We start from the raw sequence: 112,773 nt of genomic DNA, 5'->3' as shown, positions 1-112,773 counted from the left end.
GCCGAGCACGACGGTCCCCGCCGACGCGGCGATCGGTTCGAGGGTCGCGCGCCAGGCGAGCTTCAGCGCGTCGAAGCGGCTTTCGGTGTCCCGCAGCTGCTCGCGGAACCGCGCCACGAGCAGGAGCGCGTAGTCGGTGGCCGCGCCGAAGACGAGGATCGAGAGGATGCCCTGGCTCTGGCCGTTGAGCGCGAGGACGTCGTGCTCGGCCAGCAGGTACACGACGAGGCTGGCGAGCCCGAGCGCGAACACCGCCGACAGCAGGACCAGGAACGGCAGCAGCGGGCTGCGGTAGACGGCGATGAGGATCAGCGCGACCACCCCGCCCGCGACGAGCAGGAGGATGCCGTCGATGCCGCCGAACGCCTTGACCAGGTCGGCGATCTGCCCGGCGGGCCCGGTGACGAGCACGGTGAGCCCGTCGGGGGCGCCGGCGAGCTTCGCGCGGACCTCCTTGACGACGTCGCCGGGGTTGCCGTCGGCGAGGATCGGCACGCTGAGCTGCACCGCCTGGTCGTCCCGCGGGGCCGGTTCGGGCGCGCCGAGCGGGCCGGCGACACCGGGCACGGCGCCGAGCTCCCGCGCCTTGGCTTCGAGGAACTGCCGGTCCGCGGCGGTCAGCCCGGCCGGGCGCTCGGCGACGACCGTCGCGGGCAGCACCTGACGCGGGGTGAACGCCTTCTGCTCGTCGGAGACCTCGGTGGCTTCGGCCGAACTCGGCAGGAAGGCGGCGTTGTCGTTCTTCGCGACCTCGCTGAGCTTCCCGGCGAAGGGCCCGCCGAACCCGCCCAGCCCGAGCCAGGCGACCACGAGCAGCGCGGGGAGCAGCCAGCGGAGGCGGCGCGGGGAGTCGTTCATGGTCGCTAAGGTCCTTTCGAGGGCGGACACGCCCAATTGTTCAGTAGGCTGAACATTTTGCACGACGACCCGGAGTGACGGTGAGCACAGCCCCCGAACCCGATCTGAGCACCTGGCCCACCGGGCGGCTGCTGGCCGTCGCCGCACGACTGGTGGAGCAACGCTGGGTGACCGTCCTCGCCCAGCTGGGTCTCACCCACGCGGGGCTGATCGCGCTGCATTCGCTGCGCGACGGGCCGCTCCCCCAGCGGTCGCTGGCCCAGCACTGCCAGGTGACCGACCAGACGATGAGCCGCACGCTCGACCGCCTCGCGAAGGCGGGTTTCGTGACGCGCACGCCCGATCCGGCCGACGCCCGCCGTCACCTGACCCGGTTGACTTCGGCCGGCCGGGCGGTCCACGAGCAGGCCGTGCGCGCCGAACCCGCCCTGCTCGGCGGCATCGGCGAGGACCAGGCCTTCCGCGGCAGGCTGCTCGAGCTGATCGCGGGACTTTCGGCCGGCGATTGAGAGCCCGCGGGCCTGGGTAGGTCTCCTGGCATGTGGATCGCGGTGAGCACCCCAGTGGCCGTCCTGATCGCTACCGTCCTGATGGAGCGGTTCGAGCGACGATGCCGCCTGGCGCCGACCGCGGAGACCGAGCGACCTCGCGTCGCACGCTGACGCTCATGTGATCCACGTCTCACTCTCCTCCCGCGAGAACCCTGGGCCCGTCCCCCGGCGACTGACTGGTCGGATCCGGCGGACCGAGACCGGGTTCAAGGGAGGAGAAATCCATGCGCGGCAACCCGAAAACCACCCGCACGGCACTCGGCGTGGCCCTCGCGGCCGGCCTGGTCACGGCGGCGAGCATCGGGATGGCCGGCGGCGCGACCGCGCAGCCGGGCAGCGCGGAGGGGACGATGACGAACGCGAACCAGCCCCCGAAGGGGGCGCGGGCCACCGTGCAGGTGAGCCCGAACCCGACCACCCGGCGCGGCCAAGAGGTGACGATCACCGGCGACTGCGGCGGCGGCACCGGCCTGAAGTCCGTGCTCGGCGGCTTCCCCGAGCACCCGGTGCTGGAAAACGTCCGGATCCTGTCGGCGGGCCCGGACCACTTCGTCGCCAAGGCGAACCTGGTCCAGACCATCGGCAACGGGGTGGGCCCGGTCTTCGTGGACTGCGGCGGCGAAGCGGGCGTCACCCTGCTCGTCACGCACGTCTAGCGCCGTGAATGAGTCATTCATGTCGTCCGGACGACATGAATGACTCATTCACCACGACGGGATTCAGCAGGTCTTCCAGGCGAAGTGGTAAATGGTGTCCACGCTCGCGTGTTCGGAATCCATTTCGATGAAAGAACCACCGGCGGAGGTACCCGCGTCGGCGCGCAGTTCCGCGTTGATGTTCAGGTTCCGGCTCTCCCCGCACGGGGCGAACACCAGCTCCGCGACTTCGGTCACGTCCGAGGCCCGCCAGACGCCGTGGAACGGGCCGGGGAAGGTGTGGCGCACCCGCGCTGTCGGCGCCGTCCCCGCGAAGTAGTAGTTGGCTTGTTCGAGCGCGCTCGCGCCGCTCTCGATGTGCGCGAAGCCGCGGTACTCGGCTTCGGCGATCGCGTACGTGAATCCCTGCGGTACGTGGACGAGCACGTTGATCTGGCAGTTCTTCCGGGCCTCGAGCGCCGGTGCGCCACCACCGGCCTTGGCGGTGAAGTTCGTGTAGTGCACCGTGAAGGACGTGTTGTCGGACGCGACGTCCGCGGACGCCGTTGCCGTGCCGGCCGGGCAGCCGGAGCCGTTGATGGTCTTGATGTCGAGCGTGATCCTTTCGGCCGGCGCCGAGGTGGCCGGAGAATCGACGGGTGCGGCGAGAGCGGACAGAATCATTCCGGCGACGATCGGCATAACGAGCATGACGCTCCTCCAAACGGGCCACGATGCCTGGTGATCATGATGATCGCGCGCGGAGCAGATCGTAGCGCGATCGCAACCATTTCGACGGCCACTGAACGGAGTAACACGACCGCGAAGAGTACGGGAAAACCATTTCCCGCAATTTCACGTTCGCCGGGGTTAAATATTCGGATAATCGAAGGTCAAGACTGGTCCGGACCACTGCCGTGCCGGAGCGAATACGGCGGGGTGGCGCCGCCGAGGAGCGCTTCGGCGTCCAGCGTCGCCGCCTCGCTCCCCCGCTCCGCGAACCGCCGGGCCACGAGCGCGGCCGGGTCGTCGACGCGGTCGGCGCGGCCGGACAGGAACGCCCACTCGTGCTCGTCGGACCCGAAGTACAGCACCGTGCCGAACACCTCGCGGAACCGGCGCCACGCCGCCCGCAGCGTTTCGTTGCGCCACAGCGTCGGGCAGCCCGCCTGGCAGGTGACGACGCCGCCCGGCGCGAGCACCCGCACGCAGCGGTCGAGGAAGTCCTTGCCGTACAAGCGGTTGTGCTGCGCGTCCGGGTCGTCGTTCTCGTCCGGCAGGTCGATCACGACCACGTCGTAGAGGTCGCCCCGGGCTTCGGCCGCGGCCAGGAAAGCCCAGCCGTCCTCGAAGGACACCCGGATCGGGCCGTCGCCGCGCGCGAGGTCGGCGGGCGTGTAGCCGTAGGGCAGGTGCTCGGCGCAGGCCCGCACCGCCTGCTCGTCGATGTCGACGTGCTCGACCAGCGACGCGCCGGCGCCGACGGCCAGCTGCGAGGCGACCCCCTCGCTCGACCCGATGATCAGCACCCGTCGCACCCGCTCGGCCAGCAGCAGCGCGGGCACCATCAGTGCCTCGTGGTAGACGAGCTGGCTCGCCTCGGTGCTCTGGCGTTCGCCGTCGCAGAACAGCGAAACGCCTTGCGCGGTCTTGCCGATCAGCACGTGCTGGTAGGGCGTGCGCTCGTCGTACACGACGTCGCCGACCTCCCACACGCGGGTGAGGCCGGGACCGACCGGTTCGTGGATCTGGGGCATCAGCGTTCTCCGCGGTGCAGGACGGACAGGTGGACCGAAGCGGCGTCCAGCGACTTCGCCAGCAACCGCAGCGCGTGCTCGGGGTCGGCGCGCTCGCCGCAGGTGAACACGTCCGCGAAGAGCGAGCCGTGCTCGGGGTAGGTGTGCACGGACGCGTGCGACTCGGCGAGCAGCGCGATCACCGTGGCGCCCTGCGGCGCGAACCGCTTGGCCACGACGTCGACGACCGTCGCGCCCGCCTCGGTCACCGCGGCCCGCAGCAGCTCCCCCAGCCGCGCGGCGTCGTCGAGCAGGCCCGGGTCGACGCCGTGCAGCTCGGCCAGGACGTGGCGCCCGGTGAACCGGCCGACGTCAGGCATCGCCCCACCTCCCGACGCAGTAGGTGCGCAGCGGCTCGATGCCGTTGAAGCCGACCGACGCGTAGCTCGCGGTGTAGGCCCCGGTGCCCGGCAGCTCGAGCCGGTCGCCGGTGCGCAGGTCCAGCGGCAGGTCGTAGGGCGTCCGCTGGTAGAGCACGTCGTCGCCGTCGCAGGTCGGCCCGGCGAGCACCACCGGGCCGCTCGGGCCGCCGCGCGGGTCCACCGGCTCGAACCGGTAGGCGATCGCCTCGTTCTCGGCCTCGGCGAGCCCGTTGTAGCGGCCGATGTCGAGGTACACCCAGCGCCGCTCGCCCCGGTGCGCGACGAGCACGACCTCGGTCCGCAGCAGGCCCGCGTCCGCGACGAGCACGCGGCCCGGTTCCAGCAGCAGCTCCGGCCGCTGCCCGGGGAAGTGCGTCTCGAGGGCCGACGCGATCGTCGCCGCGTACGCGTCCAGGGACGGCACGCGCGCCCGGTGCGCGGTCGCGAACCCGCCGCCGAGGTTCAGCCGCGTCAGCGCGACCCCCTGGGCCGCGGCCTCGGCGAACAGCTTCGCCGCCGTGGCGATCCCGATTTCCCAGGCGGCGACGTCCGGCTGCTGCGAACCGACGTGGAACGCGATCCCGGGCCGCAGCCCGCGCGCGGCCGCGCGCAGCACCAGGTCCAGCGCCTCGGCCGGCTCGCAGCCGAACTTCCGGCCGAACGGCGTCGCCGAGTCCGGCCCGTCGAGCACCACGCGGATCGAGACGGCCGAGCCCGGCGCGTGCCGGCCCAGGTGGTCGACGTCGCCGGCCGCGTCCGAAGTGAACTCCCGGACCCCGCGCTCGAAGGCGAACGCGATGTCCCGCGGCTTCTTGATCGGGTTGCCGTAGGCGAGGTCCGCCGGCGCGGCGCCGCGCTCCAGGCACAGCGCCAGCTCGACGGGACCGGCCACGTCGAAGCCGATCCCGGCCGCAACCAGCGCGTCGAGCACCGGCGGCGCCGGGTTGGCCTTGACCGCGTACCGGATCAGCGCACCGGGGAAGGCCGCGCGGACCTCGCGCGCCCGGGCGGCGACGACGTCGGTGTCGACGACCAGGAACGGGGTCGGCGGGTCCTGCTCGGCCAGGAACCGGCGGATGGGGTCGGCGCACACGGCGCCAGTGTCGCAAACCGCGTCAGGCGAACCGCCACAGGTGGTCCGGAGTCCCGTTGTCGGTCCACTGGGTCACCTGGGCACCGTCCGCCGTGGACTGCTGGTCGACGGCCATGACCTTGCCGCTGCGGACGTTGACGAGCTTCGACCAGCCGCCCCCGGCGTCGACGATCCGCCAGTTGTGGTCCGGGGTGCCGTTGTCCTGGAACTGCTGGACGTGCGCGCCGTCGTCGAGGCTCTGGTCGTGCACCGCGAGGACCTTGCCGCTGTTGCGGTTGACGATCCGGACGGTGCCGTCGCCGTTGTCGACCACGGCCCAGAGGTGGTCGGCGGTGCCGTTGTCCGACCACTGCGTGACCTCGGCGGTGTCGGCCAGCGACATGTTCGAGACGGCGAGGACCTTGCCCGAGCGCTGGTTCTGCAGCTTCCGCCACACCGTCGTCGACGCCACCGGGCGCGTCAGCAGCGCAAGGTAGCCGCCGGCGACCGGACGGGCCTGGAACCCGCGCTGGGTCGCGTCGGCGACGACGTACCAGTCGCTGAACGGCACCCGCTGCGGTGTCGTGTTCGCGTAGCTGTAGACGCCCTCGACCAGGGTGTTCCGGATGTTCGGCTGGTCGGTGAGCCACGCCGCCGTCCACAGCTCCCAGTCGGCCTTGGTGTAGTTGTTGCGCGGATCCAGCAGGACGCCGTGCGCGCCCGCGCGGCCCTGGTACCAGGCGGCCTCCTGCGCCGCGACGCCGAGCGGGACGAGGTCGAGGCCGAGCACGCGGTCGGCGAAGCCGTTGTACTTCAAGCTCCACGTGCCGGGCTGGTCGTAGGCGAGCTTGAGGTGCTGGCCGTCCTCGGCGAGCGTCACCCACTGGCTGATGTAGCTCCGCGAAGTCGAGCGGTACCGCTGGGCGTCGGCGGAGTTGCCGACCGCGGCCGCGACGACGCCCATCGCCCCGACGCCGATGATCCCCTTGAGCGCGAGGTTGGCGCTGTGCGCGATGAACCCGGTGAAGTCGTCGGTCTGGTTCTGGAACCCGGGGTCGAGGGTGGTGCCGATGAGGTATTCGGCCCACTGCCGCAGGATCCGGTAGTGGGCGTTCGCGAAGGCGGCGGCGTCCGCCGACGGCAGCCGCTGCACGAGCGCGGCCGCCATGATCAGCATGTTGGCCGACTCCTCGACCGGCATGCTCTCCTCGTTGCCGTCGTTGTGCCCGGTCGCGTCCGGGTAGTGGGTACCGAGGTCGTGCTCGGCGAACTGCATCGGCCAGCCGCCGCGCTCGGCGTAATCGAGCAGCGGTTCCAGGATCAGGCGCAGGTAAGCCGGGGAAAGGTAGAGGTAGGCGGGGAACGCCGGGTACGTGACGTCCACAGTGGACATGTTGCCGTTGGAGGAGATCTCCTTGAGGAACCCCCACGGCGCGCCACCGCGGTCGACCAGTTCGGTGCCACCGAAGGCCTGCCGCAGCGCCAGCGCGCAGATCCCGGCGTAGTGCTCACCGGCGGTCCCACCACCCGCCGCGGCGACGGCGTCGTCGTGCAGCCGCTGATCGATCGCGACCGCGGCGCTCAGCGCGCTCGCGTAGTCGTTGGCGAACCAGACGGCCATGTCCGGCCAGCTGCCCCAGTAGTGCGTCCACCAGGGGTTGAGCGCGGTGCCGAGGTACCGGACGGCGGGCGTGCGGACGTGCCCGACCGAGAGCGTGAAGGGGGCCGAGGAGCCGCCGGCCGGGATCGTGCCGAGGTTCTTGTTGAACGCCAGAACCGGCCAGCGGTCGCTGATCGCGCGGGGCTGGGCGGTGTCGCTGGTGTTGTTCAGGGCGCCCTGGCCCGCGGAGGCGGCGCGCACGACGGTGTCCTGCCCGATCTGCCAGCTGGTCCCCGACGTCGGCGCGGCGAGCACGAGCCGTCCCCAGCTCGCCTGGTCGCCGTTCTCCTGGAGGACTCCCGGTGTCGCAGGTGTGCAGCTCAGCAGCGTGTAGCCGCCGGACTGCTGCTGGGCCCAGGTGACCGGCGTCGAGGTGTCGCCGTGCACCCACTCGGCGGAGGTGTCGAAGTGCAGGTCGACGGCGTGCGCGCGGCCGTCCGCGCTGGCGGCCTGGATGGTCACGTAGCCGAAGGGCACGCACTGGCGCTGCAGGTTCGCGGGGTCGACGGGCGAGAAGAACGTGACGGTGAGGTTGACGCCCCCGCCGGCGAGGACGTACGTCGACCGCGTGCCGGTGACCTGCAGGCTCACCTGCGTCATCGGGCTGAGCGCGGGCCCGCCCGGCAGCGCGGGCGCCCCGGCGAAGACGTACGCGGCGCCGTCGATGCGGGCGAGGCCGCACAGGGCGGTGATGTGCCCGGTCCAGAAGCTCGCCCAGGTACCGGCGAGGATGTCGGCGGCTTGCCAGGTGGACAGGTAGGGCGACCGCACGACCAGCGGAGTGGCCGGCGGCCGAATAGGACTGAAGCTCCCCGCCGCGGCAGCCATCCCAGGCAGCCAAAGCGCAGCAGCCACGGCGGCGGCCGTCCCTCCGGCGAGCCGGAGCAGGTCGCGACGGGTGAGGTGAGCACGTGCAGGCGAGGACATCGTTGACCCCTTCGACGGCGTGCGAACAGCGCGGACCAACTTTTACATCGTTGGTACAACGTTGTAAATCCGCCGAAGGTCGGCCACGATTGGGGTGGCGGACCACTCGGGCCGCAGGTCCGGTGCAGATTCGAGCGACACGGCGCGGGACGAGTCGCAGCAGGCCCGGCGCGGCCTCGGGATGACGCGCCGGGCCGCCGCCCTGACCTCAGAGAGCACTGCTCTCGCGCAGCCTCAACGATAGAGAGCACCGCTCTCGCTCCCTCGGCGGCCAGCTTCACCAAGGAGAGCACCGCTCTCGGCCCACACCGGCCGACTTCGGCCACCGAGAGCACCGCTCTCACTCCACGCCAGCCAGCTCTCGACAACGGAGAGCACCGCTCTCACTCCGCCCAGTCAACTCTCGGGCAGAGAGAACACCGCTCTCACCCTGCGCCGGTCGACTTCGACTAAAGAGAGCGCCGCTCTCGGGCCGACACCGCTCAGCGTCGCCATTGAGAGCGCCGCTCTTCGCCCCCACGTCGGCTTCGCCACGGAGAGCACCGCTCCCGGCCCGCATCGATCGACTTCGGCTACCGAGAGCACCGCTCTCGGCGACTATGACCGCGGAGAGCACCGCTCTCGGTCGGACTCAAACACAGAGAGCAGCGCTCTCAGCTTGCGCCGAACTTCGGAGTACGCCGCTGCCACACCAGGTATATCTCAGGCTGGGCCGCGCCAGGCCAGGCCAAACCAGGCGGGGCCGGGTCAGGCCGGGCCGGGCCGGGTCAGGCCGGGCCGGGCCGGGCCGGGCCGGGTCAGGCCGGGCCGGGCCGGGTCAGGCCGGGCCGGGCCGGGCCGGGCCGGGTCAGGCCGGGCCGGGCCGGGCCGGGTCAGGCCGGGTCAGGCCGGGCCGGGCCGCACCGGGCCAGATCAGGCCGGGCCGGGCCGCGCCGGGCTGGGCGCGCCGGGCGGGGCGCGCCGGGCGGGGTCGGGTCGAGGTCGGGCCGGGTCGGGTGCAAACCGCACCGTTCACCGAGCGCCCCGAGCACGGAGAGCACTGCTCTCGCGGCCTCGACGGTCGGGAGAGCACCGCTCTCGAGTCAGGCCGATCCCGGGTCAAGCCAGCCACACGTCAATCCGGCCATGGAGTAATCCGGCCAGAGGGGTAAGCCGGCGATGGGGTAAGCCGTTCGCCGGCCACGCTGTTCGCTAGCCCTTCGGTCGTGGAGCGTCGCGTCCCCCTATGGCGCACCGGCCGAGGAGAGCACTGCTCTCCGACGGCGCGATGACAGAGAGCACCGCTCTCGGGCAGCTGTCATAGAGGAGAGCGCTGCTCTCGGAACCTCGCCAGTCGGGGGCCGATCCCGCGCACTGCCGCCGACGGCGCGGTCTCAACCCGTACGCGAAGGCCGGTCCGACGGCGGCCACACATACGGCAGGTCCGACTCCACATCGGGGAACTGCGCGCGGTAATGGTCCGGATCCTTGCGCACCAACGCCGACTGGTGGCTGCAGTGCACGGCTTCATCACCCAGCCACGGCGGCAGCTCACCGGCAACCGCCAGCTCGGCCTGCGTCCGCACCTCCGCACCGCCAAGCGACTGCCTGTACTCGTCGGCAAGCTTCACCGCACACGTGTCGGCCGCCCCCAGGGCGCACCACACCGCGCAAACCTCGAAGCCGTAGCGGGTCAGGGCCTCTTCGTAGCCCGTCCACATCTTCGCCGCGGGGTGGTGGCGCCAGCCGTAGCCGGGCACGACGAGCGCGCGCAGCACCTGAAGGGCCTCGACGCGCTGTTTGCCGAGCCGGCGCCGGTCGAGGGTGCGGGCGCTGGCCGTGAAGTCGGGGCAGGGCAGGAACGTCTGCATCCACCCCGGATTACCCCTTCGCCGGGCGCCCACACCTGTGTCCCTCCGCGGCCCGAAGGTCGCGGAGGGACGCGCGATCACCGCCGCCCGGTGCGTCCCCTGGCCGCCGCGGCGGGTTCCGGCTCGACGCTCACCCGGGGGCGGAGGGGCAGGTTCTCCAGGCCCTCGACGTCGAGCACCAGGAACCAGTGCGCGTTGGCGGGGATGTGGATCTTGAACATCGGTGCGGTGGCCACCCCGCCGTGCATCCGGTAGTACTGCCGGCGCCGGTATGCCTGGAAGTTGACCTCCGTCAGGAGCCTGACGTTGGCCATCGCGTCCAGGCGGACGGTGACCACCGCGTCTCTTCGCACTTTCCCGAGGTCGAACACGTTCGCTTCCATTACGTCCCTCTTCCACGCGTGGTTGATCGGTTCGAGTTCTGGTCGCGGGCAGCGCGGAACACGCCGCGGAGCGCACGACGGAGCGGAAGATCGGGACAGGCCTATCCGGGGCCGGTACCCGGTTCGCAGGGCCGGAAGAGCGGCACGAAATCCTCGGACGCCGACGTGCCGGGCCGCAGGTCGCGGGTCCCGTGTTCGACGGTCAGGAACGCGGGCGGAACGGTGCTGCCGGACCCGCCGGCGAAATCGGACGACGCCGGTGCCGCGGGCCCGACCGGCGCCGGCGGGGTTTCGACGGGTCCACGATGGACTTGGAACGTCCGGTCCGGCTGGTGCGCCGGACTTGCTTGACGCGCCTTGTGCGCCAAACGTTGAAAGTCCACTTCGGACTGCGGGCCGGGATCCGCCGCCGCGTTCACGGACGCGGCAGGAAGAGCTGTCCGGGATGGCAGCGTCGCTTTCACATGCGGCAGGCCGAGAATGCCGTCAGCGGAACTGGGGTTGCGTCCGGCGCCATCGGTGCTGGGAGGGAGAACCGGCTCGACCGTCCGCGCCACGGGCTCGACCAATCCGGCGGTGGTGTCGAGAACCGGCTTCGCCACCGCCCGCACGACATCGGTCACCGGTGCCAGGACGCTTCCGGCGGTCTCGGTGACGGGCGACAGTACCGGCTTGACGGCACCGACTACCGGCCGCAACACGTCGGCGGCCGCACTGGTCAGCGGGGCTACGACCGGCTCGACCGCCCGCACCACAGGTTGCAGAACGACGGCCGCCGTGGCGGTGACCGGCTTCGCCACCGTCTGCACCACATCCGCGACCGGGTCGAGCACGGGCCCCGTGATGGGCGCGACGACGGTGCTGGTCATCGGCCTGGTAGTACGCGAAACAGACTCGACCACCGGCCCGGCAATGGCGGCGGCCGGCGCCACCACGGCAGCGACCGTTCTGGCCACCGGCTCGGCCGAACGCACGACCACGGCTACCGGCTCGGCCACCGGCGCGAGGGTCCTGGCCGCACGCGCAACGGGGCGCACCACCGGCGAAACCACGGCGTCGGCGACCGACTCGGCCGAGTACAGGGCCCGCGCGGTCGGCTCAACCACCGATCCCGCCGAACGTACCGCCGGCGCGGTCGCCGACCTCACCCCTGGCTTTGGCGCCGCTCGCGAAAGCACCATTCTCGCCGCTGGTCCCGACGAGGCCATGCCGACAGCGGCAACGTCGGTCGCCATGGGGGCACTGGGCTCACCCGGACGCGCCGTGCGCCCGGCCGAGTCGATCGACAGCCCCGCCGACTTGGTGCCCGTAGCGGCAGCCCCGGCCACCGGGCGCCCGACCGAAACTGGCACCTGCGCCACCGGTCCGGCCGGCCCCGCAGACTTGGTGCCCGTAGCGGCAACCCGAGCCACCGAATCTCCGGCCGAACCCACCACCTGCGCGACCGTCCCCAAGCCGCCCGTCGCTACCCCAGAACCATCCCGAGTCGCCGCATCGGCGTTGCCCGAAGTCAGCCACAACACCAGCCACATCCCCGCTACCGCGCCGGCCACGACCAGTAGCCTGCGGGTGGCGGCCCCTCTGGCGGCCACGTCGCTAGCCCGGGTCACGTCGGCGAACCTCCACGTGCGGATGCGCTGGACAGGGGACGTACCCTCCAACGTCCGGCGCCACACGCGTGCTACGCGCTACTCGTCGCTTCCACTCGTCCGGGCTAATCCGGAAGTGTCAGCAAGCCTGAGTAAAGACTCCAGTCGGGCGACACCGGGCGGCCAGTCGCCACAACGAGGCTGCACCGGATGAGAACTCAGGCTTCCTGAGAGCGGCGTAGTTCTGACAGCGCTCCCAGTGCGGTCACGCCGTGCTGGAGGCCCTCGCGGAACGTCGCGCGCTGGCCGGGGCTGAGGTCGGCCAGCAGGGCGTGCTCCACCTCGCCCACCGCGGGTGCGCAGTCGGCCAGCAGGGACTGGCCGGCGTCGGTCAGGCCGGCCAGCAGGACTCGCTTGTTGCCCGCCTTCGGGGTTCGCGCGATCAGGCCCCGGTTCTCCAGCGCCAGCACCATCTCGTGCATCGTCTGCGGCCGGAGGAACGACCGCCGGGCCAGCTGGGCCGAGGACAGCGGGCCGCTCGCCTGCAGCACCGTCAGCGCCGTGTACTGCAGCGTCGTGAGACCCAGCGGGCGGAGCGCGTCGTCCAGGAGCGCCCTGATCACCAGTTCGAGCCGTTTGACCAGGTACAGGGTCAACGGCGCGCCGGCGGGGTGGTGCTCCGCGGAGGTGCTCACGCGCCCATCATGACACGCCGTGGCCGCTATGCTCCGATCATGGACCTCGGTCGGCAGACCCGCGTGCGGCAGGCGTTCGACACCTTCTTCGCTCCCCCGGAACCCGCCGCCGGGAGCCACGTCCTCGACCTCTTCCGCCGCACCGCGGAAACCGTGCCCGCCTACCGGGATTTCCTCCGGACGCACGGGATCGCGCCCGAGGACGTCACGACGATCGACGACTTCCGGAAACTCCCGCTCGTGGACAAGGCCGGCTACCACCGGAAGTACCCGCTGCCCGACCTGTGCCGCGGCGGCAGCTTCGACGGCAACGACATGATCGCCGTCTCCTCCGGTTCCAGCGGTCACCCGACCATCTGGCCACGGGCGCTCGAGGACGAGCTGCACGTCGCCCGCCGCTTCGAACAGGTGCTGGTCGACGGCTTCCACGCGGACCGCAAGAAGACCCTCGCCGTCGTCTGCTTCCCGCTCGGGACCTGGGTCGGCGGGCTCTTCACCACGGCGTGCGTGCGCCACCTCGCCGCCAAGGGCTGCCCGATCACCGTCGTGGCGCCGGGGAACAACAAGGCCGAGATCCTCCGCGTCCTCCCGGAGCTCGCCCCGCACTTCGAGCAGGTCGTGCTGCTCGGCTACCCGCCGTTCGTCAAAGACGTCGTCGACACCGGCCTCGCCGAAGGCATCGACTGGCCCGCGTACGCGATCAAGCTCGTCCTCGCCGGCGAGGTCTTCAGCGAGCAGTGGCGCGACCTCGTCGCCCAGCGCGCCGGGGTCGCCGATCCCCTCACCGGCATCGCGTCGCTCTACGGCACGGCGGACGCGGGCGTGCTCGGCACCGAAACGCCGGTGTCCGTGGGCATCCGGCGGTTCTTCGCCGACCGCCCGGACCTCGCCCGCGAAGTCTTCGGCGACGCCCGGCTCCCGACCCTCGTGCAGTACGACCCCGCGAGCCGCTTCTTCGAGGTGCACGACGGCACGCTCGTGTTCACCGCGGACGGCGGGATCCCGCTGATCCGCTACCACATCGCCGACGACGGCGGCGTCCTGCCGCACGCCGAACTGCTCGCCTACTGCGCCCGTCACGGCTTCACGCCGCCGCCCGGGCCGGAGCTGCCGTTCGTCTACGTCTTCGGCCGGTCGCTGTTCACGGTTTCGTTCTTCGGCGCGAACGTCTACCCGGAGAACGTCACCGTCGGGCTGGAGCAGCCCGGCATCAGCGACACCGTCACCGGCAAGTTCGTCATCGAGTCCGTCGAGGACGCCGACCGCGACCGGCGGCTGCGGATCACCGTCGAGACGGCGCCGGGCGCGAGCGCCGACGCCGGGCGGATCGCCGAATCCGTGCGTACGCAGCTGGTGCGGCTCAACAGCGAGTTCGCGCACTACGTGCCCGCGGAGGGGCAGCTGCCCGACGTCGTCCTGCGCCCGGCCGGCGATCCCGAATACTTCCCGGCCGGGGTCAAGCACCGCTACACGCGGCCGTCCTAGAGGCAGGCGAGCCGGCGGAACCGGTCGCGCCGCTCGCCCGCGGACGAGCCGTCGGCGATGTCGTCGTCGAACCACGAGCACAGCGCCGCCCACAGCTGGGCGCGGGCCGGATGGTCGTCCTCGGCGACCGATGTGCGCTCGAGCTCCGCGATGTCGGCGACCAGCTGGTCGAGCCGCTGGTCGCACAGCCGCACGTACTCGCGGACGACGACGTTCGCGTCGAGGCCGGTCTTCCCGCGCCGGCCCGCCGCGCCGCGCAGCTGGGCGTGCAGGCCTTCCTCGCTGTAGAGCGGGAAACCCGAGATCGACCCCGGGTAGCCGGATTCGGCCGACCACTCGCGGAACGCGCAGATCGCCTGGTAGCGCGTGTACCAATCCTGCTTGCCGGTGGCCAGCGCGGCCAGCTTCCGCCAGGCGTCGCGGTCGGCGGCGCGCCAGCGGTCGACCGTCCGGCTGTCCGGTGCCGGCTCCGCGGGCCGGGTCCGCCAGAAGTGCGCGCGGCAGCCCGCCATCTCGGCGACGAGCTGGCGGACGTAGCTGACCTGCTCCCACACGTGCGCGCGCTGCGGCCGCAGCGGTGCCGCGCGGTCCGGAGAGAACGTGACCATCTCGAAGACGCGGAACAGCTCGTGCCCGCGCAGCGCCGCGAGGTCGGGGTCCTCCCCCATCACCCACGAGCGGCGCTCCGGCAACCGTCCACTGTGGCTGATCGTCGCCGCGTGGTAGAGCTCGCGTACCGCGCGGCGGGCCACTTCGTCGCGCGCTTCCCCTTCCAGGCGGGGATTCCGGGCGCGGTCGCGCAGGTCCCGTTCGCCGCGCGGCCCGACTTCGAGCATCGCGACCGCGTACACGCTCGCCGCGTTGTAGCACTCCTCCCACGAACTGCGCGGCCCGGCGGCTTCGACGGTGCGGTCGAGCGCCCGCGGGTCCGGCGGCCAGCGCCGGTCCGGGCAGGCGTCGGCCAGCCGCTCGCGGGTGCCGGGGTAGGCGGGCAGCGGTTCGGGCACGGCGCCGGTGACCGGTTCGATGTCCGCCATCGCGCGCCGCAGCACCGCCCAGACCAGGGACAGGTCGAGCGCGCGGTTGGTCAGCTGCTGCCAGCTGCGGCGCCAGCGCCTGCCGAAGCGGCGGTAGTCCTCGACGAGCCGTTCGATCTCGTACTGCGACAGCGCGGCGAAGTACGACCGCATTTCCGCGGCACGCTGGTTGTACTCGGCCAGCTGCGCCGGGGACGCTTGCTGGACGACCAGTTCTTCGACTGGCACGCGCAGCACGCGCCGGTGCAGCGCCAGCCGCTTCTCACGCGGGGTCGCGTACCGCTGCGTCCGCACGTCGAGGTCGACGTACCGGCGGAAGCGCAGCTCGATCGCCGCCCGCAGTTCGGCGCGGCGCGTCGCCCGCGCGTCGCCCGGGGCGCCCGCGGTGGTGCGCCGGACCCACCAGGACCCGGCCACGGAGTCGCCGTGGCCGAGCACGAGCGCGTGCCGGTAGCGGGCGATCAGCAGGGCGACGTCGCGCCCGCGCGCGTCGCGGCGGGGCTGGCGCGCGAAATCGGGGCCGATCCACCACCGGGCGAGGGTGGGGTGGCCGCGGCTGCAGACGGTGATCACGTCGTCGTACGTCGCGAGCGCGTCGAGGTGCAGGTCCAGCTGTTCCTGCAGCGCCGCGATCTCGAGCCGGATGTAGACGTTGGCCGGGTCGAGGCTGACCGCCCGGTAGTACTCGGCCAGTGCTTCGTCGTAGCGGCGGTAAGTGATGAAGTGGTTGGCGCGCTGGTAGGCGTCGAAGAGCTCGTACGGGATCTTCGCGCCCCGCCAGGCGGCCCAGTGGATGTTCGTGCGGACGTACGCGCTGCGCGGGATGACCAGCGCGGCCACGGCGTTCGCCGCGCGGTGCAGCACCCGCGCCCAGTTCTCGTCCTCGATGACGAGCGGGCTGGCGGCGAAGCGCGGCACGCGGACGAGTTCCAGGATGAGCTGGTAGCGGCCGGTCGTGTTGCCCGGCCGGATGGTGCCGCTGACGGTGAAGGCGGCGGGCGGCTGCGCGAGCCGGATCAGCTTGGTGGCGGCTTTCCACCAGCCGTCGGCGGAATCGCCGGCGTGCTCGACGATCTGGATGAAGTCGTACGAACTGCCGACGCCGGGCACCGGGGTCGGCGTGTAGAGGCGGGAATCGTTGAGGAACCGCTTGAAGGTGGCCGTCAGTTCGACGGCGGAGTCGATCTCGCGGTCGTGGCTGCCTTCGGGCCGTTCGTCGGCGAACAGCCGGATGTCGATCTGGTTGGCTCGGTAGGCGGCGGCTTCGAGCCGCGCCTTGCCGACGAAGTACAGCGTCAGCACGACGGAGACGAGGACGACGGAGGTCTGCAGGACGGTCCAGGTGATGACGCTCGCGACCTTCGGGTCCCGGACGAACGTCCAGTTCTGGAAGAACGGCAGGTAGGGCACGACGGCGAACCCCGCGGCGACGAGCCCCGCCACGCCGGCCGCCAGCCACCACCTGATCCGGTGCGTCTCGGGCAGTTCGGCCTCGTCGAAGCCACCGTGCCGTCGCGCGGACACCATGGATCACCCCCTCGTGTCAGGTTACTCGCGGAGGGGGTGCGTTTCGTTACCGCCCGTGATCTGCGACTTCGCGATGACTGGGCCCGATGGCCCGTCTAGTGCATCTGCACTATGCTGAAGGCTCACGGTTGAGCCGCCAGCCGCTACCGGACGCTCCGCGCCGCGCGCCGGCAGGCTGCCTTTTCCCCGGCACCCGTACCGGACGTCCGGTTCGCCCCCGCTGCCCGAGGAAAGGGTGTGCCGCCATGGTTCCCCAGCCCCGCTCGGCCGACCACGAGCTCATCGCCGCCGGCGGCCACATGTCGCTGCACCTGCGCCACCCCGGCGCGCGCACGGTGGTCGTCGAGGTCTCCGGTGAAGTCGACCTCTGCACCGCCCGCCGGCTGGACGAGGTCCTCCAGTCGCGCATCCACGATCGGGTGGACGAGGTCGTCATCGACCTCTCCGCCGTCACGTTCTTCTCCGTCGCCGGGCTGAACTCGCTGCTGCGGGCCCAGCTGCTCGCCGACGCGACCGGCGCGCACCTGAGCGTCGACGCCGGGCGGTCGCGCGCGGTGCGCCGGCTGCTCACGCTGCTCCCGGCGGACTTCGACAGCGTCGCCGCGAACGTCCGGCCGTGACCGCTCAGTCCGGCTGCCGGCCGCCCAGCCGCCGGACGGCCTCGACGATGACCCGGTTGGGCACGCCCTTCACCAGGTATTCGGTGACACCGGCCGCCGCGAGCCCGGCGATCGAGGCCCGGTCGGCGTAGGCCGAGAACGCCAGGATCGCGGTGCCCGGGCTGCACCGGGCGATCTCCCGCGCCGCCCGTGCGCCACCGCCACCGGGCATCCGGACGTCGAGGACGGCGACCGCGGGGCGGTGCCGCTCCGCCAGCCGGATCGCCTCGTCGGCGTCGCCCGCCACCGCGACCACGGCGATGTCGGGTTCCTCGTCGAGGACCTCCTTGAGGACGTCGCGGATCATCACGTCGTCGTCGGAGATCAGCACCCGCAGCTCGGTCATTCTCCGGCTCCCCCCACGTCGGGCAGCGTCGGCAGCCAGCACTCCACGGTCGTGCCCTCGCCGGGGGTGCTGGTCACCGAGAGCCAGCCGTGCGCCGCTTCGGCCCGTTCGTGCATTTCGACCAGCCCGAAGTGGCCGGCCCCGGCTTCGCCGCCGGCGGTGCCGACGCCGTCGTCGGTGATCCGCACCCGCAGCCCGTTGTCCACTGTGGACAGAACGACGTCGACCCTGGTGGCTTGGGCGTGCTTGTGGACGTTGCTGAGCGCCTCCTGGCAGATCCGGTACGCGGTGGTCGCCGCCTCCGGGGACGGCTCGGCGGTGAGCTCGTCGCGCACCGAGTGCGCCAGTTCCCACCGGCCCGCGACGTCGTCGACGTAGGCCGAGACCGCCTCCACCAGACCGTGGCGGTCCAGCTCGGGGGGCCGCAGCCGGGACACCAGGCCGCGTAGCCGGGCGATGGCGGCCTGCACGGACTCGTCCAGGCTCTCGACCGCGGCCGCCGCGGGTTCCGGCAGCCGGGCGGCGAGCAGCTGCAGGCGCATGCCGACGGCGACCATGGACTGGATCGACTCGTCGTGGACGTCCCAGGCGATCCGCCGCCGCTCCACCTCCTGGGCCTCCACGAGGTGCCCGACCAGCCGGCCGCGGTCCCGCACGGCCTGCTCGGCGTTGCGGCGCTCGGTCATGTCGCGGGTGACCTTGCCGAACCCCTTCAACCGGCCCCGATCGTCGTACAGCGCCGTGAGCACGACGTTCGCCCAGAACCGGCTGCCGTCCTTGCGGACCCGCCACCCCTCGTCCTCCAGCCGCCCCTCCGCGGCCGCCACCGCCAGCTGCCGGTCCGGTTTCCCCTCGGCCACCTCGTCGGCGGGGTAGAACACCGAAAAGTGCCGCCCGACGATCTCCTCTTCGGCGTACCCCTTGATCCGCGCCGCCCCGGCGTTCCAGCTCGAAACCCGCCCCTGGGGGTCCAGCACGAAGATCGCGTAGTCGACCACGTTCTGCACCAGCAGGCGGAACCGCTCTTCGCTTTCCCGCAGGGCGACTTCGGCCGCCCGGCGGTCGGTCACGTCACGGGTCACCTTCCCGAACCCCTTCAACCGGCCCCGATCGTCGTACAGCGCCGTGATCACGACGTTCGCCCAGAACCGGGTGCCGTCCTTGCGGACCCGCCACCCCTCGTCCTCCAGCCGCCCCTCCGCGGCCGCCACCTCGAGTTCCCGGTCCGGTTTCCCGGCCGCGGCGTCCTCCGCCGGGTACAGCATCGAGAAGTGCTGCCCGATGACCTCCTCGGCGGAGAAGCCCTTGATCCGCTCCGCACCGGCGTTCCAGCTGGCAATCCGCCCCCGCGTGTCCAGCATGAAGATCGCGTAGTCGAGCACCCCCTGCACGAGCAGGCGGAACCGGTCGTCGTCCATGGGGCAACTCTGCCGGATCGCCGCGAGCCCGGCATGGCGCGTTCCCGGTCGTTCACCCGGCGAGTTCGGCCGAAGCCGCCGGCAGTGCGCACCACACGACCTTCCCGCGGCCGTGGCGCGCGCTCCCCCACGCCGATGAGAGCCGCTCCACGAGCGCGAGACCCCAGCCGCCGTCCGCACCGGCCGTCCGCCGCACCGGGGGTGCCGGGTCGTCGTCGAAGACCTCGATGCGGAGCTGCCCGCCGGCCACGGCCAGCCGCAGGAACGGGTGGCCGCCGCCGTGGCGCAGCGCGTTGGTCACCAGCTCGGTGACGAGCAGCTGCGCGTCGTCGACGACGGTGCCGCTCGCCCACGCGCGCAGCGTCAGCCGGGTGAACCGGCGCACCAGGGCCAGTCCGCCCGCCGAACCCGTCAGTTCGCACTCCGCCGTGAGCGGGGCAGGGACGTCCACGGCAGCAAGCCTCGCCGACCGCGCGCGGCCGCGCGAGATGCAACCGCGCCCCCTCCGGGTGGTGCAGCTGCATCAGCTGATGAGGCCCTCCCGGCGGGCGACGGCGACGGCTTCGAGCTTCGAACGCGCACCGAGCTTCTCCAGCACGCGCTGCACGTGGTTGCGGGTGGTGTTGCGGGAGACGCCGAGCCGCAGCGAGATCTCGTCGGTGGTCGCGCCTTCGCCCAGCAGCCCGAGGGTTTCGCGCTCCCGCGCGGTCAGCGTCCGGCCCACCGCGGGAATGCGACCGGCGAGCCGGTCGAGGACGCCGGGCAGCAGTTCCGGCTCGAAGACGACGCCGCCGGCGGCCACCTCCCGGACGGCGGACTCGAGCACGCCCAGCTGCGAGGACTTGAACAGCAGCCCGGCACCGCCCGCCTTGGCGACCTGCGCGGCGATCGCCGGGGTCGCTTCGCCGGTCAGGACCAGCACCCGGGCGCCGCCGGCCGCGAGGTCCGCGATGGCACCCAGCGCGTCGCCGTCGGAGAGCCGCCGGTCCAGCAGCACGACGTGCGGCTCGTGCTCGCCGACGTCGGCGAGGGCTTCGGCCCGGGAGCGAGCGCGGCCGACCACGGTGATCCCGTCGGCGCGGTCGAGGGCCTGCTGCAGCGCCTCCGCCACCATGTCGTGGTCCTCCACGAGCAGGACGCGGACGGGGTGCGGCTCATCGGTGTTCACGGGTTTCCTTCGGGGGACGGATCGCTGCCCGCTCATCGTAAATGCCCGGCGCGCTCCCGTCCCGCGTTCACCAGGCCGGGGAGCTCGGCCGCAGCAGTCCTTCCGGGCCGGTGACCGGCAGCCGGTCGACCAGGTCCTCGTGGTGGCCGGGCCGCCGGAACACCGGCGGCGTGAACGCGGCGGCGGGCGGCCCGGTGAACCGCAGCGCGTCGACGAAGCCGGCGACCGCGCACGGGGGCGGCACGACTTCGGTGCCCCCGAGGTAACCGAGGACCGTGGCGGCGCCGCCTGCGGCCGGTTCGACCTCCGCCGACCAGCCGTGCACCTCGTCCCAGATCAGGGCCAGGTCGTGCGCGGGCAGGTCCGGGAGGGTGCGGTCGAGCGCGACGTACCCGGAGCTGGGCACGTCGAGGTCGAGCGAACACGACTCGAACCCGACGCCGACCGCGCCGGCCACCCGGGCGACGTAGGCCCGCAACCCCCGCGCGAAGTGGTATTCGATGTCCTTGCCGAAGCCGATGAGCGTGTTCATGGTGCCGCCTCCCGGCGGCGGATACCCGGTCGGGTGAACGATCACACCTTGGTGGTCATTCTTCGATGGCACCGCCGACGGCCCGCAGGTGCGCGCGGAACGTCAGGCCGGGATCCGCCTCCCGCGCGGTGAGGAACTCCGCGAACCGCACTTGCTCCCGCAGCGGCTCGCCGCCCCGGATCAGGTCGGCCTGGCGGCGTTCGGTGTCGCGGATCCCCTCGGCGAGCGTGAACAGCTCGGCGGCGCGGGCGAGCGGGACGAACAGCACGCCGTCGTCGTCGCCGAGGACGAGGTCCGACGGCCCGATCCGCCAGCTGCCGACGATGGCTTCGGCCAGCCCGCCGTCGACGCGGGGGCCGAGGGTGAGCGGGCCGGTCGGGAGGGAACCGAGGCTGAACACCGGGAGCCCGATGGCCCGGATGTCCGCGGTGTCGCGGTGCAGGCCCCAGATCAGGACGCCGGAAAGCCCGGCGGCGCGCGCCTCGAGCACCACGAGGTCCCCGACGCAGGCTTCGTCGAGGCGGCCGCCGTTGTCGACGACCAGCACCCCGCCGCCGGCCGCGTTCTCGAAGGCTTCCAGGAAGACGTCGACGCTGCCGACGTGCCGGGCCGGGACCGCCGGCCCGAACAGGCGCCCGCCGGGGACCACCGCGCGCGTCGGCGCCGGGGCGCAGCGCACCGGCAGGCCGGCCCGGATGCACGCGTCGGCGAGGTGGGCGGTGGTCAGCGTCGCGAAGCGCCGCCTGAGTCCTTCGAGCTCCATTCCCTGACCGTAGTCAGGAACCGGCGTCCTGGCCACGGGTTTCGGCGGTCAGCCAGGCGAGGTAGTCGGCGCTGCCGCCGACGATCGGCGTGGCGATCACCTCCGGCAGGTCGTAGCCGTGCAGCTGCCGAAGACGCTCGGTCAGCGCCGGGACGCGGTCGGCCGTCGTCTTGACCTCGACGCGCCACTCCTGGTCGGTCTGCACCGCGCCCTCCCACCGGTAGACACTGGTGATCGGCCCGACGACCTGGGCGCAGGCACCCAGCCGTTCCGCGACCGCCCGCGCGGCGAGCTCCCGCGCCGCGGATTCCGAGTCCGTCGTGGACGTCACGATCACGTGCTCCGCCGTCATGGCGGTGAGGTTACCGGCGCAGGCGGCGCATCGCGGCGGCGCCGAGCGCGGGCCCGGCCGCGAGCGCGGGCACGGCGGCCCGCCAGCCGACGGCGTCGGCCAGGAGCGGCAGCAGCTGGATCGTGGCGGCGCTCAGCAGGAAGCCGACCGCCGTCATCGCCGTGAGCGCGGTCCCGACGTACCGCGGATCGGCGGTTTCGGCGAGCGCGGCGGAGAACTGCCCCGAGTCGGCGATCACCGCGACGCCCCAGACCAGCAGCACGGGCAGCAGGAGGACGGTGCCGGAGACGGCGCAGGACAGCACGGCGCACCCCGCGCTGACGAGCATGGCCGCCATCGCGACGACGGCCCGGCCGCAGCGGTCCGAGAGCGCGCCGCCCAGCAGGCACCCGGCGGCGCCGCAGATCCCGATGACGGCGAACGCGGTGAGCCCGCGCGGCCCGCCGGTCGCCGCGAGGTAGGCGGGCAGCCACGCCCACAGCGCGTAGAGCTCCCACATGTGCCCGAAGTACCCGAGGCACACGAGCCGCTGCGGCCGGTCGGCCGCCATCCGCACCAGGTACCGCGGCTGCCACGGCGGCGAGGGGGCAGCGTCCGGGCCCTCGCGGACGAACAGCGCCGACACGCCCGCGCCGGCCGTCGCCAGGACGGCGGCGCCGACGAGGACGGCTCGCCAGTCGACCGGTACCGGCAGGTGCGGCAGGGCCGAGCCGACGGTCAGCGCGGCGAGCAGGGTGCCGAGCGCGATCCCGCGTTTCCGCGGGAACCACGACACGACGACCTTCATCCCGACCGGGTAGACCCCGGCGAGCGCGAACCCGGCGGCGAACCGCAGCGGGACGACGAGCCCCCGGACGTGCGCACACCACGGCAGCACGGCGGTGACGACCGCGGCGAGCCCCGCACCGGCGGCGATGAGCAGCTGCGGCCGGATCCGGTCGGCGAGGTTGAGCGCGGCCGAAACGACCGCCCCGCAGGCGAACCCCACCTGGACGGCGGCGGTCAGGAGGATGGTGTCCTCCCGGGACAGCCCCCATTCCGCCCGCAGCGCGGGAACGACGGCGGAGGCGGAGAACCAGACACTCATCCCGCAGACCTGCACGACGGCGAGGAGCACGAGCTGCCGGGTTGCGGTGGTGGGGCGTGCCGGTGCGGAGATCACCCGCTCTACTTGCGGGTGGGGATCGCCGCTGGTCAACGGCGGGAGGTGGGGCTTCACTCCTTGGGCTGGAAAATCTCTCACATACTGGGCGGGGTGGGTGGTGGGGTCTCGCCTCGGGGCCGTGAGGCCGGGACTGCGGGGGCTGGGCTGGGCGGCCGGGTGGGCAGAAGCGCGACGCGAGGCCAGATCGCCGAACCGCCGCCGAAATCGAGGTGGCCGGGCCCGGCCAGCTCGCCGGTGGCGGTGTCACCGAGCAGTCCGGGCTCGGCCGCACGCGCTGCCCGGCCGAGCGAGGCCACCGCTGGCGGTCGCCGGGCAGTCCGGGCTCGGCCGTCAGGGCTGCGCGGCCGAGCGAGGCCACCGCTCGCGGTCGCCGAGCAGTCCGGGCTCGGCCGCAAGCGCTGCCCGGCCGGGCGAGGCCACCGCTGGCGGTCGCCGGGCAGTCCGGGCTCGGCCGCCAGGGCTGCGCGGCCGAGCCAGGCCAACCCGGTCAGCATCACCTCGCCCGCCGGCGGTGACGCGTCACCCAGCCCAGGTCACCGCCGTCACGTCGTCGGAGTCGTGGTCGTCGTAGGCGTCGTGGTCGTCGTCGGCGTGGTCGTCTTGGTCGACGTCGTCGTCTTCGGCGGGGTCTTCCGCCGGGTCGTCGCCGGCGCGTTGGTGTGCGGCGGGACCACCGTCGCGTGCGTTGTCTGCGGCGTCTCCGGTGGCGGCAACGTCACCAGATCCGGGGTCTCGGTCGCCGACGTCGTCGCCGGTGGCGTGCTGCCCGTCGACCCGCCTCCGGAGCTGCTGACCGCCACCGCCACGCCGCCGATCGCCACGACCGCCACCGCGCACAAGCCCACCACCACGCCGCGGCGGGAGGCTCGGCGGCCCGGGCTGTCGGACTTCGGGCGGCCCAGGGACGGCGGCGGTGCACCCGCGCCGAAGCCGGGCGCCGCCATCGCGCGGGTCTGCTCGCGCGGCGCCGGCACGCGGGTCTCCTCGCGCGGGGACGGCACCGGGAGCGCCTGCACCATGCCGGAGCGGCCCGAAGCGAGGGCCGCCGCGCCCAGTGCGACGCCGTACTTCGGGTGGATGTCGACCGCCGTCGGGCGGCCCAGCTCGGCCGAGACCAGCTGCGACACCAGCGGGATCCGGGAGGAGCCGCCGACCAGGAGCACCGCGCCGAGGTCGGCCGGGCGGAGGTTCGCCGAGCGCAACGCGCGGTGCAGCGAACCGAGCGTCGCCGTGATCGACGGGCGGATCATCTCCTCGAACTCGCCGCGGGTCAGCCGGACCTCCGTCTGCACCGACGGCAGCAGCACCGGGACCGCCACCTCGGTGTCCGCCGACAGCGCTTCCTTCGCCAGCACGCATTCCTGGCGCAGCCGCACCACCGCCGCCACCGCGCCCGGGTCGTCCGGGTCGATCCGCGACAGCTTCCCGTCCAGCGCGCGGTCGACGTGCCCGAACACGGCTTCGTCGAAGTCGACCCCGCCCAGACCCTCGATGCCTTCCGGGGTGCCGAGGATCTCGAACCCGCCGTTGCGCTTCCGGAGCACGGTCGCGTCGAACGTGCCGCCACCGAGGTCGTACACCGCGACGACGGCGCCCTCGTCGAGCCGCTCCTGGGCCGCGTAGTGCGCCGCCGCGGCTTCGGGCTCGGTGATCAAGCCGACCCGGTCGATGCCGGTCAGCTTCGGCACCTGGGCGAACAGCTCCCGCTTGTACGGTCCCCAGTTCGCCGGGTGGGTCAGCGTGATCCGGTCCGGGCGCCCGCCCTGCTGCCCGGCGACCGTCCGGACCACGTAGCCGAGCAGGTGCGCCATCAGCGACGCCACCGAGTGCGGCGCGCCGCCGAGCAGCACCGGCGTCGGGTCGCCGAGGCGCCGCTTGAACTCCCGCGTCACGCGGTCGGGTTCGACGGCCGCGCGCCGGCTCGCCGCGTCCCCGACCAGCACGCTGCCGTCGGGGCGCAGCAGCACCACCGACGGGATGGCCGCCGTCCGGTCGCCGAGCGACACCATTTCGACGTGGCCGGCCCGGTCGACGGCGGCGGCCGTGAAGGTCGTGCCGAGGTCGATGCCCAGTCCGTAGCCCATGTCAGCCTCCGCCGCCGGTGTCCGCGTTGTCGAAAATCGGGTGGTCCCCGTGAACCGGCTCCGGGTCCGCGGGGTGTTCTTCGTGCACGTGGTCCTCGAGCGGTTCCGGGGGCGGATCGTGCGGCTCCGGCGGTGGGCTGTCCGGCACCTCGGTCACGGCCGGCGCGTGGTCGGGCTCGGGGTGCCGCGGCGGCTCGAACGGGTGCTCCTTCTCCACCGGGTGCGGCCGGCTCCCGGTCACCTCGCCGGCGTCGTGGGGCGCCGGTTCGCGTTCGGTCGCGAAGCTGTGGCGCGGGGCCGGGTGCTCGGCGAGCGAGGCCGACGCCGCCAGCGTCGTCTCGACGGCCGCCGGCGCGGCGTCCACTGTGGATGGCGTCCGGCCGAACGTGACGACCGGCGGCGCCGGCGGCCCGGGCAGCGCCGGCGACGGGGCGGTCACCTGCGCCGTCACCGTCGCGCCGCGGCCCTTGTCCGCGATCACCTCGGTCTGGTGGATCGCCGGCCCGGCCGGCTCGCCGAACGGGTCGTCGGCCTTGGCCTGCTCGTCCACGGTCACCCCGACCTCGATCCCGGGCGGCCCCGTCTCGGCCTCGTCGAGGACGACGGTCTCCTCCTGGAACACCTCGATGTCGCCGTGGCCCGGCGCGTCGGGGGTCAGCTCGTAGGTCAGCGAACCCTTGTGCTCGACGGTGATCGTGCCGTCCGGGTTCTCGTGGATGACGACGTCGGCGTCCTGCACGATGTCGATGTCGGTGTCCCCCGGCGTCCCGTCGCCGGGCACGACGAGGTGCTGGTGGTCGGTGTACACCTCGTCGCGGCCGTGGTTGTGCACCACGAACCGTTCGGTCGCGTCGATGATGAAGTTGCCGAACTCGTCTTCGCGGACCTCGATCTGCTCGAACTCCTCGACGGTCGGTAGTTCCTCCAGCGGCAGGCCGTCGGTGGTCTCCGGGTGCCAGACCGTGCCGGTCTGCGCCTGCACGTGGCCGTCTTCACCGCGGGTGACCGTGCTGGTCTCCACTTCGGGGACGTACTCGTGGGCGGGCACGTCGTGCGCGGTCTCCGCGGCGGGCTGCGGCGGGGGTGGCGCCGGGGTGGCGCCCGGCGTGAGCAGGTTGCCGGCCACTTCGGACGCGACGGCGCCGGCGGCGGCCGCGGCGGCCTTCCTGATCTTCCCCTTCGGCTGGTCGGTCACGACAGGACCTCCGCCCTGGCTTCGCTGAGCAGGATTCCTTCGCACGTGCGGACGAGCACGCGCGCCGCGTCGCGGACGTCGCGCGGGGACGCGGGGTGCTCGGCGCGCCGCTGCCACCTCAGCAGCTGCGCGCCGAGCGCCTGCCGGATCGCGGAGCGGCCCGCGTTCCCCGGCAGGCCCAGCCGGCTCGGCACGTCCACCCCGGTCGCGCCGAGCAGCCGTTCCGCGTCGCGGGCCTCGTCGGTGGTGAACAGCACGACGCCGAGCCGGATCGAGTCGATCAGCTGGATCTCGGCGAACTCGTGCGCGCCCGCGACGATCCGCTCCCACTCGTGCAGCAGGCCGCCGGTGCGGTCCGGGTAAGCGCGCAGCACCACTTCCGCCGCCTGCAGCGCCGACCGCGCCTTGAGCACGTCGGCCCGCGCGGCGAACTGCGTGGTCAGCAGCGACCGGAGGCGGTGCAGCCCGCTGCGGGCCAGCAGCTCGCCCGACAACGCCCGCGCGCCGGTCACCAGCTCGCCGCCGACCAGCTCGATCGCCAGCCGCACGCCGAAAAGGCCGTAGCGGGCCAGCAGTTCGGCGCGTTCGGCCGCCGGGACGTCCACTTCGGACTCGCCGGTGGCGAACCGGTCGGCCGACATCAGCAGCCGCGCCACTTCGGCCTCCGGCGCGGCCGAGAGCCGCCCGAACGCGCGGAACTCGGATTCCTTGAGCGTCGCCGCGGAGCTGGCCAGCAGGCCGGCCACCGGGACCACGGTCTGGCAGAGCCCGCGGACCCGCGGGTCGCGGGCGTAGCGGCCGGCGATCTTCGCCGCCGAATCGAGCGCGTCGGCCCGGGCGTGCCCGACCTCGTCGGCCTTCGCCAGCACGCCGATGGTGTTGACCGGGCGGCGCTGCGCCGGGTCGTCGTGGAAGGCGTCCAGGAACCGGACGTCGTCGCCGTGCACGTGCCGCATCAGGTACACCACGGCGTCCGCGGTGCCCACGCCGTCGCCCTCGGGGACCAGCGCCGCTTCGGTGCGCCCGGAGACCTCCGCCCGCGCCGATCCCAGGCCGGGCGTGTCGATCAGCGTCATCGCGCGCAGGGCGGGTGACGGCCAGTCGACGACGAGCCGGTCGACGTCGTCGGGCGCCATGCCGAGTTCGAGGCCGAGGGTGCCGGACAGCCTGCCGAAGGGCAGCTGGCGCGGCATCCCGCGCACGGGGTGCAACATGATCCGGTAGGTCGGGCCGTTGCGGTACCAGGTGACGACCCGGGTGCACTCCCCCGCGTCGGTCGCCGCGAGCTCCTGGCCGACGAGGGCGTTGAGCAGCGTGGACTTCCCGGCCTTGACGCGGCCGGCGATCGCGACGCGCAGCGGTTCGGCGAGCCGGCCGGCGATCTGCCGCAGCTGCGGCTCGGCGGGCGTGCCCGCGTAGCCGGCGCACGCGCGGGCGACGAACCCGCGGACCTGGATGTGGAGCGGGGTCACCGTGCCACCGCCTTCGGCTTGGGCGCGCTGCGGAAGGTGAGTTCGTCGGCGCGGCGCTCGAGCACTTCGAGGGCTTCGATGTCGGCCTCGAGCCGGGTGAGCTCGGCGGCCTCGGCGTCGTCGTCGACGACGGCCTTCTTCGCGTTCGCCAGTGCTTCGGTGAGGGACCGCTGGAGTTCTTCGACGCGCGCGCTGTAGGCGTCGCGGAGTTCTCTTTGGACGGTCCGCATCGCGTCGCGCGAGTCCTTGCCGACCTGGAGGTTGAACTCGTCGACGAACCGGCGCACCGCGGTCTTGGCCAGGCCGCGGCGTTTCTCCAGCTGCCGCTTGCGTTCGTCGAGGAAACCCGACCGGCCCATGAGCAGGCCGGCCGCCACCCCGAACGGCGTCGGGATGGCCAGCGCGGCCATCTTCGTCAGCATGGAGAACATCAGGAACCCGCTGTAGGCCTTCTGGAACGCGGCCATCCCGGTGGCGCCGCGGGTCTTGACGCCGGTGAACGACGCGTCGATGTCGATTTCCGCCACGACTTTCACCGGCGCCTGGACCTCCCGCGGCAGCACGGCTTGGGACTCGGCGAGCTCGAAGTGGTCGGCGACCCGGGTCGCGAGTCCCCTTGCCTGCCTGACGAAGGCCGCGTAGTTCTCGAGCGTCTCGTTCGCCAGCCGCTGCCGCAGCCACTTCTCGAACTCGGGCCAGTTCTTGGCCGGGTCACCGTCCTCGATGGCCTCTTCGGCCTCGTGCAGCACCCCGCGGGAGCGGGCGCGCAGGTCGTAGTCCACATCGGACGAAATGTCGGCGAACCCGTCGAAGAGGAGCTGCTGCCACTTGGCGGACTGGCTGCGCAGCGCGTCGACGCGGTCGTTGACCCGGCCCAGCTCCGCGACGAGCGCGGCGGACTGCTCGGGGTGCGCGAGCGCGGTGCGGCGGGCGCGCAGGGTGGCGTGCAGCTGCCCGACCGCGGACCCGACGTGCAGGCCGACGGCGTTGAGCGCCGAGCGCTCGGCGTCCCCGACCACGCCCTGCAGGCGCTTGACCAGCTGCGGAAAGCCGGACTCGACGTTCATCTCCTGGTCGGCCGAGCGGGCCGCGATGGTGCGCAGCTCCGAGGACACGGCGACGGTGTCGACGCTGAGCCCGCACGCTTCGAGGTGGCCGGCGTTGAGGTCGAGGATGCGCCGCCACTGCGGGTAGAGGTCGATCTTGGTGAGGACGAAGAAGACGCTCGGGCAGAGTTCTTTCACCGTCCGGAGGAACCGCAGTTCGGCGGCCGTGAGTTCCTGGGACGCGTCCGAGAGGAACAGGACGGCGTGCGCCCGCGGGAGCGAGCTGACGGTGACGGCGTTGTGCAGCGAGCCGAGCCCGCCGACGCCGGGGGTGTCGACCAGCACCAGCCCACCGGACAGCAGCTGGCGGCTGATCGACGCGGTGACCGACTTGAGTTTCCGCAGGTTGCCGGGATTCCCGGCTTCACTGACGTGGCTCGGCAGGTCTTCGAGCGAGATCCGCTCGGTCCACGGCGGCGCCGACGGATCGGCCGGCTCGTAGGTCGCCAGCGCCCCGGACTCCGGCGCGAACCGCACGACGGTCGGCACCGCGGTCGCGATGTCGTCGTCGACCGGGCAGATCTTGGCGGTCAGCAGCGCGTTGATGAGCGAACTCTTGCCCTGCTTGAACTCCCCGACGACGTAGACGGTGACGTCCGGTTCGGACAGCAGGCGCCGGGCGTCGGTGAGGCGCTGGACGAGATCGTCCCGCCCGTAGGCCTTCGCCCCCTTGACCGCGAGGTCGAGGGTGTCGAGGGCGACGCGCCCCCCGCCACTCGGCTCCTGCATGACCGCTCCTCTGCGCTTACGCCGGCTCAGTAGTGGTCGACGTCGTGGTGGTGGTCGACGTGGTGGTCGTGGCCGGCGTGGTGGTGGTCCTCGTGCTCGTGGTGCTCGGTGGCCGCCTGCTCGTTGAACTGGTTGCCGCCGTGGTGGCCGTGGGCCTGTTCGTTCTGGAAGATGTTGCCGTGGCCGCCCGTGGAGGCCTGCTCGTTGAACTGGTTGCCGTGGCCGCCGTGGGACTGTTCGTTCTGGAAGATGTTGCCGTGGCCGCCGGTCGAGGCCTGCTCGTTGAACTGGTTGCCGTGGCCGCCGTGGGACTGTTCGTTCTGGAAGATGCTCCCGTGACCGCCGGTCGAGGCCTGCTCGTTGAACTGGTTCCCACCGTGACCGCCCGAGCCCTGCTCGTTCTGGAAGATGCTCCCGTGACCACCCGTGGACGCCTGCTCGTTGAACTGGTTCCCACCGTGACCGCCGGAACCCTGCTCGTTCTGGAAGATGCTCCCGTGACCACCCGTGGACGCCTGCTCGTTGAACTGGTTCCCACCGTGACCGCCGGAACCCTGCTCGTTCTGGAAGATGCTCCCGTGACCACCCGTGGACGCCTGCTCGTTGAACTGGTTCCCACCGTGACCGCCCGAGCCCTGCTCGTTCTGGAAGATGTCCCCACGACCACCCGTCGACGCCTGCTCGTTGAACTGACCGCCCCCGGAACCCTGCTCGTTCTGGAAGATGTTGCCCACGCCGCCCGTGGAGGCCTGTTCGTTGAACTGGTTCCCGTGACCGGCGGAGGCCTGCTCGTTCTGGAACACGTCGCCGTGGTGGCCGGCCGACGCCTGCTCGTTGAACTGGTTGCCGCCGCGGCCGGAGCCTTGCTCGTTCTGGAAGATGTCACCGCCGCGGCCACCCGTCGAGGCCTGCTCGTTGAACTGACCGCCACCCGAACCCTGCTCGTTCTGGAAGATGTCGCCCCCGCGGCCACCCGTCGAGGCCTGCTCGTTGAACTGACCGCCACCCGAACCCTGCTCGTTCTGGAAGATGTCACCGCCGCGGCCGCCCGTCGACGCCTGCTCGTTGAACTGGCCACCTCCCGAACCCTGCTCGTTCTGGAAGATGTCCCCGCCACCACCCGCGGAAGCCTGCTCGTTGAACTGGCCACCCCCGGAACCCTGCTCGTTCTGGAAAACGTCGCCCGATGAAGTCGTCATCCTGTCCACTCCTGACATCCGGATCGGTGAAGCCCGCGCCCCTCCGTTGTCATCCAGTCTCGAACCGGATGCCGCCGCGGTCATGAGTAGCGGGGTACTCGGCTTCGCCCGGGCCGCGGCCTCCACCTACCTACGGGCCGTCCGCCGCACTACTCCCCGGCTCCGGTTGCCCCACCACCGAAGCCAGTTCGCGCCGCCCCGAAATACCCAGCTTCGCGTAGACGCCGTGCAGCACGTTGTCCACCGTTCGCACCGACACCACCAAGCGGTCCGCGACGGCGCGGCTCGTCAGGCCCGTCGCCACCAGGCGGGCGATCTCCAGCTCGCGGACCGTCAGGTCGAGCGGGGTGTCCAGCAGCGCCAGCGCCGGCGTCGCGGCGTCCGGGCAGGACGCCAGCCACGACTGGGCCCGCTGGGCCGAACCGACCGCGCTCCCCAGCTTGCCCGCCGCGCGGTGGGCTCGGGACGCCTCCGCCGCCGCCTCTGCCGCGAGCAGGCGGGCGCCCATGTCGGCGAACGCCGTCGCGACCGCGTCCAGGGCCGCCGCGTCGCCCGCGGACAGCGCCCGCGCGTGGGCCGCGTACAACGACACCAGCGGGCCGTCCAGCTCCGACGAGAACTCCGGGACGCCGAAACGAACCAGATCGTGGCTGATCTCGGCCGCGACCGCCGGCCGGCCCGCGTACTCCAAGACCGCCTGTGAAGCCAGGGAAGCCGCTCGGGTCAGCTCGCCCCGGGCCGCGCAAGCCCAGGCCGTGGCCCAGCGGCCGGGCGAGTCTGTCGCCTGCCCGGCCATCGCCGACGCGCGGGCCAACGCGCTCGCGACCGCCGGGCGGAACTCGTGCGGCTGGTCGTGGCCCTCCACCGCCAGGGCTTCGCTCAGCCGCCGGATCGCCGCGCGCACGTTGCCGTACGCGAGCGCGACCGTGCCGAGGGACGCCGCCGCGGCCGCCAGTGCCGGGGCCCAGCGGTCGCCGACCGCGGCGCGGTAGTGCTCGCCCGCCAGGTCTTCCGCCTCCTCCAGGCGGCCGGCCCGGCACAGCGCCACCACCCGCGCGTGCTCCAGGCGGACGCGGGACCCTGGCACGGACGCGTCCGCGGCCGTGATCGCCAGTCCCTCCTCGACGACGCCGAGGCACGCCTCCGTCCGCCCGGACTCGGCCAGCGCCCCGGCCGCGACGACCAGCGCACTCAGGCGCAGCACGTCGCCGCGCGGGTTGCGGTCGAGCACCGGGCCGAGCAGGTCCAGCGCCTCGCGGCACGCGCCCGTCGCCGCGCGCACCGCCGCCCGGGCCACCACCAGCTCGTCGGCCGTCCCGGACACCGCGGTCTCGGCCGTGTCGAGCACGGACTCGGCCTCGTCGAAGCGGTTCAGGCCGAACGCCAGGTTCCGCGCCCGCGTCCCGGCGACGCGCGCGTGCTGCGCGTCCGACACCGTCTCGCCGGCGAGTTCGGCCAGCAGGGCGTCGGCGTCGGCGTGCCGTCCGCCCGCGATCCGGACCTGGGCCAGCAGGTACTTCGCGGCGAACCCGCCACCCAGCCGGACGGCTTCCGCGGCCAGCTGCTCGGCCTGGGGGAAGTCCTTGCGCAGCAACGTCTCCGCCGCGGCGCGGACGAGCTGCGGGTCGGTCGGCAGGCCGGCGGCGAGCCGCCAGCGGACCAGCCGCGGCTTGTCCTCGGCGCGCCGCGCGCCGGTCAGGTCCAGCGTCCTGGCGAGGATGCGGTAGGTGTCGCGCTGCCGCAGCGGCGACGTCCGGCGCCGGATGACCTCGGCGTAGAGCGGGTGCGCGAGGCGGACGTTCAGCCGCCGCCCGATCCGCTCGGACACCACCAGCCCGGCCCGCTCGGTGGACGCCAGCACACTCGCCGCGCCCAGCCGGACCAGTGGTTCGCTGCCCAGCGGCTCGCCGAAGGCCAGCAGTTCCAGCAGCCGCCGCTCGTCGGCGTCGACGCGGTCGGTGCGGGTTTCGATCAGCTCGACCAGCCGTGGCGTGGCCGTGAGGGCGCCGCTCCACCGCCACAGCCCGTCCACGGCCGAGAGCGAGCCGCTGTCGAGCCCGCCCTGGACGAGTTCCCGCAGGAACAGCGGGTTGCCCAGGGTGAGGTGCCACAGCCGGTGCTCCGCGCCGTCGTCGAGCCGCCCGCCCAGCGCCGCGGTCACCAGCTCGATGGTCTGCGCCCGGGTCAGTTCGCCGACGTCGAGCCGTTCGGCCACGCGGTCCTTCCACATCGCGAACACCGGGTCGGGCACGCTCACGCCGTGCGGCGCGATCACGATGACGAACGCCGCCGCGGTCGCGGCCAGCTGGTGCACCAGCGTCGCGGACAGGTCGTCGAGCAGGTGCGCGTCGTCGACGCACAGCACCAGCCGCCGCCCCTCCGCGCCCCGCGTGAGGTGGCCGGCGACCTGGTTGAGCCGGTGCGCGCGGTCGGCCGTGCCGTCGGCGCTGCCCGGCAGGAGGTGGGCGAAGGCGCCGAACGGGATCGTCGACGCCGACGACATCGCGCGCACCCAGTGCGTGCGCGCGCCGTCACCGGCCAGCTCGGTCAGCAGCACCTTGGCCAGGCGGGTCTTGCCGGCCCCGGCACGGCCGGTCAGCAGCAGGCCGCACACCTCGGTGTCGGCCAGTGCCCGGCGCGCGAAGGCCAGCTCCTGTTCGCGGCCGACCAGCGGCCAGTCGTTCGCCACACCCACTGCCTCCCCGCGTGCGCACAGTCTTTCTCCGGATAATGACAACGGAGGCGCCCGCCAAGTACCGAATCCGCGCAGCGATTTGGCATAATTCGCCAGGCGGCTCGACAAATGCGACACAACGGACAGTTGATCTGCTATTCGGTGAGCATTTCCCGGCTATTCACCCGGCACCGTGATCAACCGTTTTCGCGGAATTCAAGACAACTCCTCGCCGGAGGCGCCAGGATGGGCGCACCCCGTTCCCCGAAGTGAGGACCCGAGGATGACCCGCCTGCCCGCACTGGCCGTCGCCGCGCTCACCGCTTCCGCGCTGCTGACCGGCACGGCCGACGCCGCGAGCCCCCCGTTCACCGCCTCGGTGTTCCGGGCGACGCACAACAGCTATTCGGGCAACGTCGACGGCGCCAAGAACTCGATCGGCTACCAGCTCGACCACGGCGTCCGGTTCATCGAGCTCGACATCCACGACAACGGCTACGCGACCACCCACGACTACGGCGTCGGCCACGACTCCCCCGGCAACCTCGTCGACCACAGCGGCGGCAACCCGGCGTCGAACAACCTCCGCGACTGGCTGACCACGGTGAACACGTGGTCGGCGCAGCACCCGGCCGCCGCGCCGATCGTCGTCATGCTCGACCTCAAGGACGACCTCACCGACAACCCCTCGTTCGCGGCCGGCAACCTCACCGCCGTCAACCAGGAGCTCGAGTCGGTCTTCGGCGGCCGCCTCCTGCGCGCCCAGGACTACCCGGCCGGGCAGCCGGACGTCGACTCCCTCCGCGGGCGCGTGCTGCCGCTGCTGTCCGGGCACGCCGGCAGCCGCGCGGAGTACAAGCGCGACGTCGGCTACCACCCCGCGGTCGCGCTCAACGGGCGCGGCCAGATCGTCGAGGTGCACGACTCCGGCGGCGGCGCGCTCTGGTACTGGACCGGGACCTACGGCGCCGACGGCCGCGTCACCTGGCTGCGGCACGGGAAGTACGACAGCGGGCAGACCCCGGCCGTCGCGCTCAACGACAACGGTGACCTCGTCGAGGTCCACCAGTCGCAGAGCGCGACCACGCTCTGGTACCACGTCGGCAAGCTCGGCGCGGACGGCGAGATCACCTGGCAGGCGTCCCACCAGTACGACAACGGCGTGCAGCCGACCGTCGCCTTCACCGACGCCACGCACCTGCGGGAGATCCACCGGAGCCAGAGCAGCAGCCAGAACTGGACGTGGACCGGCACGCTGTCGGCCACCACCGTTTCGTGGACCGGCAACGCCAAGACGTCCGACGCGCGCTTCGCCAAGGACACCGCCGTCAACGGCACCCGGCGCGTGCGGGTGTGGACCGGCGCCGACGGCCCGACGCCGTCGAACACGCTGCGCGCGGACACCGCGAGCGTCGCCGGCGACCGGATCCGCTACCGGCAGGTCGCGTTCGACGAGTTCCAGAACGGTGACAGCGCGGAGCTGCAGCAGGGCGCGCTGTTCTACGGCGCTCCCGCGACGGAGTCGGCCTTCATCACCTCGGCCCGGCAGTCGGGCAAGCTGGTCCGCGGCTGGGACTTCGACTCGGCGAGCCAGGCGACGACCCCGCCGGCCAACTACCCGGCGACCAACCACCCGTACGACGCCTGGTACCAGTCGCTGCTGACCGGCGCCGCCGAGTAGCCGTCAGCGCTTCGTCAGGGGCCGGTAAGCGCCCCTGGCGAAGCTCGGCGGCATGAAGAACCTCAGCGTCCTGATCTCCGGCGCCAGCATCGCCGGCCCCGCCCTCGCCCACTGGCTGACCCGCTACGGCTGCACCGTCACCGTCGTCGAACGCGCGCCGTCGGTGCGGCCCGGCGGGCAGGCCGTCGACTTCAAGGGCGCCACGCACCGGACCGTGCTCGAGCGCATGGGCATCCTCGGCGACGTCCTCGCGCACCAGACCGGCGGGCAGGACCAGACGATCATCGACGCGACCGGAAAGCCGCAGGCGGTCATCCCCGGCGAATTCACCGGCGGCGAGATCGAAATCCGCCGCGGCGACCTCGCGGAAATCCTCTACGCGCACACGGACTGCGAATACCTCTTCGGCGACACCATCACGTCGCTGATCGAAACCGGCGACGGCGTCGACGTCACCTTCGCCACCGCCGCGCCGCGCCGGTTCGACCTGGTCGTCGGCGCGGACGGGATCCACTCGAACGTCCGGCGGCTGGCGTTCGGCCCGGAGCGCGACTACGTCCAGTACCTCGGGTACCACTACGCGCTGGCCGAGCTCGGCGAGGACGTCGCCGACGGCGACGCGGTGATGTACAACGAGCCCGGCCGGATGGCCGCCGTCGGCGGGCCGAAGGCGTCGGCGTTCTTCGTCTTCGCCTCACCGGAGCTGGACTACGACCGCACGGACACCGCGCAGCAGCGGAAACTGCTGGCCGACGCCTACCAGGGCGCCGGCTGGCGGGTGCCCGAGCTGATGGCCAAGGTCCCCGGGGCCCGCGAGTTCTACCTGGACACCCTCAGCCGCGTCACGATCGACCGCTACTCGCGCGGCCGCGTCGTGCTCCTCGGCGACGCCGCCTACGGCAACACCCTCGGCGGCTTCGGGACCGGCCTCGCGATCGTGGGCGCGTACGTCCTCGCCGGGGAACTCCTCGCCGCCGGCGGCGACCACGAAATCGCCTTCGCCCGCTACGAGGAGCTGTTCCGCGGCTACGCCAAGGTCTCGCAGCGCGGCAGCGCGGGCCCGTTCCTCGCGCCGCCGTCGCCGCTGCGGATCAAGCTGCGGGACTGGACGTTCAAGTCCCGCTTCCTGCTCGGCCTGATGCTCAAGGCGACCGACAAGTTCGCCACGGACATCGAGCTGAAGGACTACGCCCCGGGCTCGTAGGCCAGGTTCGGGCGCAGCCACTGCTCGACCTCGGCCACTTCGACGCCCTTGCGGCGCGCGTAGTCCTCGATCTGGTCGCGGCCGAGCCGCCCGACGGTGAAGTAGCGGGAGTCCGGGTGGGCGAAGATCAGCCCGGACACGCTCGCCGCCGGCGTCATCGCGTACGACTCGGTCAGCGCCATGCCCAGCTCGTCCGCTTCCAGCAGCTCGAACAGCTCGCGCTTCTGGCTGTGGTCCGGGCTGGCCGGGTAGCCCAGCGCCGGGCGGATGCCGCGGAACCGCTCCGCGTGCAGGTCTTCCAGCAGCGGCTCGGCGTCGGGCTCGAACCAGTCGCGGCGGGCCTTGAGGTGGATGTACTCGGCGAAGGCCTCGGCGAGCCGGTCGGCCAGCGCCTTGACCATGATCGCCTTGTAGTCGTCGTGCTCGGCCTCGAACCGCGCGGCCAGCTCCTCGGCGCCGTGGATGGCCACCGCGAAACCGCCCAGGTGGTCACCGGCCGGGGCGATGTAGTCGGCCAGGCAGCGGTTCGCGCGGTCGGCCGGCTTCGACGTCTGCTGCCGCAGCATCGGGAACCCGACCTGGGCGTACTCGCCGTCGAGGAGGATGTCGTCGCCCTCGCTGTGCGCCGGCCAGAACGCGTATGCGCCCTTCGCGGTGAAGCTGCCGTCGGCGATGATCCGGTCGAGCAGCGCGTTCGCGTCGTCGAACAGCTCGCGGGCGACCGGCTGCTCCAGGATGGCCGGGTACTTGCCCTTGAGCTCCCAGGCCAGGAACAGGAACTGCCAGTCGACCATCTCGCGCAGCTCGGGGATGCTCGGCTCGACCACACGCAGTCCGGTGAACGCCGGGGTCGGCAGCTCGTCGAACGACACCCGCTCCGGGTTCGCGCGCGCCTGCTCGAGGGTGAGCATCGGGCGGCGCTGCTTGCTCGCGTGCTGCTCGCGCAGCACCTCCTGGTCGGCCCGGTTCTTCTCGGCCAGCGCGATCGAACGGTCCGGGTCGAGCAGGTCGGACACCACGCCGACCACGCGGGACGCGTCGAGCACGTGCACGGTCGCGTTGTCGTAGGCCGGGGCGATCTTGACCGCGGTGTGCTGCTTCGACGTCGTGGCACCGCCGATCAGCAGCGGCAGCTTCAGCCCGCGCCGCTGCATCTCGGTGGCGACGGCGACCATCTCGTCGAGCGACGGCGTGATCAGCCCGGAGAGGCCGACGGCGTCGGCGCCTTCGGCAACCGCGGTGTCGAGGATCTTGCCCGCGGGCACCATCACGCCGAGGTCGATCACCTCGTAGTTGTTGCAGCCCAGCACGACGCCGACGATGTTCTTGCCGATGTCGTGGACGTCGCCCTTCACCGTGGCGAGCACGATCTTGCCCTGGCCACCGGTCGACGCGAGCCTGCCCTCCTGGCGCGCCTTCTCCTTCTCCGCCTCCATGAACGGCTCGAGGTAGGCGACGGACCGCTTCATCACTCGGGCGCTCTTGACCACCTGCGGCAGGAACATCTTGCCGGAGCCGAACAGGTCGCCGACGATCTTCATGCCGTCCATCAGCGGGCCCTCGATGACGTCGAGGGGCCGCGCCAGCTGCTGCCGCGCTTCTTCGGTGTCTTCCTCGATGAAGTCCACGATGCCGTGCACCAGCGAGTGGGACAGCCGCTCCTCGACCGAGCCTTCGCGCCAGGACAGGTCGACGACGCGCTTGGTGCCGCTGCCCTTGACGTTCTCGGCGAAGGCCACCAGCCGGTCGGTCGCGTCCTCGCGGCGGTCGAAGAGCACGTCCTCGACGAGTTCGAGGAGGTCCTTCGGTATGTCCTGGTAGACCGCGAGCTGGCCGGCGTTGACGATGCCCATGTCCAGGCCGACCTGCACGGCGTGGAACAGGAACGCCGAGTGCATCGCCTCGCGGACGACGTCGTTGCCGCGGAAGGAGAACGACAGGTTCGAGATACCGCCGGAGATGTGCACGCCGGGACAGCGTTCCTTGATCCGGGGCAGCGCGTCGATGAACGCCTTGGCGTAGCCGTTGTGCTCGGCGATGCCGGTGGCGACGGCCAGGACGTTCGGGTCGAAGATGATGTCCTCGCCCGCGAAGCCGGCCTTCTGCGTGAGCAGGTCGTAGGCGCGGGCGCAGATCTCGACCTTGCGGTCGGCGGTGTCGGCCTGGCCCTGCTCGTCGAAGGCCATCACGACGACGCCGGCGCCGTAGTCGCGGATCGTGCGCGCCTGGGCCAGGAAGGGCTCCTCGCCCTCCTTGAGGCTGATCGAGTTGACCACGCCCTTGCCCTGCAGGCAGCGCAGGCCGGCTTCGAGCACGCTCCACTTGGAGCTGTCGACCATCACCGGGATCCGGGCCACCTCGGGCTCGGTGGCGATCAGGTTGAGGAAGGTGGTCATCGCCTGCTCGGAGTCGAGCAGGTCGGCGTCCATGTTGACGTCGAGCAGGTTGGCCCCGCCGCGGACCTGCTCCAGCGCGACGTCGACGGCGGCCTGGTGGTCGCCGGACTCGATGAGCCGGCGGAACCGCTTGGAGCCGGTGACGTTGGTGCGCTCGCCGATCATCACGAACCCGGTGTCGGGGCCGATGCCGAACGGCTCGAGCCCGCTGAACCGGGTGTGCGTGCGCGGTGCGGGCACCTCGCGCGGCGTGACGCCCTTCGCGGCTTCGGCGATCTTCTCGATGTGCGCCGGGCTGGTGCCGCAGCAGCCGCCGACCAGGTTGACCAGCCCGTCGCGGGCGAACCCGCCGATCAGCCCCGCGGTCTGCTCCGGCGTCTCGTCGTAGCCGCCGAAGGCGTTCGGCAGCCCGGCGTTGGGGTGGCAGGCGACGTAGGCGTCGGCGATCCGGGCGAGCTCCTCGACGTGCGGGCGCATCTCCTCGGCGCCCAGCGAGCAGTTCACGCCCACGACCAGCGGCTTCGCGTGCTCGATCGAGCTCCAGAACGCCTCGACGGTCTGCCCCGAGAGCGTCCGGCCGCTGAGGTCGACGATGGTCACCGAGATCCACAGCGGCAGGTCCGGCGCCACCTCGCGGGCGGCGGCGATCGCGGCCTTGCAGTTCAGGGTGTCGAAGATCGTCTCGATCAGCAGCAGGTCGACACCGCCCTCGGCGAGCCCGGCGATCTGCTCCGCGTAGGCGGCCTTGACCTGCTCGAACGTCACTGCCCGGTACGCCGGGTCGTCGACCTTCGGCGACAGGCTGAGCGTGACGTTGAGCGGGCCGATCGAGCCGGCGACGAACCGGCCGCCGAACTCGTCGGCGGCCTGGCGGGCCAGCTGCGCGCCGCGGACGTTCATCTCGTGGACGTGGGACTGCAGCCCGTAGTCGGCCTGGCCGATGCTGGTGGCGGTGAAGGTGTTCGTCGTGGTGATGTCCGCGCCCGCGGCCAGGTACTGGCGGTGGACGTCGAGGATGACGTCCGGGCGGGTGAGGTTGAGCAGGTCGGGGTCGCCGGTGACGTCGTGGGTGTGCTCGCCGAAGCGGTCTCCGCGGTAGTCGGCGGGGGTCAGCCCGGCACCCTGCAGCATGGTGCCCCAGGCGCCGTCCAGCACCGCCACCCGCTGGTCGAACAGCTCGCGCAGGCGCGCCTCGGACTCTCGCGGGGTGTTCACCGGCAGCCTCCCTTGGTCGGGAGGCGCCCTTGGTTGGTCAATCCCGGCCGAGCGTGGCGGACCCGGTGGTCCGTTGCAGCGCCTCTCGGCCTGTGGTCCACGGTATCGGATCCCCGGCCGCGCACGCCATCCCGCCCCGCCCCGGATTCCACGGACTGGGACGCTCTCCGTCCACAAAGGATTGACACGTTGCCTCCCCGGTCGTCGCGGGCCCCTCCACCGTGCCGGTGAACCACCCCGCCGCTCTGCTCCCCGCCTGCCTACCCGCGTCACGTCCAGCGCGGCTCGACCGGCGCTGGACAAGGTCACCAAGGGTACTCGACCGGCGACCCTCCGCAGCACCCGGCCGGCCTTGAAAACTGAAACACGTTCTAATACGCTCGCTCCGTGGACTACGGAATCGTGCTGTTCACCAGCGACCGGGGCATCACCCCCGCGGCCGCCGCGCGCGTCGCGGAGGCCGCCGGGTTCGCCACCTTCTACGTGCCCGAGCACACGCACATCCCGGTGAAGCGGGAGTCCCCGCACCCGCGCACCGGCGACGCGTCCCTGCCCGACGACCGCTACAGCCGCACCCTCGACCCGTGGGTCGCGCTGGCGACGGCGGCCGCGGTGACGTCGCGGATCAGGCTGTCCACGGCGGTCGCGCTGCCGGTGGAGAGCGACCCGATCACCCTGGCCAAGACGATCGCGAGCCTCGACCACCTCTCCGGCGGCCGCGTCACGCTCGGCACCGGCTTCGGCTGGAACGTCGACGAGCTGAACGACCACGGCGTGCCCGGCACCCGCCGCCGCACCGCGCTGCGGGAGTACCTCGAGGCGATGAGTGCACTGTGGACGGAGGAAGAAGCTTCCTACGACGGCGAGTTCGTGTCGTTCGGGCCGAGCTGGGCGTGGCCGAAGCCGGTCCAGGCGCACATCCCGGTGCTGCTCGGCGCGGGCCCGACGGAGAAGACGTTCCGCTGGATCGCCCGTCACGCCGACGGCTGGATCACGACGCCGGCGGACACCGACCTGGACGGGCACGTGGCGCTGCTGAACGAGATCTGGGCTGCGGAGGGACGCACGGGAGCGCCGCGGATCTGCGCGCTCGGCGAGCGTCCTGACCCGGAACGGCTGGCGCACCTGGACGCGCTCGGGGTGACCGAGACGATCTTCGGGCTGCCGGACCGGGCGCCGGAGGAAGTGGAAGCCTGGGTCGGCCGCCTCGCCGGCAAGCTGGGCCTGGCCGCACCGGTGGGCTGAGCACGCCCGGACGTAGTCTCAGCCCAGGGCCCCGGCAAAGTCGGGCAGCACGGCCGATCCGCCCCTCCGCGATGTCATGAAAGGGTCGTTCACCTCACCAGACGACATGAACGACCCTTTCATGACATCCCCGCGACGCCGGGCAGACCACGCGGCCGGCCACCCGCTCACCGACGCGACTTTGCCGGGCCCCTGACGTCTCAGCCCTTCGCGCCGACCCCCTGCCGCGCCCGGAGGTCGAGTTCGATCTGTTCCAGCGTGCGGCCCTTCGTCTCCGGGACCAGCCACTTCGTCAGCCCGAACAGCACCACGTTGATGCCCGCGAACAGGAACATCGAGCCGCCGATGCCGAGGGACTTCGGGTCGGAGATGATCGGGAACACCGCGCTCACGATGCCCGTCGCCGCCCACAGGACGACGCTGCTCACGCCCATGCCCGCCGCGCGGACCTTGAGCGGGAAGACCTCGGACATCATCACCCAGACGACCGCGCCCCAGCCGAGTTCGTAGCCGACCAGGTAGAGCACCATCATCACCAGCATCAGGATGCCGCGCAGGCCGGTGTCGTGGACGTTGAGCACGATCAGCCCCGCCGCGGCGAGCGTGAGCACCATGATCACGTTGCCGATGAGCAGCAACGGCTTGCGGCCCCAGCGGTCCACCACGAACACGACCCACGCGGTGAACAGGAACTTCGTGACGCCGAGCAGCACGCCGGACAGCAGCGCGGCCTGCGTGGCGAAGCCGAGCCCGATGAGCATGGTCGGGAAGTAGGCGTTGATCGCGTTGACGCCGCTGAACTGCTGGCCCACCGCGAGCAGCACGGCCACGAACAGCATCGGCCGCACCCAGCCGGCGAACAGGTCGCGGAAGCGCGGCTTCTCTTCGGTGTCCATCCGGATGACTTCGCGGATGGTCGAGATCTCCTCGTCGAGGTTCACCGAATTGCCGTGGGCACTGGCCAGCACCCGCCGCGCCTCCTCCTCGCGGCCGTTCTTGAGCAGCCAGCGCGGGGTCTCCGGCAGGAACGCGAGCCCGGCGAGCAGGATCGCCGCGGGCACGATCGCGCCGGCGAACATCCACCGCCACGCCGAAACCGGGCCGAGCCAGTAGCTCACCAGGAACGCGATCAGGATGCCGCTGACGATGAAGATCTGGTTCAGCGCGCCCATCGCGCCGCGCAACCGCGCCGGCGCCAATTCGGACAAGTACGTCGGAACCGTCGACGAAGAAAGCCCGATGCCCACTCCGATGACCAAGCGGGAAAGCACGAGCAGCGTGAACGTCGGCGAGAAAGCCGCCGCCAGGGTGCCCACGATGACGATCGCCGCGGCGACCATGATCGTGCGGCGCCGGCCGAGCGCTTCGTTGGTGCGGCTGGAGAACAGCGCGCCGACGATGGCGCCGACCGACAGGCTGGCGGTGATCACGCCCTTGTCCCAGCTGGTCAGCGCCCACAGTTTCCCGATGAACGGGAGCACCCCGGAGATCACGCCGAGGTCGTAGCCGAAGAGGATGCCCCCGAGCGCACCGAAGAAGTACAAGGTGGTCCGGCTGATGTGCCGCGCCGGGGCTGTCTGCGTCATTGCCGGGTCGCCTCTTTCGTAGGTCCAGTCCAGCGGGCACCACACTCACACGCCGGAAAAACCCCGACAAGGCCGCGCGCGATAACAATTCAGTCACCTGATCGATGTTCACATATGTGACAGCCTCGAGATGGCTCCAAATCCAAAGTGGACAGTCCTGGTTGCCGAAATCATCGAACGCTTTTACCGTCCCCTGGAAGCGCTCCCAGAGCCGTGGAGGCCGACGTGAGACGACTGCTTTCCCCCAGCACACCCCGGGTTCGCCGGCTCCTCGCGGCCGCGCTCGCCCTCCTCCTGCCCGCCGCCGTCGCGATCACCGCCGGCGCGCCGGCCGCGCCCGCCGCACCGGCGTCCTACACCTGGCGCAACGCCGAGATCGGCGGCGGCGGGTTCGTCCCGGGCATCGTCTTCAACCAGACCGAACCCGGGCTCGTCTACGCCCGCACCGACATCGGCGGCGCGTACCGCTGGAACCCCTCGACCGGTCGCTGGCTCCCGCTGCTCGACTCGGTCGGCTGGACCGACTGGGGCCACAACGGCGTCGTCAGCCTCGCCACCGACGCCGTCGACCCGGACCGCGTGTACGTCGCGGCCGGGATGTACACCAACAGCTGGGACCCGAACACCGGCGCGATCCTGCGCTCGGCCGACCGCGGTGCCACGTGGCAGGCGGCGGCGCTGCCGTTCAAGCTCGGCGGCAACATGCCCGGCCGCGGCATGGGCGAGCGGCTCGCGATCGACCCGAACCGCAACAGCGTCCTCTACCTCGGCGCACCCAGCGGCAACGGGCTCTGGCGCAGCACCGACTCCGGCGTCAGCTGGGCGAAGGTGACCAGCTTCCCGAACCCGGGCACCTACGCCCCCGACCCCAGCGACCCGTCGGGCTACTCCAGCGACAACGAAGGCGTCACCTGGGTGACGTTCGACCCCACGACCGGCACCAGGGGAAGCACCACGCAGACGATCTACGTCGGCGTCGCGGACAAGCAGAACACCGTCTACCGCAGCACCGACGGCGGCGCGTCGTGGACCCGGCTGGCCGGCCAGCCCACCGGGTACCTGGCGCACAAGGGCGTCCTCGACCCGGTCGGCGGCTACCTCTACCTCGCGACCAGCGACACCGGCGGCCCCTACGACGGCGCGAAGGGCGACGTCTGGAAGTACGCCACGAAGACCGGCGCCTGGACGCGGATCAGCCCGATCCCGTCCGACAGCACGGACGACTACTTCGGCTACAGCGGCCTGACGATCGACCGGCAGCACCCGAACACGCTCATGGTCGCCACGCAAGTCTCGTGGTGGCCGGACGTGATCTTCTTCCGCAGCACCGACGGCGGCGCCACCTGGACGCGGATCTGGGACTTCACCAGCTACCCCGACCGGTCGCTGCGCTACACCCAGGACATCTCTTCGGTGCCGTGGCTGACCTTCGGCGTCCAGGCCGCTCCCCCGGTGCCGTCGCCGAAGCTCGGCTGGATGACCGAGTCCGCGGAGATCGACCCCTTCGACTCGAACCACTTCCTCTACGGCACCGGCGCGACGATCTACGGGTCGACCGACCTGACGAAGTGGGACAGCGGCGGGAAGATCACGCTCAAGCCGGTCGTCGGTGGCCTCGAAGAGACCGCGGTGCTCGACCTGATCAGCCCGCCGTCGGGCGCGCCCCTGCTGTCCGGCCTCGGCGACATCGGCGGGTTCCGGCACGACAGCCTCGACGCCGTCCCGGCCACGATGTACACCCAGCCGGTCTTCACCACGACCACCAGCCTGGACTACGCCGAGCTGAGCCCGGCGACGATCGTCCGGGCCGGCACGCTCGACCGCAGCGCCCGGCCGAACGACAACCGGATCGCGTTCTCCACCGACGGCGGCAAGAACTGGTTCCAGGGCGCGGAGCCGTCCGGCGGGGCGAGCGGCGGCACGGTCGCCGCGGCCGCCGACGGCAGCCGGTTCGTCTGGAGCCCGGACGGCACCCCGGTGAGCCACTCGGTCGGCTTCGGCTCGTCCTGGACGGCGTCCGCGGGCATCCCGGCCGGCGCGGTGGTCGAGTCCGACCGCGTCGACCCGAAGCGGTTCTACGGCTTCGCGGCCGGGAAGTTCTACGTCAGCACCGACGGCGGCGCGACCTTCACCGCGACCGCGGCCACCGGCCTGCCCACCGGCTCCGCGCACTTCAAGGCGATGCCCGGGGTGGCGGGGGACGTCTGGCTCGCCGGCGGCTCGGGCACGACGTACGGCCTCTGGCACTCGACCGACTCCGGAGCGTCCTTCACGAAGCTGGCGGGGGTCACCGAGGCCGACAACATCGGGTTCGGCAAGGCCGCCTCCGGCCGGACGTATGCGACGTTATACACGATCGCGAAGATCGGCGGGGTGCGCGGGATCTTCCGGTCGGACGACGCGGGCGGGTCGTGGACGCGGATCAACGACGACCAGCACCAGTACGGCAACATCGGGGCGGCGCTCAGCGGGGATCCGCGGGTGTACGGCCGGGTCTACGTGGGCACGAACGGGCGTGGCGTGATCGTGGGCGACTCCGGGGGTACCGAACCCCCGCCGACGACGACCACCACGCCCACCACGTCCACCCCGCCCACGACGACGACCACGCCGGCGCCGTCGGGCTCGTGCACGGCGGCCTACGCGGTCACGAACCAGTGGCAGGGCGGCTTCCAGGCCTCGGTGAAGGTGGGCAACACGGGCACCGCCGCGGTGAACGGCTGGACGGTGGCGTGGACGTTCGCGGACGGCCAGCGGGTGACGCAGGCGTGGAACGCGACGGTCACCCAGACCGGCACGGCGGTGTCGGCGGTGGACGCGGGCTGGAACAAGACGATCCCGGCGGGCGGCAGCGCCGAGTTCGGCTTCACCGGCACCGCCGGCGCGACGAACTCCAAGCCCGCGTCGATCTCGCTCAACGGCCGGCCCTGCACGCCCGGCTGACAAGCCGGGCGGGAAGGGGGTTTCAACCCACCCCCAGGCGGTTGAAACCCCCTCCCCGCGCCCCCAGTCCGGACACTCCGCCCGAGCAGCCGCAGCCTGCTCGGGCGATGTCCTGGTATCCACCACTCTCCCCGGTGCCGACAGCGGCCGCCATTCCTGTCGAAACGAGACTTTTTCGCCCGAACCCACCCGCACTGACCTGCGGAAAGCGGCGCGCGGGGTACGGATATACCCAGCCGGGACGGCAAAAGTTACCCGGTGCGGCGGGCGGCTCAGTCGCTTTCGAGGACGACCTTGCCGATGTGGCTGCCGGACTCGAGGTGCTTGAGCGCTTCTTCGACCTCGTCGAAGGCGTACCGGCGGTCGATCACCGGCCGGAGCCCGGTGTGCTCGACGGCCCGGTTCATCGCCTGGAACGTCTCGCGGGAGGCGTTGGTGAGCCCGCGCAGGGTCAGCTGCTTGACCAGCACGAGGATCGGGTCGGCGCCGCCCTCGTGGGTCAGGACGCCGGCGACGCTGACGTGCCCGCCGTAGCGCGCGGCGATCACGGACTGGCCGATCGTGCCGCCCCCGCCGACGTCGACGACGTGGTCGACGCCGCCGCCGGTCAGCTCGGCCACCGCGGCGCCCCACTCCGGCGTCGTCGCGTGGTTGAGCGTCTGGGTGGCACCCAGTTCGCGGAGCCGCTCGAGCTTCTCGTCCGAGCTGGACGTCGAGACGACGTGGGCGCCGCCGAGCGCGGCGAACTGCAGCGCGAACGTGGACAGGCCGCCGCTGCCCAGCGTGAGCACGGTCTGGCCGGGCACGAGCCGGCCTTCCTCGACGACCGCGCGCCACGCCGTGACGCCGGCGCTGGGCAGCGTCGCGGCTTCGGCGTAGTCGAGGTGCGCCGGGACGCCGACGAGCGCGTCCTCGGCGAAGACGGCGTACTCGGCGAGCACGCCGTCGAGGGTGCCGGCCAGGTCGTCCGCGGTCTTCTCGGGCGTGCCGGGCCCGGACAGCCAGTCCGGGAAGTAGGTCGCGGCCACCCGGTCGCCGGTGGTCCAGGCGCGCACGCCGTCGCCGACCGCGACGACCTCGCCCGCGCCGTCGGACAGCGGCACGACGTCCGGCTTCACCGGCTTGGGGTAGAACCCCTTGACGATCATCAGGTCGCGGGCGTTGACCGCCCACCCGCGCAGCCGGACCAGGACCTGCCCGGGGCCGGGTTCGGGGACGTCGCGCTCGCCCAGGACGAGCCCGGCGCCGGGACGGGGCAGGGAAAAGTACTTCACGGCGGCTCCAAGGGTGCGGGAACTCCTCAACGAGGCCAGTGTGTCGAAGTCGCGAGCTCCGCGTCGACGGTCTCCAGGAGTTCCGGGGTCAGATCGGCGAGCGACGCCGCGAAGTGCCGGACCCCGTACCCGGCCATGAAGTCCCGCTGCCGCGCGTGGGCGGGGCTCGACGGGAAGCCGATGAACCCGGCGCCGTGCGCGCGGGCGTCCTCGGCCACCCGGCTGACGTCGTCGACGAACACGATCTCGTCGAAGCCCACACCGAGCGCGGTGCCGGTGATGTGGGCGACGCCGGGCCGGTGCTCGTTGATGCTCACGTACGGCACCTCGGGGTCGAGCAGGCCGGCGAACTCACCGAGGTACTGGTCGAAGGTGTGCTCGCGGGTCCGGCCGCCGTAGCAGACCAGCCGCACCGGGAGTTTCGAGAGCGCTTCCAGGCACTCCCGCGCCCCTTCGGCGACGCGGATGGGATGCTCGGCCAGGTACTCCTGCCGCGCCGCCCACAGCTGCTTGAGCGTCTCCCCGGCCGGCTGGTCGAGCCCGCAGAGCGCGGTGACCTTCTCGGCGACGACGATGTCGCGCAACCCGATCACGTCCCGCTCGGCGGCGGCGTCGTAGACCCCGCCGTGCGCGGTGACGAACCGCGCGATCATGGCCAGGTAGGTGTCGTCGATGAGCACGCCGTCGCAGTCGAGCGCGACGGCGCGCAGCTTCTCGAAGGTCATCGCTGCGCGAACACTTCCCGCGCGGCGCCGATCGCGTTGAGCGCGGCCGGGAACCCGCAGTAGAACGCCAGGTGCAGGACGGTCTCGACGACCTCCTTCTCGGTGCCGCCGACGTTGAGCAGCCCGTGGATGTGCACCTTCAGCTGCGGCAGCGCGGTGCCGAGCGCGACGCACGCGGCGATCGTGACGAGCTCGCGGTGGCGCAGGCTCAGCCCCGGCCGGGTGTAGACCTCGCCGAAGGTGAACTCGATGATGTAGGTGGCCAGGTCGGGCGCGATGTCGGCCAGCGCGACGGCGACCTTCTCCCCCGCCTCGCCGTCGACCGCCTTCATCGCGGCCAGGCCGCGCTCGTAGCGGTCTTCGATGCCCGCCCACGGCACGTCGGCGGGTTCAGGCGACGGCTCGTCCGCCGGCAGGCCTTCGAACGCCGCCTTGAGCGCCGTGAGCGCGTTGAGCGTGGCGGGGAACCCCGCGAACGAGCTGACGTGGATGACCGCCTCGACCAGCTGGCGGCGGGTGCAGCCGACGTTCAGCGCGGCCTTGGCGTGGAACTGCAGCTGCGAGCCCGCGTACCCGAGCGCGGTGAGCGCGGCGACGGTCGTCAGCTGCCGCTCCGGCAGCTCGAGGCCGGGCCGGTGGTAGACGTCGCCGTAGATGAACCCGACGCACTGCTCGCCGAACTCGGCCTCGCCGATGCTCTCGAACAGGTCCAGCACGGCCGGCCGGTCCGCCCCGCCGAGCTGCTGGATGAGTTTCAGTCCCTGGGCGAAGGACGCCGAACGGTCCGGCTCTTCGGACATCGTGGTGTGGTTTCCCTTCCGGAGTGGGTTTCGGGTCAGCCGAGGTAGGCCCGGGTGGCCTGGTCGGCCTTGCGGCGTTCCAGGGTGTCGATGCGCCCCTGCGCGATCATCGAGTACTCGATGACGGCGGTGGCCACGGTGCGCTCCTGCTGGCGCACCGCCGTGGTGGCGCGGAACTTGAGGTTGGTCTCCCTGGCGAGGTCGGACTCTTCGATGAGCGACTCGACCGTGGCCGGGAGCGGGAACAGGAAGTCCTGGAAGGACAGGTCGATCCGCTTCCACACCCCGGCGTACGCGGCCGTGGCCAGGCCGGGGCGGATCGCGGTCTCGAACTGGGCGATGCAGATCTGGCGCATCGCCTCGACGATCACGATGCCCTGCACGTGCTCGCCGGTGTGGTGGTCGAGGACCAGCTCGTTGTCCCGGTGGATCCGGAGCTCGGCCCGGCAGTGCCCGGCCGACGGGCTGTGCACGCCGGCCAGCAGGACGTTCTCGGGGCGGTCCTTGTGCACCAGGACCGAGCGTTCCGGCAGGCGCCGGAACGCGTCCGGGTCCGCGAAGGTCACGGCGACACCGCTCTTCTCGCGGGCCGCTTCGAGCACGTCGTGGTCGGTCGCGTCGACGCCTTGGCCAAGGTGGACGACCCAGTGGCAGCCGTCGGCCTCCGGGCCGTCGCCGGGGTCTCCGGAGGCGAGCAGCGCCAGCAACCCGGACACGGTGATGACCCGGTCGCCGCGGGCGAACCGCGCGAAGCGGTCGGCGACCACCACGACGTCGCGGCGGGTGTGGCCCTCGCGGGCGCGGGTCTGGGCGTCGTTCAGCGGCACCGGGGACGTCACCCGGGTGGGGTCGCCCGTCACGGGCGAGCCGAAACGTGGGCGTCCAGGACCGCCTCGGCGAGGTCGCGGGCGGTCGCCGCCGCCCGCCAGCGGGGCTCGTTCAGCTCGGTCGCCAGCACCTTCAGCATCGCGTGCACCATGTCCGGTTGCTTGCCGACGTCCGCGGCGAGCACCGGCTCCACCTGCGCGGCGGCGCCGTCGAGGTCGCCCAGCCGCAGGTGCGCGCGGCCCGTGTCGATCCGGATCATCGGGTCCATGGCCTCCCAGCGGTGTTCCCGCGGCAGCTTCTCGTAGGCCTCGCGGGCGGTGGTGAACTCGCGCAGCGCGGCGGACGCCTGCCCGACCGACAGCAGGGACGTCCCGGCCATGTAGTGCCGCCGGTCCTTCGTGATGTTGAAGAACCGGTCTTCGCCGCCCGCCCCGAGGTCGGGGTCCTCGATGCTGGTCCAGCGCGCGATCGCGTCCAGCACCTGCGGCTCGGCCTGCACCGACGACCAGCCGCGCGCTTCGGCGAGGATCAGCGGCGCGTCCGTGAGGCGCCCGCCGACGTGGTAGTTGAGCCCATCGGCGGCCAGCCGCGCGGACTCGACGCCGTTGCCCGACCAGAACGCCACCCGCGCCTGCGACGTGCGCACCCAGCGGCGGGCCAGGAAGTCGTCGGCGTACTGGGTGTAGAGCCAGGCGGCGGAGTTCAGCTGGCGCGAAAGCCGGTACCGGCCGAGGTCGCCCGCGATCCAGGCCATCATCGCCGAGCACTTCGCCCCGACGAGCAATAGGTCCTGCGTCTGCTTCGGCCGCTGCCTGCCCTTGAGCAGCGCCGAAGTCCGCTCGTCGATGACGGTGAGCTGGCCGAGGATCGCGTCGGGCGCGGTGCGGGTGTAGGCACCGCCCAGGAAGTCCAGGTCGGCCCACAGGTCGTCGAGCTGGACGTCGTCGACGTTGGTCTGGGTCAGGAGAATCGCGTCATCGAGCGCACTTGCCCCGATTTCCTCGTCTGGCCGGGTTTCTCCGCGCGCGGCGGTGCGAGCGGGCGGCACGGGCACGAGCGGTGCCGCCGGTTCCGCGTCGGCGTGGTACTCGGCCAGGTCCTTGGCCGGCAGCTGCTCGAGATCTCGCAGGCCCAGCAGCGATTTCCAGTTCGTGCCGTAGACCCCGGCCAGCACGCGCAGGGCCGCGACGGTCGGCCGGACGCCGCGGTCCGGCCACTGCTCGTACTCCCAGATGCGGGTGCCGCGCATGCCCGCGCGGGGGTCGCCGGTCGCGGCGTTGTAGTGGTGCGCCGCGACGTCGAGCGAGAGCTCGGACGCCAGCCGCCACGCGGTGCGCGGCGGGATCCCGCATTCGACCACCAGGTTCTCCGCCACCCGGGCCGGGATCGCCTCTTCGGGGAAGCCCAAGGCGGCCAGCCGGTCGCGCAGTTGTGCACGGTACGGCTTACTCCCTGGCTTGACCTGTCGGCTCATCGTTCACCCAGTGCGGTTCGGAGTACTGGTGCACACGGAAGACAGTACCCCAGCGTGACGGCGGGGGCCCAGGGCGTCACCGCCGCCGGGACTGTGAGATTTCCGAGATGTTGAGCCCGCAACAAGGGTTTCCGCCACGCGCGGGGTCCGGCTTCGGTTTCGGCCACGGGCCTTCGACGCCGGTGCGCGCCGATCCGTTCCACATAGGACTTCGGCGGTGATGAGAGCGCTCCCATCGGGTCGGCGTCCCGCCGCCCTTCCCGCCCCCGGCGTGATCTTGAACCGGATTCCCGGAATCCACTCCAACGGCGGCACCACCGGGCGTGCAGCGGTCGCGCAGTGCGATCACCGGACCCGTTGCCCGCCAACGGGTTCGGCCGTTCAGTACGGTTCAGTGCCCGCCCACGGGCCGCACGGCACCGGAAACCGGGCCACCGGATCGCGGCGCGTCCGGGTCGCGCTTTACAAGACCGACATCCCGGGGTTACTTTTTCGGCGGCTGGAAGCGCTCCCATGCCAGGTCGCCTCGCCAAGAACGCGGCCACCACCCAGGGGCGTCGTGGTGCAGGCCACGGCGCCCCTGTCCGCGTCCCGGGAGGATCCCGATGCCCCGCAGGTTCGCCGTCGCCCTCGCCGCGCTCTGCCTCGCCGCGGCGGGCACCACCGCGGTCCTCGCCGCCGGTCCGGCCGCCGCCGCGCCGGCCTGCTCGGTCACCTACCGGGTCAACCAGTGGCAGGGCGGCTACACCGCCGACCTCACCGTCACCAACGGCGCGACCGCGCTCTCCTCGTGGACCCTCACCTGGCACTACGCCGGCACCCAATCCGTCACGTCGGCCTGGAACGCCACCGTCCGCCAGTCCGGGACCGCCGTCACCGCGGAAAGCCTCCCCTACAACGCCACCCTGCCCGCCGGCGGTTCCGTGTCGTTCGGCCTGCAGGGCACGGGCAGCGGCGCCGATCCGACGGACTTCGCGCTCAACGGCGTCTCGTGCGGTGAAGAGGCTCCGCCGACCACGCCCGTCACGACACCGACCACCACCACGCCCACCACGACGACGTCGACGCCGCCACCCGCGGGCTGCGCGGACGCGGCGCTCTGCGACGACTTCGAGCAGCAGACCGGAACGACGCCGGGCGGGCGCTGGACCGTCGGCGCGGCGAACTGCCAGGGCACCGGCACGGTGACCGTCGACGGCTCGGTGGCGCACTCGGGGACCCGCTCGGTCAAGGTCACGGGCCAGGGCGGCTACTGCAACCACGCGTTCCTCGGCACCGCCGTGAGCGGCTCCGGCGTGCTGTACGGGCGGTTCTGGGTGCGCCACACCACCGCGCTGCCCACCGGGCACGTCACCTTCATGGCGATGCGTGACAGCACCGACGGCCGCGACCTGCGGGCCGGCGGGCAGAACCGCGCGCTGCAGTGGAACCGCGAGTCCGACGACGCCACCCTGCCCGCGCAGAGCCCGGCCGGTGTCGCCCAGAGCGTCCCGCTGCCGACCGGGGCCTGGTCGTGCTTCGAGTTCCGGCTCGACGGCGCGGCCGGGCAGCTCCGGACCTGGCTCGGCGGCAGCGAAGTACCCGGGCTCGTCGTCGACGGCGTCCCGACCGCCGACGTCGACCAGCAGTGGCTCGCCCGGTCCTGGCACCCGGCCGTGACCGACCTGCGGCTCGGCTGGGAGAGCTACGCCGGCGACGCCGACACGCTGTGGTTCGACGACGTCGCCGTGGGCGGCTCCCGGATCGGCTGCTGAGCTACCGCCCGGCGAGCCGGTCGATCTCGGCCAGCTCCTCGTCGGTGAACTCCAGGTTCGCGGTGGCCGCGACGGTGTTCTCCAGCTGCGCGACACTGCTCGCGCCGATCAGCGCGGACGTGACGCGCCCGCGGCGCAGCACCCAGGCGATGGCGAGCTGGGCCAGCGTCTGCCCCCGCCGCTTCGCGACGTCGTTCAGCGCGCGGATCGTGCCGAGCGTGTCCTCGGTGAGGCGGTCGCGGGTGAGGAACGGGCTCGCGCCGGCCGCGCGCGAGTCGGCCGGGACGCCGTCGAGGTAGCGGTCGGTCAGCAGGCCCTGGCTCAGCGGCGAGTACGCGATCGAGCCGACGCCGTGCTCGCCGAGGGTGTCGAGCAGGCCGTCCTCGACCCACCGGTTGAGGATCGAGTACGACGGCTGGTGGAGCAGCAGCGGCGTGCCCAGCTCCTTCAGCGCGGCCAGCGCGGCTTCGGTCTGCTCGGGCGAGTAGTTGGAGATCCCGGCGTAGAGCGCCTTCCCCGACCGGACGGCGGTGTCGAGGGCACCCATGGTCTCCTCGATCGGCGTCTCCGGGTCCGGGCGGTGGGAGTAGAAGACGTCGAAGTGGTCCAGTCCGGTGCGGGCCAGGCTCTGGTCCAGGCTGGCGAGGAGGTTCTTGCGCGAGCCCCACTCGCCGTACGGGCCGTCCCACATGAGGTAGCCCGCCTTGGACGACACCAGGATCTCGTCCCGGTACGGGCGGAAGTCGGCCGCGTAGTGCCGCCCGAAGTTCGCCTCGGCCGCGCCGGGCGGCGGGCCGTAGTTGTTGGCCAGGTCGAAGTGCGTCATGCCGAGGTCGAACGCCCGGCGCAGCACCGCGCGCTGGACGTCGAGGGGCTTGTCGTCCCCGAAGTTGTGCCACAGGCCGAGCGACACGGCGGGCAGCTTCAGCCCGCTGCGCCCGGCCCGCCGGTACGGCATTTCCGCGTACCGGTCCCCGGCGGCGGCGTAAGGCGACATGGTTCTCCTCGGTCGAGCGGAATCGGGCGGAGTCTAGCGACGCGGGGCGAGCGCGCCGGCGAACGACGCGGCCGGCGGCAGCGTGGGCAGCAGCGTCGCCTGGTAGGCGTGGTAGATGTCCGGCTTGCCCGCCCACACCGACGCGGCCGGGCGGTTCTCCGGGTCGAGTTCGTGGTGCCACGAGCCGAGTTCCCGGTCGGCGAAGCAGGCTTCGGCGTAGGCACACCACTCCTGGAACCGCTCGAGGTACACCGGCTCGCCGGTCTCCTGGTGCAGCGTCCACGCGGCGGCGATCGCCTCCGCGACGACCCAGTGCAGCCGGGTGCGCACGACCGGCGTCCCGGCGAAGTCGGTGGTGTAGACGAACCCGGGGTGCCCGTCGACGGCCCAGCCGGTCCGGGTCGCGGTCTCGAACAGCGCGGCCGCGTCCGGGAGCAGCCAGTCCGGGGCGCCGTCGCCGAGCGCGCGCTTCACGTGCACGGCCAGGCGCGCCCACTCGAAGAGGTGCCCGATCGTCGCGCCGAACGGGCGGAAGGGGTGCGCGGGCTCGGCCCGGTTGAACTCCAGGCGCACCCGCCAGTCCGGGTCGTAGTGCTCCGGCAGCAGCCAGCCGTGCGCGCGGGCTTCGCCGTGCACCAGGTGCTCCACAATGGACAGCGCGCGGGTGGTCCAGACCCGGTCGCCGGTGACGTCGGCGGCGGCCAGGAACGCCTCGACGGTGTGCATGTTCGCGTTGGCCCCGCGGTAGTCCTCCAGCTGTGTCCAGCCGCGGTCCCAGACGTCGGCGACGAGCCCCGGCCCCGGCTCCCAGAAGCGGCGTTCGACGACGTCCAGGGCTTCGGCCAGCAGGTCTTCCGCGCCGTCGGCCCCGGCGGCGGCCGCGCTCGACGCGGCCAGCACGACGAAGGCGTGCTCGTAGGCGCGCTTTTCTGACAACGTTGTCGTCGCGTACCAGCCACCGTGATCCGGGTCGCGGAGCAGGCCGGTCAGCGCCTCGACGCCGTGGGCGACCTGCGCCCCGGTCGCGGCGCCTTGCACTTGCGCCAGCGCGAAGACGTGCGTCATCCGGCAGGTGATCCAGGTTTCGACGGGCCGGTCGAGCACCGGCCGTCCGGAGTCGTCGAGCCAGGCGAACCCGCCGCCGGGGTGCGCCGCTCGCGCGGCGAAGCCGAGCAGCCGGAGGGGTTCGGCCCGCACCCAGGCGGGGACCGGAGACGGACTTTCCACGCTGTGCCTTTCTCGGTGATCGACGACCTCCGCCAAGGTAGGCCAAGGCGGCCGCTCCGGTCACCGCGGGCTGTTCCGGAAGTGACCACCACCGCGTAAGCTGACCTTGAGAGCGCTCCCAGTCTTCGTTGCACGCTACCCAACGAAGGGACAGACGTGACCAGGAGACGAAGTACGATCCTCGCCGCCGTCACCGTGCTGCTGGCGAGCCTGACCGCCGTCCTGCTGAACACCGGCACGGCCGAGGCGCACGGCGCGATGATGAAACCGGGCAGCCGGACCTTCCTGTGCTGGCAGGACGGGCTGAGCTCGACGGGGCAGATCATCCCCCAGAACCCGGCCTGCTCGGCCGCGGTGAACACCAGCGGCGCCAACTCGCTGTACAACTGGTTCGCCGTGTTGCGCTCCGACGGCGCCGGCCGCACGCGCGGGTTCATTCCGGACGGGAAGCTGTGCTCCGGCGGCAACCCGGGCTACGCCGGCTTCGACCAGGTCGGCGACTGGCCCCTGACCCACCTGACCTCCGGCGCGACGTTCGACTTCTCGTACAACGCGTGGGCCGCGCACCCGGGCTGGTTCTACACCTACGTCACGAAGGACGGCTGGAACCCCAACCAGCCGCTGACCTGGGACTCGCTGGAGGACCAGCCGTTCCTGACGATCGACCACCCGCCGGTGACCGGCCAGGTCGGCACGGTCGACGGCCAGTACAAGTGGAGCGGCGCGCTGCCGTCGAACAAGACCGGGCGGCACATCATCTACTCGGTCTGGAAGCGCTCCGACAGCGCGGAGACGTTCTACGGCTGCTCGGACGTGACGTTCGACGGCGGGCACGGCGAAGTCACCGGCGTGAAGGACCCCGGCACGCCGACGACGACCCCGACCACGCCGACGACACCGACCACGCCCACGACACCGACCACGCCGACCACACCCACGACGCCGACGACGCCCGCCGGCTCGTGCATGGCGATGTACGAGATCACCAACGCGTGGAGCGGCGGCTACCAGGCCACGGTGACGGTGATGAACCACGGCACGACCGCGTACAACGGCTGGCAGGCGAGCTGGACACTGCCGCAAGGCCAGACGGTCGGCAGCGTCTGGAACGGCACGGTGAGCCAGTCGGGTTCGGTGGTGACGGTCCGCAACGCCGACTGGAACGGCCGGATCGCCGCGGACGGGCAGACGACGTTCGGCCTGGTCGTCAACGCGACGGGCAGCAACCCGGCCCAGCCTTCACCGACCTGCCAAGGAAGCTGACCGTCCACTGCGGACAGCCCAAGCACCCCAATGTGGCCTTGGTTGCGTCAGACGCACCCAAGGCGGCCTTCGGTGCGTCTGACGCACCGAAGGCCGCCTTGGGGCGCTGGCAACGTGACAACAGCGCCAGTGCCGCCCGACGGGTGCCGGCGCGACCCTCATCCCCGCGCGGGGCCGGTACTCCCCCGCGTCACCAGCGACGGCCGCGGCGCGCAGACGTCCGCCGCCTCCTCGCCCACCAGCAGCTCCCGCAGCACCACCGCCGCGAGCGCGCCCAGCTCCGCCAACGGGCGCCGGACCGCCGTCAGTGCCGGGCGGACCAGGCGGCACAACGGCGAGTCGTCCCACGACACCACCGAAACGTCGCCCGGTACCGCCAGCCCCAGCTCGCGGGCCGCGGCCAGGGCGGCGACCGCGAGCACGTCCGTGTCGCACACCAGCGCCGTCGGGGGGCGCGGGACCGCCAGCACGCGGTGGGCCACCCCGGCACCCGCCTCCACCGTGGCAGCGTCGGCCGTGCCCACCGCCAGGAAGCCCATGCGGGCCGCCGCCGCGGTGAAGGCGGCCGCGCGGGCCGCCGGGTCGGCGAACACCGCCGGGCCCGCGATCCGGACCACCCGGCGGTGGCCCAGCGCGGCCAGGTAGCCGAGCACCTCGGCCGCCGCCGCGGCGTCGTCCACCCACACCGAGGGGACGCCCGGGGGCCCGGGCGGCCCGCCCAGCCGCACCGCGGGCACGCCGGGTGCCGGGCACCGCGGCCCGGCGAGCAGCAGCCCGTCCACCTTGCGGTGGCCCGGCCCGCGCACCGGCAGCAGCAGCGACACCGGCCCGAGCTCGCGCTCGACGCCCTCCAGCAGCGCCACCAGGAACGGCTCGATGCCGAGCACGTCCGGGGCCCGGTCGAGGACCAGGCCGATCGCGCCCGTCCGGCCGCCGGCCAGTGCCCGCGCCGTGCTGCTCGGCGACCAGCCGAGCCGGCGGGCGATTTCGGTGATCCGCTCGCGGGTCGCCTCGGAGACGCCCGGGCGGCCGTTGAGCGCGTACGAGACGGCGCCCTTCGACACGCCCGCTTCGCGCGCGATGTCAGTGATCGTCGGCCGCTTCACCACGTCCCTCCGTTCGCCCGGTGTCCGTCCGGACACCCGCCGTCGCGCACCTTGACACCCGCCGCGCCCGGAACGAGACTCCCCTCCGGGAGCGCTCCCAATCACGAGGGAGTGATTCGTGGACGGGGAGTGCGCGCGCATGAAGCAGATTCGAAGACGGCTGGCCTGGATCGCCGCGTTCGTCTTGCTGGTCCTGACCGCGGGCTGCGGTCCGGCCACGCCCGAGAAGATCACGCTGACGCTGGCGACGTTCGGGCAGTTCGGCTACGAGGACCTGATCCCCGGCTACGAGTTCACCCACCCCGGGCTCACCGTGCGCCAGGTCCGCACCGAGCAGGGCGGGCCCTACCACCAGGACCTGCTGGCCAAGCTGCAGAACGGCGGCGAGCTCGCCGACATCCAGGCCGTCGAGGAGGGACACCTCGCCGACGTGCTCGCGCAGGCCGGCAAGTTCACCGACCTGGCCAAGGTCGGGCCCGCCGACGTCCGGCCCGGCCGGTGGCTGGAGTGGAAGTACGAGGCGGGCCGCAGCAAGGACGGCAAGCTCGTCGGCTACGGCACCGACATCGGCCCGCTCGCCATGTGCTACCGCAAGGACCTGCTCGAAGCCGCCGGCCTGCCGACCGACCCCGGCTCGGTGAAGACGATGTTCGCGACCTGGGACAGCTACTTCCAGGCGGGCGAACGGTACGTCAAGCGCTCGAAGGGCAAGGCGTGGTTCGACTCCGCGGCGCAGAACTTCAACGCCATGGTCAACCAGCTCCCGGTCGGTTACCTCAACCGCGACGACCGCTCCACGCTGGAGACGAACACCGCGCTGCGCGACGCCTGGAACCAGGTCACCACGGCGGTCAAGCAGGGCCAGTCGGCGGGGCTCACCGCGTTCGCCGACGACGGGAACAACGGCCTGCGCGTCGGGGCCTTCGCGACGAAGGTCTGCCCGTCCTGGATGCTCGGCGTCATCGAGCAGCAGGCCGGCCTCGGCAACGCGGGCAAGTGGGCGATCACCGACGCCTTCCCGAACGGCGGCGGCAACTGGGGCGGGTCCTACCTGACCGTCCCCGCCTCGAGCCCGCACGCGAAGGAAGCCGCCGCGCTCGCGGCGTGGCTCACCGCGCCCGAGCAGCAGCTGCACGCGTTCCGGGTGAGCGGGAACTTCCCCAGCCAGGTCGACGCGTTCACCTCCCCCGACCTGCTGAGCGAGATGAACGGCTACTTCGGCGGCGCGCTGAGCGGCCAGGTCTTCGTCGCCCAGGCGCAGAAAGTCGGGAAACCGCAGTACAAGGGCCCGGGCGACGGCAAGATCCAGGAGACGGTGATCGCGCCCGCGCTCAAGTCCGTCGAGCAGGGCGCCGACCCGGCCGCGGTCTGGGAGCAGGTGCTGATCGGGGTGCGCCGCGTGGTGCCCTGAGCCCGGGACGGGCGCCCCGCCGCCGCGCGCCGCGGGGAAACCCGCTCGCGCCGGGCCGGCCGGGCGGGCAGGGTGACCGGCATGACCGACCTCGCCCCGCTCCTGGGCCACCCCGTCCGCCGTCCCGGACCGGACGACCACCTGCCGGTGCTCGCCGTCCTCGACACGTGGTGGGGCGGGCTCGGCGGCGAAGAGGGTTCCCGTCAACGGGCCCTGCTCCTGCCGAAGCTCATGTTCCAGCACTTCACCCGCAGCAGCTTCCTCGTGGGCGACGACGATCGCGTCATCGCGTTCCTGATCGGGTTCCTCTCGCCGTCGCGGCCGGCCGAGAGCTACATCCACTTCGTCGGGGTCGATCCCGCCGAACGCGGGCGCGGCCTGGGCGCGGCGCTGTACGAGCGCTTCTTCGCCCACAGCCGCGAGAACGGGCGGTCGGTGGTGCGGGCGATCACGTCGCCGGTCAACAAGGGTTCGCACGCGTTCCACACCCGGATGGGGTTCGTCACCGAACCAGGGCCGAAGGAGTTCGAAGGGTTGCCGGTCCAGCCCGACTACGACGGGCCGGGCCTGGACCGGCTGAGTTTCCGCAAGGATCTGTAGGTGGAGCCCGGGCCGGGCGGCGGCTGCGCGGCACCGCCCGGCCCGGAAACCGTTACTGCACCGGTGGGTAGGCGTTCTGGACCAGTTCCTCGAACTGGGCCTCGAACCACTTGCCCGACAGCGGGGCGTTCGGCAGGGCGCCGGTCAGGTTGCCGCCGTTGGCCTGCTGGCTGCCGTGGAAGGTCGGGTCGCACATCGGGTCCGCGCCCTTGCCTTCGTCGTTGGGGATCTGCTGGCTCGCGCCGTCGGACTCACCCGGCGGCTTGATCCAGACGTAGGCGTCGAAGTGCGCCGCCGGCGCGACCGTCGGCCGGACACCCAGGCCCGCGCCGCTCTGGTTGCACCAGTTGCCGCGGTGCAGCCGCCGGTCGATCCGGCCCGAGTTCACGTAGGCGTCCACAGTGGACCCCGAGGCCCCGCTGGGCCGGGCCGAGCCGCCCCAGCCGTTGCGCGAGGTGTCGACCAGCATGCCGATCCCGCTGGGCAGGCCCGCCGCGACGAACGCGTTGTACATCGCCGTGGCGAACGGAACCTCGGCGAAGTACGGGTTCCACTGGTAGAACGTCGCCGACTTCAGCTGCTGCCCGCCGACCGTCAGGTTCGGGTCGGGCAGGTTCGGCTCGGTCAGCGGCGTGTAGTTCGCCGTGGAGCTGATGAAGCCGTCGATGCTGTTCACGCCGGCCGTGGTGCCCTGCAGGGTCTGCTTGACCAGGTTGACGAAGGGACCGAAGTTGCTGTCCCAGCCCAGCCACGCCGAGTGCGCGATGTCCAGGTAGTTGTAGACGTTGGAGATCGCGTGCAGCTTGTTCAGCGCGTACTGGATGCCCTGCGTGTACACCCCGGTGGACTGCGCTTCCGCGCACGTCGCCATCGACGTGTTCGTGATCAGGTTCGGCAGCGAGTCCGGCTCGACGACCGCGACGATCCGCAGCGGCGCGTACTTGGCGTCGGACAGGATCGACGCGATCGGGTCGATGTACTCGCTCTTGTACCGGGCCAGGCCGTTCTCGGAGGCCTTCAGCTCACCGTTGGACGCCAGCGCCGCGCAGTCGCGGTTCGGCAGGTCGTAGACGACGATCTGGATGGTCACCGGCGTGCCGCCGCTGGCCTGGCTCAACGCCGCGTCGAGGTGCCCGCGCAGGCCGCGTGCGGTCGACGTGCCCTCGATCGCCGCGATCCGGTCCAGCCACACGGCGGTGGAGGTGTTCGCGACCTTGGCCATCTGGGCGCCGAGCGTGCCGCCCTTGGCCGCGGCCGCCGCGCTCACCTGGCCCGACCAGTCCGGGTTCACGTACCCCTTGGCGCCGACGTACGGGTTCTCCACGTGCGTCCCCGGCTGGGGCGTCGTGGTCGGCCCGGTCGGGGTCGTGGGCGTGGTCGGGGTGGTCGGCGTCGTGGGCGTCGTCGGCGTGGTCGTGGGCGTCGTGGTCGTGCCGCCGTCGCAGTTGACGCCGTTGAGCGAGAACGCCGTGGGGATGGCGTTCGTGCCCGAGTACGAGCCGTTGAAGCCGAAGCTCGCGGTCGCGTTCGTCGCGAGCGCGCCGCCCCACGAGGGGTTCTTCGCGCTCACGTGCTTGCCGCTCTGGCTGAACGTGGCGCTCCAGCCCTGCTGCACCTGCTGGTTGCCGGCGAAGTCCCACTGGACGTCCCAGCTGGAGACGGCGTCGCCGAGGTTGGTCACCGAGACGTTCGCGGTGAACCCGGTGTCCCACTGGTTGACGGTGTAGGTCACCTTGCAGCCGGCGGCGGCGACCGCCGGACTCCCGCCGGCCACCACCAGGCCGGCCACGACGGCCGCGGCCGTCACCGAGGACGCCACGGCGAGCCGTGACTTCCTCCTCGCGGACCAGAATTCACTCTTCATCGAGTGTGCTCCTTCGTGTTCGGTGGGTGGGTCAGGTGGTGCAGGCGGTCGCGCCGACGGCGAAGCCGCTGGGCGTGCCGGTCGAAGCGCCGGTGGCCTGGAAGCCGATCGACGTCGAAGCGCCGCCGGCCAGGTCGGGCGCCCACGACGGCGCCTTGGCCGTCGCCTGCTGCCCGCTCTGGGTGACGGTGGCGCCCCAGCCGCCGGTGATCTGCGTCCCGGACGGCACGGTCCAGCCGAGGGCCCAGGTCTTCAGCGGGGAGGTCCCGGTGTTCTTGAGGGTCACGGAGGCGACGAAGCCGCCCTGCCACGTGTTGTCGACGTGGTAGGTCACCGCGCAGCTCACCGACGGCGGCGGATCGGTCGTGCCGCCGCCCGAACCCACCGGTGGGATCAGGTACGGCTGCAGGATGGACTGCTTGGCCTGGTTGACCGTGGTCCAGTCGTCGTTGAGGATGCCGCCGGTGTCCCCCGAGTTCGGGTTCCACGACCAGTAGGTGAAGCTCATCCCCGAGGTCCCGGTGCCGGTGTACTTCATCAGTTCCTGCAGCCAGGTCTTGTCGCGCGGGTCGGCGAGCGTGGTGCCGAACTCGCCGAGCAGCACCGGCGCGATGTTCTGCTTCTGCAGGTAGCCGAAGAAGTGGTCCCACAGCGCCGGCAGGTTCGCCGGGAACGCGGGATCGGAGAACCACGGCTGCGCGAACACCGAAGTCGCGTACTCGTGCGCGGAGTAGACGAGCTTGTCCGGTTTGGACAGCCGTACCGGGAACTGCTTGGCCCCGGAGAGGTTCCCGCCCCACCAGCCGCACTGCGGGTCGCCGGTGCCGCTGACGCAGTCGACGCCCTCGACGACGATCAGCCAGTCCGGGTTGGCGGCCAGCACCGCGTTGCCGGCGCGTTCGGCGGCCAGGCGCCAGTCGGTCGCGGTGTCGCCGCAGCCCCAGCACGCTCCCCCGCCGCCCTGGATCGAGTGCGGCTCGTTGTGCAGGTCCGCGCCGATGACCGTGGTGTTCCCCTTGTAGTGCTGCGCGAGCATCGTCCAGTCGGAGATCCAGCGGCTCTCCGAGTACGCGGCGGTGTACCAGAGCGGGGACTGCGCGCCGGAGTCCGGGCGGTGCCGGTCGAGCAGCACGCGCATGCCCTTGGTGCCGGCGTAGGCGATGATCTTGTCGAGCACCTGCAGCCCGGACAGCCCCTGCAGGTCCGGGTTCTGGACGGCGTCGATGCTGGTCGGCTTCGACCCGCTGTCGAACAGCTGGTTGGAGTACGGCAGCCGCAGCGTGTTGTAGCCGAGGCTCGCCATCTGGTCGAGCATGTCCTTGTAGTTGCGGCTCCACAGGCCGTGCGGCGAGTAGTTGCCGGTCTCGGCGCCGAACCAGTTGATGCCGGTCATCCGCACCGGCGCGCCGGCGGCGTCGACGAGCTGGGACCCGGACGCGTGCCAGAAGCCCGTCCCGGTTCCCGAGGCCGCACTTTCACGTGAAAGTGCGGGAGTGGGGGCCGCGGTGGCCGGGGACGCCGTGAGAACGGCGGCCCCGGCCAGTGCGGCGACCGCGAAGGAGAGCAGTCGCTTCATCGAGTGCCTTTCAGCCGAACAGGGCGACGTGCGCGGCGAACGCCGTGGCGATCTCCGACTGCGCCCAGAACCGGTGGTAGGTGAACGTCGGCGCGGCGCCACCGTCCAGGTAGGACTGGACCTTCGGCCATTGCGGGTCGTTCTTGTAGAAGGAGCGGATCGACAGGAACGTCGAGCTGGAGTTGATCGCGTCGCCGTTCGGCATCGTGCCGGTCCAGCCGCTCGGGACGTACAGGCCCTGATCGGTGGTGGCGTTGTAGGCGTCGTCGAACCGGTTGTAGTCGCTCCGGGTCTCCGGCACCGCGATGCCCTTGCTGTCGGTGTTGGCCGACAGCGCCGTGAGCAGCTGCTCCCCGACCGTCTTCGCCTGGGCGTTGCTCGACCCGGACGCGTAGTAGAGCAGCGTCTTGGCCAGCGAGGCCGCGACCCCGACGTCCTGGCTGAAGTTCTTCACCGTGACGTGCAGGCCCGTGTTCGAGCCGGGACTGGTGGCGTTCCAGGTGTCCGGCGCGCCGCTCCAGGTCAGGTCGGACGGGATCTGGAAGCTCCCGCCGGCCCCGACCGTGGTGTTGGCGATGGCCCACGGAACCCACTTGTCGAGGATCTTCTTGGCGCGGGCGTCACCAGTCGCCTGGTAGTACTCGGCGATCCGCTCCATGCCCCACGTCTGGAAGCCGAACCACTGGTTGCTCGGCGGGTCGTGCCAGACCGGCTGGTAGTCGTAGAACATCCCGTAGAACGTCGGGGTGCCCGACGGCGGGGTGCCGTACTGGCCGTCCCAGCTGTTGGTCGCGCCGCCGGCGAGCCCGCCTTCGGACGACTGCAGCCACTGCAGGAACTCGAGCTGACGGCTGAGGCTGGTCGCCCAGTCGCTCGCACCGGTCGCCGAGGTGACCTTCAGCCCCGGGTCGGCCGACAACGCGTACGCGGCCAGCGGGTTCTGGTAGCCCTGGTGGGCCGCGCCGTCCCCGATCCGCCACGCCCAGGCGCTGGACGAGTCCATCGAGCCGCCCCAGGCGTAGTACCAGGAGACGAGGTAGTGCTCGCTGTCCTTGCCGGTGCCCGCGGCGCAGGTGGACGCGCCGACGCAGTTGCCGATCTTCTTGAAGTACTTGTCGAACAGCGAGTACCGGAGGTAGTCGCCCATCTTCGACGCCTTCTTCACGACCGCCGAGACGTCGGCGCTCTTGCCCTGCGCCGCCGCCCACTTCTCGGCCTGGAAGGCCACCTGCACGGCGCGGGCGTCCGCGTCGGGCGCGTTGGTGTACTTCCACTGCTTCGCGTACGACGAGTCGCCGGTGAACAGGTCGAGGTAGCCGTTCTTGCCGCCGAACTTCAGGATGTCGCAGCTGGGCTGGGTGACCGTCTCCCAGACCGACTCCTGCGACCCGCGCTGGAAGGTGTTGATGAACGCCGGCGCGGTGTTCGTGCCGTCCTCGCAGTGGCCGAACTTGTAGATGTTGTCCACGTCGAGCAGCCAGTGCATGCCGTAGACGTCCGACGAGCCGTAGGCCGCCTTCAGCTCGGCCGCGATCGGGTCGGACCCGACCGAGACGTTCGTCTGCAGCTGCGACGGGTACTGCTTCGGGCTCGGGTACTCGGCCGCGTAGGTCGCCGGCTTGCTCGCGTTGTAGCCGGAGTTGCCGGGCTGGTCGGCCGCGGACGGGATCGCGTAGGTCTCGATCGACGTCCAGGCCTGGTTGAACGGGGCCCAGTCACCGGTGACCCGGCCGTAGGACGCCTCCAGCCACAGGTAGTAGCTGAACGCCTCCGACGTCGTTTCGTGGCCGTGGTCCGGTGCCTCGACGATCAGCGTCTCGATCGAGTGGTAGGGCACCAGGATGTTCCCGAACTTGCGGAAGTAGCCGTTGTTCGGGTCCTTGATCTTGTTGTACTGCGTGAGGAACGCGAGCTGGTAGTCCGAAGTGGACGACGAGATCTCGTTGACCGTCACCGTCGCGGCGGTGTACCCGCTGCTGCTCGCGGTGAAGGTCGCGCTGCCCAGGTCTCCCCCGTTGTCGGCGCTCTTCACGGTGACGTTCTGCGGGGTGTTCCAGTTCGTCGTCGAGAAGGTGAGGCTCGTCGGGCTCGCGGTCAGGTCGGTGCTGCCCGCGGTCCGGGCGACGTCGACGGTGACCGGCGCGGTGGGCGCGCCGGCGAGGCTGACCGCGAAGGTCGTCGTGCCGCCCTGCTTGACCTGCGCGGTCGCCGGGGCGGCGACGATCGTGGGGCCGGAGAGGACCTTCACGCTGACCGGGCTGGAGGTGGTGCTCGCGCCCTTGTTGTCGTAGGCCTTCGCCGTGATCGAGTAGGTCCCGGCCGGGACGTTGCCCCAGCTGCCTTCGAACGGCGCGGCCGTGTCGGTGGCCAGCAGCGTGTCCCCGGCGTAGAACTCGACCTTGCTCACGGTGCCGTCGCTGTCCGCGGCGGTCGCGGCGAGCGGGATCGTCGCGGGGGCGTAGTAGGTGCCGGTCGAGGCGGGCGAGGTCAGGCTGACCGTCGGCGCCTTGTTGGCACCGGTGCACGCGGTGCCGTTGACGGAGAAGTCGGTCGGCGGCCGGTTGGCGGACCCCTTCGAGCCGTTGAACCCGAAGCTGGTGCTCGCCCCGGTGCCGAGGTGGCCGTTGTAGGACATGTTCGTCGCGGTGACCGCGGCGCCGGACTGGGCGAAGGTGGCACTCCAGCCCTGCTGGACCTTCTGGCCGTCGAGGAAGGTCCAGCCGACCTTCCAGCTGTCGAGCGGCGAGCCGTCGTTGCGCAGCGAGACGTTGGCGGTGAACCCGGTGTCCCAGTCGTTGGTGGTGTAGGTGACGGAACAGGCGACATCGGCGCCGAGCGCCGGGGGTGGGGCGACCAGCGCGGCCGCGGCCGCGACCGTGGCCGTGACCAGGGCCAGGCCGCGCGACCGGCGCAATCTGCGCCATCGGGGAGAGGAACGCATGGCTGCGGAACTCCTTTGTCCGTAGGGAGCCAGCGATCTGGGAGCGCTTCCAGGCGCAGACGGTAGCCAGCCGGAAACCTGGATGTAAAGAATCGAGTCAGAAGGACACGCGGGTTGCGGATGTCACTTCTGCGCGCCGGGCGAACGACGGCTCACTGAACACTCCTGAACAGCTCCACCCGAAGGTGGGTCGACCACTCTTTTGGCCTAGTTCGATAGTGACGTGGAGTGGTGAGGAAACGCTGTTTAGGGCCGAAGGGGTGCATCTCGGGCGGATGGGTGCCGCTTGGCGGGACGGCTGGCTGGGGTGGGTTCGCGGAGGTGCCGGGGTGCCGCGCGGCCGAACGGGTGCTCCGGGTGCTCCGGGAGCGCACCCGGAGGCCGACGGCCGGTGGCGGCACACGGCCGGTGGCGCCGCCGGGTCGGCCTGGCCGGTTTGCGCAGCCCGGGTTCCGAGGGGCATGCCGGTTTGCGGGGCCGCGCCGGACTCTGGGCTCGCCCGGAGCCCCGCTTGCGAAGCCCGGGCTTCGCGAGGGCGTGCCGAGGACCCCCAGGTTCCGGCTGCCACGCCCGGGTTCGAGCGGCCGCGCAGGGAACCCGCAGAGGCCACATCCCAGCTCGCAGGCGGGCGCGCCGCCCCCGGACGACCCGGCCAACGTCCTGAATGACTCATTCAGGTCTTCGGAGGTCCTGAATGACTCATTCAAGACACCTCAGCCGCGCCCCGGGATTCAGCTCGACGCGCGCACCGCCAGCGAAACCGGCAGGATCTGCTGGCGCGGCTTCAAGCTCTGGTCGTCGAGCAGCTGCAACAACGTCTCCACCATCGCGTGCACCTGCTCGCGCGGGTCCTGGTGCACCGACGTCAGCGGGGGGTCCATCGCCGGAGCCAGGGTCGCGTTGTCGTCGAAGCTGACGACCGCGACGTCGGCCGGGATGCGGTGGCCCGCCGCGTCCAGGGTGCGCAGTGCGCCCACCGCCATCATGTCGCTCGCCACGAACACCGCGTCGAGGTCCGGGTGGCGGGCCAGCAGGGCGGACATCGCGTTCGCGCCGCCGGACAGCGTGAAGTCGGCCTCTTCGGCCAGGTCGGAGGGGTCGAGGCCGGCGTCGAGGAGCGTTTTGCGCCAGCCCGCGAGGCGGTCGATCGAGGCGCTCTGGTCCTGCGGGCCCGCGATCGTCCCGATCCGGCGCCTGCCGGACGCGACCAGGTGCTGCACCGCCAGGCGCGCGCCGCCTTCGTTGTCGAAGTCGACGACGTGGACGCCGCGGCGGATGCCGGCGGCCTGGCCGCCGAAGACCACCGGGATGCGCAGCAGGCGCAGCGCCTTGGGGAGCGGGTCCGCGCGGTGCGGCGCGAACACGAGCGCGCCGTCGACGTGGCCGCCCTCCAGGAAGCGGACCGTTTTGCCCAGGTCCTCGCGCGTGTCGCTGAAGATGAGCACCATCTGGCGGCCGACGTCGGCGAGCTCGCGGTAGCCGGCGCGCATGACCGACGTCCGGTACGGGTCGTCGAGCAGCCGGGACTCCGGCTCCGACAGCACCACGGCGATCGCGCCGGTGCGGCGGGTGACCAGCGAGCGGGCGGCCTGGTTCGGGGAATAGCCCAGGTCACGGGCCGCGGCTTGGACCTTCTCGCGCGCCGCCGCGCTGACGTACGCGTCGTCGTTCAGCGCGCGCGACGCCGTCGACCGCGACACGCCGGCGAACGCCGCGACGTCCTCCAGCGTCGGCCGCTCTTCATCCCCTGCTCGAGGCCCCACACCAACCGCCCTCGCTCCCACGACCACCCTGACTTCGACAGCTTAACCGCCAAGCGGAACGAAGTCCGGGAGCGCTCCTCGCAGGAAACACTCCGGTTACGACCCCTTGACACCGGTGAAGGCCCCCACCAGACTCTGCGACACCTGGGAGCGCTCCCAGATCGGCTCCCAGCAGTGAGAGCGCTCATTCCCGTCAACAAGGTGGTTGGACACGTGAGAACGATCCGGAACGGCCTGGTCCTCGCACTGGGCATCACGATGACGGCGCTCGGCGCCACGGCCTGTGGTGGCGGCGGTGACGAAACGCCCCCCGCCGCCGGTCCGAACGAGCACGTCGACCTGACGCTGGCGACGTTCACCGAGTTCGGCTACGAGGCCCTCATCCCGGAGTACGAGCGGCTGCACCCGAACATCAAGATCACCCACCGCAAGACCGGCCAGGGCGGCCCCTACCACGAGGAACTCGTCACCAAGCTGGCCGCGGGGTCCGGCCTCGCCGACGTGACGGCGCTCGAAGAGGGCCACCTGTCGGACTTCCTCGACAAGGGTTCGAAGTTCAACGACCTGAGCAAGATCGGCCCGGCCGACGCCTCCCCGGACCGCTGGCTGAGCTGGAAGTACGACGCCGCCAAGACCAAGGACGGCAAGGTCATCGGCTACGGCACCGACATCGGCCCGCTCGCCATGTGCTACCGCAAGGACATGTTCAAGGCCGCCGGCCTGCCGGACGACCCCGAAGCGGTCAAGCCGCTGTTCGCCACCTGGGACAGCTACTTCGCCGCCGGCGCGGACTTCGTGAAGAAGAGCAACGGCAAGGCCTGGTTCGACTCGGCCGCGCAGAACTTCAACGCCATGGTCAACCAGCTCCCCGAGGGCTACATCAACAAGGACGACAAGCTGGCCGTCGAGACCAACCAGGGCATCAAGGACGCCTGGACCAAGGTCACCGACGCCGTCGCCAAGGGCGAGTCGGCCAAGCTCACCGCGTTCAGCAACGAGTGGAACACCGGCTTCAAGCAGGGCGCGTTCGCCACGAAGGTGTGCCCGGCCTGGATGCTCGGCGTGATCAAGGAGCAGGCGGGCCCGGAGAACGCCGGCAAGTGGGCGGTCACCGCGGCGTTCCCCGGTGGCGGCGGCAACTGGGGCGGTTCGTACCTGACCGTGCCGACGCAGTCGAAGCACCCGAAGGAGGCCGCCGAGCTCGCCGCTTGGCTGACCGCCCCGGAGCAGCAGATCAAGGCGTTCCAGGCCAAGGGCACCTTCCCGAGCCAGGTCAAGGCGCTGACCGACCCCGCGCTGCTGAGCAAGACCGACGACTACTTCGGCGGCACGAAGGTCGGCGAGCTGTTCGCCGAGCAGGCCAAGAAGGTCCAGAAGCCGCAGTACAAGGGCCCGGGCGACGGCCAGATCCAGGAGAACGCGTCGAGCCCGGCACTGCAGGCGGTCGAGCAGGGCAAGTCGGCCGCGGACGGCTGGAACCAGATGGTCGACGCCGCGAAGAAGATCACGCGCTGAGCCGATGACCGTCCTCGACAAGGTCGCGCCGGAAGGGAGTAAGGCCGGGGAGCGCACGTCTCCCCGGCCCACCTTCCGTCACCGGTTGAGCCGGTGGGACGTCAAGGTCTCGCCGTACCTCTACATCGCGCCGTTCTTCATCCTCTTCGGGATCGTCGGGCTGTTCCCGCTGCTCTACACCGCGTACGTCTCGCTGTTCAAGTGGGAAGCCGGGAGCGACGATCCCGATTTCATCGGCCTCGACAACTTCAAGGAGCTCTTCGCCGACGCGCAGTTCTGGAACGCGCTGACCAACACGATCAGCATCTTCCTGCTCTCCAGCGTCCCGCAGCTCATCATCGCCGTGCTGCTGGCGGCCCTGCTCGGCGCCCGGCTGCGCGGTGCCACCGGCTGGCGGGTGGGCATCCTGCTGCCGTACGCGGCCAGCCTCGTCGCCATCGGCATCATCTTCGCCAACCTGTTCGGCCCGAAGTACGGGCTGATCAACGGCGTGCTGCAGACCATCGGGCTGGACCCGGTCGACTGGCAGGCCAACCGCTTCGGCAGCCACGTCGCGATCGCGATCATGGTCAACTGGCGCTGGACCGGCTACAACGCCCTGATCGTGCTGGCGGCCATGCAGGCCATCCCGAAGGAACTCCACGAAGCGGCGCTGATCGACGGCGCCGGCACGTGGCGCCGGTTCTGGAACGTCACCCTGCCGCTGCTCCGGCCGACGCTGATCTTCGTCACCATCACCTCGACGATCGGCGGCCTGCAGATCTTCACCGAGCCGAAGCTGTTCGACGCCATGCCCGGGTCGAACAACGGCGGTTCCACCAACCAGTTCCAGACCGTGACGCTGTACCTCTACCAGACGGCGTTCCAGAACGCCGATCTCGGCTACGCCTCGGCGATCGCCTGGGTGCTGTTCCTGATCATCGTGCTGATCGCGCTGGGGAACTACTTCCTCACCGGCCGGCTCGCCCGTCCCCAGGCGGTGAAGAAGAAATGACGACGCTCCAGAGTGGACTGCGGCGGAAGGTCGCCACGCTCGGCAAGCCGCGCAAGGCGACCTACGTCGTGCTGGCGATCTTCGTGCTCGGTTCGCTGTTCCCGTTCTACTGGTCGTTCCTGGTGGCCAGCCGCGACAACGGGATGCTCACCGAGCGCATCCCGCCGTTCGTGCCCGGCGGCAACTTCTTCGCCAACGCCGCGCGGGTGTTCGACACCGTGCCGTTCTGGAAGGCGCTGGCCAACAGCGTCATCGTGTCCGGCACGGTGACGCTGACGACGGTGCTGTTCTCGTCGCTGGCCGGGTTCGCCTTCGCGAAACTGCGGTTCCGCGGGCGCAACAAGCTGTTCGTGTTCATCGTCGTCACGCTCGCCGTGCCCACCCAGCTGGGCATCATCCCGCTGTTCATCGCGATGTCCGAGCTGGGCTGGACCGGGAGCCTGACGGCGGTGATCGTGCCCAACCTGGTCACCGCGTTCGGCGTCTTCTGGATGCGGCAGTACACAGTGGACGCGCTGCCGTACGAGCTGATCGAGGCCGCGCGCGTCGACGGCTGCAGCATGATCCGGATCTTCTGGAACGTCTGCCTGCCCGCGGTCCGGCCGGCCGCGGCGATCCTGGCGATGTTCACGTTCATGATGTCGTGGAACGACTTCCTGTGGCCGCTGGTGGTCCTGGACGCGGGCAACCCGACCGTCCAGGTCGCGCTGGAAAAGCTCCAGAGCGGCTACTACGTCGACTATTCGCTGGTGCTGGCCGGCACGACCCTGGCCACCATCCCGATCCTCATCGTCTTCCTCCTCCTCGGCCGCCAGATCGTGGCCGGAATCATGCAAGGTGCCGTGAAAGGGTGAACATGTCCGTACATCCCGACAGCGTTCGGGCGGAGACAGCGCTGATGTTCCCGCCCGGATTCGTCTGGGGCGCCGCCACCGCGGCGTTCCAGGTGGAAGGGGCCACCACGGCCGACGGTCGCACCGACTCGGTCTGGGACGTCTTCGCGCGCCGTCCGGGTGCGGTCGTGGGCGGCGACACCGGCGACCCGGCGGCCGACCACTACCGCCGCTACGCCGAGGACGTCGCGCTCATGCGGCGCCTCGGGCTCGGTGCCTACCGCTTCTCGCTGGCCTGGCCGCGGGTGCGGCCGGACGGCGGCGAGCCGAACGCCGCCGGGCTCGCCTTCTACGACCGGCTGGTCGACTGCCTGCTGGAGGCGGGCGTCCAGCCGTGGGCGACGCTCTACCACTGGGACCTGCCGCAGGCGCTGGAGGAGAAGGGCGGCTGGACCTCGCGGGACACCGCGTACCGGTTCGCCGAGTACGCGGAGTCGGTGGTCGAACGCCTCGGCGACCGCGTCGCCAGCTGGTCGACGCTGAACGAGCCGTGGTGCGCGGCGATGCTGGGCTACGCGGGCGGCATCCACGCGCCGGGCCGCACGGACCACTCCGCCGCCGTCGCCGCCACCCACCACCTGCTGCTGGGGCACGGGCTGGCGATGGACGTCATCCGCCGCCACGCGCCGGGTGTCCCGGCCGGCATCACGCTGAACCTGTACCCGGTGGCCGCGCACGACCCGGCGAACGTCGCCGACGTCGCGGCGGCCCGGCGCATCGACGGCCTGCAGAACCGGCTGTTCCTCGACCCGGTCCTGCGCGGCGGCTACCCGGACGACCTGGTCACCGACCTGGCGCCGTTCGGGCTCGGCGACGTGGTGCGGGACGAGGACGCCGCGGTGATCGCCGCGCACGTCGACTGGCTGGGCGTGAACTACTACCGCGACTACCGCGTCGCGGGCCGCCCGGTGGAGGGCAGCGAACCGGCGGGCCCGGAGTGGGTCGGCGCGGGCGACGTCCACTTCGTCCCGGACCCGGCCGCCCCCCGCACGGACTCGGGCTGGGAGGTCCAGCCGGCCGGCCTGACGGAGTCCCTGCTCCAGGTCCACCGCGGCTACCGGCGCGTCCCGCTGTACATCACGGAGAACGGCGCGGCCTACCCCGACGTCATCGGCGACGGCGGTGACATCGTCGACACCGACCGGGTCGCCTTCCTGGACTCCCACCTCCGGGCAGCGCACGACGCCCTGGCGGCGGGCGTGGACCTGCGCGGCTACTTCTACTGGTCCCTGCTGGACAACTTCGAGTGGGCCGAGGGCTACGCGAAGCGCTTCGGCCTGGTCCACGTGGACTACGAGACGCAGGTCCGCACGATGAAGCGCAGCGCCCAGTGGTACTCCCGGGTGATCGGGATGAACGGCCTGGGCTGACCAAAGCGCCCCAATGTGGCCTTGGTTGCGTCAGACGCACCCAAGGTGGCCTTCGGTGCGTCTGACGCACCGAAGGCCACCTTGGGGCGCGCTTGAAGTGGGGCGTGCATTCCGGCACCCGCGTTGACAGACTGACCGGTATGGGACTGCGCAGCGAAGCTTGGTTCAACAACCCCGCCGACCCGGGAATGACCGCGCTCTACCTTGAGCGCTACATGAACTGGGGCCTCACCCGGGAAGAGCTGCAATCCGGCAAGCCGATCATCGGCATCGCGCAGACCGGCTCGGACCTCACCCCGTGCAACCGCCACCACCTCCAGCTCGCCGACCGCACCCGCGAAGGCATCCGGGAAGCAGGCGGGATCGCCATCGAGTTCCCGGTCCACCCGATCCAGGAGACCGGCAAGCGCCCGACCGCCGCCCTGGACCGCAACCTCGCCTACCTCGGCCTGGTCGAGACCCTCTACGGCTACCCCATCGACGGCGTCGTCCTGACCACCGGTTGCGACAAGACCACCCCCGCCTGCCTGATGGCCGCCGCGACCGTCGACCTCCCGGCGATCGTGCTGTCCGGCGGGCCGATGCTCAACGGCTGGTACAACGGCGAACGCACCGGGTCCGGCACCATCATCTGGAAGGCGCGCGAGCTGCTCGCCGCCGGGGAGATCGACGACGCCGGGTTCATGGAGCTGGTCGCGTCGTCCGCGCCGTCGCCCGGGCACTGCAACACCATGGGCACCGCCTCGACGATGAACGCGCTCGCCGAAGCGCTCGGGATGAGCCTGCCCGGCTGCGCGGCCATCCCGGCGCCGCACCGCGACCGGGCGCGGATGGCCTACCGCACCGGGCTGCGGATCGTCGAAATGGTGCGCGAAGACCTCAAGCCGTCCGACATCCTCACGCGCGCGGCGTTCGAGAACGCCATCGTGGTGAGCTCGGCGATCGGGGGCTCGACCAACGCGCCCATCCACATCGGCGCGATCGCCCGGCACATCGGCGTCGACCTGCCGCTCGAGGACTGGCAGCGGCTCGGCCACGCCGTCCCGCTGCTGGTCGACCTGCAGCCCGCGGGCAAGTACCTCGGCGAGGAGTTCCACCGCGCCGGCGGCGTCCCGGCCGTCGTGCACGAGCTGATGCGGCACGGGCTCGTCCACGAAGACGCCCGCACGGTCAACGGCCGCACGCTCGGCGAGAACTGCCGCGACGCCGAGGCGGGCGACCGGGACGTCATCCGGACGTTCGACACCGCGCTCACCCCCGACGCGGGGTTCCTCGTCCTCAAGGGCAACCTCTTCGACGCCGCGATCATGAAGTCCAGCGTCATCTCGCCCGAGTTCCGGCGCCGCTACCTGGCCGGCGGGGTCTACGAGGGCACCGCGGTCGTGTTCGACGGGCCGGAGGACTACCACGCCCGGATCGACGACCCCGACCTCGGCGTCGACGAGCACTCGCTGCTGGTCATGCGCGGGACCGGCCCGCTCGGCTACCCGGGCTCCGCGGAGGTCGTGAACATGCGGCCGCCGGCGGAGCTGATCAAACGCGGGGTGCACGAGCTGCCGTGCCTCGGCGACGGCCGCCAGTCGGGCACCTCCGGCTCCCCGTCGATCCTCAACGCCTCCCCCGAAGCCGCGGCGGGCGGCGGGCTCGCCGTGCTGCGGACCGGCGACCGGGTGCGGATCGACCTGGCCGCGGGCACCGCCGACGTCCTGCTCCCCGACGAGGAACTCGCGTTGCGCCACAAGGAGCTCGCCGAAGCGGGCGGCTACCCGGTGCCCGAGGCGCAGACGCCGTGGCAGGAGATCCAGCGGTCGATGGTCGACCAGCTCTGCGACGGCATGGTGCTGCGCCCGGCGGTGGCCTACCAGCGGATCGCCGAAACGAAGGGCATCCCCCGCGACAACCACTGACCTTTCCCGCATTGAACGGGTCCTCAGCGGGTACCACTCCGGTAGCCGACGCGAGGAGGAGCCATGCTTCCGGAGCGAGAACGCCACGCGCTGCGCGAAATCGAAGCGGAGCTGCAAGCGAACGACCCCGCGTTCGCCGCCGCCTTCAGCGGCCGGAAGCTGCGGCGGCTCAGGCGGTGGAACCTCCTGCTGGTGCTCTGCGACGTCACGGCGGTCGTGATGCTGGTCGTCGGCCTCTTCGCCAGGGATGCCCAGCTGGTGCTCTGGGGCACGGTGAGCGCGGGAGCGCTGGTGGCGTGGCACATCGCCCGCGCCGAAACGGCCCGCGAGGCCACCGGAGACGGCACCGCCCCGGCGCCCGGAGGGTCCACAGTGGACTAGACGTCGGCCTTCGCCGCGCCCGCGACGGCTTCGGCCATGGCGGGCACGAGTGCTTCGTCGAACACGCTCGGCACGATCCGCTCCGGTACCAGGTCTTCGCCGACGACGTCGGCCAGCGCGTGCGCCGCGGCGAGCAGCATGTGCGCGGTCACCCGCGGCGCGCCCGAGTCGAGCAGGCCGCGGAACATCCCGGGGAACGCCAGCACGTTGTTGATCTGGTTGGGGAGGTCGCTGCGGCCGGTCGCGACGATCTCGGCGTGTCGCCCGGCCGCCTCGGGATCGACCTCCGGGTCCGGGTTGGCCAGCGCGAACACGATCGGGCGGGCCGCCATGGCCTCGACGTCCTCCGGCGCCAGGATCCCGCCCGCGCTGACCCCGATGAAGACGTCCGCGCCGCGCACGGCGTCCTTGAGCGAACCGGGCCTGCCCCCGGTGTTCTCCGCCAGCCAGACCTTCTCCCCCACCAGGTCCCGGTCTTCGTGCAGGACGCCTTCGCGGTCGCAGACGACGATGCCGTCGGACCGGTAGCCCGCCCGCAGCAACAGCCGGGCGATCGCACTGCCCGCCGCGCCGGCCCCGGAGATGACGACCGACGTCCCCTCGGGGGCGCGGCCGGTCAGCTTCAGCGCGTTGTGCAGCGCGCCGAGCACGACGACCGCGGTACCGTGCTGGTCGTCGTGGAAGACAGGGATGTCCAGCTCGTCGTGCAGCCGCCGTTCGACGGTGAAGCAGCGCGGGGCGGCGATGTCTTCGAGGTTGATCGCGCCGAACGACGTCGCGAGGTCGGTGACCGTGCGGACGAGGTCGTCGGGTTCGCGGCTGACCGGGCAGATCGGCCAGGCGTCGACGTCGGCGAACCGCTTGAGCAGGGCCGCTTTGCCCTCCATCACCGGCAGCGCGGCGGCCGGGCCGCGGTCCCCGAGCCCGAGCAGCGCCGAGCCGTCGGAGACGATGGCGACCGAGTTGGCCTTGACCGTCTCCCGGCCGAGCGCGGACGGGTCGTCGGCGACCCGCTTCGCCTGGTCCGCGACGCCCGGCGTGTAGTGCTCGGCCAGGTCCTCGGGGGTGTCCAGGGCGACGCGGGTCGCCACCTCCACTTTTCCTCGGCTGCGCGTCATACCGGCGGGGTACCCGCGCGGCGCGGAGCTCAGTCGTAGGAGAGCGCCTCGACGAGCTCGCCGGCGGTCGGGTTCGCCAGCGCCCTGGCCACGTCGGCCTGAGCGACGATCCCGACCAGGTCGTGCCCGTCGATCACCGGCAGCCGGCGCACGCGGTGCTCGGACATCGTGCGCAGGATCTCCGCCGCGTCGTCGTCGGCGCCGATCGTGACCGCCTCGCCCTGGGCCAGCTCGCCGACGTGCAGCGCGCGCGTGTCCTTGCCCTCGGCCAGTACCTTCACGACGATGTCGCGGTCGGTGATCATGCCCTGCAGCCGGTTGTCCTCACCGCAGATCGGCAGGGCACCGACGCCCAGCCGGGCCATGGTGACCGCGGCGTCCTGCACCGTGTCCGACGCGCGGGCACACGTGGCGTCCGGCGTCATGATGTCGCGTGCGGTGGTCATCGTGAGCTCCTTCCTTCCGGTTGTCCTCCGGCTACCCGGCGTCGCCGGGTTTACTCGGGGGTGGTCCGGGGAATTTCCGGCCACATGCCGGATTCCCGCGGTGCGGAGCCGCCGGACACCACCGACCTGGCACGCCTGCGGTCGGCGGCGTCCGGCTGTCAGGGGTGCCCGCTGTACCAGGACGCCACGCAGACCGTCTTCGGCGAAGGCGCGGCCGGGGCGAAGGTCCTCGTCGTCGGCGAGCAGCCGGGCGACAAGGAGGACGTCGCGGGCGAGCCGTTCGTCGGCCCGGCGGGCAAGCTGCTGGACCGCGCGTTCGAGGAGGCGGGCTTCGACCGGGGGTCGCTGTACGTGACCAACGCGGTCAAGCACTTCAAGTTCAAGCGCGAGGGCAAGCGCCGCATCCACCAGAAGCCGGGCCGCACCGAGGTGGTCGCGTGCCGCCCGTGGCTGCTGGCGGAACTGCGCGCGGTGCGCCCCGATCTTGTGCTGCTGCTGGGCGCGACGGCCGCGCAGTCGTTGCTGGGCCCGAAGTTCCGGCTCACCCAGCACCGCGGCGAGCCGGTCGAGCCGCCTGCGGAGCTGAGCGAGCTGGTGCCGTCGGCGGTGGCGACGGTGCACCCGTCGGCGGTGCTGCGGGCGCCGGACCGCGACGAGGCGTACGCGGCTTTCGTGGCGGATGTGAAAGCGGCGGGCAAGCTACTCGGCTGAGGGGAGCTTGGCCAGCGCCGTCTCGGCCGAGGCCGCGTGCTCGTCCAGGGCACGCCACGGATCGTCCTTGCGGGCCGGCCGCTGCTTTTCCTTCGCCAGGCTCCAGCCGTCCGGTTCGGCCTTCCCCAGCTCCCGCCAGTCCAGTGGCGTCGCGGCCGCCGCGCCCGGCCGGGCGCGCAGGGAGTACGGCGCGACGAACGTCTGCGCGTACCCGTTCCGGTTGGCGTCCAGGAAGATCCGGTCGCCGCGCTTTTCCTTGCGCTGCGCCGTGGTCAGGCGGTCCGGGCCGGTGGCCGCGACGCGGTCGGCGAGCGCCCGGGACAGCTCCAGCACGACGTCGGTGTCCGACTTCGCGTCCAGGGGTGCCAGCACGTGGAAGCCGCGGCCGCCGGTGGCCTGGACGAACGCCGTCAAGCCGACGCGTTCGTATTCGTCGCGGATGCGCCGGGCGGCCGCCCGCAGCTCCGCGACCGGGGTGCCGTCCGGCGGGTCGAGGTCCAGCACCAGGCGGTCGGGGCACGTCGGGGCATCCACAGTGGACAGCCAGACGTGGAACTCCACCGTCCCCTGGTTCGCCAGGTACTCCAGGGTTTCCGCGTCGTCGCACACCACGTAGTCGTCCGTCCCGCCGCCGGCCCGGGGGACGCTTTCGACGCGGACCGAGTCCGGGAAGTGCTCGCCCGGGTGCTTCTGGAACCAGCCCTGCTTCGCGATGCCGTCCGGGAAGCGCCGCAACGTCAGCGGGCGGCCGCGCAGGTGCGGGACCATGGCGTCCGCGACGTCCCGGTAGTACCCGACGACGTCGCCCTTGGTCAGCCCGTCCTCGGGGTAGAACACCTTGTCCTCGTGGGAAATCTTCATGCCCGCTCCCGTACGACGTCCGCCGCCTTCTTGTCCTCGCGCAGCCCGGCGAACCGCGGGTGCCGCAGCCGGCCGTCGCGCGTCCATTCGGAGAAGTCGATCTGCGCCACCAGCTCCGGCCGGACCCAGTGCGCACCGCGCTCCCCCACCGGGCCGTCGAACGGCGGCTTCGGCGTCTCCAGGTCCTTCAGCCGCGCGTGCAGCGACGCCAGCAGCCGCTCGTCGAAGCCGGTGCCGACCTTGCCCGCGTACTTCAGCCCGCCGTCTTCGTGGTAGCCGAGCAGGAGCGCGCCGAAGCCGTGCCGGGCGCCTTGGGGGTCGGTGAAGCCGCCGATGACGAGTTCCTGTCCCTGCGCGCACTTGAACTTCAGCCAGTCGGGTGACCGCCCGTGGTGGTAAGGCGCGTCGGCCCGCTTGGCGATGACGCCTTCCCAGCCCCGCCGGCAGGCTTCCTCGAAGAACTTCTCGCCCTCGGCGTTGCGGTGCGACGACAGCCGCAACGGGTCACCGAAGTCGAACGCGTCCCGCAGCAGCGCCTTCCGCTGCCGCAGCGGCAGGCTGGTCGTGTCGTGGTCGTCGAAGTACAGCAGGTCGAACAGGTAGTAGTAGACGCGCACGCCGGTCGCGCGGGCGCGGGCCGGGTCGCTCACGTGGATCCGCGGCTGGAGCGCGGCGAAGCTCGTGTTCGCCCCGTCGAACGCCACGATCTCGCCGTCGGCGACGAAGCGCGGCCCGCCCCGGCCGGCGAGGGCCTCGACGATCTCGGGGTAGGCGTTGTCCATCACCTTGTGGTTGCGGGAGTACAGCGTCGGCGTTCCGGCGTCGCGGACGCAGATCGCGCGGACGCCGTCCAGCTTGCGCTCGAAGATCCAGTCCTCGCCGGAGAACCGGCGGTCGGTGAGCGTGGCCAGGGTGGGCTCGCGCCAGCCGGGTCCGGTCACGACGCCTTCAGCGCCTTCTCCAGCTCGGCGCGCGTCATCTTCGACCGGCCCTTGACGCCCTGCTCGCGCGCGAGCTTGTCCAAGTCCGCTTTGGACAGTTCGGTGAAGTCCTTCTTCGCGGGCTTCTTGGCGCCGCCCTTGCGGTTCTTCACGCTGCGCGACAGCGCCTCGAAGAGGTCGACGACGTCGGCCGAGGGCTCCGGCTCCTCCTCGTGCGTGATCTCCTTGCCCGCCTTCTTGGCCTTGATCAGCTCTTCGACACGCTCGGAGTACTCGTCGCGGTAGTCCTCGGGCCGCCACGGCGCCGTCATCTCGTCGACCAGCGCGAGCGCCATGTCGAGCTCCTTCGGCCGCGGCTTCGGCAGCTCGGGCAGCTTGCCCATGACGTCCTTCGGCTTCCGCAGGTCCGCGACGAAGTGCAGGGTGTTGAGCACCATGACCCCTTCGCCGGCGCGGACCGCCGCCAGGTATTCCTTGCCGCGCAGCACGAACTTCGCGACGCCGGCCTTCTCGCTGCGGTCCATCGCCTGCAGGAGCAGGCCGTACGCCTTGGCGAAGTCGTCCTTCGCCGGCTTGAGCCAGTACGTCTTGTCGAAGAACCACGGGTCGATGTCGTCGAGCTCGACGAACTGCTCGATGTCGATCCGCCGGGATCGCTCGGGCGCGATCTCGTCCAGCTCGTCCGGCTCGACGAGCACGTGGTCGCCGCCGCCGAGGTCGTAGCCCTTGACGATCTCGTCCTGGCCGACCTCCTCGCCGGTCCGCTCGTTGACCCGGCGGTTGCGGATCCGGTCCGACGTGCCGCGTTCGAACTGGTGGAAGTGGATCGTGTGGTCCGCCACCGCGGGGTACAGCTCCACGGGGACGGTGACCAGCCCCAGGCTCAACGCACCGCTCCACACCGGTCTCGCCATCTCGACCTCCTCACCGGCAGCGATACCCGTGCGGCGGCCGCCCGAAACTCAGCGTGACGGCGTGTCAGGCCACTTCGCTGGCCCGGCTCCCGCGGTGCAGGCCGAGCATCTCCAGCAGCCGGGCGCAGTCCTCGGGGTCCTTGGCCTGGGCCGCGACGGCCAGCGCCGCCTTGTGCCGGGTGCGCTCCTGCTCCGGGGAGTCACCACCCTCCAGCAGCAGGTCCGCCACCGGTCGCAGGTCGTTCCGCTTGTCCCGCATCTCCGCTCCCCTCCGGGCAATAGCCTGTGCGTCCTCGCCGGCCGGTTACCCCGGATCACTCCCTGAAACACAGGAGGCACCGGACGAGGGACAGGAGACACCGAACGTTGCGCCGAACGAGTGAATTCGCCCGGTCCGGCTCCCGGAGACGGCAAGGTAGATGAGACCTACGTCACACCAGGAGGCCGGATGGGCACCCAGATCCGCATCAGCCGCGACGACGGCTCACTCCCCTGCGAGGTCTGCGGCTTCCCGACGATGCACGTGGCGCAGGTCGTCGCGGACGACGGGACGGTGCTCGGCCGCACCCTGGTGTGCACGACCTGCCAGCTCGGCCGCAGCCGCCAGGAGCCGGCGGCGGAACCGGACTCGCCGCCGGACGAGGTCCCGGCGGGCTGAGGAGCGCGGTCAGCCCGTCGTCGTCACCACCGCCGCCACGAACTCCGCCGCCACCTCGTGCAGCTTGCGGTTGCCGTCCTGCGACCGCTTCACCAGCCGCTGGAACGCTTCCTCCGCCGTGATCCGGTGCGCCGCCATCAGGATCCCCTTCGCCTGGTCGATCACCGCGCGCGTCTCCAGCGCCCGGTTGAGCTGGTCGACCAGCTCGCGAGCCGCGAAGTACCGCCGCGCGCTGCGCAGGCCGAACACCACCGTCGCCGTGTACAGCTCCAGGATCTTCGTGCCCAGCTCGCTGAAACCGTGCTCGCCGAACCCGAAGAGGTTGACCGCGCCGGACATGTCCTCGTCCACCGTCAGCGGCGCCGCCAGGAAACTGGCCACGCCCAGCTGCTCGGCCGACGTCACGAACTGCGGCCACAGGTCCCCCACCGCGCCGACGCCGACCCGGACCGGCTGGCCGGTCTCGGCGGCGCGCAGGCACGGGCCGTCGCCGATGCGGTACTGCTCGCGGTCGAAGTTGACCGCTCGCTGGTCGGTGCTGGCGACCGTCTCCGGGACGCCGTCGCGCACGAGGGTGATGCTCGCCATGTCGGCTCCCGGCACCACGTGCACCACGTGGTCGCAGACCGCCTGCAGCATCTGGCCGAGGTCGAGCTCGGTGTCCAGCATCGCGGTCAGCGACTCCATCGCGACCGTGACTTCGTCCAGCCGTGCGGTGAGCTGCTCCTGGCCGCCCGTCATCCTGGTGACGCCCCTCATCCGTTGCTCAGGGCGCTCAAGACCAGGGAGGACCCGGGCGCGCGCCACTAGTGGGCCGCTAGCGCTTTAACGGGTCCAGCGCGAGATTACTGCATCGTGATCGGCGCGGGCACGAGCGGTTCCGGCTAGCCCCGCAGCGCCGGAAGCAGCTCCTTCTCCGCGAAGTCCAGGAAGCCCTCCTGCTGGTCGCCGCCGATCTGGACGAGCGCGACGTCGGTGAAGCCCGCCTTCTCGAACTCGCGGACGCCTTCGACGATCGGTTCCACGTCGGGGCCGCAGGCGATCGAGCCCGCGACGTCCTCCTCGCGGACGAACTGCGTCGCCCCGGCGAACCCGGCCGGGCCCGGCAGCTCGGCGTTGACCTTCCAGCCGCCGGCGAACCAGCGGAACTGCTCGTGCGCGCGCTTCACCGCGGCGTCGCGGTCGGTGCCCCAGGAGATCGGCAGCTGCGCGATCTTGCGGGTCGGCGGCCCGAGCCGGGTCGCGTCCCACTCCTGGGCCAGCTCCACCTTCGGCTCGACGGCGATCATCGCGTCGGCGACCGGGGCGAACCGGCGCACCGACTGCGAGCCGGACACCGCGACGGCGACCGGCGTCCGCTTCTCCGGCAGGTCCCACAGCTTCGCCGAGTCGACGCGGAAGTGCTTGCCCTCGTAGTCGAAGTGGCCGCCGTCGAACAGGCCGCCGATGATCTGCACGGCCTCGGCCAGCATGTCGTGGCGGACGTTGGCCGGCGGCCAGCCGCGGCCCACGACGTGCTCGTTGAGGTTTTCGCCGGCGCCGAGCCCGAGGGTGAACCGGCCGGCCGAGAGCGCCTGCACGGTCGCCGCCTTCTGCGCCACCACGGCCGGGTGGTACCGCATGATCGGGCAAGTCACGTACGTCATCAGCTCGACGCGTTCGGTGCTCTGGGTGACCGCGCCCAGCACGCTCCAGGCGTAGGGCGCGTGCCCCTGCTCCTCGAGCCACGGCGAGTAGTGGTCGCTCATGACCTCGAAGTCGAAGCCGGCCGCCTCCGCACCGGCGGCGAACCGGACCAGTTCGTTCGGCCCGGTCTGCTCGGTCATCAGGGTGTAGCCGATCCGCATCGGCGCCTCCTCTCGTCAGCCCGTCGCGTACCCGGGCGATGCGGTGGGTAACCACCCGGGGACCGACGTTTACCGGGTGATCGTCCGGGTATCCCGCTCACGGGAAGAAGGGAGCAGCCATGCCTCAGTCGTGGAGCGGCAAGCGAGAACGGCAGTACGAGCACATCAAGGACTCGGCCGAGGACCGGGGCGCGAGCACCGGGCGGGCCAAGGAGATCGCCGCGCGGACGGTGAACAAGAACCGCGCGCAGTCGGGCGAGTCCCGGACGGCGAGCAAGACGTCGGTCAAGGACAAGTCCCCGCAGCAGCGCGGCGGCGAGCGGTCGGGCAACCGCAAGGGCCCCGGCGGGCCGACGAAGGACCAGCTCTACAACGAAGCCAAGAAGAAGAACATCGACGGCCGTTCGAAGATGACGAAGAAGGAACTCGAACGGGCGCTGGGCCGGTGACGCCGATCCCCCTGAACCAGCCCGAACCCCCAGTGTCAGCGTTCCCCCAGATGGGTAGTACCTCCGGCATGGAAGAAACAAGTGGCTCGCTCGGCGGCAAACCGACCGTCGACGAGATGCTCGACGAGCTCGTCGAGCTGCGGCTCCCCGCCATGGCGGAGCAGATCCCCCTGGTCCGCATGCTCACGCACGGCGTCGTCTCGCGCGCGGACTTCGGGCTGGACGCCATCGCCGACGCCAAGATGGCCGTCGACGAAGCGTGCGCGCAGCTCGTCCAGCTCGCCGAGCTGGGGTCGCAGCTGCACTGCCGCTTCCGGCTCGCCGTCGACGGCCTGCACGTCGTCGTCTCGACCCGCTCGACCGACCCGCGCCCGCCGAGCGACCGCACGTTCGGCTGGCACGTCCTCACCACGCTGAGCCGCTCGGTGACCGCGCACTGCGACATCCTTCCCGGTGGAGGCGCGGGCATCGTCACGATCGAGCTGGTGCTCAACCCGGGAACGAGCGCGTGAGCGGCGAGCGCAAAACCGTCCTCCACCGCCCGGACGAGTACGCCCACTGCGAACCGCTGTTCGAGGAGCTGGGCGAGCTCGACGCCGACGACCCGCGGCGGGAAGCCGTCCGGAGCAAGCTGGTGACCGAGCTGCTGCCGCTCGCGGAGCACATCGCGACGCGGTTCTCCGGCCGCGGCGAGCCCCGGGAAGACCTGGTCCAGGTGGCGCGGATCGGCCTGATCAACGCGGTCGACCGGTTCGACCCCGGCCGGGGCCACGACTTCCTGTCCTTCGCCGTGCCGACGATCATGGGCGAGGTCCGGCGGCACTTCCGCGACACCGGCTGGTCGGTGCGCGTCCCCCGCCGGCTCAAGGAGCTGCACCTGTCGCTGAGCCAGGGTTCGGCGACGCTTTCGCAGCGCCTCGGCCGCGCACCGACGCCGACGGAGCTGGCCGAGCACCTCAACCTGGACGTCGACGAAGTCCGCGAAGGCCTGATGGCGGGCAACGCCTACCAGGCGCTGTCGGTCGACAAGCCGGTGCACGACGACGCCGAGGCGCTGTCGCTGGCGGACACCATGGGGGAGCCGGACCACGAGATGGCCATGGTGGAGAACCACGAGGCCCTCCAGCCGCTGCTGCAGGAACTGCCCAAGCGCGAGCGCGCGATCCTCGTGATGCGGTTCTTCGGCGGACTGACCCAGACCCAGATCGCCGACCGCGTCGGCATCTCCCAGATGCACGTCTCGCGGCTGCTGTCGCAGACCCTCGAGCAGCTGCGCGGCAAGCTGACCGGAGAGGGCTAGCCGGCAGCGCAGCCTCCTGGCCGAGGTCTTGAATGGGTCATTCAGGTCTTCGGAGGTCCTGAATGACCCATTCAAGACACCGCGGCGCCGGCGTGCGTGACCTCCGGCAAATCGGGGCAGCCCAGCTCGGCGTCACCCCAGCCGGCGCCACTCCTTCGCGAACCGCTTCCGCAGCCGCTCCGCCCGCTCGGCGTCGCGGGCGTGCAGCAGGCCGAACGTGAAGGTGTTCTGCCCCTCGCCGTGCCCGGCGATGGCCAGGCGGCGCAGGACTTCCCGGCCGACCACGGTGTCCTGGTGCGCGCCGAGCGTCTGCTGGACCGCCTTGACGTTCCGGCGCCACTTCCGCACCTTCTTGCCCGACACCGGCTTCACGGTGTCGGCGGCGTACCGCGCCCGCTTCGCCTTCTTCCGGACGTCGTGCAGCGCGTGCTCCAGCTCTTCGCCCGCCAAGCCGTGGGTCGCCGCCTCGGCGCGGGCCAGCTTCTTCGCCGCCTTGCGCAGCGGCTTGCGCAGACCGGTCTTCGCCCGCTTCCCCGCCTTCGCGGTCGACGGCGGGTTCGTGATCACGGCGTCGAGGTCGCGCAGCAGCGCGAGGTAGCGCTTGCCGGTCAACGCCTCCATCACCCGGGTGCGCGTCTCTTCCGCTTCGCGGGCGAAGTGGCGGGTGAGGAACTGGCGCAGCGGCCCGAACACCAGCTCCGGAGGCAGCTCGTCGAGCTGCGCGCGCAGCCTCTCTTCGGCGACTTCGGCGTCCCTCGCCGGAGCGAGCTGCTGCCCGAGCCACTGCAGCTCGGCGGCCAGGCCGGCGGTCTTCTCCTTGCCGAGCACCGGCCCGAACGTGCGAAGCGTGCTCCGCAGCTTCCGGGCCGCGACGCGCATCTGGTGCACGGAGTCGTCGACGTCGAGCCGCACGCCGACGTCCGCCCGGCGCAACCGGGCCGCGTGCTCGCGCAGCGACGCCACCACGACGTCGCCCGCCGACGGCTTCTTGCCGGAGCGCGGCGGCGCCGGGACGCGGTCGCCGACCAGGCGGCGGAGCTTGGACGACCACGGTGAGGCCGAAGCGCCGGCCTCGGTCAGCGCGCGGTCGAACTCCTCGAGCAGCCCCGGTTCGGCGTCCGGGTCGAGCTCCAGCTCCAGCTCGCGCCACTCGTCGAGCCGCGCGGTCTCCCCGCCCGCCTCGCCGGTCACGTGGTCGTCGGTGAGGGTCGCGATCGTGCGGCCGTCGGCGGCCGCCAGCCGGTGGGCGAACCGGTCGGTGCGCAGGTGCGCGATCGGCACCAGCTTCTCCCCCAGCGTGTACGCGCGCACCAGGCGCCGGAACCGGCCCGGCACCTTGTGGACGTCCCCGCCCAGCGGGAGCTGCAGCTCCTGCCGCTCGTCGGCCGACACCGGCAGCTTGAGGTGCCAGCCCGCGTCGTGCCCGCCGACGCGCCGGCGCAGCGTGATGCCGGCCGCCGCGAGCCGGAAGGTCGCGGTGTCGTAGTAGGACGCGTCGAGGACCTGCTCGACGGGATCGTCCTGCGCCGCGACGCCCGCCACGCCGATCAGCCGGGGCACCCCGGTGCCCGCCGCGACTTCGTACTTGCGTTCGCGCTCGATCACCGACGTCGGCGCTGCCATGGTCGTCCTCCCTGGGCCCGGTCCTCCTGGTTTGCATACCCGGCACGCTGCCCGCCGACACGGGATTCGCCGCCCGAGCAGCGGGTATCCGTCCCGAAATCCGAGCCCGGACCAGGAGCGTGCATGAACGGCAGCCAGCCCGCAACCGACCTGACGATCGTCCTCGCCGGTGACCACCGGGAGCTCGACCGGCTCTGCACCGAGCTCGAACTCGGCCAGGGCAGCCCGGAGAACCGCAAGGACCTCTCGGACCACCTGATCGCGGAGCTGGTCCGGCACGCCGTCGCCGAAGAACACTTTCTCGACGGCGACGGCGACCTCGCGGAAGCGGACCGGCTGATGCGGCAGCTGGAGGGCGCAGGACCGCAGGAGACCCGGTTCGAGCGGCTGCTGGGCGGGCTCATCCGCGCGGTGCGGCGGCACGTCCGCGGCGAAGGACCCGCGGCCGTGACCGAGGTGCGCCGCCGCTGTTCCCCCGAACGGCGGGCCGAGCTGGGCCGGGTGGTCCTGGAAACCCGGGAAACCACCGCGACGCTGCCCCACCCGGACCTGGCCGACCGGGTGCAGCCGGGCGAACGGCTCTGGCCCGGGCCGGGATTCGTCGACCGCGCCAGGAACGCGCTGGTGCGGCCGGGGCACGGCGAGAACGCACCGGCATCGGGTTGAATGGGTCCGTCAAGACCACGGACACAGTGAGGACCGATGAGCGTCAGTGAAGAGGAATGGGCCCGGGACCGGGCCTGGTTCGGACAGGACGGCGCGCCGGCGCCGGGCCCCTTGGCGGGGCAGTTCGCCGACCTCACGCGGACGCTGCTCGACGTGACGCCGACGGTCGGCGGCGTGCTCAAGCTCGTCGTCGGCGCGGCGGTCGCGATCATCCCGGACGCCGACCTGGTCAGCGTCACCCTGCGCGACACCGACGGCCGGTTCCACACCCCGGTCGAGACCGATCCCGTCGCACTGGAGCTCGACCGGCTGCAGTACGAGCACGGCGAAGGACCGTGCGTGGAATCGGCCCGCCCGGACGGCCCGGCGGTCGGCTGGTCGCAGGACGTGGGCCACGACCCGCGCTGGCCGTCGTTCGGCCCGGCCGCCGCCGGGCACGGCTACCACTCGGTGCTGGCGACGGCGCTGCTCCCCGACGCCCGCCCGCCGCGCCAGTCGGGAGCGCTCAACATCTATTCGCGCACGCCGGGGGCGTTCGACAGCCAGGCCATCGACACCGCGCTCCTCCTGGCCACGCACGCCTCGCTGGCGCTCGCCCACACCGAAGCGCTCGCCTCGGCCGAGCTGGAGGCCGAGCACCTGCGCCGCGCGATCGACAGCCGCGACGTGATCGGCCAGGCGAAGGGCATCCTGATGCAGCGCCGCGGCATCACCGCCGACGAAGCCTTCGACGTGCTGCGGCGGACGTCCCAGGACCTCAACGTCAAGCTCGCCGACCTCGCGCGCACCCTCGCCACCCGGCACACCGAGATCGACGTCCCGGTCTCCGGGGGCGAGGGCTGAGCGGCTACTGGGCCGAGTACGGGGACCGGTTCTCCAGCGACGGGCTGACGTCGGGGTACCGGCCTTCCTGGCCCGGCACCGGCGTCACGGTCGGGGTCTGCGGCTCCACGCGCTGACGGCCGCCGCGCTGGACGACGGCTTCGACTTCCTGCTCGCCGCGGATGCGGGCCAGCACGCCGAGCGTGATCGCGTGGGCGAGCGCGAGGACCAGGAGCAGGACCCCGAGGCGGCCGACGACGCCGGGCAGGTCGCTGTCGCCCATGTCGATGGTCGAGATCAGCGCCAGCACACCCAGGGTCGCCAGGTGGAACAGGACCGTGACCAGGCGGGTCATCGAGGCGCCCGCCGCGGGGTCGCCGTAGGAGTTCTCCAGGTACCGCCGTCCGCTGCGGTAGATGATCTGCCCGTCGATGAGGACCAGCGCGATGCCGATCGCGAGGAACGACAGATACGCGTTCGTGGTCATGCCGGACGCTCCTTCCAGGGGGACCTTGCCGGGGGAATACCCTCGGTGTCGCTCAGGGAAACGCCGCGGTCACCCCTTGAAGGCGTCGGGGTCCGGCCCGGTGCGGCGGCCGGCGTCGAGCTTGCCGATCGCCGTCAGGTCCTCGTCGTCGAGCTCGAAGCCGAAGACGTCGATGTTCTGCCGGATCCGGTCCGGCGACGACGACTTGGGGAACACGATGTTCCCGAGCTGCAGGTGCCAGCGCAGCACCACCTGCGCGGCCGTCCGCCCGTGCTTGGCCGCCAGGTCGGCGAGCACCGGGTCGTCGAGCACTTCGGCCTGCGCGAGCGGGCTCCACGCCTCGGTCGCGATGCCGTGCTCCCGGTGGTAGGCGCGCAAGTCGTGCTGCTGCAACGCGGGGTGCAGCTCGATCTGGTTGACCGCGGGCACCGTCTCGCACTCGTCGGCGAGCCGGTCGAGGTGCGCCCGCTGGAAGTTCGACACGCCGATCGCACGCGCCTTGCCCGCGCGCAGGATCTCCTCGAAGCCCTGCCACGTGCGGACGTAGTTCTCCTTGTGCGGCAACGGCCAGTGGATCAGGTACAGGTCGACGTGGTCGAACCCGAGCCGGCGCAGGCTGCCTTCGAGCGCGGTGATCGCGTTGTCGTGGCCGTGCGCGTCGTTCGCCAGTTTCGTCGTGACGAACACGTCTTCCCGCTTCAGGCCCGATTCCGCGATCCCGGCGCCGACACCTTCTTCGTTCCGGTACATCTGCGCGGTGTCGATGTGGCGGTAGCCGGCTTCGAGGGCCGTGCGCACCGCCCGCGCGGTTTCGGCGGGCGGGATCTGGAAGACGCCGAACCCGAATTGCGGGATCCGCACGCCGTTGTTCAGTTCGACGGTGGGAACGTCGGCGGTGGTGGTCGTCATGGGTGCGGCCTACCCGTGGCCCCCGGACGCGAAACACGGCGGGGCGGCTGTCCGCCGCCCCGCCGTGCCGTGCACCTGATCGGGTTACGTGCCCGGGCGGTCCACGTCACCGCGCCAGCCGCCGGTCTCCCGGCCGCGCTGCTCGATGAACTCCTTGAACCGCTTCATGTCGCCCTTCACCCGGCGATCGAGCACGCCCAGCTTGTCGGCGACGTTCTCGGCGAAGCCCTCCGGATCGATGTCCATCTGCGCGGTGACGCGCGTGTGCGAATCGTCGAGCCGGTGGAAGGTGATGACCCCGGCGTGGTCCGGCCCGGAGTCCGACGTCCACGCGACCCGCTCGTCGGGGTGCTGCTCGGTGATCGTCGCGTCGAATTCACGCGTCACACCACCGAATTTCGTCACCCAATGGGTGCGCGTGGCGTCGACCTGCTCGATGCGCTCGACGCCTTCCATGAACCGCGGGAACTCCTCGAACTGCGTCCACTGGTTGTAGGCGGTGGAAACGGGGACCTCCACGTCCACGATTTCGGTGATCGTGCTCATGCACTCCTCCTGGTCGGTGGTGGAATTCCCCGGCTACCCCGCGGTGCGGCGGTCAAACGCGGGGTGATTGACGCGGCGGGTGCCGGGTACCCCGCGGCCAGGTGAAGGAGGTGTTCCGTGATCGAAGAAGTGAACGAGAAACCGGCGGCGGACCGGTCCATCGGCGAACTGGTGACGGACCTGACCGACGAGGTCAAGCGGCTGGTCCGGGACGAGATGCGGCTCGCGGTCTTCGAACTGCAGCGCAAGGGCAGGAAGATGGGCTTCGGCGCCGGGTTGTTCGGCGCGGCGGGCCTGTTCGCGCTGTTCGGCGCCGGCACCCTGGTCGCGGCCGCCGTGCTGGCGCTGGCGCTGGTCGTGCCCGGCTGGCTCGCGGCGGTGATCGTCGCGGTCGCGCTGTTCCTGGTCGCCGGGATCGCGGCGCTGGCCGGCAAGAAGGAAGTGACCCAGGCGGTGCCCCCGGTGCCCGAAGAAGCGATCACCGGCGTCCGCGAAGACGTGGACACCGTGAAGCAGGGGGTGCGGGCATGAGCGACGGCGACTTCCCGAAGAACGCCGAAGAGGCGCGGGTCGACCGGGACACCACCCGGGAAGAGCTGACCGAAACCCTCGAAGCGCTCGGGCAGAAGCTCGACGTGAAGACCCGGGTCAAGGACAACGTCGACGAGAAGCTCGACGCGGCCACCGCCAAGGTGGCCGACGTCACGAACGAGCCGACCGCGGCCAGGTTCCGCCAGGGCGCCGACGCCGTCCGGGCCAACCCGGTTCCGGTGTTCGCCGGCGTGCTCGGCCTGCTGATCGTGATCCGCCTGATCCTGCGACGAAGGAACAACTCGTGAACAAGGTGCTGTACAAACCGCTCAGCTGGACGGTGGGCGCCCTCGGCGGCGTACTGGCCGGCCAGGTCTTCAAGCAGGTCTGGAAGCGGGTGGCGGGCGAAGAGGACGCGCCCGACGCCACCGACCGCGACTACACCTGGCAGCAGGTGATCATCGCGGCGGCGGTGCAGGGCGCGATCTTCGCCGCCGTGAAGGCGGCCACGGAACGGGCCGGCGCGGTCGGTTACCGCAAGGCGACCGGCGACTGGCCGGACGACTGACCCACCCGTTCAGTCCACAGTGGACGGCGGGAGGCGTGGCCGCCGAGCGGTCACGCCCTCCCGCCGGGTTCGGTGGCGAGGCGGGCCAGCGCCGCGCCCACGCGCGGGTGGATCTTCAGCACCAGGTCGGCGCCGGTCGCCTCCAGCGAGCGCGTCACCGCGTGACCGCTCACGACGACGGCGAGGTCGGTGCGGTCGTCCGCCTCCAGCAGCGACCGCACCCCGGCGCAGCTGAGGAAGGCCACCCTGGTCAGGTCGGCGACGATCCGGTCACCCGTGGCCAGTGCTTCGTCGAGCGTGCCGACCGTGGCCGCGTCGACATCGCCCACCAGGGTGACGACGCGGACCCCGCCCGGCCGCTCGGTGGTCGTCGCGGTCAACCCGGCGGGTTCGTATACCGTTCGGAAAATGTCGTGCATGGCGCTCCCTTTCGCGGCGTGCAGGGGCGCTGACCGGAGCACGTGTCTGAACAACAGCCAACACCACTGACCGTACGCCCCTGTGCCGAGAGGTCAACCCCGCCGGTTTCCCGGCCCCGGCCTCGGGTAACCGGCGAACGACGAGGTCCGAGCCACGAAAGGGAAACCATGCGTGTCGTGATCGTCGGCGGCGGTTTCGCCGGGTACAACACGGCGAAGAGCCTTCGGAAAGCAGCAGGCGAAGACGTCGAAATCGTCGTGCTCAACCCGACGGACTACTTCCTGTACCTGCCGCTGCTGCCGGAGGTGGCGGCCGGGATCCTCGACCCGCGGCGGGTCGCGGTGTCGATCCCCGAAACCCTGCGCGGGGTGCGCCTGGTGCTGGGGACCGCGACCGGCGTCGACTTCGACGGCCGCACGGTCGCCTACACCGATCCGGAGGACCAGGAGCACCGGCTCCGCTACGACCGGCTGGTGCTGGCCGCGGGCAGCGTCAACAAGCTGCTGCCGATCCCCGGCGTCCCCGAGTACGCGCACGGCTTCCGCGGCGTGCCCGAAGCGCTCTACCTGCGCGACCACATCACGCGGCAGATCGAGCTGGCCGCCGCGACGGACGACCCGGCCGAACGCGCCGCGCGCTGCACGTTCGTGGTGGTCGGCGCGGGGTACACCGGCACCGAAGTGGCCGCGCAGGGCCCCGCGTTCACCGCCGCGCTCGCCGCGCGCCACCCCGAGCTCGCCGGGCAGCCGATCCGCTGGCTGCTGCTGGACGTCGCCGAGCGCGTGCTGCCGGAACTGGCCGACCGCCTCGGGCGGACCGCCGACGAGGTGCTGCGCTCGCGCGGCGTCGAAGTGCTGATGAAGACGTCTGTGGACAACGCCGGCCCCAAGGGCGTGACGCTGACGAACGGCGACTCGGTGCCCACCCGGACGCTGGTCTGGTGCGTCGGCGTGCGGCCGGACCCGCTGGTGGCCGAGATCGGGCTCGAGACCGCGAAGGGCAGGGTGGTGGTCACCGAGCGGCTGAACGTGCCGGGCCGCGACGACGTGTTCGCCTGCGGCGACGCGGCCGCCGTCCCCGACCTCACCCGCCCCGGCCGGTACACCGCGATGACCGCGCAGCACGCCGAACGGCAGGGCAAGCTGGCCGGGCGCAACGTCGCGGCGTCGCTCGGCTACGGCCGCCCGGGCACCTACCGCCACCACGACCTCGGCTTCGTCGTCGACCTCGGGGCCGGCGCGGCCGCGGCGAACCCGATGCACATCCCGCTGTCCGGCCTCCCGGCGAAGGCGGTCACGCGCGGCTACCACCTGCTGGCGATGCCGGGGAACCGCGTGCGCACCGCCGCCGACTGGCTCCTGGAGCGGCTGACCGGCCGCCAGACCGTCCAATTGGGACTCGTCCGGTCGGGGTCCGTGCCGCTGGACACGGACTCGCCGGAACTCCCCCACCGTGGAAAGGATTCCTGATGGCCGAACCCCTGCGTTCCGAAGGCCCGTCCGTGGTGACCGCCGGCGACCCGGCCGGTCCCAAGGTGATCGTCCTCGACCCGGCCGGCGCCGGCAAGCACGACGAGCTGCCTGCCACCTGGCGCCCGCTCGCGGAGCAGTGCGCGGTGTTCTGGTGCCGCGTCCCGGCGGGCGGCGCCCTCACCGAAGCCGACGACCTCCTGGGCGACGCCGGCCCCGCCGACCCGGAGATCTCGGTGGTGGCGAGCGGCCCGTTCGCGACCGAAGCGCTCCAGCTGGTCGAACGCCACCCGGGCGCGGCGGCCCGCCTGCTGCTGGTCGACCCGGCCTCGGACGCGTTCCTCCCGTCCGGCGACGCGCGGGAGGCGAACGAAACCTGGCTGTCCGAGCACGACGACGTCATCGCGAAGCTGCGGGAGGACGGGACGGTGGTGCGGGTGGTGGCGTCGAGCAGCGACAGCCCGGCGGACCGGGTGCCCCCGCCGTTGCCGCTGGGTCACCCGGAGGTGGTGGCGGCGGTCCGGATGGCGCTGGGCGACGGCTAGGCCGTCAGTTCGGTCGGCTCCCGAGCGCCCCAATGTGGCCTTGGTTGCGTCTGACGCACCCAATGTGGCCTTCGGTGCGTCTGACGCACCGAAGGCCACATTGGGGCGCTTCAGTCCAGGCAGAATTCGTTGCCCTCGACGTCCTGCATCACGATGCACGACTCGTTGTACTCATCGGCGTACAAGGTCTGGAAGTGGCTCGCGCCGAGCGCGATCAGCCGGTCGCGCTCGGCCTCCAGGGCGGCGAGCCGCTCGGCGCCCTTCAGGCCGGTGCCGGCCCGCACGTCGAGGTGGACGCGGTTCTTGACGACCTTGCCTTCGGGGACGCGCTGGAAGAACAGCCGCGGGCCCGCGCCGGTGGGGTCGACGCAGGCGAACGCCGCGCCCTGGCGCTCGGCAGGCAGCGAGCGGTCGAAGTCGGCCCAGGTGTCGAAGCCGGCGGGCGCGGGCGGGACGACGTAGCCCAGCACCTCGCACCAGAACCGGGCGACGCGCTCGGGTTCCGCGCAGTCGAACGTGATCTGTACCTGCCTGATCGTCCCCATCCGCCCACCCTAACGACGCCGTCCACGGCTTTTGCCGAAGGGGTTCCTACTCCCCCGCGCCGCGGGCCAGCGCCACGAACCCCCGCACGACCGGGGAAACCGCGCCCGCCCGCCAAGCCAGTCCCAGGTCGATGCGTGGCACCGGATCCTCCAGCCGCCGCAGCACCACCCCGCGGCGCCGCAGGGCGCGGGCGCGGTGTTCCGGGACCGCCGCGATGCCCGCGCCCTCGGCGACCGCGCGCATCAGCTGCTCGTCCTCCGGCTCCTCCCGCACGATCGGCGGGACCCCGCCCGGCCAGACCTGCGCGCTGATCGCGTCGTACTGGCCCGGGCCGTTCTCGCGCGGCCAGAACACCACCGGCTCCGCCGCGATCCACGCCCGCCGCAGCCGGCGGCGGTGGCGGGCCAGCGCGTGCCCCGACGGCACCGCGATCAGCACCTCCTCCGAGCCGACCACCGCGACCTCGATGCCCGGGGCGTCCACCGGCGGCCGGACGAAGCCCAGGTCGATCTCGCCGTCCCGGAGCCGGGCCAGGTTGAAGCTGGTCCAGCCGGTCTCCAGCGCCAGGGAGACCTCCGGGTACCGCGCGCGGTACGCCGCCACCAGGTCGCCGGCCAGGGGGCCCGGGGCCGAGCGGGTGTAGGCGATGCGCAGGCGGCCGGTGTCGCCGCGACCGGTCGCCGTGATGACGCCGCGGGCGCGGTCCAGCCGGTCGAGCAGGTCGCGGGCCTCCGCCGCGGCGACGCGGCCCGCCTCCGTCAGCGCGAAGCGGGGGCCCGAGCGGTCGAGCAGCGCGACGCCCAGCTCCGCTTCGAACGCGCGGATCTGCTGGCTCAGCGACGGCTGCGACACGAACAGCCGGGCCGCCGCGCGGGTGAAGTGCATCTCCTCGGCGAGCACGGCGAAGTAGTGCCATCGGCGCAGGTCCACCCAGCCACTATAGGACGGGCCTATGACACCAGAAGGACGAAGTCTTGGACCCGGACCGGCCGCGCACGCTGTCCTGGAGGGGTGAACCGCACCGAACGCAAGCTCCGCGCCCTCGCCGCCGGCCACCACCTCGCCGACCCGCTGGCCGGGTTCGTCGACCTCGCCGGGATCCGCGAAGCCGTCGAGGACCTGACGAAGGCCTTCGCGCCCCTGGGCCGCGTCCAGCACACGGTCGCCGTCAAGGCGTGCGGCCTCGCGCCGCTGCTGCGCTACCTCGGCGACCTCGGGGTCGACGCCGAGGTCGCGAGCCCCGGCGAGACCGCCGTCGCCGAAGCGGCCGGAATTCGCGGCCCGCGGCTGGTCCTCGACTCCCCCGCCAAGACCACCGCCGAACTCGCGCACGCCCTCGCCGAAGGCACCGCGGTCAACGCGGACAACTTCCAGGAGCTGGCCCGGCTCGACGGGCTCGTCGGGCCGGCCCCGCGCTCGGTGCTCGGCCTGCGGATCAACCCGCAGGTCGGGGCGGGGCGGATCGGCGACACCAGCACCGCGACCACGACGTCGAAGTTCGGCGTTCCCCTGCGCGACAACCGGAATCTCGTGAAAGAGGCGTTCGCGCGCCGCCCGTGGCTGACGCGGCTGCACGTCCACGTCGGCTCGCAGGGCTGCCCGCCGGAGCTGATGGCCGAGGGCGTCGCCGCCGCGCACGCGCTGGCCGAAGAGATCAACGCCGAAGCCGGGTTCCGGCAGGTCACCAGCCTCGACCTCGGCGGCGGCCTGCCGGTGAACTTCGTCTCCGACGAGCCCGGGTTCACCCACGCCGACTACGTCGCGACGTTGCTGGCGCGAGTCCCCGCCCTCGCCGACGGGCGCTACGGCTTCGTCACCGAGTTCGGCCGGTCCCTGCTGGCGAAGAGCGGGTTCCTGGTCAGCGCCGTCGAGTACACGAAGGTCGCGGGCGGCCGGCCCATCGCCGTGACGCACGCCGGTGCCCAGGTCGCCGCCCGCACCGTGCTCCAGCCGGAGCACTGGCCGCTGCGGCTGACCGCGCTCCACCCCGACGGCACCCCCAAGACCGGGCCCGGGGTGCCGCAGGACATCGCCGGTCCGCTGTGCTTCGCGGGCGACCTCCTGGCCCGCGAACGGTCCCTGCCGCTGCTGGAGCCCGGCGACCTGGTCGTCGCCCACGACACCGGCGCGTACTACTTCGGCGCGCACTACGCCTACAACACGCTCCCCCGCCCGGCCGTGCACGGTTTCACCGTCTCCGAGCGCGGCGAGGTCCGGTTCACGCCGATCCGGCGCGCGCAGACCCTGGCCGAGCTGGTCGCGGACGCCGGCGGCGAATTCGTCGGAGCGCTCCCGGGAGCGTGAGCACCGGCGTACGATCCCCGCACGCCGAGGGGAGGCTCCATGGGGGAGCAACGCGGGCTGCCGCGGTTCGCCGCGCTGCCGGTGGGGATCGTCGTCGCCGTCCAGGCGGCCGTGCTGACCGCGCTGTCCGGCCGGTACGGCTTCCACCGCGACGAGCTGTACTTCGTCGCGTCGGGCCGCCGCCCGGACTGGGGTTACGTCGACAACCCGCCGCTCACGCCGTGGCTCGCCCGAGCGTCGACCGCGGTGTTCGGCGAAACTCCCGCCGGTCTCCGGGTCATCGCGACCTTGCTGGGCATGGCGACCGTCGTGGTGGTGGCGCTGCTCGCCCGCGAATTCGGCGGCGGGCGCGGGGTCCAGCTGTTCAGCGCGATCGCGACGGCGTTGTCCTCCTACGTCCTGGTCGTGTCGCACATGCTGGCCACCAACTCCGCGGACCTCCTGCTGTGGTCGCTGATCACGCTCTTCGGGCTGAAGCTGCTGCGGGCCGGCGACGGCCGGTGGTGGCTCGCGGCCGGCGCCGCCGCCGGGGTCGGGCTGGCGAACAAGTGGCTGGTGCTGCTCCTGCTGTCCGGGCTCGGGATCGGCGTCGCCGCCGCCGGGCCGCGCCGGGTGTTCCGGACCTGGTGGCTCGCGGGCGGCATCGGGCTCGCCGTGGTGCTCGCCGCGCCCGTCGTGGCCTGGCAGGCGGCCCACGACTGGCCGATGCTCACCGTCGCCGGCGGGATCAGCGCGGACGACGGCGGCGAGAACCGCGCGTTGTTCGTGCCGATGCAACTGGTCCTGCTCTCGCCCGTGCTGGTGCCGGTCTGGGTCGCCGGGCTCGTGCGGCCGTGGCGTGATCCCCGGCTGCGCTGGGCGCGTGCGCTCACGATCGCGTACCCCGTGGTCTGCCTCGAACTGCTGGTGGTGGGCGGGAAACCGTACTACTCCATCCCGCTGCTGCTGCCGCTGGTGGCGCTCGGCGCGGAGCCGGTGCTGCGGTGGCTGGGCCGGGGTGGGCTGACCCGGCGCGCGCTCACCGGCGCGGCCGCCGCGGTGTGCGTGGTGGTGTCCGTCCTCATCGGACTCCCCGTGGTGCCGCCGCCGGCGTTGAACGGCGTCCTGCTGGCCATGAACAAGGAGCCCGGCGAGCAGGTCGGCTGGCCGGAGTTCGCGGGCAGCGTGGCCGCCGCCTGGCAGCGGATCCCCGCCACCGAACGCGACACCGCGGTGATCGTCGCGGGCAACTACGGGGAAGCCGGGGCGATCGAGCGCTACGGGCCGGAGCTCGGGCTGCCGCGGCCGTACTCCCCGCACATGTCCTACGCGGACTGGGGCCCGCCGCCGGACCGGCTGGTCGGGCCGGTGCTGCTCGTCGGCGGCTTCGAACGCGGTTCCCCCGCGGCGCGGCTGATCACCGGGTGCCGTCCGGTCGCCAAGCACTTCACGGCGGGCGGGGTGGACAACGACGAGAACGGCGTCGTCCTCTCGCTGTGCACGCTGACCAAGCCGTGGTCCGTCGCGTGGCGGCGGCTGCGCCAGTTCTACTGAACGGTTCGTCCGGTTCGCGCTACCCTCGGGCCCATGGTGGCGAGGCGCACGGCGGTGGCCGTGGTGGGGGCGGGCCCGGCCGGACTCACGGTGGCGAACCTGCTGCGGCGCGCGGGCATCCCGTGCGTGCTGCTGGAGCGGGAAAGCCGGGCGTTCGTCGAGCAGCGGCCGCGGGCCGGGTTCATCGAGGAGTGGGCGGTCCGCGGGCTCGAGCAGCGGGGCCTGGGCGAGCGGCTCGTCGCGAAGGCGCCCCAGCACGCGGAGTTCGAGTTCCGCTTCGCCGGGCGGCGGCACCGCTTCCGCTACGGCGACGTCACCGGGCAGCGGCATTTCGTCTACCCGCAACAGCTTCTGGTGACCGACCTGGTCGCGCAGTACACCGACGCGGGCGGTGAGGCCGTCTTCGAGGTCTCGGACGTCGAGTTGCACGACCTGACGTCGGACTCCCCCGCCGTCACGTTCCGGGCCGGTGGGGACGAGCACCGGATCGACTGCGACTTCATCGCGGGCTGCGACGGCGCCCGCGGCGTCACGCAGGGGTACCTGCCACCGGAAACCACCGTGAAAGCCCACCACGACTACGGAATCGGCTGGCTGGCCCTGCTCGCGGAGGCACCGCCGTCCGCCGACGGCGTCCTGTTCGGCATCCACCCGCGCGGGTTCGGCGCGCACATGGCCCGCACGCCCGACGTCACCCGGTTCTACCTGCAGACGGCGGCGGGCGAGACCGAGGCGGACTGGCCCGACGAGCGCGTCTGGCGCGAGCTGCAGGCGCGGCTGGCCGTGCCGGACGGCCCGATCACCGAGGGGCGGCTGATCGAGAAGCGCGTCCTCGACATGCACAACTACGTCGTCGAGCCGATGGCGCACGGCCGCCTGTACCTGGCGGGCGAGTCGGCGCACCTGGTCGCGCCGATCGCGGCCAAGGGCATGAACCTGGCTCTGCACGACGCTTTCCTGCTCGCGGAGGCCTTCGAAGCCCACTACGCGGGCGATTCCGCGAAACTGGCCGGGTACTCCGCCGCGTGCCTGCCGCTGGTGTGGCAGTACCAGGAGTTTTCCCAGTGGCTGTCAGACATCTTCCACCACACCGCGGCCACGGGCGAGAACCCGTTCCAGGCGCGCATCGCGGAAGCCCGGATGCGCCGCCTGCTGGGTTCGCCCGCGGCCGCGGCGGCGTTCGCGGAGCTGTACATCGGCAAGAACGCCGATTTCTAGCTCCAGGCGATCTTGAACACCCACGCGTAACGGCCGGACTGCCGGGCTGCGGCCGGGACGTCGATCACCAGCGAGCCGTTTTCCACCGTCCAGTGCAGGTTCCCGCGGTAGCCGAGCAGGCTCACCCGGTCGCCGGCGCGGATCGGCACCGGCGCGTCGACCACGAGCCTGCTGCCCGGGGCGGCGAGGGAATGCACGTAGAACGCCTCGTTCTGCTTGACGGTGAACCGCAGGTCGCCGAGCTGCGCCATGCGCGACCAGTACGTCGTGCCGTAGATGGCTTCGCCGTTGACCTTCAGCCACGCGCCGGCGTCGCGCAGGTGGCGCTGCATGACGTCCGGGATGGTGCCGTCGAAGTCCGGGCCGATGTCGAGCAGGAAGTTGCCGTTCTTCGACACGATGTCGACCAGCGTCCGGACGACCTCCTCCGCCGTCATGTACCGGTCGTCCGGGGTCGCGCGGTTGTAGCCGTAGGAGAACGGGTCGAGGCCGCGGCTCGCCTCCCACTTCGCCACCACGGTGTTCGGGTACGTCGTGTACTCCGGCGTCGTGAAGTCGTGGTCCGGGATGCCGCCGCGGTCGTTGTAGGTGACGTCCTTGGGGCGCTTGCGGTTCTTCGCGCGGTTGAAGTACTCGGTGAGCACGGTCCGGCTGTCGTTGACGCCCCCGATGTCGAACCACAGGACGTCCGGGTCGAACTCCGAGATCAGCTCGAGCACCTGCGGCGCCTGGTAGTCGCGGACGAAGTCCTTGCCCGCGGTGTAGCCGGTGTAGGGCAGCGCCGCGCCGGTGTACGGGTTGCGCGGCGCGTGGCCCATCCACGGGTTGTCCGGGTTGAACCACTCGGGCAGCGAGAAGTACAGGCCGTTGCGCAGCTGGGGCGTGTACTTCCGGGAGGCCGCGAACAGCTCGGCGATGACGTTGCGCTTCGGGCCGAGCTTGACGGAGTTGCGGTCGCTGACCTTGGTGTCCCACAACGCGAAGCCGTCGTGGTGCTTGGAGGTCAGGACGTAGTATTCGGCGCCGGCGTCCGCGATCAGGTTCAGCCAGGTGCGCGGGTCGAACTTCTCGGCGGTGAACAGCGGGATGAAGTCGTCGTAGGTGAAGTTCTCGCCGTACTTCTGGCGGTGGTAGGCGTAGGTGGCGCCGTGGGGGTCCTGCTGGTTCTGCCAGTACCACTCGGCGTACTGCTGCCCCACTGGCGCCCACGCGGGCACGGCGTAGACGCCCCAGTGGATGAAGATGCCGAACTTGCTGTCGGTGAACCAATAGGGCGCGCGGTGCGTCGACAGCGAGGCGTCGGTCGGGCGGAAGTCCGGGACGCCGAGGGTGATCGGCACCTGCTGCGTGGCGAGCGTGCCGCGGCCGGCCGTGACGCGGACCTGGCCGGTGGCGGTGGTGCCGGGCGGCACGGACGCGTTCGGCGCGAGCCCGAGCCGCACGGTGGCCTGCTCCCCCGGCGCCAGCGCGCGGATGGCCGCCGGGACGGTGGTCCGGCCGCCGGGGACGTCGACGGTGACGGTCACGGCGTCGCGGGCCCCGAGCCACACGGTGCCGGCGTTGACGATCGTCGCTTCCGCGGCCTGCGGGCCGCCGTCGGTGAGCAGGTTCGCCGTCGACCGGCTGTCGAGCACGAGCGCCGAGCGCCCCACGGCGACCGGCTGCAGGGTGAGCGCGAAGACGTGCAGGCTGGCGACGTTGGGCGCGGGGTTCGCGGTGGTCGGCAACGTCACCGCGACGGCTTCGCGGGCGGGGTCGACCCAGACCTGGCCGGTGGCGAGCGAAACGGGGTTGTTGTCGACGACGCCGCCGGGTGCGTAGCGGAACGGCGAGACGAGCGCGCCGGTGCCGGTGTACCAGTCGGGGCCGGAGAGCGAGCCGGTGCTGGTGGTGCCGTCGGCGTAGTGCACGGTCGCGGTGCCGCCCGCGGTGCCGTAGCTGCCCGCGACCAGGAAGTACGCGACGAAGTAGCGCCCCTTCGGCAGGTCGACCCGCTGGCCGGTGGCGGCGATGTTGTTCTTCGCGCCGGCGGCGGCTGAGCCGAGCTTGAACGGCACCCCGCCGACGGTGGTGGTCTGCCCGGCGGGCAGGTGCTCGGCCGGGAAGGTGTACCCGGACCCGTCGAAGTCACCCCCGGTGGCCGACGCGCTGTCGATGCCGTCGTTGGTGAACCAGGCGTCGAGGGTAACGGGAACGGGTGGCGGCGGCGGGACGATCGGGGTGCCGGCGTCGTCGGCCACGGCGTCGACGGGGATCGCGGCACCCGCCGGGGTCAGGCCGGCGGCGGTCAGGGCCACGGCACCACCCAGGGCGATGCCCAGGGCTTGGCGGCGGGGGAAGGTCGTCATTGAACCTCCAGGGATCGGATGACTACGGCGGAATGACGACAGAGTTCGCCCCTAGTCGGCCAATCTGTCGTTGGCGGAGCTGATTCATCCGATGACTGACCCTGGTCGTTGGACCTCTCGGTGTCAAGAGGCGATCGAAGTGAACCTCGGTCACGACCGGCGCGTGGTCCTGGGTGAGGAGCTGCAGCACTCGACATCCGCGCCGAACCAGCCGCACCGAAAGGCCAGACCGATGCCCACCCACCCGAACGCGCTGAGCCGCCGCGCGATCGCCATGCTCAAGGCGATCGCGGCCGGCCGCGCCGAGCTCCGCTGCAGCTGCGAACCCGACCTCCGCGTGGACGGGCTCCCGTGCTGCGACCAGACCACCGCCCACGACCTCGCCCGCGCGGGGTTGGTCCGGGCGGTCGGAACGCCGTCGCCGGGCCAGTGGGCCCCGGCCGAACTGACCGAAGCGGGACACGTCGCGCTGGGCGGATTTCCCGCCGCCGCTTGAGAGTTCGTGAAGGCCACCTTGAGGAACTTGAAGTTCCTCAAGGTGGCCTTCACGGCTTTCAGGCGTGCCCGGGGCGGCGCGGGTGGCGCGGCGGTGTCTTGAATGAGTCATTCAGGTCTTCGGAGGTCCTGAATGACTCATTCAAGACCTTTGCCGAGCGGGCCTGCGGGGCGGCGGGGAACCCGGAACGGAGTGCGAGAAATCTTGGGGCGCGCTGAACCCGGGCGGGCCGGGGGCCGTGCTCTGGTTGAGGGCGTCTCGCACCGCCCTCCGGGGTCACCACGACGCAACGATCCGGGCCAGCCTCCGCCCGATCGGGACCGGGTGCCCCGGCGAGCGGCCGTCGCGGCAACGGCCACCTCGCGCGGGCCCGTCCGGCATCCCCAGAATCCCGGACGGGCCCGCCCCTTGCCGTTCCGGAACTGTCCGGGATCCTGTCCGGTCCGCTCACCTGATCAGCGGTCCCTGGGTCGGCGCAAGGGCGACACCGTGAGTACATGCGACGCTTCCTGGCCGTGAGCGCGGCGATCCTGGCGGGGTGCGGTCTCCTCACGACGGCCGGGAGCGCGAATCCGGAAAGCGCTCTCCCGAACCTCGCGCAGCACGCGGTCGGCGGCTGGGTCGGGACGTGGGCCGCGGCTCCCGCGGCCGCCGTGCCGAACACGCCGGACGGCTATCCCGGCTTCTCGATCCGCAACGTCGTGCACACCAGCGTCGGCGGCGGGCGGACCCGCGTCCACCTCTCCAACGCCTTCGGCGCCTCGCCCCTCACCTTCGGGCACGTCACCATCGCCGTGCAGGGCGCCGGGCCGGACGCCGTTCCGGGGACGCTGCGGGAGCTCACCTTCGGCGGGGCGGCCGGCGTCGTCGTGCCCGCCGGGGCCGAGGCGCTCAGCGATCCCGCCGAACTGCGGGTGCCCGCCGACGCCAACCTGCTCGTCACGACCTACGTGCCGGCGAAGTCCGGGCCGGTGACCTACCACCCGGCCGCCGCGCAGACGTCGTACTTCACCCGTGACGGCGACTTCGCCGCGAGCGAGTCCGGGGCGCCCTACACCGAGCAGACTTCCGTGTGGCACTACGTTTCCGGCGTCGACGTCCAGGGCGGCGCCGAGGCTTCGATCGTCGCGCTCGGCGACTCGATCACCGACGGCGTCGGGTCGCGGGCCGGCGCCAACCACCGGTGGCCCGACTACCTCGCCGACCGGCTGCACGGCCGGTTCGGCGTGCTGAACGCGGGCATCAGCGCCAACCGGCTGCTGCTCGACGTACCCGGGTCCGGCGCGGGCCAGAACGCGCTTTCCCGGTTCGACCGCGACGTCCTGAGCGTCGGCGGCGTGCGGACGCTCATCGTGCTGGAAGGCATCAACGACATCCAGCAGACCCCGCACCAGACCGACCCCACCGCGATCACGTCGGCGTACCGCCAGTTGGTCGCGCAGGCGCACGCGCGAGGCATCCGGGTCGTCGGTGCCACGCTCACGCCGTTCAAGGGCTGGCACGTCTACGACGAAACGCTCGAAGCGACCCGCCAGGCGGTGAACGCGTTCATCCGCACCGGCGGGGTCTTCGACGCCGTCGCCGACTTCGACGCGGCCCTGCGCGACCCCGCCGATCCGCTGACCCTGCTGCCGGCCTACGACTCCGGCGACCACCTCCACCCCGGCGACGCGGGCTACGAGCGGATGGCCGCCGCCGTCCGCCTAGACCGGCTGTGACCGCGGGATGAACAGCACCGCGACCAGGCTCACCACCGCCGTCGCCACGAGGTAGAGCGACACCGAAAGCGACGTCCCGGTGGAACTCTGCAGCGCCACCGCGATCGACGGCGCGAAGCCGCCACCCAGCACCGCGCCGACCGCGTACGAGAACGATGCTCCGCTGTAGCGGTAGCGCGGTTCGAACAGCTCCGCGAACAACGCCGACTGCGGCCCGTACGTCGCGCCCAGGCCGACGTTCAGCACCACCACCGCCACGAGCAGCCACGCCGTCACGCGGGTGTCCACCAGCAGGAAGAACGGGATCGGCCAGAGCACCAGCAGCACCGATCCGGCCAGGTAGACCGGTTTGCGGCCCACGCGGTCCGACCACGCCGCCGTGGCGAGGATGCTCACCAGCCACGTCACGCTGCCGACGATCACCACCACGAGCAGCGTCGTCCGGTCGATCTTCAGCACCGATGTGCCGTAGGACAGCAGGTACGCCAGGAAGATGTACCCGATCGCGGTGTTCGCGATGAAGCTGCCGGACGCCACGAGCAGCGCCCGCGGCCGCTCGCGCAGCACCTCGACCATCGGACGGCTGCTGCGGGCTTCGGCGTCCCGCAGCCGCGCGAACACCGGGCTCTCCTCGATCCGCAGCCGGATCACCAGGCCGACGCCGACCAGCAGGATGCTCGCCAGGAACGGCACCCGCCAGCCCCACGACGCGAACTGCGCGTCGGTCAGGGACCGGCCGAGGACGAAGAACATCAGCTGCGCCAGGATGAGCCCGGCCGGGACGCCGATCTGCGAGAAGGCGCCGTAGCGGCCGCGACGGCCTTCCGGCGCGTGCTCGACCGCCATCAGCGCCGCCCCGCCCCATTCGCCGCCCGCGCTCAGCCCCTGGAGCAGCCGCAGGACCAGCAGCAGGACGGGTGCCCAGACCCCGATCGCGGAGTACGTCGGCAGCAGCCCGACGCCGACCGTGGCCACGCCCATCACGAGCAGGGACAGCACCAGCATCGCCTTGCGCCCCACGCGGTCGCCGAAGTGGCCCCAGAGGATCCCGCCGACCGGGCGGGCGAGGAAGCCGACCCCGAGCGTCGCGAACGAGGCGAGGGTGCCGGAAGCGGGTGACAGCGTCGTGAAGAACAGCTTGCCGAACACGAGGGCCGCCGCCGTGCTGTAGATGAAGTAGTCGTACCACTCGATGGTGGTCCCCACGGCGCTCGCCACGGCGACCCGGCGCAGCTGCCGGGTCGCGACCGCCGGGGTGCTCACGACCCGGCGAGCGCGGCCGTCGGGACCAGGTCCTCGGCGAGCAGGTCCATCAGCAGCCCGTCGTGCCAGCTGCCGTCGGGCCCGCGCTCGTAGGAGCGCATCCGGCCGACCGGCCGGAAGCCGAGGGACTGGTAGAGCTTGATCGCGGCTTCGTTGTCCGCCGCGGGGTCGATCACCAGCCGGTGGTGCCCGCGCACGGTGAACAGGTACTCGGCCAGCGTCCGGATGGCGTCCGAACCGAGGCCGCGGCCCTGCCAGGCGGGGTGTACGGCGATGTCGATGCCGGCGTGGCGGTACTGCGGATCGGCTTCCTCGAAAGCGAGCTCGATGCCCACGACGACGTCGTCGTGTTCGATGGCGTAGGTCGTGGTGCCCTCGTCCGGGTCCAGCAAGTAGGACACCTGGGCGGCCACCGGCTCCTCGGCGTCGGCCCACCAGCGGGCGACTTCGGGGTGCGACAGGATCTCCTCGAACCGGGCGGCGTCCAGGGCGGCGGCGGGCCGCAGCCGGACACGGCTACCGGTGATAAGGCCGGTCATCGGCCCAGTGTCGTCGCCCGGCGCGCCGGTGTCGAGCCCCGAACGGGGCCAGGCCGGCCGCCGGCCCGGCCCGCGTCACCAGGGGTTGTTGTCGTCCTCGTCCGGGTCGGGACGCCGCCGCTGCGGCGGTGAAGCCTGCGGGGCCGACGGCGACGGCGGGACCGCCGCACCGCCGGACGGGGACGGCGGGACCGGCGGCGGCGAGGCCGGGGGCTGCGGGTCCTCCGGCTCGTCCGGGTCCGGGAACCGGCCGCGCAGCGTGTCCAGCACCGCCGTGCGGGTCTCGCGGTCCTCGTCGCCGAGCTGCTCGGCCATCACGCCCGCGACGCGCTCGGCGATGCCCGACTGCGCGCGGCGCATCGTCGTGAGGATCTGCCGGGACAGCTCCTCCAGCGGGAACGACTTGACCTTGTTCGAGAACGTCAGGTCGGTGACCGTGCCGTCGGCGCCGACGGTCACGCTGACCGCGCCGTCGGAGCTGGTCGAGGTCAGCCGGAGCCGCTCGGTCTCCGCCTGGGCCGCCTGGTAGCGCTCGGCCTTCGCCGCGAACCCGGCCGCCCAGTCGTCCATCCGGCGGATCGCCTCGTCGGGGTCCCGCATCAGGTCCCCGAGGCCGTTCGGGCCGGTCATGCCTTCGTCCTCGCTTCCACGGCCCGCGGCGACGCCGTGAGCTGCTTCTCGAACGGCTCCGCGTTCGCCTCTTCACCGTCGCGGTAGGACTGCGCGGCGGTCTTGACGTTGTCCGCGAGCCCGCGCACGCCTTCGATCGACGCGGCCAGCGTCTCCTTCGCCTTCTCCCCCGTCGGCCGGATGATCGGCGGGAGGAACGCGCACAGCAGCCCGTACGCGTCGTCCGACATCGCCGTGTCGGCCGCCGCGGAGGCCGTGTTGAGCCGGTCGACCAGGCTCTCGACGTGACTCGAGTGCGCGACCAGTTCGTCCGGTTCGACCTCGAAGCCGGCCGTCATGCGTTCACTTCCAATCCTGGTTCTTCCAGTCGCCGATCACCGGGGGCGCGACGACCTGCTCGCCCGCGAAGAAGTTCGGGTCGTCGCTCTCGAGGTAGTCGGCCGCCTTGTGTTCCTTGTCGTTGTCGCCCTTGCCGCCCCGGGCGCCGGCACCCATGCCGCCCATGCCGGGGGAACCGGCCGCGCCGGCCTTGCCCGCCATGCCCGCGTTGCGCGCCGCCGCCGCTTCGGCCTCCGCGGCCGCGCCGGACGCCGCACCGCCGGCCAGGTTGCCCGCGCCCGTGCCGCGCACGCCACCGCCGCCCGCGCCACCGCCGCCGATGCCACCGAGGGACCCGCCCCCGGCACCGCCGCCGCCGATGCCGCCGAGGCGGCTGGCGATGCTGTCCCCGTTGATGCCGCCGAGGCGGCCGATGGTCGGCGTCTTCCCGCCGCCGGGGATGCCGCCCGGGCCGGTGCCGGTGGGCAGGCCGGTGATCGGGTCGATGCCCGGCGGGGTGAACCCGGGGATCGGGCTGCCGCCGCGGCCGATCGTGGTGCCGCCACCGCCGACGTCCGGGATGTTCGGGATCGACGGCGGCGTGTAGCCGCTGCCGCCCGGGCCGCCGCTCGACGGGATGCCGGACGGCGAGAAGCCGGACGACGTCGTCGAGTCGTCGAAACCGGGGACCGACGAGCCGGGGATGCCGGCGCCGCTGAAGCTGCCGCCGGGGATCTCCGGGATCGACCCCGGGCTGAAGCCCGAACCGCCGGCGCCGCCACCGCTCGCGGCCGGGATACCGGCCCCGGAGAAGCCGGAGCCGCCTGCCCCGCCGCCGCCGGGGATCCCACTGCCCGAGAAGCCCTCGGTGCCGGAGCCGCCCGGGCCGCCGCCCGGGATACCCGAGCCGCCGCCGGGGATCCCGGCACCGCTGCCCCCGGGGCCGCCCGCGCCGCCGAGCCCGGCGGCGTCCAGCCCGGCCGGGGTGCGGCCGGAAGCGGTGGGGTCCAGTGCCGGGTCCATCGCGGTCCGCGCCAGCAGCGGGTGCTCGGCGCTCGCCGCCGCACCGCCGTCCGCCCGGGTGCCGGTCAGCTGCCGCGTCGCGGTCGCCGTCGGCAGCTTCGGCGGGGCCGGGAACCGCGGCGTGGCGACCGCCGCGCCGATGGTCTCGTCGTACTGGGTCATGATCTGCGCGGCGTGGTCGCGCGCGGCCGTCTGGGCCCGGTAGGTCTGGATCGCCTCGCCGGCCGCCGCGGCGTACTGCACCGGGTCGGTCATCGACATCAGCCGCTGGTTGGTGCTCTGCAGGTCGAACTGGACCGGCGGGTTCGCGACCATCTGCCGCTGGGTTTCGTTGAGCGCCTGGGAGTGGATCTCCTGCTGGCGGCCGGCGAGCGTCGCGCCCTGCGCGGTCGCGCCCAGCCACTTGCCGACCCCGGCGAGGTGCTCGCGGACGGCGTCGCCGGCGTCGCCCTGCCAGTTGCTGGTGCTCGCGTTGATGGCGTCGGCCAGCGTCTTCTGGTGCGTGCCGAGGTCGTTGCCGACCCGCACCCACTCCTCCGAGGTCTCCGCGACGGTCGCCGGGTTGGCGTCCTGCGTGATGGCCTCGTTCATCTGCTCGTGGGTGGCGTTGGCCCAGAGCGTCTTCGGGGCGCCGCCGGTCTCGCGCATGGCGAGGCCCTCGTCGAGGCCGTGCTTGGCGTCGTCGAGGTGCTGCTGGTACAGCTCCTGGATCTTCTTGTCGCGCAGCACCGGGTCGACGACCGGGCCGAGCCAGCCGCGCCGGATCTCGTCGTCGACCTGCCTGGTGGCCATTTCGCGGATTTCGTCGCCGGACGGCGACTTGTCCGTGGTCAGCGGACCGACGTAGTACTTCGACGACGAATCGGCCGTCACGTCGTAGAGCGGACTGCGCGGGTTGTAGTCCGGGGACGACGGGTCCGAGACGGACTCGGCGGTGGGTGCCACGGTCTCCCTCAGCTCTGGTCGGCGGTCGGGAGGGAGGTCAGCGTCGCGCGCGTGTTCTCTTCCCGGGACTTGTAGTTCTTCTTGGCCAGCTTGATGGCTTCGATGTAGGTCGGGAACTCCTGCCGCGCGGCCTGCAGCTGCGTGACCAGCCCGTGGTCGTCGGCGGCGGTGTTGACCATGTGCGCGGAAACCCACTGGCCGGTCGCGGTGCGGCTCATGGCCGGCGCGTCGTTCAGCCGCTGCAGGTTCGCCCAGCGCTGTTCGAGCGACTCGAGCACGCCTTCGAGGGCCTCGATCAGCTGGTTGCCCGTGGTGTCGTCGATGGCGAAGCCACCGCTCTGCGCGAGCCGCTTCAGCTGGGCGCCGGCGAGCCCGACGCGGACGGCGGCCATGGCCTTCTGCGCGGGCTCGGTCGCGGTCTGCATCTGCGCCGTCGCCTGGAGAGCCTGGGCCACCGCCTGGGTCTCTTCCGTCATCAGGACTGTTCCCTTCCCGGTCAGTACACCGCGGCGATGGCGTCGCGGATCGCGCGGGCGAGGTCGGCCCGGCCGGCCGGCACGTACTCCGCCGTCAGCTCGCCGGCCTCGCCGGTCGTCGTGTGCACGAGGTAGCGGCCGTCGGCGGTGTCCAGCCAGCTCAGCGGTTCCCCGGCCACGCGCTCGCCGCGGCGGCCCTGCGCGGTGACGGCGATGTGGCCGCCGCCCAGCCGCGGTTCGGCGAGCACCCGCTCGAGCACCGCGACGTCCGAGGGCTTCCGCGCTGGCGGTCGGCGGCCCGGCCGCACCACGGCCTTGACCTCGATCATGCCGAAGGCGTCGGTTTCTTCTTCCTCGAACTCGGCGTCGGCGATGCGCTTCGCCGCCATGGCCGAGACTTCGCGCCCGGCGGCGCGGTGCACGACGTGCTTGCCGGTGGTCGCGGCCGGGGCGGGCGGCAGCACGCCCGTGACGACCTCGACGAGCTCCTCGTCCGCGAACAGCGAGAACAGCAGTTCGTCGGTGTCCGGGTTCTGGGTGATGCCGAGCGCCTGCGCGCCGTCGGTGACCACGAGGACCGCGACGTCGGCGCCGAGGCCGTCGATCCCGCTCACCGCAACCGAAACCCGGGGCTCGGCGAGCAGCTCGAATGCCGTGCGCACACCGGGGTGCAGCTCACCGGAGACCGAAAGCCGCCGCTCCTCGAGCGCGTCGTACACCTGACGCGCGACCCGCACGAACCGCACCGGGTCCGTCGGCAGGTTGCCCGCGCGCAGCGGGTACCGCCGGACGTCACCGCCGGTGGCCTGGCCGACTATGAGGGCTTCGACGACCTCGAGGACGAACTCGAACCGCTCCGCCATTTCCCCTCGCCGATTCTCCGTCGTCAAACCTTCAAGCAACTCTCCTTACGAAGAGTAGCAGTGCGGTACGGGGCCCGGACGGCGCCGCCACGCGGGTGCCCGAAAGACCACGATCCCCTGGACTGCCCGGGCAAAGCGCCGTCCGTGACCGGTTCACCCGATGCGGTGGTTGTGGACGCGAAGCTGCAGGCTGACGAGGTCGAGCAGGGGCGTGGCGACGCCGAGCGCACGGGCACGCGCGGTGAGATCGCCGAAGATCTGCTCGCCCTCGACCGGGTGACCGCCGAGCAGGTCCCGGTAAAGCGAAGATCCACCCATCGCGGGGTCGGTCACGGTCTTGCGCGTGGTTTCGAGGTCCGCCGCGGGCACCGGGTACCCGGCCGCTTCGGCGACGGCAGCCGCTTCGGCCACCACGGCTTCGGCGAGCTCCGCGCCGGCCGGCACCGCGACGACGTCGCCGATCGTGCCGCGCAGCAGGCTGTTGATCCCGCCGATCGCGGCGATGAACACCCATTTCGCCCACATCGCCTCGGTGATCCGGGCACTTCGGACGACGGGGAACCCGGCGCCCTCCAGCGCCGCGCCGACGTCGGCCAGCCGCGGCGGGGCGGGCTCGGTGCGGGCGCCGTACGTGAGGTGCTGCAAGGGCCCGAGCCGCCGGATCGCGCCGTCGTCGTCGAGGGTGGTCATCACCTTCGCGACACCGCCGAGCACGGCGCCTTCGCCGAACCGCGCGTCGAGGGCGTCGAGGTGGGCGAGTCCGTTGAGGAACGGCAGGACCAGGGTTTCGGGCCCGACCGCGGGGGCGAAATCGTCGATGGCCGCCGCCAGGCCGGTGGCCTTGACGGCCAGCAGCACGAGGTCGTACGTCCCGTCGAGCGTCCCGGTCTCGGCGAGCGACGGCGTCAGCACCGTCTCCTCGCCGAGCCCGACAATCCGCAGGCCGCTGTCCCGCAGCACCTTCGCCCGGCCGGGCCGGACGAGGAACGTGACGTCCCGGCCCGCCTGCAGCAGCCGCCCGCCGAAGTACCCGCCGGTCGCGCCGGCACCCACCACCAGAATCCGCAAGTCGCTCACCCCATGACGTACGCCGGGCGGCGGGCACAGTATTCCCACAGCAAGACACAGGGAACGGACAGGTCGACCCGGAGCCGGGGCCCGTTGGACGGGCATGGGAACACGGATCCGCCGGACACTCGCGGGCGCGGGGGTGACGGCCGCCGCGCTGACGGCCGGGGTACTGGTCTCGGCCGGCGGCGGGTCCACCGGCCCGGCGCCGGTGGCCGTGGTGGCCCCGCCGCCGACCCCCAGTCCGGTGGCGTCGACGTCCGAAGTCCCGTACCCGGACCTGTCGTCGGTCGCGGACGGCGTCGCGGCCGCGGTGACCGCCGCTTCGCCGCGGACGAGCGTCGGGTTCGTCCTGTACGACCGGGAAGCGGGGAAGGAGCTGGCGACCCTCGGCGCCGACGAGCCGTACTACACCGCGTCGGTGGTCAAGCTGCTGATCGCCATCGACGAGGTCCGCGACGACACCACGGGCGCGTGGGCGCTCCCCGACGCCGACGCCGTCGAAGACCTCACCGACATGCTCGAGGGCAGCAACGACGCGATCGCCTCGGCGTTCTGGGAGCGCAACGGCGGCAACGCCATCGTGACGCGCACGGCGGCGCTGCTCGGCCTGGCGCACACGACGCCGCCCGCGGACCCGACGCAGTGGGGCATGGCCAAGACGAGCGCCGGTGACGTGCTGGCGATCTACCAGTACCTGGAAGACACGATGCCCGACGAGATCGCCCAGCCGATCCTGACGGCGCTCGGCAACGCCCGCAACCCCGCCGACGACGGCTGGGACCAGTACTTCGGCATCCCCGACGGCCTGAGCGGGATGTCCTGGCAGGTCAAGCAGGGCTGGATGATCCTGCGCTCGGCGCTGGTCCTCAACACCACCGGCGTGGTCGGCGGCCGCTACGTCGTGGTGCTGCTGACGCGGCAGCCGCCGATCTCCTCGGCGAAGGGCCGGGCGGCGGTGACCGCCGGCATCAAGACGCTCGCTCCCCTGCTGACGCGGTTGAACGCGACGTGACGCCGCGGGCGCGGTCGATGTCCGGGCCCCGGTAAAGGCGTTCGGGGATGCGGGCCAGCGTCGAGGGGTGCACCTGCGGGCCGAGGCCGTAGAGCTTCTGGAAGCTCATGATGAGCGGCCGCCAGCGATCCGGGTCGATGTGGTCGTCGCTGCCGGCCGCCCGGATGTCGTCGTGGACGAACACGCGCTGCACGCGCACCTCGAGCGCGACGATCCCGCCGCGCTGCCGCGCGTCCTCGTCGGCGAGCGGGTGCACGGCCTCCAGCACGACCTCCATGGCCACCGGGCACTCGGCAACCCGCGGCGGCGCAACCGTTTCCGACGCGACAGGCGTGAGCCCGGCACGCTCGAACTTCTCCGCGACGTGGAAGTACCCGCGCTTCCGCTTGCCGTCGGGCACGGGATCCGACCCGGTGGTCAGCGCGAGCCGGTCGACGGCCGCGGCGAGCGCGTCGGAGGGCAGGTTGAGCACGCCTTCGCCGGTGCGGAGCAGGTTCTGGGTGGTCTTCGAGCGGGCGCCGAGCCCGAGCATCGCGCGCCAGCCGAGCCAGAAGGCCGAGGACATCGGCGCGAGGTTGGCGGAGCCGTCTTCGTTGGTGGTGGAGATGAGCACGACCGGGGTGCCGAAGTAGAGGATGCCGGGCTCGATGGCCGTGTGGGCAGGGGTTTCCGTCTTCACGGGTTCGATGCTGCCGTCCACAGCGGACGGCCGCTGGCGGGAATCGGCCATCGCGATTCCCGCCGGCGGGGCGTCAGCCGCAGTGCTCCGCGCGTTCCTGGTCGGTCATCGGGGCGGTGTGCTGGGTGATGTCGCCGGTCGAGCCGGGGACCGGGCCGTCCGCGTCGAAGTCCTGGTACCAGATGTAGTGGCCGTAGAAGCGGTCGCCGAAGTGCATTTCGTACGTGCCGTGCACCTTCTGCATCTTCGGCGCCCGCTCCACCCAGCCCTTCTCCCCCGGCCGGACGTCGACGTTGGTCGCCTGCCCTTCGGTGTGCGACGACTCCCAGGTGTGCTGGTACGACGTCTCGATGGACACCTTGAACACTTCCGAGAACCCGTATTCGGCTGACAGGGAGACGCCGAAGCTGTTCGACTCACCCGTCGTGTCGGACCAGTTCACGGTGCTGCGCTGCAGGTCCGGCGTGCAGTTGTAGGCCGCCTCGCCGACCTGGTGCCCGGCGCCGGTGTGCTCCTCCGGCGGGCCTGCCGGGTGGAACACGCACGAGTCCGTGCCGTTGTCGCACTTGTCGAGCAGTTCCCGGGCGGTGGGCTGGTCTTCGGCGGACGCGGCCGGGGCGGTGAGCACGAGGCCGGCGGCGGTCACCAGGCCGAGGCCCGCCGCCGCCCACGTGGTGCGCTTGCAGGTCATGCGGTCACTCCTTCTCGCGGGGGGTGGCTCAGCTGAAGCCGATCGACTGGGTGCGGTCGTCCATGAAGGACCCGACGTTGCCGGTGTTCTCCTTGAACGGGCCGTCGCGGTCGCCGCCGAGGTTCGGCTCCGGGTAGAGCCAGATCCAGCAGTTCCCCCACGGCTGCACCGACGAGATCTTGTTCTTCCAGTCGTCGGAGAGGTCGAACTGCCAGTTCACCCAGCCGTCCTTTTCGCACAGTTGCGGACCGGTGATGGTCAGCGAGTTCCCCGTGTAGTCCGGGCCGTCGAAGAAAGTGCCCTGCACGACGTCGCCGTTCGCCTGCGCGGTGAGCGCGATCCGGCTGGAAGAGCAGTGCTCCACACCGGTTGCGGTGTTCAGCACGCAGTGCCTGGGCGTCGGCTCCGCACTCGCCGGGGCGACCGCGGACAAGGTCAGCGCGGTCGTCGCGATCGCCGTCACCGTGGCTTTTCTGGTTCCGTTCCCCATTTTTCCGGCTCCTTTCCGCGGAATGCGCGTCGAATCCGTTGATGATCCGAACGTAACCCCAGCATCTCCGGCCCGCGGCCCCGTTGCCCCCTGGTCCGGCGGGGTCTGCCTCGATCACCCGACTCCGGCGGCAGATCTTGACAACCGGTGATCATCGTCCTACCGTGGGTCCACGCCGCCGGGTTGTCCAGACCATTTATTCACGTCCGTGAACGAATGGTGCAGCGTCCCCCTCGCGAAAGGACACCCACGATGCGCGTGCGTGCCTTGTTCGTCCTGCTGGCGGTTCCGGCACTGGCCGCGGCCACCGCGTTGCCCGCCGTGGCGGCGGATCCGTCCGTGGCCCCGGGCGGCAACTTCGACCTCTCGGTCTGGCAGCTGCAGGAGCCGGTCGGCTCCCCCGGCAAGCCGACCACGATCCCGTCGTCCCGGCTGCAGGGGCCGAACGGCTTCCAGGACAGCTACTTCTACACCGACACCCGCGACGGCGCGATGACCTTCTGGGCGCCGGAAAAGGGCGTCACCACGCCGAATTCGAACTACGCGCGCTCCGAGCT

Annotated in this window: 103 protein-coding genes and 1 riboswitch (2 of these 104 cut by a window edge); of the genes, 37 read left to right on the top strand and 66 right to left on the bottom strand. The window is 71.9% G+C overall.

Annotated elements, in window-relative coordinates; genetic code table 11:
• Positions 1 to 858 carry the start of an MMPL family transporter gene (locus tag EIY87_RS44820; RefSeq protein WP_125316178.1) on the bottom strand. 1,206 nt of this gene lie to the left of the window's left edge, so the window shows 858 of its 2,064 coding nt (coding positions 1–858); it begins with the start codon at positions 856 to 858; its stop codon lies off the left edge, out of view.
• A 74-nt stretch (positions 859 to 932) separates the two neighbouring features.
• On the opposite strand from EIY87_RS44820, the gene EIY87_RS44815 reads away from it, so the two are divergent.
• Complete coding sequence (locus EIY87_RS44815; protein ID WP_191984506.1) at positions 933 to 1,367, top strand: MarR family winged helix-turn-helix transcriptional regulator; 435 nt, start codon at positions 933 to 935, stop codon at positions 1,365 to 1,367.
• 266 nt (positions 1,368 to 1,633) lie between these two features.
• Positions 1,634 to 2,065 (top strand): hypothetical protein, encoded by a 432-nt coding sequence (locus tag EIY87_RS44810; RefSeq protein WP_125316176.1) that lies wholly within the window; start codon positions 1,634 to 1,636, stop codon positions 2,063 to 2,065.
• A 63-nt stretch (positions 2,066 to 2,128) separates the two neighbouring features.
• Here EIY87_RS44810 and EIY87_RS44805 read toward each other — a convergent pair whose 3' ends face one another.
• The 9 genes from EIY87_RS44805 to EIY87_RS44765 form a co-directional block, all read right to left on the bottom strand.
• On the bottom strand, positions 2,129 to 2,746 hold the full coding sequence (locus EIY87_RS44805; protein ID WP_191984523.1) for a DUF4360 domain-containing protein: 618 nt from the start codon (positions 2,744 to 2,746) through the stop codon (positions 2,129 to 2,131).
• 191 nt (positions 2,747 to 2,937) lie between these two features.
• The gene (locus EIY87_RS44800; protein WP_125316174.1) at positions 2,938 to 3,801 is read right to left on the bottom strand and encodes a spermine/spermidine synthase domain-containing protein; all 864 of its coding nucleotides are present in this window, start codon (positions 3,799 to 3,801) and stop codon (positions 2,938 to 2,940) included.
• Entirely contained in the window at positions 3,801 to 4,160 is a 360-nt protein-coding gene (gene speD / locus EIY87_RS44795; protein ID WP_125316173.1) for an adenosylmethionine decarboxylase, read from the bottom strand. The genes EIY87_RS44800 and speD overlap by 1 nt, the downstream gene beginning before the upstream one ends.
• On the bottom strand, positions 4,153 to 5,295 hold the full coding sequence (locus tag EIY87_RS44790) for a type III PLP-dependent enzyme (RefSeq protein WP_125316172.1): 1,143 nt from the start codon (positions 5,293 to 5,295) through the stop codon (positions 4,153 to 4,155). Before EIY87_RS44790 ends, speD begins: the two co-directional genes overlap by 8 nt.
• A gap of 22 nt (positions 5,296 to 5,317) precedes the next feature.
• Positions 5,318 to 7,861 (bottom strand): glutaminase domain-containing protein, encoded by a 2,544-nt coding sequence (locus tag EIY87_RS44785; RefSeq protein ID WP_125316171.1) that lies wholly within the window; start codon positions 7,859 to 7,861, stop codon positions 5,318 to 5,320.
• A gap of 1,373 nt (positions 7,862 to 9,234) precedes the next feature.
• Positions 9,235 to 9,711, bottom strand: a complete 477-nt coding sequence (locus tag EIY87_RS44780) for an MSMEG_6728 family protein (protein WP_125316170.1) — start codon at positions 9,709 to 9,711, stop codon at positions 9,235 to 9,237.
• Positions 9,712 to 9,788: 77 nt separating this feature from the next.
• Entirely contained in the window at positions 9,789 to 10,094 is a 306-nt protein-coding gene (locus tag EIY87_RS44775; protein WP_086858244.1) for a DUF1883 domain-containing protein, read from the bottom strand.
• A gap of 101 nt (positions 10,095 to 10,195) precedes the next feature.
• The gene (locus tag EIY87_RS44770) at positions 10,196 to 11,200 is read right to left on the bottom strand and encodes a hypothetical protein (protein WP_125316169.1); all 1,005 of its coding nucleotides are present in this window, start codon (positions 11,198 to 11,200) and stop codon (positions 10,196 to 10,198) included.
• Between the two features lie 701 nt (positions 11,201 to 11,901).
• Positions 11,902 to 12,378: a MarR family winged helix-turn-helix transcriptional regulator gene (locus tag EIY87_RS44765; protein WP_125316168.1), complete on the bottom strand. Its 477-nt coding sequence runs from the start codon at positions 12,376 to 12,378 to the stop codon at positions 11,902 to 11,904.
• 39 nt (positions 12,379 to 12,417) lie between these two features.
• Between EIY87_RS44765 and EIY87_RS44760 the strand changes: the two genes are divergently transcribed.
• Positions 12,418 to 13,863 (top strand): phenylacetate--CoA ligase family protein, encoded by a 1,446-nt coding sequence (locus EIY87_RS44760; RefSeq protein WP_225440419.1) that lies wholly within the window; start codon positions 12,418 to 12,420, stop codon positions 13,861 to 13,863.
• Here the strand turns inward: EIY87_RS44760 and EIY87_RS44755 are convergent.
• A complete protein-coding gene (locus EIY87_RS44755; RefSeq protein ID WP_125316166.1) occupies positions 13,860 to 16,427 on the bottom strand; it encodes a hypothetical protein in 2,568 nt (855 codons plus the stop codon). The genes EIY87_RS44760 and EIY87_RS44755 overlap by 4 nt on opposite strands.
• Positions 16,428 to 16,672: 245 nt before the next feature.
• Here EIY87_RS44755 and EIY87_RS44750 point away from each other — a divergent pair, with 245 nt between their 5' ends.
• Positions 16,673 to 17,047: an STAS domain-containing protein gene (locus EIY87_RS44750; RefSeq protein ID WP_125316165.1), complete on the top strand. Its 375-nt coding sequence runs from the start codon at positions 16,673 to 16,675 to the stop codon at positions 17,045 to 17,047.
• Positions 17,048 to 17,051: 4 nt separating this feature from the next.
• On the opposite strand, the gene EIY87_RS44745 is transcribed toward EIY87_RS44750, so the two are convergent.
• The 14 genes from EIY87_RS44745 to EIY87_RS44680 all read right to left on the bottom strand — a co-directional run bounded on the left by EIY87_RS44745 (position 17,052) and on the right by EIY87_RS44680 (position 33,304).
• Positions 17,052 to 17,432: a response regulator gene (locus EIY87_RS44745; protein ID WP_125316164.1), complete on the bottom strand. Its 381-nt coding sequence runs from the start codon at positions 17,430 to 17,432 to the stop codon at positions 17,052 to 17,054.
• On the bottom strand, positions 17,429 to 18,850 hold the full coding sequence (locus EIY87_RS44740) for a PAS domain-containing sensor histidine kinase (RefSeq protein ID WP_125316163.1): 1,422 nt from the start codon (positions 18,848 to 18,850) through the stop codon (positions 17,429 to 17,431). The genes EIY87_RS44745 and EIY87_RS44740 overlap by 4 nt, the downstream gene beginning before the upstream one ends.
• Positions 18,851 to 18,902: 52 nt before the next feature.
• Positions 18,903 to 19,301 carry an ATP-binding protein gene (locus tag EIY87_RS44735; protein ID WP_125316162.1) on the bottom strand — a complete coding sequence of 133 codons (399 nt, stop codon included), beginning with the start codon at positions 19,299 to 19,301 and terminating at the stop codon, positions 18,903 to 18,905.
• A 72-nt stretch (positions 19,302 to 19,373) separates the two neighbouring features.
• A complete protein-coding gene (locus tag EIY87_RS44730; RefSeq protein ID WP_125316161.1) occupies positions 19,374 to 20,054 on the bottom strand; it encodes a response regulator transcription factor in 681 nt (226 codons plus the stop codon).
• 31 nt (positions 20,055 to 20,085) lie between these two features.
• Complete coding sequence (locus EIY87_RS44725) at positions 20,086 to 20,550, bottom strand: DUF6292 family protein (protein ID WP_125316160.1); 465 nt, start codon at positions 20,548 to 20,550, stop codon at positions 20,086 to 20,088.
• A gap of 55 nt (positions 20,551 to 20,605) precedes the next feature.
• Complete coding sequence (locus EIY87_RS44720) at positions 20,606 to 21,313, bottom strand: RraA family protein (protein ID WP_125316159.1); 708 nt, start codon at positions 21,311 to 21,313, stop codon at positions 20,606 to 20,608.
• A gap of 13 nt (positions 21,314 to 21,326) precedes the next feature.
• Entirely contained in the window at positions 21,327 to 21,665 is a 339-nt protein-coding gene (cutA, locus tag EIY87_RS44715; RefSeq protein WP_125316158.1) for a divalent-cation tolerance protein CutA, read from the bottom strand.
• 10 nt (positions 21,666 to 21,675) lie between these two features.
• On the bottom strand, positions 21,676 to 22,827 hold the full coding sequence (locus EIY87_RS44710) for an MFS transporter (RefSeq protein WP_225440417.1): 1,152 nt from the start codon (positions 22,825 to 22,827) through the stop codon (positions 21,676 to 21,678).
• 545 nt (positions 22,828 to 23,372) lie between these two features.
• Positions 23,373 to 24,914, bottom strand: coding sequence for an Hsp70 family protein (locus EIY87_RS44705; RefSeq protein WP_125316157.1), 1,542 nt, complete (start codon positions 24,912 to 24,914; stop codon positions 23,373 to 23,375).
• Between the two features lies 1 nt (position 24,915).
• A complete protein-coding gene (locus EIY87_RS44700) occupies positions 24,916 to 26,109 on the bottom strand; it encodes a hypothetical protein (RefSeq protein ID WP_125316156.1) in 1,194 nt (397 codons plus the stop codon).
• The gene (locus EIY87_RS44695; RefSeq protein ID WP_125316155.1) at positions 26,106 to 27,581 is read right to left on the bottom strand and encodes a dynamin family protein; all 1,476 of its coding nucleotides are present in this window, start codon (positions 27,579 to 27,581) and stop codon (positions 26,106 to 26,108) included. Before EIY87_RS44695 ends, EIY87_RS44700 begins: the two co-directional genes overlap by 4 nt.
• Positions 27,578 to 29,416, bottom strand: a complete 1,839-nt coding sequence (locus tag EIY87_RS44690) for a dynamin family protein (RefSeq protein ID WP_125316154.1) — start codon at positions 29,414 to 29,416, stop codon at positions 27,578 to 27,580. The genes EIY87_RS44695 and EIY87_RS44690 overlap by 4 nt, the downstream gene beginning before the upstream one ends.
• 26 nt (positions 29,417 to 29,442) lie before the next feature.
• On the bottom strand, positions 29,443 to 30,615 hold the full coding sequence (locus tag EIY87_RS48825; protein ID WP_225440416.1) for a glycoprotein: 1,173 nt from the start codon (positions 30,613 to 30,615) through the stop codon (positions 29,443 to 29,445).
• A gap of 130 nt (positions 30,616 to 30,745) precedes the next feature.
• A complete protein-coding gene (locus EIY87_RS44680; protein ID WP_225440415.1) occupies positions 30,746 to 33,304 on the bottom strand; it encodes a helix-turn-helix transcriptional regulator in 2,559 nt (852 codons plus the stop codon).
• A 268-nt stretch (positions 33,305 to 33,572) separates the two neighbouring features.
• Here EIY87_RS44680 and EIY87_RS44675 point away from each other — a divergent pair, with 268 nt between their 5' ends.
• On the top strand, positions 33,573 to 34,970 hold the full coding sequence (locus EIY87_RS44675; RefSeq protein ID WP_125316152.1) for a PI-PLC domain-containing protein: 1,398 nt from the start codon (positions 33,573 to 33,575) through the stop codon (positions 34,968 to 34,970).
• 52 nt (positions 34,971 to 35,022) lie between these two features.
• Positions 35,023 to 36,174: an FAD-dependent monooxygenase gene (locus EIY87_RS44670; protein WP_125316151.1), complete on the top strand. Its 1,152-nt coding sequence runs from the start codon at positions 35,023 to 35,025 to the stop codon at positions 36,172 to 36,174.
• Here EIY87_RS44670 and metH read toward each other — a convergent pair.
• Entirely contained in the window at positions 36,156 to 39,785 is a 3,630-nt protein-coding gene (metH, locus tag EIY87_RS44665; protein WP_125316150.1) for a methionine synthase, read from the bottom strand. The genes EIY87_RS44670 and metH overlap by 19 nt on opposite strands.
• A gap of 14 nt (positions 39,786 to 39,799) precedes the next feature.
• A riboswitch (S-adenosyl-L-homocysteine riboswitch) is annotated at positions 39,800 to 39,878 on the bottom strand.
• Positions 39,879 to 40,172: 294 nt separating this feature from the next.
• On the opposite strand from metH, the gene EIY87_RS44660 reads away from it, so the two are divergent.
• Positions 40,173 to 41,030 carry an LLM class F420-dependent oxidoreductase gene (locus tag EIY87_RS44660; protein ID WP_125316149.1) on the top strand — a complete coding sequence of 286 codons (858 nt, stop codon included), beginning with the start codon at positions 40,173 to 40,175 and terminating at the stop codon, positions 41,028 to 41,030.
• 200 nt (positions 41,031 to 41,230) lie between these two features.
• On the opposite strand, the gene EIY87_RS44655 is transcribed toward EIY87_RS44660, so the two are convergent.
• Positions 41,231 to 42,616, bottom strand: a complete 1,386-nt coding sequence (locus tag EIY87_RS44655) for a sugar porter family MFS transporter (RefSeq protein WP_191984505.1) — start codon at positions 42,614 to 42,616, stop codon at positions 41,231 to 41,233.
• 225 nt (positions 42,617 to 42,841) lie between these two features.
• On the opposite strand from EIY87_RS44655, the gene EIY87_RS44650 reads away from it, so the two are divergent.
• Positions 42,842 to 45,559: a cellulose binding domain-containing protein gene (locus tag EIY87_RS44650; RefSeq protein WP_404800158.1), complete on the top strand. Its 2,718-nt coding sequence runs from the start codon at positions 42,842 to 42,844 to the stop codon at positions 45,557 to 45,559.
• Positions 45,560 to 45,831: 272 nt separating this feature from the next.
• Here the strand turns inward: EIY87_RS44650 and EIY87_RS44645 are convergent, their stop codons facing one another.
• Genes EIY87_RS44645 through EIY87_RS44625 form a run of 5 tightly spaced genes read right to left on the bottom strand, consistent with a single transcriptional unit; the run spans position 45,832 to position 50,660 of the window.
• Complete coding sequence (locus EIY87_RS44645) at positions 45,832 to 46,833, bottom strand: zinc-dependent alcohol dehydrogenase family protein (protein ID WP_125316147.1); 1,002 nt, start codon at positions 46,831 to 46,833, stop codon at positions 45,832 to 45,834.
• Between the two features lie 26 nt (positions 46,834 to 46,859).
• Positions 46,860 to 47,558 carry an HAD family hydrolase gene (locus EIY87_RS44640; protein WP_125316146.1) on the bottom strand — a complete coding sequence of 233 codons (699 nt, stop codon included), beginning with the start codon at positions 47,556 to 47,558 and terminating at the stop codon, positions 46,860 to 46,862.
• A complete protein-coding gene (locus tag EIY87_RS44635) occupies positions 47,555 to 48,358 on the bottom strand; it encodes a carboxymuconolactone decarboxylase family protein (protein WP_125316145.1) in 804 nt (267 codons plus the stop codon). Before EIY87_RS44635 ends, EIY87_RS44640 begins: the two co-directional genes overlap by 4 nt.
• A gap of 35 nt (positions 48,359 to 48,393) precedes the next feature.
• Entirely contained in the window at positions 48,394 to 49,218 is an 825-nt protein-coding gene (locus EIY87_RS44630; protein ID WP_225440414.1) for an AfsA-related hotdog domain-containing protein, read from the bottom strand.
• Positions 49,215 to 50,660 carry a hypothetical protein gene (locus EIY87_RS44625; protein WP_225440413.1) on the bottom strand — a complete coding sequence of 482 codons (1,446 nt, stop codon included), beginning with the start codon at positions 50,658 to 50,660 and terminating at the stop codon, positions 49,215 to 49,217. Before EIY87_RS44625 ends, EIY87_RS44630 begins: the two co-directional genes overlap by 4 nt.
• A gap of 605 nt (positions 50,661 to 51,265) precedes the next feature.
• Between EIY87_RS44625 and EIY87_RS49220 the strand changes: the two genes are divergently transcribed.
• Complete coding sequence (locus tag EIY87_RS49220) at positions 51,266 to 52,414, top strand: cellulose-binding domain-containing protein (RefSeq protein WP_125316144.1); 1,149 nt, start codon at positions 51,266 to 51,268, stop codon at positions 52,412 to 52,414.
• Position 52,415: 1 nt separating this feature from the next.
• Here the strand turns inward: EIY87_RS49220 and mgrA are convergent, their stop codons facing one another.
• Both mgrA and EIY87_RS44610 read right to left on the bottom strand, forming a co-directional pair.
• Positions 52,416 to 53,411, bottom strand: coding sequence for an L-glyceraldehyde 3-phosphate reductase (gene mgrA, locus EIY87_RS44615; protein WP_125316143.1), 996 nt, complete (start codon positions 53,409 to 53,411; stop codon positions 52,416 to 52,418).
• A 33-nt stretch (positions 53,412 to 53,444) separates the two neighbouring features.
• Complete coding sequence (locus tag EIY87_RS44610) at positions 53,445 to 54,638, bottom strand: AGE family epimerase/isomerase (RefSeq protein WP_125316142.1); 1,194 nt, start codon at positions 54,636 to 54,638, stop codon at positions 53,445 to 53,447.
• A 156-nt stretch (positions 54,639 to 54,794) separates the two neighbouring features.
• Here EIY87_RS44610 and EIY87_RS44605 point away from each other — a divergent pair, with 156 nt between their 5' ends.
• A complete protein-coding gene (locus EIY87_RS44605; RefSeq protein ID WP_125316141.1) occupies positions 54,795 to 55,901 on the top strand; it encodes a lytic polysaccharide monooxygenase in 1,107 nt (368 codons plus the stop codon).
• Between the two features lie 158 nt (positions 55,902 to 56,059).
• Here the strand turns inward: EIY87_RS44605 and EIY87_RS44600 are convergent, their stop codons facing one another.
• Positions 56,060 to 57,007: a LacI family DNA-binding transcriptional regulator gene (locus tag EIY87_RS44600; protein ID WP_125316140.1), complete on the bottom strand. Its 948-nt coding sequence runs from the start codon at positions 57,005 to 57,007 to the stop codon at positions 56,060 to 56,062.
• A gap of 139 nt (positions 57,008 to 57,146) precedes the next feature.
• Here EIY87_RS44600 and EIY87_RS44595 point away from each other — a divergent pair, with 139 nt between their 5' ends.
• Positions 57,147 to 58,418, top strand: a complete 1,272-nt coding sequence (locus EIY87_RS44595) for an ABC transporter substrate-binding protein (protein WP_125316139.1) — start codon at positions 57,147 to 57,149, stop codon at positions 58,416 to 58,418.
• A gap of 81 nt (positions 58,419 to 58,499) precedes the next feature.
• The gene (locus EIY87_RS44590; RefSeq protein ID WP_125316138.1) at positions 58,500 to 59,018 is read left to right on the top strand and encodes a GNAT family N-acetyltransferase; all 519 of its coding nucleotides are present in this window, start codon (positions 58,500 to 58,502) and stop codon (positions 59,016 to 59,018) included.
• Positions 59,019 to 59,070: 52 nt separating this feature from the next.
• Here the strand turns inward: EIY87_RS44590 and EIY87_RS44585 are convergent, their stop codons facing one another.
• From EIY87_RS44585 to EIY87_RS44570, 4 genes are all read right to left on the bottom strand, one after another.
• Positions 59,071 to 60,882, bottom strand: coding sequence for a glycoside hydrolase family 6 protein (locus EIY87_RS44585; RefSeq protein WP_191984504.1), 1,812 nt, complete (start codon positions 60,880 to 60,882; stop codon positions 59,071 to 59,073).
• Between the two features lie 31 nt (positions 60,883 to 60,913).
• A complete protein-coding gene (locus EIY87_RS44580; RefSeq protein WP_125316137.1) occupies positions 60,914 to 62,458 on the bottom strand; it encodes a cellulase family glycosylhydrolase in 1,545 nt (514 codons plus the stop codon).
• Positions 62,459 to 62,468: 10 nt separating this feature from the next.
• Complete coding sequence (locus EIY87_RS44575; RefSeq protein WP_125316136.1) at positions 62,469 to 65,399, bottom strand: glycoside hydrolase family 48 protein; 2,931 nt, start codon at positions 65,397 to 65,399, stop codon at positions 62,469 to 62,471.
• 731 nt (positions 65,400 to 66,130) lie between these two features.
• Positions 66,131 to 67,126, bottom strand: coding sequence for a LacI family DNA-binding transcriptional regulator (locus EIY87_RS44570; RefSeq protein WP_125316395.1), 996 nt, complete (start codon positions 67,124 to 67,126; stop codon positions 66,131 to 66,133).
• Positions 67,127 to 67,375: 249 nt separating this feature from the next.
• On the opposite strand from EIY87_RS44570, the gene EIY87_RS44565 reads away from it, so the two are divergent.
• The 6 genes from EIY87_RS44565 (at position 67,376) to EIY87_RS44540 (ending at position 74,222) form a co-directional block, all read left to right on the top strand.
• Entirely contained in the window at positions 67,376 to 68,677 is a 1,302-nt protein-coding gene (locus EIY87_RS44565; protein WP_125316135.1) for an ABC transporter substrate-binding protein, read from the top strand.
• A 4-nt stretch (positions 68,678 to 68,681) separates the two neighbouring features.
• Positions 68,682 to 69,671, top strand: a complete 990-nt coding sequence (locus EIY87_RS44560) for a carbohydrate ABC transporter permease (protein WP_125316134.1) — start codon at positions 68,682 to 68,684, stop codon at positions 69,669 to 69,671.
• Entirely contained in the window at positions 69,668 to 70,525 is an 858-nt protein-coding gene (locus EIY87_RS44555; RefSeq protein ID WP_125316133.1) for a carbohydrate ABC transporter permease, read from the top strand. The genes EIY87_RS44560 and EIY87_RS44555 overlap by 4 nt, the downstream gene beginning before the upstream one ends.
• Before the next feature lie 44 nt (positions 70,526 to 70,569).
• On the top strand, positions 70,570 to 71,934 hold the full coding sequence (locus EIY87_RS44550; RefSeq protein WP_225440412.1) for a GH1 family beta-glucosidase: 1,365 nt from the start codon (positions 70,570 to 70,572) through the stop codon (positions 71,932 to 71,934).
• 140 nt (positions 71,935 to 72,074) lie between these two features.
• Positions 72,075 to 73,841, top strand: a complete 1,767-nt coding sequence (locus tag EIY87_RS44545; RefSeq protein ID WP_125316132.1) for an IlvD/Edd family dehydratase — start codon at positions 72,075 to 72,077, stop codon at positions 73,839 to 73,841.
• 63 nt (positions 73,842 to 73,904) lie between these two features.
• Positions 73,905 to 74,222 carry a DUF3040 domain-containing protein gene (locus EIY87_RS44540; protein WP_125316131.1) on the top strand — a complete coding sequence of 106 codons (318 nt, stop codon included), beginning with the start codon at positions 73,905 to 73,907 and terminating at the stop codon, positions 74,220 to 74,222.
• Here the strand turns inward: EIY87_RS44540 and EIY87_RS44535 are convergent.
• Together EIY87_RS44535 and EIY87_RS44530 are read right to left on the bottom strand one after the other, a co-directional pair.
• Positions 74,219 to 75,340 carry an NAD(P)-dependent malic enzyme gene (locus EIY87_RS44535; protein WP_125316130.1) on the bottom strand — a complete coding sequence of 374 codons (1,122 nt, stop codon included), beginning with the start codon at positions 75,338 to 75,340 and terminating at the stop codon, positions 74,219 to 74,221. The two genes, EIY87_RS44540 and EIY87_RS44535, sit on opposite strands and share 4 nt — an antisense overlap.
• 29 nt (positions 75,341 to 75,369) lie before the next feature.
• On the bottom strand, positions 75,370 to 75,786 hold the full coding sequence (locus tag EIY87_RS44530; protein WP_125316129.1) for a CBS domain-containing protein: 417 nt from the start codon (positions 75,784 to 75,786) through the stop codon (positions 75,370 to 75,372).
• A gap of 84 nt (positions 75,787 to 75,870) precedes the next feature.
• Between EIY87_RS44530 and EIY87_RS44525 the strand changes: the two genes are divergently transcribed.
• Entirely contained in the window at positions 75,871 to 76,497 is a 627-nt protein-coding gene (locus EIY87_RS44525) for a UdgX family uracil-DNA binding protein (protein ID WP_125316128.1), read from the top strand.
• Here EIY87_RS44525 and ligD (EIY87_RS44520) read toward each other — a convergent pair.
• The 4 genes from ligD (EIY87_RS44520) to EIY87_RS44505 all read right to left on the bottom strand — a co-directional run bounded on the left by ligD (EIY87_RS44520) (position 76,486) and on the right by EIY87_RS44505 (position 79,472).
• Complete coding sequence (ligD, locus tag EIY87_RS44520) at positions 76,486 to 77,358, bottom strand: non-homologous end-joining DNA ligase (RefSeq protein ID WP_125316127.1); 873 nt, start codon at positions 77,356 to 77,358, stop codon at positions 76,486 to 76,488. The genes EIY87_RS44525 and ligD (EIY87_RS44520) overlap by 12 nt on opposite strands.
• Positions 77,355 to 78,299, bottom strand: coding sequence for a non-homologous end-joining DNA ligase (gene ligD, locus EIY87_RS44515; protein ID WP_125316126.1), 945 nt, complete (start codon positions 78,297 to 78,299; stop codon positions 77,355 to 77,357). Before ligD (EIY87_RS44515) ends, ligD (EIY87_RS44520) begins: the two co-directional genes overlap by 4 nt.
• Complete coding sequence (gene ku, locus EIY87_RS44510) at positions 78,296 to 79,213, bottom strand: non-homologous end joining protein Ku (RefSeq protein WP_125316125.1); 918 nt, start codon at positions 79,211 to 79,213, stop codon at positions 78,296 to 78,298. The genes ligD (EIY87_RS44515) and ku overlap by 4 nt, the downstream gene beginning before the upstream one ends.
• Positions 79,214 to 79,277: 64 nt before the next feature.
• Positions 79,278 to 79,472, bottom strand: coding sequence for a hypothetical protein (locus EIY87_RS44505; RefSeq protein ID WP_125316124.1), 195 nt, complete (start codon positions 79,470 to 79,472; stop codon positions 79,278 to 79,280).
• Between the two features lie 189 nt (positions 79,473 to 79,661).
• Between EIY87_RS44505 and EIY87_RS44500 the strand changes: the two genes are divergently transcribed.
• Entirely contained in the window at positions 79,662 to 79,871 is a 210-nt protein-coding gene (locus EIY87_RS44500) for a hypothetical protein (protein ID WP_125316123.1), read from the top strand.
• A 9-nt stretch (positions 79,872 to 79,880) separates the two neighbouring features.
• Here EIY87_RS44500 and EIY87_RS44495 read toward each other — a convergent pair whose 3' ends face one another.
• Entirely contained in the window at positions 79,881 to 80,612 is a 732-nt protein-coding gene (locus tag EIY87_RS44495; protein WP_125316122.1) for an ANTAR domain-containing response regulator, read from the bottom strand.
• 143 nt (positions 80,613 to 80,755) lie between these two features.
• A complete protein-coding gene (locus tag EIY87_RS44490) occupies positions 80,756 to 81,718 on the bottom strand; it encodes a TIGR03557 family F420-dependent LLM class oxidoreductase (protein WP_125316121.1) in 963 nt (320 codons plus the stop codon).
• Between the two features lie 119 nt (positions 81,719 to 81,837).
• Between EIY87_RS44490 and EIY87_RS44485 the strand changes: the two genes are divergently transcribed.
• From EIY87_RS44485 to EIY87_RS44475, 3 genes are all read left to right on the top strand, one after another.
• Positions 81,838 to 82,167 (top strand): plasmid stabilization protein, encoded by a 330-nt coding sequence (locus EIY87_RS44485; protein ID WP_125316120.1) that lies wholly within the window; start codon positions 81,838 to 81,840, stop codon positions 82,165 to 82,167.
• 68 nt (positions 82,168 to 82,235) lie between these two features.
• Entirely contained in the window at positions 82,236 to 82,679 is a 444-nt protein-coding gene (locus EIY87_RS44480; RefSeq protein WP_125316119.1) for an ATP-binding protein, read from the top strand.
• On the top strand, positions 82,676 to 83,467 hold the full coding sequence (locus EIY87_RS44475; protein WP_125316118.1) for a SigB/SigF/SigG family RNA polymerase sigma factor: 792 nt from the start codon (positions 82,676 to 82,678) through the stop codon (positions 83,465 to 83,467). The genes EIY87_RS44480 and EIY87_RS44475 overlap by 4 nt, the downstream gene beginning before the upstream one ends.
• 132 nt (positions 83,468 to 83,599) lie before the next feature.
• Here the strand turns inward: EIY87_RS44475 and EIY87_RS44470 are convergent, their stop codons facing one another.
• Complete coding sequence (locus EIY87_RS44470; RefSeq protein ID WP_125316117.1) at positions 83,600 to 85,090, bottom strand: CYTH and CHAD domain-containing protein; 1,491 nt, start codon at positions 85,088 to 85,090, stop codon at positions 83,600 to 83,602.
• A gap of 123 nt (positions 85,091 to 85,213) precedes the next feature.
• Here EIY87_RS44470 and EIY87_RS44465 point away from each other — a divergent pair, with 123 nt between their 5' ends.
• Positions 85,214 to 85,756 carry a hemerythrin domain-containing protein gene (locus EIY87_RS44465; protein WP_125316116.1) on the top strand — a complete coding sequence of 181 codons (543 nt, stop codon included), beginning with the start codon at positions 85,214 to 85,216 and terminating at the stop codon, positions 85,754 to 85,756.
• A gap of 36 nt (positions 85,757 to 85,792) precedes the next feature.
• The gene (locus EIY87_RS44460) at positions 85,793 to 86,599 is read left to right on the top strand and encodes a GAF and ANTAR domain-containing protein (protein ID WP_125316115.1); all 807 of its coding nucleotides are present in this window, start codon (positions 85,793 to 85,795) and stop codon (positions 86,597 to 86,599) included.
• Between the two features lie 4 nt (positions 86,600 to 86,603).
• On the opposite strand, the gene EIY87_RS44455 is transcribed toward EIY87_RS44460, so the two are convergent.
• From EIY87_RS44455 to EIY87_RS44445, 3 genes are all read right to left on the bottom strand, one after another.
• Positions 86,604 to 87,065 carry a hypothetical protein gene (locus EIY87_RS44455; RefSeq protein ID WP_125316114.1) on the bottom strand — a complete coding sequence of 154 codons (462 nt, stop codon included), beginning with the start codon at positions 87,063 to 87,065 and terminating at the stop codon, positions 86,604 to 86,606.
• A gap of 69 nt (positions 87,066 to 87,134) precedes the next feature.
• Positions 87,135 to 87,974, bottom strand: coding sequence for an aldo/keto reductase (locus tag EIY87_RS44450; protein ID WP_125316113.1), 840 nt, complete (start codon positions 87,972 to 87,974; stop codon positions 87,135 to 87,137).
• Between the two features lie 84 nt (positions 87,975 to 88,058).
• Complete coding sequence (locus EIY87_RS44445) at positions 88,059 to 88,520, bottom strand: SRPBCC family protein (protein WP_125316112.1); 462 nt, start codon at positions 88,518 to 88,520, stop codon at positions 88,059 to 88,061.
• Positions 88,521 to 88,637: 117 nt separating this feature from the next.
• On the opposite strand from EIY87_RS44445, the gene EIY87_RS44440 reads away from it, so the two are divergent.
• Genes EIY87_RS44440 through EIY87_RS44430 form a run of 3 tightly spaced genes read left to right on the top strand, consistent with a single transcriptional unit; the run spans position 88,638 to position 89,619 of the window.
• A complete protein-coding gene (locus tag EIY87_RS44440; protein WP_125316111.1) occupies positions 88,638 to 89,051 on the top strand; it encodes a phage holin family protein in 414 nt (137 codons plus the stop codon).
• Positions 89,048 to 89,359, top strand: coding sequence for a DUF3618 domain-containing protein (locus EIY87_RS44435; RefSeq protein ID WP_125316110.1), 312 nt, complete (start codon positions 89,048 to 89,050; stop codon positions 89,357 to 89,359). Before EIY87_RS44440 ends, EIY87_RS44435 begins: the two co-directional genes overlap by 4 nt.
• Positions 89,356 to 89,619 carry a DUF4235 domain-containing protein gene (locus EIY87_RS44430; protein ID WP_125316109.1) on the top strand — a complete coding sequence of 88 codons (264 nt, stop codon included), beginning with the start codon at positions 89,356 to 89,358 and terminating at the stop codon, positions 89,617 to 89,619. Before EIY87_RS44435 ends, EIY87_RS44430 begins: the two co-directional genes overlap by 4 nt.
• A gap of 50 nt (positions 89,620 to 89,669) precedes the next feature.
• Here EIY87_RS44430 and EIY87_RS44425 read toward each other — a convergent pair whose 3' ends face one another.
• Positions 89,670 to 90,038 (bottom strand): STAS domain-containing protein, encoded by a 369-nt coding sequence (locus tag EIY87_RS44425; RefSeq protein WP_125316108.1) that lies wholly within the window; start codon positions 90,036 to 90,038, stop codon positions 89,670 to 89,672.
• A gap of 168 nt (positions 90,039 to 90,206) precedes the next feature.
• On the opposite strand from EIY87_RS44425, the gene EIY87_RS44420 reads away from it, so the two are divergent.
• Complete coding sequence (locus EIY87_RS44420; RefSeq protein ID WP_125316107.1) at positions 90,207 to 91,508, top strand: NAD(P)/FAD-dependent oxidoreductase; 1,302 nt, start codon at positions 90,207 to 90,209, stop codon at positions 91,506 to 91,508.
• Complete coding sequence (locus EIY87_RS44415; protein ID WP_125316106.1) at positions 91,508 to 92,053, top strand: hypothetical protein; 546 nt, start codon at positions 91,508 to 91,510, stop codon at positions 92,051 to 92,053. The genes EIY87_RS44420 and EIY87_RS44415 overlap by 1 nt, the downstream gene beginning before the upstream one ends.
• A 110-nt stretch (positions 92,054 to 92,163) precedes the next feature.
• Here EIY87_RS44415 and EIY87_RS44410 read toward each other — a convergent pair whose 3' ends face one another.
• Positions 92,164 to 92,598 carry a VOC family protein gene (locus tag EIY87_RS44410; RefSeq protein WP_125316105.1) on the bottom strand — a complete coding sequence of 145 codons (435 nt, stop codon included), beginning with the start codon at positions 92,596 to 92,598 and terminating at the stop codon, positions 92,164 to 92,166.
• A 46-nt stretch (positions 92,599 to 92,644) separates the two neighbouring features.
• Positions 92,645 to 93,529, bottom strand: coding sequence for a LysR family transcriptional regulator (locus EIY87_RS44405; RefSeq protein ID WP_125316104.1), 885 nt, complete (start codon positions 93,527 to 93,529; stop codon positions 92,645 to 92,647).
• An 81-nt stretch (positions 93,530 to 93,610) separates the two neighbouring features.
• On the opposite strand from EIY87_RS44405, the gene EIY87_RS44400 reads away from it, so the two are divergent.
• Genes EIY87_RS44400 through EIY87_RS44390 form a run of 3 tightly spaced genes read left to right on the top strand, consistent with a single transcriptional unit; the run spans position 93,611 to position 97,654 of the window.
• On the top strand, positions 93,611 to 94,903 hold the full coding sequence (locus EIY87_RS44400; RefSeq protein ID WP_125316103.1) for a type III PLP-dependent enzyme domain-containing protein: 1,293 nt from the start codon (positions 93,611 to 93,613) through the stop codon (positions 94,901 to 94,903).
• 39 nt (positions 94,904 to 94,942) lie between these two features.
• Positions 94,943 to 96,436, top strand: a complete 1,494-nt coding sequence (locus tag EIY87_RS44395) for an ArnT family glycosyltransferase (protein WP_125316102.1) — start codon at positions 94,943 to 94,945, stop codon at positions 96,434 to 96,436.
• 33 nt (positions 96,437 to 96,469) lie between these two features.
• Positions 96,470 to 97,654: a 4-hydroxybenzoate 3-monooxygenase gene (locus EIY87_RS44390; protein WP_125316101.1), complete on the top strand. Its 1,185-nt coding sequence runs from the start codon at positions 96,470 to 96,472 to the stop codon at positions 97,652 to 97,654.
• Here the strand turns inward: EIY87_RS44390 and EIY87_RS44385 are convergent.
• Positions 97,651 to 100,002, bottom strand: a complete 2,352-nt coding sequence (locus tag EIY87_RS44385; protein WP_125316100.1) for an alpha-L-fucosidase — start codon at positions 100,000 to 100,002, stop codon at positions 97,651 to 97,653. The genes EIY87_RS44390 and EIY87_RS44385 overlap by 4 nt on opposite strands.
• Positions 100,003 to 100,234: 232 nt before the next feature.
• Here EIY87_RS44385 and EIY87_RS44380 point away from each other — a divergent pair, with 232 nt between their 5' ends.
• A complete protein-coding gene (locus tag EIY87_RS44380) occupies positions 100,235 to 100,498 on the top strand; it encodes a hypothetical protein (protein WP_125316099.1) in 264 nt (87 codons plus the stop codon).
• A 497-nt stretch (positions 100,499 to 100,995) separates the two neighbouring features.
• On the top strand, positions 100,996 to 102,216 hold the full coding sequence (locus tag EIY87_RS44375; protein ID WP_125316098.1) for an SGNH/GDSL hydrolase family protein: 1,221 nt from the start codon (positions 100,996 to 100,998) through the stop codon (positions 102,214 to 102,216).
• On the opposite strand, the gene EIY87_RS44370 is transcribed toward EIY87_RS44375, so the two are convergent.
• The 8 genes from EIY87_RS44370 to EIY87_RS44335 form a co-directional block, all read right to left on the bottom strand.
• A complete protein-coding gene (locus tag EIY87_RS44370; protein WP_125316097.1) occupies positions 102,202 to 103,479 on the bottom strand; it encodes an MFS transporter in 1,278 nt (425 codons plus the stop codon). The genes EIY87_RS44375 and EIY87_RS44370 overlap by 15 nt on opposite strands.
• Entirely contained in the window at positions 103,476 to 104,018 is a 543-nt protein-coding gene (locus EIY87_RS44365) for a GNAT family N-acetyltransferase (RefSeq protein WP_125316096.1), read from the bottom strand. Before EIY87_RS44365 ends, EIY87_RS44370 begins: the two co-directional genes overlap by 4 nt.
• 75 nt (positions 104,019 to 104,093) lie before the next feature.
• Positions 104,094 to 104,648: a YbaB/EbfC family nucleoid-associated protein gene (locus EIY87_RS44360; RefSeq protein WP_125316095.1), complete on the bottom strand. Its 555-nt coding sequence runs from the start codon at positions 104,646 to 104,648 to the stop codon at positions 104,094 to 104,096.
• Entirely contained in the window at positions 104,645 to 104,986 is a 342-nt protein-coding gene (locus tag EIY87_RS44355; RefSeq protein WP_125316094.1) for a type VII secretion target, read from the bottom strand. The genes EIY87_RS44360 and EIY87_RS44355 overlap by 4 nt, the downstream gene beginning before the upstream one ends.
• 4 nt (positions 104,987 to 104,990) lie before the next feature.
• A complete protein-coding gene (locus EIY87_RS44350; protein ID WP_125316093.1) occupies positions 104,991 to 106,934 on the bottom strand; it encodes a hypothetical protein in 1,944 nt (647 codons plus the stop codon).
• Between the two features lie 8 nt (positions 106,935 to 106,942).
• Positions 106,943 to 107,410 carry a hypothetical protein gene (locus tag EIY87_RS44345; protein ID WP_125316092.1) on the bottom strand — a complete coding sequence of 156 codons (468 nt, stop codon included), beginning with the start codon at positions 107,408 to 107,410 and terminating at the stop codon, positions 106,943 to 106,945.
• A gap of 20 nt (positions 107,411 to 107,430) precedes the next feature.
• Positions 107,431 to 108,273, bottom strand: coding sequence for an ESX secretion-associated protein EspG (locus EIY87_RS44340; protein WP_125316091.1), 843 nt, complete (start codon positions 108,271 to 108,273; stop codon positions 107,431 to 107,433).
• 153 nt (positions 108,274 to 108,426) lie between these two features.
• The gene (locus tag EIY87_RS44335) at positions 108,427 to 109,341 is read right to left on the bottom strand and encodes a 2-dehydropantoate 2-reductase (RefSeq protein WP_125316090.1); all 915 of its coding nucleotides are present in this window, start codon (positions 109,339 to 109,341) and stop codon (positions 108,427 to 108,429) included.
• 103 nt (positions 109,342 to 109,444) lie between these two features.
• Here EIY87_RS44335 and EIY87_RS44330 point away from each other — a divergent pair, with 103 nt between their 5' ends.
• Positions 109,445 to 110,356 carry a hypothetical protein gene (locus EIY87_RS44330; RefSeq protein WP_125316089.1) on the top strand — a complete coding sequence of 304 codons (912 nt, stop codon included), beginning with the start codon at positions 109,445 to 109,447 and terminating at the stop codon, positions 110,354 to 110,356.
• Here the strand turns inward: EIY87_RS44330 and EIY87_RS44325 are convergent.
• The 3 genes from EIY87_RS44325 to EIY87_RS44315 are packed head-to-tail and all read right to left on the bottom strand — an operon-like array spanning position 110,313 to position 112,216.
• On the bottom strand, positions 110,313 to 111,086 hold the full coding sequence (locus EIY87_RS44325; protein WP_125316088.1) for a flavin reductase family protein: 774 nt from the start codon (positions 111,084 to 111,086) through the stop codon (positions 110,313 to 110,315). The genes EIY87_RS44330 and EIY87_RS44325 overlap by 44 nt on opposite strands.
• Positions 111,087 to 111,108: 22 nt before the next feature.
• Positions 111,109 to 111,726: a hypothetical protein gene (locus tag EIY87_RS44320; protein ID WP_225440411.1), complete on the bottom strand. Its 618-nt coding sequence runs from the start codon at positions 111,724 to 111,726 to the stop codon at positions 111,109 to 111,111.
• A 28-nt stretch (positions 111,727 to 111,754) separates the two neighbouring features.
• Positions 111,755 to 112,216, bottom strand: a complete 462-nt coding sequence (locus tag EIY87_RS44315) for a hypothetical protein (RefSeq protein ID WP_125316087.1) — start codon at positions 112,214 to 112,216, stop codon at positions 111,755 to 111,757.
• A gap of 252 nt (positions 112,217 to 112,468) precedes the next feature.
• Between EIY87_RS44315 and EIY87_RS44310 the strand changes: the two genes are divergently transcribed.
• On the top strand, positions 112,469 to 112,773 hold the 5' portion of the coding sequence (locus EIY87_RS44310) for a polysaccharide lyase family 7 protein (protein ID WP_125316086.1). Its footprint extends 460 nt past the window's final position; 305 of the gene's 765 nt are visible here — the first part of the coding sequence; it begins with the start codon at positions 112,469 to 112,471; the stop codon falls past the right edge of the window.

The sequence above is a fragment of the Amycolatopsis eburnea genome, assembly GCF_003937945.1.
GTDB lineage: Bacteria > Actinomycetota > Actinomycetes > Mycobacteriales > Pseudonocardiaceae > Amycolatopsis > Amycolatopsis eburnea.
This window is presented reverse-complemented; position numbering and strand designations above follow the sequence as displayed.

Excerpts from the sequence above, each read along its gene's own strand:
- EIY87_RS44810 (WP_125316176.1), top strand. The coding sequence starts at position 1,634 with ATGCGCGGCAACCCGAAAACCACCCGCACGGCACTCGGCGTGGCCCTC.
- EIY87_RS44805 (WP_191984523.1), bottom strand. The coding sequence starts at position 2,746 with ATGCCGATCGTCGCCGGAATGATTCTGTCCGCTCTCGCCGCACCCGTC.
- EIY87_RS44800 (WP_125316174.1), bottom strand. The coding sequence starts at position 3,801 with ATGCCCCAGATCCACGAACCGGTCGGTCCCGGCCTCACCCGCGTGTGG.
- speD (WP_125316173.1), bottom strand. The coding sequence starts at position 4,160 with ATGCCTGACGTCGGCCGGTTCACCGGGCGCCACGTCCTGGCCGAGCTG.
- EIY87_RS44785 (WP_125316171.1), bottom strand. The coding sequence starts at position 7,861 with ATGTCCTCGCCTGCACGTGCTCACCTCACCCGTCGCGACCTGCTCCGG.
- EIY87_RS44780 (WP_125316170.1), bottom strand. The coding sequence starts at position 9,711 with ATGCAGACGTTCCTGCCCTGCCCCGACTTCACGGCCAGCGCCCGCACC.
- EIY87_RS44775 (WP_086858244.1), bottom strand. The coding sequence starts at position 10,094 with ATGGAAGCGAACGTGTTCGACCTCGGGAAAGTGCGAAGAGACGCGGTG.
- EIY87_RS44760 (WP_225440419.1), top strand. The coding sequence starts at position 12,418 with ATGGACCTCGGTCGGCAGACCCGCGTGCGGCAGGCGTTCGACACCTTC.
- EIY87_RS44755 (WP_125316166.1), bottom strand. The coding sequence starts at position 16,427 with ATGGTGTCCGCGCGACGGCACGGTGGCTTCGACGAGGCCGAACTGCCC.
- EIY87_RS44750 (WP_125316165.1), top strand. The coding sequence starts at position 16,673 with ATGGTTCCCCAGCCCCGCTCGGCCGACCACGAGCTCATCGCCGCCGGC.
- EIY87_RS44745 (WP_125316164.1), bottom strand. The coding sequence starts at position 17,432 with ATGACCGAGCTGCGGGTGCTGATCTCCGACGACGACGTGATGATCCGC.
- EIY87_RS44740 (WP_125316163.1), bottom strand. The coding sequence starts at position 18,850 with ATGGACGACGACCGGTTCCGCCTGCTCGTGCAGGGGGTGCTCGACTAC.
- EIY87_RS44730 (WP_125316161.1), bottom strand. The coding sequence starts at position 20,054 with ATGAGCGGGCAGCGATCCGTCCCCCGAAGGAAACCCGTGAACACCGAT.
- EIY87_RS44725 (WP_125316160.1), bottom strand. The coding sequence starts at position 20,550 with ATGAACACGCTCATCGGCTTCGGCAAGGACATCGAATACCACTTCGCG.
- EIY87_RS44720 (WP_125316159.1), bottom strand. The coding sequence starts at position 21,313 with ATGGAGCTCGAAGGACTCAGGCGGCGCTTCGCGACGCTGACCACCGCC.
- cutA (WP_125316158.1), bottom strand. The coding sequence starts at position 21,665 with ATGACGGCGGAGCACGTGATCGTGACGTCCACGACGGACTCGGAATCC.
- EIY87_RS44705 (WP_125316157.1), bottom strand. The coding sequence starts at position 24,914 with ATGGGCTACGGACTGGGCATCGACCTCGGCACGACCTTCACGGCCGCC.
- EIY87_RS44690 (WP_125316154.1), bottom strand. The coding sequence starts at position 29,416 with ATGCAGGAGCCGAGTGGCGGGGGGCGCGTCGCCCTCGACACCCTCGAC.
- EIY87_RS48825 (WP_225440416.1), bottom strand. The coding sequence starts at position 30,615 with ATGACGACTTCATCGGGCGACGTTTTCCAGAACGAGCAGGGTTCCGGG.
- EIY87_RS44675 (WP_125316152.1), top strand. The coding sequence starts at position 33,573 with ATGACCCGCCTGCCCGCACTGGCCGTCGCCGCGCTCACCGCTTCCGCG.
- EIY87_RS44670 (WP_125316151.1), top strand. The coding sequence starts at position 35,023 with ATGAAGAACCTCAGCGTCCTGATCTCCGGCGCCAGCATCGCCGGCCCC.
- EIY87_RS44655 (WP_191984505.1), bottom strand. The coding sequence starts at position 42,616 with ATGACGCAGACAGCCCCGGCGCGGCACATCAGCCGGACCACCTTGTAC.
- EIY87_RS44640 (WP_125316146.1), bottom strand. The coding sequence starts at position 47,558 with ATGACCTTCGAGAAGCTGCGCGCCGTCGCGCTCGACTGCGACGGCGTG.
- EIY87_RS44635 (WP_125316145.1), bottom strand. The coding sequence starts at position 48,358 with ATGTCCGAAGAGCCGGACCGTTCGGCGTCCTTCGCCCAGGGACTGAAA.
- EIY87_RS44625 (WP_225440413.1), bottom strand. The coding sequence starts at position 50,660 with ATGAGCCGACAGGTCAAGCCAGGGAGTAAGCCGTACCGTGCACAACTG.
- EIY87_RS49220 (WP_125316144.1), top strand. The coding sequence starts at position 51,266 with ATGCCCCGCAGGTTCGCCGTCGCCCTCGCCGCGCTCTGCCTCGCCGCG.
- mgrA (WP_125316143.1), bottom strand. The coding sequence starts at position 53,411 with ATGTCGCCTTACGCCGCCGCCGGGGACCGGTACGCGGAAATGCCGTAC.
- EIY87_RS44595 (WP_125316139.1), top strand. The coding sequence starts at position 57,147 with ATGAAGCAGATTCGAAGACGGCTGGCCTGGATCGCCGCGTTCGTCTTG.
- EIY87_RS44590 (WP_125316138.1), top strand. The coding sequence starts at position 58,500 with ATGACCGACCTCGCCCCGCTCCTGGGCCACCCCGTCCGCCGTCCCGGA.
- EIY87_RS44585 (WP_191984504.1), bottom strand. The coding sequence starts at position 60,882 with ATGAAGAGTGAATTCTGGTCCGCGAGGAGGAAGTCACGGCTCGCCGTG.
- EIY87_RS44580 (WP_125316137.1), bottom strand. The coding sequence starts at position 62,458 with ATGAAGCGACTGCTCTCCTTCGCGGTCGCCGCACTGGCCGGGGCCGCC.
- EIY87_RS44575 (WP_125316136.1), bottom strand. The coding sequence starts at position 65,399 with ATGCGTTCCTCTCCCCGATGGCGCAGATTGCGCCGGTCGCGCGGCCTG.
- EIY87_RS44560 (WP_125316134.1), top strand. The coding sequence starts at position 68,682 with ATGACCGTCCTCGACAAGGTCGCGCCGGAAGGGAGTAAGGCCGGGGAG.
- EIY87_RS44555 (WP_125316133.1), top strand. The coding sequence starts at position 69,668 with ATGACGACGCTCCAGAGTGGACTGCGGCGGAAGGTCGCCACGCTCGGC.
- EIY87_RS44550 (WP_225440412.1), top strand. The coding sequence starts at position 70,570 with ATGTTCCCGCCCGGATTCGTCTGGGGCGCCGCCACCGCGGCGTTCCAG.
- EIY87_RS44545 (WP_125316132.1), top strand. The coding sequence starts at position 72,075 with ATGGGACTGCGCAGCGAAGCTTGGTTCAACAACCCCGCCGACCCGGGA.
- EIY87_RS44540 (WP_125316131.1), top strand. The coding sequence starts at position 73,905 with ATGCTTCCGGAGCGAGAACGCCACGCGCTGCGCGAAATCGAAGCGGAG.
- EIY87_RS44535 (WP_125316130.1), bottom strand. The coding sequence starts at position 75,340 with ATGACGCGCAGCCGAGGAAAAGTGGAGGTGGCGACCCGCGTCGCCCTG.
- EIY87_RS44530 (WP_125316129.1), bottom strand. The coding sequence starts at position 75,786 with ATGACCACCGCACGCGACATCATGACGCCGGACGCCACGTGTGCCCGC.
- EIY87_RS44525 (WP_125316128.1), top strand. The coding sequence starts at position 75,871 with ATGCCGGATTCCCGCGGTGCGGAGCCGCCGGACACCACCGACCTGGCA.
- ligD (WP_125316127.1), bottom strand. The coding sequence starts at position 77,358 with ATGAAGATTTCCCACGAGGACAAGGTGTTCTACCCCGAGGACGGGCTG.
- ku (WP_125316125.1), bottom strand. The coding sequence starts at position 79,213 with ATGGCGAGACCGGTGTGGAGCGGTGCGTTGAGCCTGGGGCTGGTCACC.
- EIY87_RS44505 (WP_125316124.1), bottom strand. The coding sequence starts at position 79,472 with ATGCGGGACAAGCGGAACGACCTGCGACCGGTGGCGGACCTGCTGCTG.
- EIY87_RS44500 (WP_125316123.1), top strand. The coding sequence starts at position 79,662 with ATGGGCACCCAGATCCGCATCAGCCGCGACGACGGCTCACTCCCCTGC.
- EIY87_RS44495 (WP_125316122.1), bottom strand. The coding sequence starts at position 80,612 with ATGACGGGCGGCCAGGAGCAGCTCACCGCACGGCTGGACGAAGTCACG.
- EIY87_RS44490 (WP_125316121.1), bottom strand. The coding sequence starts at position 81,718 with ATGCGGATCGGCTACACCCTGATGACCGAGCAGACCGGGCCGAACGAA.
- EIY87_RS44485 (WP_125316120.1), top strand. The coding sequence starts at position 81,838 with ATGCCTCAGTCGTGGAGCGGCAAGCGAGAACGGCAGTACGAGCACATC.
- EIY87_RS44480 (WP_125316119.1), top strand. The coding sequence starts at position 82,236 with ATGGAAGAAACAAGTGGCTCGCTCGGCGGCAAACCGACCGTCGACGAG.
- EIY87_RS44470 (WP_125316117.1), bottom strand. The coding sequence starts at position 85,090 with ATGGCAGCGCCGACGTCGGTGATCGAGCGCGAACGCAAGTACGAAGTC.
- EIY87_RS44465 (WP_125316116.1), top strand. The coding sequence starts at position 85,214 with ATGAACGGCAGCCAGCCCGCAACCGACCTGACGATCGTCCTCGCCGGT.
- EIY87_RS44460 (WP_125316115.1), top strand. The coding sequence starts at position 85,793 with ATGAGCGTCAGTGAAGAGGAATGGGCCCGGGACCGGGCCTGGTTCGGA.
- EIY87_RS44455 (WP_125316114.1), bottom strand. The coding sequence starts at position 87,065 with ATGACCACGAACGCGTATCTGTCGTTCCTCGCGATCGGCATCGCGCTG.
- EIY87_RS44450 (WP_125316113.1), bottom strand. The coding sequence starts at position 87,974 with ATGACGACCACCACCGCCGACGTTCCCACCGTCGAACTGAACAACGGC.
- EIY87_RS44445 (WP_125316112.1), bottom strand. The coding sequence starts at position 88,520 with ATGAGCACGATCACCGAAATCGTGGACGTGGAGGTCCCCGTTTCCACC.
- EIY87_RS44435 (WP_125316110.1), top strand. The coding sequence starts at position 89,048 with ATGAGCGACGGCGACTTCCCGAAGAACGCCGAAGAGGCGCGGGTCGAC.
- EIY87_RS44425 (WP_125316108.1), bottom strand. The coding sequence starts at position 90,038 with ATGCACGACATTTTCCGAACGGTATACGAACCCGCCGGGTTGACCGCG.
- EIY87_RS44420 (WP_125316107.1), top strand. The coding sequence starts at position 90,207 with ATGCGTGTCGTGATCGTCGGCGGCGGTTTCGCCGGGTACAACACGGCG.
- EIY87_RS44415 (WP_125316106.1), top strand. The coding sequence starts at position 91,508 with ATGGCCGAACCCCTGCGTTCCGAAGGCCCGTCCGTGGTGACCGCCGGC.
- EIY87_RS44410 (WP_125316105.1), bottom strand. The coding sequence starts at position 92,598 with ATGGGGACGATCAGGCAGGTACAGATCACGTTCGACTGCGCGGAACCC.
- EIY87_RS44395 (WP_125316102.1), top strand. The coding sequence starts at position 94,943 with ATGGGGGAGCAACGCGGGCTGCCGCGGTTCGCCGCGCTGCCGGTGGGG.
- EIY87_RS44390 (WP_125316101.1), top strand. The coding sequence starts at position 96,470 with ATGGTGGCGAGGCGCACGGCGGTGGCCGTGGTGGGGGCGGGCCCGGCC.
- EIY87_RS44385 (WP_125316100.1), bottom strand. The coding sequence starts at position 100,002 with ATGACGACCTTCCCCCGCCGCCAAGCCCTGGGCATCGCCCTGGGTGGT.
- EIY87_RS44380 (WP_125316099.1), top strand. The coding sequence starts at position 100,235 with ATGCCCACCCACCCGAACGCGCTGAGCCGCCGCGCGATCGCCATGCTC.
- EIY87_RS44375 (WP_125316098.1), top strand. The coding sequence starts at position 100,996 with ATGCGACGCTTCCTGGCCGTGAGCGCGGCGATCCTGGCGGGGTGCGGT.
- EIY87_RS44365 (WP_125316096.1), bottom strand. The coding sequence starts at position 104,018 with ATGACCGGCCTTATCACCGGTAGCCGTGTCCGGCTGCGGCCCGCCGCC.
- EIY87_RS44360 (WP_125316095.1), bottom strand. The coding sequence starts at position 104,648 with ATGACCGGCCCGAACGGCCTCGGGGACCTGATGCGGGACCCCGACGAG.
- EIY87_RS44355 (WP_125316094.1), bottom strand. The coding sequence starts at position 104,986 with ATGACGGCCGGCTTCGAGGTCGAACCGGACGAACTGGTCGCGCACTCG.
- EIY87_RS44345 (WP_125316092.1), bottom strand. The coding sequence starts at position 107,410 with ATGACGGAAGAGACCCAGGCGGTGGCCCAGGCTCTCCAGGCGACGGCG.
- EIY87_RS44340 (WP_125316091.1), bottom strand. The coding sequence starts at position 108,273 with ATGGCGGAGCGGTTCGAGTTCGTCCTCGAGGTCGTCGAAGCCCTCATA.
- EIY87_RS44330 (WP_125316089.1), top strand. The coding sequence starts at position 109,445 with ATGGGAACACGGATCCGCCGGACACTCGCGGGCGCGGGGGTGACGGCC.
- EIY87_RS44325 (WP_125316088.1), bottom strand. The coding sequence starts at position 111,086 with ATGGCCGATTCCCGCCAGCGGCCGTCCGCTGTGGACGGCAGCATCGAA.
- EIY87_RS44320 (WP_225440411.1), bottom strand. The coding sequence starts at position 111,726 with ATGACCTGCAAGCGCACCACGTGGGCGGCGGCGGGCCTCGGCCTGGTG.
- EIY87_RS44315 (WP_125316087.1), bottom strand. The coding sequence starts at position 112,216 with ATGGGGAACGGAACCAGAAAAGCCACGGTGACGGCGATCGCGACGACC.